Origin of the sequence: Pedobacter sp., from assembly GCF_031119335.1 — a bacterium.
Taxonomy (GTDB): domain Bacteria; phylum Bacteroidota; class Bacteroidia; order Sphingobacteriales; family Sphingobacteriaceae; genus Pedobacter.
Window position 1 is genome coordinate 57672 of the sequence record NZ_JAVHXT010000012.1, and the last position, 93734, is coordinate 151405.

The 93734-nt window shown below is 38.1% G+C and carries 86 protein-coding genes and 2 tRNA genes (1 of these 88 only partly in view); 28 read left to right on the forward strand and 60 right to left on the reverse strand.

What is annotated here, in order from left to right; translation table 11 throughout:
- Positions 1-1041, reverse strand: the 5' portion of a protein-coding gene (gene dgoD, locus REI64_RS13340) for a galactonate dehydratase (RefSeq protein ID WP_308850630.1). Its footprint begins 138 nt before the window's first position; only the first 1041 of its 1179 coding nucleotides appear in the window; its start codon is at positions 1039-1041; its stop codon lies off the left edge, out of view.
- 7 nt (positions 1042-1048) lie between these two features.
- Complete coding sequence (locus tag REI64_RS13345; RefSeq protein WP_308850631.1) at positions 1049-2371, reverse strand: aspartate aminotransferase family protein; 1323 nt, start codon at positions 2369-2371, stop codon at positions 1049-1051.
- A 139-nt stretch (positions 2372-2510) separates the two neighbouring features.
- On the opposite strand from REI64_RS13345, the gene REI64_RS13350 reads away from it, so the two are divergent.
- Positions 2511-3308: an SMP-30/gluconolactonase/LRE family protein gene (locus REI64_RS13350; RefSeq protein WP_308850632.1), complete on the forward strand. Its 798-nt coding sequence runs from the start codon at positions 2511-2513 to the stop codon at positions 3306-3308.
- Positions 3309-3463: 155 nt separating this feature from the next.
- Here REI64_RS13350 and REI64_RS13355 read toward each other — a convergent pair whose 3' ends face one another.
- The 6 genes from REI64_RS13355 to REI64_RS13380 are packed head-to-tail and all read right to left on the reverse strand — an operon-like array spanning position 3464 to position 13361.
- Positions 3464-4111 carry a GntR family transcriptional regulator gene (locus tag REI64_RS13355; RefSeq protein WP_308850633.1) on the reverse strand — a complete coding sequence of 216 codons (648 nt, stop codon included), beginning with the start codon at positions 4109-4111 and terminating at the stop codon, positions 3464-3466.
- A gap of 58 nt (positions 4112-4169) precedes the next feature.
- Positions 4170-6914, reverse strand: coding sequence for a hypothetical protein (locus REI64_RS13360; protein ID WP_308850634.1), 2745 nt, complete (start codon positions 6912-6914; stop codon positions 4170-4172).
- A 2-nt stretch (positions 6915-6916) separates the two neighbouring features.
- The gene (locus REI64_RS13365) at positions 6917-7906 is read right to left on the reverse strand and encodes a DUF4466 family protein (RefSeq protein WP_308850635.1); all 990 of its coding nucleotides are present in this window, start codon (positions 7904-7906) and stop codon (positions 6917-6919) included.
- A 10-nt stretch (positions 7907-7916) separates the two neighbouring features.
- Positions 7917-8315 carry a hypothetical protein gene (locus tag REI64_RS13370; protein ID WP_308850636.1) on the reverse strand — a complete coding sequence of 133 codons (399 nt, stop codon included), beginning with the start codon at positions 8313-8315 and terminating at the stop codon, positions 7917-7919.
- Positions 8316-8334: 19 nt separating this feature from the next.
- Positions 8335-10173: a RagB/SusD family nutrient uptake outer membrane protein gene (locus REI64_RS13375; protein ID WP_308850637.1), complete on the reverse strand. Its 1839-nt coding sequence runs from the start codon at positions 10171-10173 to the stop codon at positions 8335-8337.
- 11 nt (positions 10174-10184) lie between these two features.
- Positions 10185-13361, reverse strand: coding sequence for a TonB-dependent receptor (locus REI64_RS13380; protein ID WP_308850638.1), 3177 nt, complete (start codon positions 13359-13361; stop codon positions 10185-10187).
- Between the two features lie 231 nt (positions 13362-13592).
- On the opposite strand from REI64_RS13380, the gene REI64_RS13385 reads away from it, so the two are divergent.
- Genes REI64_RS13385 through REI64_RS13405 form a run of 5 tightly spaced genes read left to right on the forward strand, consistent with a single transcriptional unit; the run spans position 13593 to position 19850 of the window.
- Positions 13593-15092 (forward strand): PQQ-dependent sugar dehydrogenase, encoded by a 1500-nt coding sequence (locus tag REI64_RS13385; protein ID WP_308850639.1) that lies wholly within the window; start codon positions 13593-13595, stop codon positions 15090-15092.
- 3 nt (positions 15093-15095) lie between these two features.
- Positions 15096-16325 carry an Nramp family divalent metal transporter gene (locus REI64_RS13390; RefSeq protein WP_308850640.1) on the forward strand — a complete coding sequence of 410 codons (1230 nt, stop codon included), beginning with the start codon at positions 15096-15098 and terminating at the stop codon, positions 16323-16325.
- A 6-nt stretch (positions 16326-16331) separates the two neighbouring features.
- Positions 16332-17351 carry an epimerase gene (locus REI64_RS13395; RefSeq protein WP_308850641.1) on the forward strand — a complete coding sequence of 340 codons (1020 nt, stop codon included), beginning with the start codon at positions 16332-16334 and terminating at the stop codon, positions 17349-17351.
- Positions 17351-18421 carry a dihydrodipicolinate synthase family protein gene (locus tag REI64_RS13400; RefSeq protein WP_308850642.1) on the forward strand — a complete coding sequence of 357 codons (1071 nt, stop codon included), beginning with the start codon at positions 17351-17353 and terminating at the stop codon, positions 18419-18421. The genes REI64_RS13395 and REI64_RS13400 overlap by 1 nt, the downstream gene beginning before the upstream one ends.
- 40 nt (positions 18422-18461) lie before the next feature.
- Positions 18462-19850 carry a Gfo/Idh/MocA family oxidoreductase gene (locus REI64_RS13405; RefSeq protein WP_308850643.1) on the forward strand — a complete coding sequence of 463 codons (1389 nt, stop codon included), beginning with the start codon at positions 18462-18464 and terminating at the stop codon, positions 19848-19850.
- 123 nt (positions 19851-19973) lie between these two features.
- Here REI64_RS13405 and REI64_RS13410 read toward each other — a convergent pair whose 3' ends face one another.
- Together REI64_RS13410 and REI64_RS13415 are read right to left on the reverse strand one after the other, a co-directional pair.
- On the reverse strand, positions 19974-20285 hold the full coding sequence (locus REI64_RS13410; protein WP_308850644.1) for a hypothetical protein: 312 nt from the start codon (positions 20283-20285) through the stop codon (positions 19974-19976).
- A gap of 42 nt (positions 20286-20327) precedes the next feature.
- Positions 20328-20774, reverse strand: coding sequence for a PA2169 family four-helix-bundle protein (locus REI64_RS13415; RefSeq protein ID WP_308850645.1), 447 nt, complete (start codon positions 20772-20774; stop codon positions 20328-20330).
- 262 nt (positions 20775-21036) lie between these two features.
- Between REI64_RS13415 and REI64_RS13420 the strand changes: the two genes are divergently transcribed.
- From REI64_RS13420 to REI64_RS13430, 3 genes are all read left to right on the forward strand, one after another.
- The gene (locus tag REI64_RS13420; RefSeq protein WP_308850646.1) at positions 21037-21660 is read left to right on the forward strand and encodes an NAD(P)H-dependent oxidoreductase; all 624 of its coding nucleotides are present in this window, start codon (positions 21037-21039) and stop codon (positions 21658-21660) included.
- Complete coding sequence (locus REI64_RS13425) at positions 21657-22415, forward strand: type 1 glutamine amidotransferase domain-containing protein (RefSeq protein ID WP_308850647.1); 759 nt, start codon at positions 21657-21659, stop codon at positions 22413-22415. The genes REI64_RS13420 and REI64_RS13425 overlap by 4 nt, the downstream gene beginning before the upstream one ends.
- Before the next feature lie 319 nt (positions 22416-22734).
- The gene (locus REI64_RS13430) at positions 22735-23307 is read left to right on the forward strand and encodes a Crp/Fnr family transcriptional regulator (protein ID WP_308850648.1); all 573 of its coding nucleotides are present in this window, start codon (positions 22735-22737) and stop codon (positions 23305-23307) included.
- Here REI64_RS13430 and REI64_RS13435 read toward each other — a convergent pair whose 3' ends face one another.
- Positions 23308-23670, reverse strand: a complete 363-nt coding sequence (locus REI64_RS13435; protein WP_308850649.1) for a helix-turn-helix domain-containing protein — start codon at positions 23668-23670, stop codon at positions 23308-23310.
- A 139-nt stretch (positions 23671-23809) separates the two neighbouring features.
- On the opposite strand from REI64_RS13435, the gene REI64_RS13440 reads away from it, so the two are divergent.
- Together REI64_RS13440 and REI64_RS13445 are read left to right on the forward strand one after the other, a co-directional pair.
- Positions 23810-24682 carry an NAD(P)H-binding protein gene (locus REI64_RS13440; protein ID WP_308850650.1) on the forward strand — a complete coding sequence of 291 codons (873 nt, stop codon included), beginning with the start codon at positions 23810-23812 and terminating at the stop codon, positions 24680-24682.
- A gap of 135 nt (positions 24683-24817) precedes the next feature.
- Complete coding sequence (locus REI64_RS13445; RefSeq protein ID WP_308850651.1) at positions 24818-25945, forward strand: serine hydrolase domain-containing protein; 1128 nt, start codon at positions 24818-24820, stop codon at positions 25943-25945.
- On the opposite strand, the gene REI64_RS13450 is transcribed toward REI64_RS13445, so the two are convergent.
- Positions 25942-26622 (reverse strand): helix-turn-helix transcriptional regulator, encoded by a 681-nt coding sequence (locus tag REI64_RS13450; RefSeq protein WP_308850652.1) that lies wholly within the window; start codon positions 26620-26622, stop codon positions 25942-25944. The two genes, REI64_RS13445 and REI64_RS13450, sit on opposite strands and share 4 nt — an antisense overlap.
- 196 nt (positions 26623-26818) lie before the next feature.
- Between REI64_RS13450 and REI64_RS13455 the strand changes: the two genes are divergently transcribed.
- Together REI64_RS13455 and REI64_RS13460 are read left to right on the forward strand one after the other, a co-directional pair.
- Positions 26819-28072, forward strand: a complete 1254-nt coding sequence (locus tag REI64_RS13455; RefSeq protein ID WP_308850653.1) for a YaiO family outer membrane beta-barrel protein — start codon at positions 26819-26821, stop codon at positions 28070-28072.
- 101 nt (positions 28073-28173) lie between these two features.
- Entirely contained in the window at positions 28174-29235 is a 1062-nt protein-coding gene (locus REI64_RS13460; RefSeq protein ID WP_308850654.1) for a hypothetical protein, read from the forward strand.
- Positions 29236-29303: 68 nt separating this feature from the next.
- On the opposite strand, the gene REI64_RS13465 is transcribed toward REI64_RS13460, so the two are convergent.
- The 14 genes from REI64_RS13465 to REI64_RS13530 all read right to left on the reverse strand — a co-directional run bounded on the left by REI64_RS13465 (position 29304) and on the right by REI64_RS13530 (position 40217).
- Complete coding sequence (locus REI64_RS13465; RefSeq protein WP_308850655.1) at positions 29304-31349, reverse strand: LTA synthase family protein; 2046 nt, start codon at positions 31347-31349, stop codon at positions 29304-29306.
- Position 31350: 1 nt separating this feature from the next.
- Positions 31351-32802, reverse strand: a complete 1452-nt coding sequence (locus REI64_RS13470) for a glycosyltransferase (RefSeq protein ID WP_308850656.1) — start codon at positions 32800-32802, stop codon at positions 31351-31353.
- Positions 32802-33947: a hypothetical protein gene (locus REI64_RS13475; RefSeq protein WP_308850657.1), complete on the reverse strand. Its 1146-nt coding sequence runs from the start codon at positions 33945-33947 to the stop codon at positions 32802-32804. The genes REI64_RS13470 and REI64_RS13475 overlap by 1 nt, the downstream gene beginning before the upstream one ends.
- Before the next feature lie 18 nt (positions 33948-33965).
- A complete protein-coding gene (locus tag REI64_RS13480) occupies positions 33966-34340 on the reverse strand; it encodes a response regulator (protein ID WP_308850658.1) in 375 nt (124 codons plus the stop codon).
- Positions 34341-34501: 161 nt separating this feature from the next.
- Entirely contained in the window at positions 34502-35485 is a 984-nt protein-coding gene (locus REI64_RS13485; protein WP_308850659.1) for a YCF48-related protein, read from the reverse strand.
- Positions 35486-35533: 48 nt separating this feature from the next.
- A complete protein-coding gene (locus tag REI64_RS13490) occupies positions 35534-35968 on the reverse strand; it encodes a DUF2147 domain-containing protein (protein ID WP_308850660.1) in 435 nt (144 codons plus the stop codon).
- Between the two features lie 72 nt (positions 35969-36040).
- A complete protein-coding gene (locus tag REI64_RS13495; RefSeq protein WP_308850661.1) occupies positions 36041-36343 on the reverse strand; it encodes a hypothetical protein in 303 nt (100 codons plus the stop codon).
- A gap of 143 nt (positions 36344-36486) precedes the next feature.
- Entirely contained in the window at positions 36487-36897 is a 411-nt protein-coding gene (locus tag REI64_RS13500) for a VOC family protein (protein ID WP_308850662.1), read from the reverse strand.
- Positions 36890-37291 (reverse strand): DoxX family protein, encoded by a 402-nt coding sequence (locus REI64_RS13505; RefSeq protein ID WP_308850663.1) that lies wholly within the window; start codon positions 37289-37291, stop codon positions 36890-36892. The genes REI64_RS13500 and REI64_RS13505 overlap by 8 nt, the downstream gene beginning before the upstream one ends.
- Complete coding sequence (locus REI64_RS13510; protein WP_308850664.1) at positions 37272-37733, reverse strand: VOC family protein; 462 nt, start codon at positions 37731-37733, stop codon at positions 37272-37274. Before REI64_RS13510 ends, REI64_RS13505 begins: the two co-directional genes overlap by 20 nt.
- Positions 37734-37827: 94 nt before the next feature.
- Positions 37828-38277 carry an SRPBCC domain-containing protein gene (locus tag REI64_RS13515; RefSeq protein WP_308850665.1) on the reverse strand — a complete coding sequence of 150 codons (450 nt, stop codon included), beginning with the start codon at positions 38275-38277 and terminating at the stop codon, positions 37828-37830.
- Positions 38278-38314: 37 nt separating this feature from the next.
- Positions 38315-39232: an alpha/beta hydrolase gene (locus REI64_RS13520; RefSeq protein ID WP_308850666.1), complete on the reverse strand. Its 918-nt coding sequence runs from the start codon at positions 39230-39232 to the stop codon at positions 38315-38317.
- Entirely contained in the window at positions 39210-39716 is a 507-nt protein-coding gene (locus tag REI64_RS13525; protein ID WP_308850667.1) for a DinB family protein, read from the reverse strand. The genes REI64_RS13520 and REI64_RS13525 overlap by 23 nt, the downstream gene beginning before the upstream one ends.
- Positions 39717-39719: 3 nt before the next feature.
- Entirely contained in the window at positions 39720-40217 is a 498-nt protein-coding gene (locus tag REI64_RS13530) for a DinB family protein (RefSeq protein ID WP_308850668.1), read from the reverse strand.
- 271 nt (positions 40218-40488) lie between these two features.
- Between REI64_RS13530 and REI64_RS13535 the strand changes: the two genes are divergently transcribed.
- Positions 40489-41457 (forward strand): helix-turn-helix domain-containing protein, encoded by a 969-nt coding sequence (locus tag REI64_RS13535; RefSeq protein WP_308850669.1) that lies wholly within the window; start codon positions 40489-40491, stop codon positions 41455-41457.
- Between the two features lie 40 nt (positions 41458-41497).
- Here the strand turns inward: REI64_RS13535 and REI64_RS13540 are convergent, their stop codons facing one another.
- The 8 genes from REI64_RS13540 to REI64_RS13575 all read right to left on the reverse strand — a co-directional run bounded on the left by REI64_RS13540 (position 41498) and on the right by REI64_RS13575 (position 50783).
- Entirely contained in the window at positions 41498-42025 is a 528-nt protein-coding gene (locus REI64_RS13540) for a DUF3347 domain-containing protein (RefSeq protein ID WP_308850671.1), read from the reverse strand.
- Between the two features lie 61 nt (positions 42026-42086).
- Positions 42087-43301 carry an efflux RND transporter periplasmic adaptor subunit gene (locus tag REI64_RS13545; RefSeq protein WP_308850672.1) on the reverse strand — a complete coding sequence of 405 codons (1215 nt, stop codon included), beginning with the start codon at positions 43299-43301 and terminating at the stop codon, positions 42087-42089.
- A 71-nt stretch (positions 43302-43372) separates the two neighbouring features.
- Positions 43373-44542 (reverse strand): efflux RND transporter periplasmic adaptor subunit, encoded by a 1170-nt coding sequence (locus REI64_RS13550; protein ID WP_308850673.1) that lies wholly within the window; start codon positions 44540-44542, stop codon positions 43373-43375.
- A 220-nt stretch (positions 44543-44762) separates the two neighbouring features.
- Complete coding sequence (locus REI64_RS13555) at positions 44763-46007, reverse strand: TolC family protein (protein WP_308850674.1); 1245 nt, start codon at positions 46005-46007, stop codon at positions 44763-44765.
- 241 nt (positions 46008-46248) lie between these two features.
- Positions 46249-48186 (reverse strand): efflux RND transporter permease subunit, encoded by a 1938-nt coding sequence (locus REI64_RS13560; protein WP_308850675.1) that lies wholly within the window; start codon positions 48184-48186, stop codon positions 46249-46251.
- A gap of 230 nt (positions 48187-48416) precedes the next feature.
- Entirely contained in the window at positions 48417-49700 is a 1284-nt protein-coding gene (locus tag REI64_RS13565) for an efflux RND transporter permease subunit (protein ID WP_308850676.1), read from the reverse strand.
- Between the two features lie 129 nt (positions 49701-49829).
- A complete protein-coding gene (locus REI64_RS13570; protein WP_308850677.1) occupies positions 49830-50183 on the reverse strand; it encodes a cation transporter in 354 nt (117 codons plus the stop codon).
- A gap of 225 nt (positions 50184-50408) precedes the next feature.
- The gene (locus REI64_RS13575) at positions 50409-50783 is read right to left on the reverse strand and encodes a hypothetical protein (RefSeq protein WP_308850678.1); all 375 of its coding nucleotides are present in this window, start codon (positions 50781-50783) and stop codon (positions 50409-50411) included.
- A 297-nt stretch (positions 50784-51080) separates the two neighbouring features.
- On the opposite strand from REI64_RS13575, the gene REI64_RS13580 reads away from it, so the two are divergent.
- Entirely contained in the window at positions 51081-51377 is a 297-nt protein-coding gene (locus REI64_RS13580) for a Dabb family protein (protein WP_308850679.1), read from the forward strand.
- A 76-nt stretch (positions 51378-51453) separates the two neighbouring features.
- On the opposite strand, the gene REI64_RS13585 is transcribed toward REI64_RS13580, so the two are convergent.
- The 3 genes from REI64_RS13585 to REI64_RS13595 all read right to left on the reverse strand — a co-directional run bounded on the left by REI64_RS13585 (position 51454) and on the right by REI64_RS13595 (position 54311).
- Positions 51454-52050: a DUF1543 domain-containing protein gene (locus REI64_RS13585; protein WP_308850680.1), complete on the reverse strand. Its 597-nt coding sequence runs from the start codon at positions 52048-52050 to the stop codon at positions 51454-51456.
- A gap of 3 nt (positions 52051-52053) precedes the next feature.
- Positions 52054-53787, reverse strand: a complete 1734-nt coding sequence (locus REI64_RS13590) for an FAD/NAD(P)-binding protein (RefSeq protein WP_308850681.1) — start codon at positions 53785-53787, stop codon at positions 52054-52056.
- A 74-nt stretch (positions 53788-53861) separates the two neighbouring features.
- Positions 53862-54311 carry a PA2169 family four-helix-bundle protein gene (locus tag REI64_RS13595; protein ID WP_308850682.1) on the reverse strand — a complete coding sequence of 150 codons (450 nt, stop codon included), beginning with the start codon at positions 54309-54311 and terminating at the stop codon, positions 53862-53864.
- Between the two features lie 275 nt (positions 54312-54586).
- On the opposite strand from REI64_RS13595, the gene REI64_RS13600 reads away from it, so the two are divergent.
- Positions 54587-55627, forward strand: a complete 1041-nt coding sequence (locus REI64_RS13600) for a hypothetical protein (protein ID WP_308850683.1) — start codon at positions 54587-54589, stop codon at positions 55625-55627.
- 56 nt (positions 55628-55683) lie between these two features.
- Here the strand turns inward: REI64_RS13600 and REI64_RS13605 are convergent.
- The 4 genes from REI64_RS13605 to REI64_RS13620 form a co-directional block, all read right to left on the reverse strand.
- Positions 55684-55767, reverse strand: a tRNA-Leu gene (locus REI64_RS13605).
- 71 nt (positions 55768-55838) lie between these two features.
- Entirely contained in the window at positions 55839-56600 is a 762-nt protein-coding gene (locus REI64_RS13610) for an MBL fold metallo-hydrolase (RefSeq protein ID WP_308850684.1), read from the reverse strand.
- Positions 56601-56702: 102 nt separating this feature from the next.
- Positions 56703-57353 (reverse strand): outer membrane lipoprotein carrier protein LolA, encoded by a 651-nt coding sequence (locus REI64_RS13615; protein WP_308850685.1) that lies wholly within the window; start codon positions 57351-57353, stop codon positions 56703-56705.
- 24 nt (positions 57354-57377) lie between these two features.
- Positions 57378-60005, reverse strand: a complete 2628-nt coding sequence (locus REI64_RS13620) for a DNA translocase FtsK 4TM domain-containing protein (RefSeq protein WP_308850686.1) — start codon at positions 60003-60005, stop codon at positions 57378-57380.
- Positions 60006-60545: 540 nt separating this feature from the next.
- Between REI64_RS13620 and REI64_RS13625 the strand changes: the two genes are divergently transcribed.
- On the forward strand, positions 60546-61202 hold the full coding sequence (locus REI64_RS13625) for an ankyrin repeat domain-containing protein (protein WP_308850687.1): 657 nt from the start codon (positions 60546-60548) through the stop codon (positions 61200-61202).
- A gap of 74 nt (positions 61203-61276) precedes the next feature.
- Here the strand turns inward: REI64_RS13625 and REI64_RS13630 are convergent, their stop codons facing one another.
- The 4 genes from REI64_RS13630 to pyrF form a co-directional block, all read right to left on the reverse strand.
- Complete coding sequence (locus REI64_RS13630) at positions 61277-61495, reverse strand: PspC domain-containing protein (RefSeq protein ID WP_308850688.1); 219 nt, start codon at positions 61493-61495, stop codon at positions 61277-61279.
- A 340-nt stretch (positions 61496-61835) separates the two neighbouring features.
- Positions 61836-63131, reverse strand: coding sequence for a DUF2851 family protein (locus tag REI64_RS13635; RefSeq protein ID WP_308850689.1), 1296 nt, complete (start codon positions 63129-63131; stop codon positions 61836-61838).
- A gap of 105 nt (positions 63132-63236) precedes the next feature.
- Positions 63237-64136 (reverse strand): EamA family transporter, encoded by a 900-nt coding sequence (locus tag REI64_RS13640; RefSeq protein WP_308850690.1) that lies wholly within the window; start codon positions 64134-64136, stop codon positions 63237-63239.
- A complete protein-coding gene (gene pyrF, locus REI64_RS13645; RefSeq protein ID WP_308850691.1) occupies positions 64133-64963 on the reverse strand; it encodes an orotidine-5'-phosphate decarboxylase in 831 nt (276 codons plus the stop codon). The genes REI64_RS13640 and pyrF overlap by 4 nt, the downstream gene beginning before the upstream one ends.
- 232 nt (positions 64964-65195) lie before the next feature.
- Between pyrF and REI64_RS13650 the strand changes: the two genes are divergently transcribed.
- The 3 genes from REI64_RS13650 (at position 65196) to pssA (ending at position 68824) form a co-directional block, all read left to right on the forward strand.
- Entirely contained in the window at positions 65196-66065 is an 870-nt protein-coding gene (locus REI64_RS13650; RefSeq protein ID WP_308850692.1) for a mechanosensitive ion channel family protein, read from the forward strand.
- A 284-nt stretch (positions 66066-66349) separates the two neighbouring features.
- Complete coding sequence (gene rho / locus REI64_RS13655; protein ID WP_308850693.1) at positions 66350-68074, forward strand: transcription termination factor Rho; 1725 nt, start codon at positions 66350-66352, stop codon at positions 68072-68074.
- Positions 68075-68152: 78 nt separating this feature from the next.
- Entirely contained in the window at positions 68153-68824 is a 672-nt protein-coding gene (gene pssA, locus REI64_RS13660) for a CDP-diacylglycerol--serine O-phosphatidyltransferase (protein WP_308850694.1), read from the forward strand.
- Between the two features lie 133 nt (positions 68825-68957).
- Here pssA and REI64_RS13665 read toward each other — a convergent pair whose 3' ends face one another.
- Together REI64_RS13665 and folK are read right to left on the reverse strand one after the other, a co-directional pair.
- Positions 68958-69335: an Hpt domain-containing protein gene (locus REI64_RS13665; protein ID WP_308850695.1), complete on the reverse strand. Its 378-nt coding sequence runs from the start codon at positions 69333-69335 to the stop codon at positions 68958-68960.
- 8 nt (positions 69336-69343) lie between these two features.
- Positions 69344-69847: a 2-amino-4-hydroxy-6-hydroxymethyldihydropteridine diphosphokinase gene (gene folK / locus REI64_RS13670; protein WP_308850696.1), complete on the reverse strand. Its 504-nt coding sequence runs from the start codon at positions 69845-69847 to the stop codon at positions 69344-69346.
- A 103-nt stretch (positions 69848-69950) separates the two neighbouring features.
- Between folK and sppA the strand changes: the two genes are divergently transcribed.
- The 3 genes from sppA to REI64_RS13685 all read left to right on the forward strand — a co-directional run bounded on the left by sppA (position 69951) and on the right by REI64_RS13685 (position 73967).
- Entirely contained in the window at positions 69951-71717 is a 1767-nt protein-coding gene (sppA, locus tag REI64_RS13675) for a signal peptide peptidase SppA (RefSeq protein WP_308850697.1), read from the forward strand.
- A gap of 71 nt (positions 71718-71788) precedes the next feature.
- On the forward strand, positions 71789-73465 hold the full coding sequence (locus REI64_RS13680; protein ID WP_308850698.1) for a helix-hairpin-helix domain-containing protein: 1677 nt from the start codon (positions 71789-71791) through the stop codon (positions 73463-73465).
- A 4-nt stretch (positions 73466-73469) separates the two neighbouring features.
- Entirely contained in the window at positions 73470-73967 is a 498-nt protein-coding gene (locus tag REI64_RS13685; protein ID WP_308850699.1) for a histidine phosphatase family protein, read from the forward strand.
- A gap of 84 nt (positions 73968-74051) precedes the next feature.
- Here REI64_RS13685 and REI64_RS13690 read toward each other — a convergent pair whose 3' ends face one another.
- From REI64_RS13690 to REI64_RS13730, 9 genes are all read right to left on the reverse strand, one after another.
- Positions 74052-74924, reverse strand: coding sequence for an AMP nucleosidase (locus REI64_RS13690; protein WP_308850700.1), 873 nt, complete (start codon positions 74922-74924; stop codon positions 74052-74054).
- A 42-nt stretch (positions 74925-74966) separates the two neighbouring features.
- Complete coding sequence (gene tnpA, locus REI64_RS13695) at positions 74967-75428, reverse strand: IS200/IS605 family transposase (protein ID WP_308850701.1); 462 nt, start codon at positions 75426-75428, stop codon at positions 74967-74969.
- Between the two features lie 618 nt (positions 75429-76046).
- On the reverse strand, positions 76047-77285 hold the full coding sequence (gene clpX, locus REI64_RS13700) for an ATP-dependent Clp protease ATP-binding subunit ClpX (RefSeq protein ID WP_308850702.1): 1239 nt from the start codon (positions 77283-77285) through the stop codon (positions 76047-76049).
- A gap of 80 nt (positions 77286-77365) precedes the next feature.
- Positions 77366-78052: an ATP-dependent Clp endopeptidase proteolytic subunit ClpP gene (clpP, locus tag REI64_RS13705; RefSeq protein ID WP_308850703.1), complete on the reverse strand. Its 687-nt coding sequence runs from the start codon at positions 78050-78052 to the stop codon at positions 77366-77368.
- Between the two features lie 438 nt (positions 78053-78490).
- Positions 78491-79837 carry a trigger factor gene (tig, locus tag REI64_RS13710; RefSeq protein ID WP_308850704.1) on the reverse strand — a complete coding sequence of 449 codons (1347 nt, stop codon included), beginning with the start codon at positions 79835-79837 and terminating at the stop codon, positions 78491-78493.
- Positions 79838-79977: 140 nt separating this feature from the next.
- Positions 79978-80059: transfer RNA gene (locus REI64_RS13715), tRNA-Leu, on the reverse strand.
- A 126-nt stretch (positions 80060-80185) separates the two neighbouring features.
- A complete protein-coding gene (locus REI64_RS13720; RefSeq protein ID WP_308850705.1) occupies positions 80186-81058 on the reverse strand; it encodes a hypothetical protein in 873 nt (290 codons plus the stop codon).
- Positions 81059-81121: 63 nt separating this feature from the next.
- Positions 81122-81925 carry a helical backbone metal receptor gene (locus tag REI64_RS13725; RefSeq protein ID WP_308850706.1) on the reverse strand — a complete coding sequence of 268 codons (804 nt, stop codon included), beginning with the start codon at positions 81923-81925 and terminating at the stop codon, positions 81122-81124.
- Positions 81926-82053: 128 nt separating this feature from the next.
- A complete protein-coding gene (locus REI64_RS13730) occupies positions 82054-82653 on the reverse strand; it encodes a CDP-alcohol phosphatidyltransferase family protein (RefSeq protein WP_308850707.1) in 600 nt (199 codons plus the stop codon).
- Between the two features lie 129 nt (positions 82654-82782).
- On the opposite strand from REI64_RS13730, the gene REI64_RS13735 reads away from it, so the two are divergent.
- Entirely contained in the window at positions 82783-84981 is a 2199-nt protein-coding gene (locus REI64_RS13735; protein WP_308850708.1) for a bifunctional alpha,alpha-trehalose-phosphate synthase (UDP-forming)/trehalose-phosphatase, read from the forward strand.
- Between the two features lie 262 nt (positions 84982-85243).
- On the opposite strand, the gene REI64_RS13740 is transcribed toward REI64_RS13735, so the two are convergent.
- A complete protein-coding gene (locus tag REI64_RS13740) occupies positions 85244-87028 on the reverse strand; it encodes a glycoside hydrolase family 15 protein (protein WP_308850709.1) in 1785 nt (594 codons plus the stop codon).
- Between the two features lie 230 nt (positions 87029-87258).
- On the opposite strand from REI64_RS13740, the gene REI64_RS13745 reads away from it, so the two are divergent.
- The 3 genes from REI64_RS13745 (at position 87259) to REI64_RS13755 (ending at position 89343) form a co-directional block, all read left to right on the forward strand.
- On the forward strand, positions 87259-87840 hold the full coding sequence (locus REI64_RS13745; RefSeq protein ID WP_308850710.1) for a DUF5063 domain-containing protein: 582 nt from the start codon (positions 87259-87261) through the stop codon (positions 87838-87840).
- A 176-nt stretch (positions 87841-88016) separates the two neighbouring features.
- A complete protein-coding gene (locus tag REI64_RS13750; RefSeq protein ID WP_308850711.1) occupies positions 88017-88796 on the forward strand; it encodes a hypothetical protein in 780 nt (259 codons plus the stop codon).
- Complete coding sequence (locus REI64_RS13755; RefSeq protein WP_308850712.1) at positions 88789-89343, forward strand: RNA 2'-phosphotransferase; 555 nt, start codon at positions 88789-88791, stop codon at positions 89341-89343. The genes REI64_RS13750 and REI64_RS13755 overlap by 8 nt, the downstream gene beginning before the upstream one ends.
- Before the next feature lie 146 nt (positions 89344-89489).
- Here REI64_RS13755 and REI64_RS13760 read toward each other — a convergent pair whose 3' ends face one another.
- Positions 89490-89906 carry a hypothetical protein gene (locus REI64_RS13760; protein ID WP_308850713.1) on the reverse strand — a complete coding sequence of 139 codons (417 nt, stop codon included), beginning with the start codon at positions 89904-89906 and terminating at the stop codon, positions 89490-89492.
- Between the two features lie 239 nt (positions 89907-90145).
- On the opposite strand from REI64_RS13760, the gene REI64_RS13765 reads away from it, so the two are divergent.
- On the forward strand, positions 90146-90697 hold the full coding sequence (locus REI64_RS13765) for a hypothetical protein (RefSeq protein WP_308850714.1): 552 nt from the start codon (positions 90146-90148) through the stop codon (positions 90695-90697).
- 128 nt (positions 90698-90825) lie between these two features.
- Here the strand turns inward: REI64_RS13765 and REI64_RS13770 are convergent, their stop codons facing one another.
- Positions 90826-92097 (reverse strand): glucose-1-phosphate adenylyltransferase, encoded by a 1272-nt coding sequence (locus tag REI64_RS13770; RefSeq protein ID WP_308850715.1) that lies wholly within the window; start codon positions 92095-92097, stop codon positions 90826-90828.
- Positions 92098-92113: 16 nt separating this feature from the next.
- On the reverse strand, positions 92114-93520 hold the full coding sequence (locus tag REI64_RS13775) for a glycogen synthase (protein ID WP_308850716.1): 1407 nt from the start codon (positions 93518-93520) through the stop codon (positions 92114-92116).
- Positions 93521-93734 lie beyond the last annotated feature (214 nt).

A 93734-nucleotide genomic window follows, 5' to 3' on the forward strand; every position in this document is an offset into this window, starting at 1 on the left:
TTTCTGAACAGTAAAACCTTCAGAAACCACATCTTCTCTCCACTCTACATCTTTATGTACACTTTCACAGATGATGTAAGAAGGCGTAGCAAAACCTAATTCAATTGAAGCAGCCGTACTTACTGGCCCTTGTGGGTTGTGCGGAGCGATAGAAACACGATAAGCTTCGGCCAAAGCACCAATTTTACGGGCTTCGCTTAAACCGCCACAGTGGGTAATATCTGGCTGAATTACACTTACAGCACGTTTTTCTAACAATTCTCTAAAAGCATGCACACCTACCAAACGCTCACCAGAAGCAATTGGCGTTTGCACCGCACGCTGAATTAAAGCAATGTCTTCCATGGTTTCTGGCCAGCAAGGTTCTTCAAAAAAGTACAAGCCATAAGGTTCCAGAGCTTTGGCGAACAGCATCCCCATTCTAGGGCTAGGACGGGCATGGCAATCTACCATAATGTCGATATCATCGCCAACAGCATCTCTCATGGCTGCTACACAAGCTTCTGCATATTTAACGGGCCGCAAACCTTCCAACGGCATTGTTTCTGGCACCGCCATAGATTTGAACGCTGTAAAACCTTCCTCCACTGCAGCTTGAGCCAATTCGCCAAAACGTTTAGCATCTCCAGGAGCAGTTTCGTAAAAATCTTCCATTTTACCGCCACCTAAATGACAGTATAAGCGAATATGGTCTCTTACCCTGCCTCCCCAAAGTTCGTGGCAAGGTACATTATGAATTTTGCCTACAATATCCCAAAGGGCGATATCGATACCGCTGATAGCTGTACCACGCACAATGCCGTTACCATGCCAAAAATGCTGGCGGTACATCATTTGCCACAGGTACTCAACTCTTCTAGGGTCTTCGCCTATCAATAATTGAGAAATATCTTCGATAGCACCAACGACACTTTTGGTATGCCACTCTAAGGTAGCTTCACCCCAACCCCATAAACCTGGTTGGTCGGTCACTACTTTAACAAAAATCCAATTCCTCATACGTGCATTACACACATAAGTTTCAATTGCAGTAATCTTCATTTCTCAGTTATATTTGTTTTAAAACCTGTGCTGTTACCTCTAAAGTTTGCTCAATATCTTCCATGGTATGCGCAAAAGAAATACTTCCTTGCTTAATAGGCGCAGGAAAATTGTATACACCTTTTTTAATCAGTTCTTTACGATAACGAGCATCGAAATCAAAGTCATGATTTACCAAAACATCATGAAAGTTTACTGGCTCGTGGTCCATAAAATATACGCAAAATGCGGAACCTTGCCTTGCAACGTATACCGGTCTGTCTAATTTAGAAAATATTTCCTGATAACCTTTCTCTAAAGCGGAACCTAATTTCTCTACGTGTTCATATACCTTATGCACAGGCGATTTTAATTTTTCTAAAGTTGCAATAGCCGCGGCGGTTGTTAACGGAAAAGCATTGTAAGTTCCGGCTATCAAAACTCTGTTTTCCTTATCAGGATGAACGAAATAGTCCATGTATTTTTTCTTACCGGCAATTACACCTAGCGGATAACCGTTTGCGACTGCCTTACCAAATGTAGATAAGTCTGGAGTTACCCCACAAATAGATTGATAGCCACCCAACGCATGTCTGAAGCCAGTTTTTACTTCATCAAAAATTAGCAAGCAACCGTTTTTATCAGATAGTTCACGTAAACCTTCTAAATAACCAGCTTGTGGTTTAACGATACCAATATTTTGTAAAAGCGGCTCTAATAAAATACATGCCACTTCGTATTTTTCTAAAACATAGTTGATGCTGTCCAAATCGTTGTAGTTGACTACGTGCACTAAGTCGCTATGCGCTTTTGGTACCCCTGCACTTAACGAATCAAATGGATATTCTCCAGGACTAACGTAACCACCAACATCTTCTAACCTACTGATTACATTACAAGCCACATCATTATGCCAGCCGTTATAACCACCTTGCATTACAATGATATGGTCACGCTTAGTTACCGCTCTTGCAATTCTGATAGCGTGATAAGTAGCTTCCGAACCTGTAGTAGTAATTTGTATACTTTCTGCACTCGGTACACTTTCGCAAAACATTTTAGCGAAGGCACCTTCTAGCAATGTAGGGCCAGCGCCCATTAGTACTTGGCTTTCCGAAAGCGTACGCTTCACCGCGTCATTAATATCTTGATCGTTATGCCCGAAGAAAGAAGCTGCAAAGCCAGCCTGATAATCGATATATTCTTTCCCATCAGCATCCACCACCCGACTACCTTGCCCTTTTACAAAACAAATATTAGGTTCCGTCTTTCTATTTAAAGAAACAACCCCTCCAGGTATCCACTGCTCATTGTTCTGCAAAATGGCTGCAGATTTTAAATTCTCTTGCATAAAACGTTATTCGTTGTTATTAATATTTGACTATTTTTAAAAGAACACAATTAAAAACATGTATCCCATAAATGATTATTATTGTATACTAAATTACAATTTTTATGTATACATTTAAATAAAAAGATATTTTTTTTCTATGTCGATAATTTTAGATGATTTAAAGTTTCCCGAAGGCCCTTGTTTTGATAGCATAGGCAATATTTGGTTGGTAGAGAAAGACGCTGGAAATCTGGTATTTATTAGTGATAACGACTGTAAAAGATTTAATGTAGGTGGCGCACCTAACGGAATAGCTATTGACGAAAATGATTTGGTTTGGTTTTGCGATTCGAAGCAGAACAGTATTAGAACCTTTGATCCCATTTCTCAAACCACCAGCACAATAGTTAATGAATATAAAAATAGCGCACTAAAAATGCCTAACGATTTAGCTTTTGATCGAAGCGGGAATTTATTATTTACTTGCCCTGGTGATAGCTTAGAAGATAGCACAGGATATATCTGCTGCTTAAGTGCTGATAAAAAACTATCAAAAATTTTTGAAGGAATGTATTATCCTAACGGATTGGTGCTAAACCAAGAACAAACTCAATTATTTGTTGCCGAAACTGGGACACAGAAAATATGGAAATTTGAATGGAATACTGATACGAAGCAGCTTAGCAACAAGACATTATTCGCAGAAACTGGAGGCTCAATTGGGCCCGATGGAATTGCTTTTGATGAAGATGGCAATTTATATGTAGCGGTTTACGGATCTGGGAAAGTGAAAGTTTGGGACAAAAATGGCGTATTGAAGGAAGAAATTAGCTCTTCAGGCAACAACCCAACCAACTGCGCTTTAGATCCTTCTGGCAAAAAAGGATTGATAATAACGGAAGCTGAAAACGGAATATTGGTTCAGCTCCAGACAAAAAAAAGAGGGATCATTTAACGATCCCTCTTTCATATTTTTAAATTGATTATCAAAAACTTACAATCTAAATTAGATAATTAAGCTTGAGTTTCACTGGTAACTTATTGAAAATTAACATGTAAAACTGATGCTGAAATAAATTCAGCATGATGGAGCGTTTGACGGACAAAGTGTTAAACCAATTCTACAAGCTCTAATGCTTCCTGCTCTCCCCGGTAAAGATGCCTTACCAATGAAGAATGCGAAAGTTCCCAATTATCTGTAGCTAGACCTTTCACTATTTCTCGGTGTTCCCTGTCTGTGTCCTGATAGTCTTCCATTTGATCCATCACAGCACCTAATCTCATGTGAAACAAAGGGATATTGCTGTTTTTATACATAGAAATCAATCGATCATTGCCAGAACTTTCGATCATTTTTTCATGAAATTTCACATCAGCCTCACAAGCGCCACCGTAATAACCCTTTTCCACCATTTCCGAAAAGTCGTTGCAAATGAGTTCCAGCTCCCTTACCACCTCCTTATCTTTTTTCGCAAAAAGTATTTTTAAAGCACCAACTTCTAATATTTCTCTGATCTCACGTATCTCTTTAACATCGGCGATGGTCATACTTTTAACGAAACAACCACCTTTACCACCAAATTCTACTAAGCTCTCACCAGCTAATCGCATAAAAGCCTCTCTTACAGCAACCCTGCTCACCGACATTTTTTCGGCCCAAAAATTCTCTACTAAACGAGATCCTCCAGCCAATTGGCTCGAAAGAATTTTCTTTCTCACCTCCAAATATACCTTATAGGCTAACGAATCTTCCTTCATTCTGCATACATTTATAACCAAAAATAAGAATACAATTCAATATCTACAATCCTAGTAGTTAATTCACTCTTTTAGGACGTAAAACGTAAGATCCAGCTTCTGCATTCCAAGAAACTGAATTTTGATCTTTTAACACATTCTTATCTATTGTTTTCTTATTACTTATGTTTTCGATATTCCAAAACCCTGCGTTCAATCCTAAACAAATTACCTCGTAAGGTTTATCATTAGGCACATTTATTTTAATTTCCTCTTTTAGATAAACATTCGGCTTAGCTAAAACGATTATTTTATCCGCTAGTTTAAATGTAAAATAGTGATCTTTCTCTGCAATTTCAACTGGAAGTTCCTTCGCCCCCTTTTCTGTCATTTGGAATATGGCAGCAAACTCTGATAATTTTTCTTCTTGTTTAGGGCTTACCATAATTCTAGTTCCCTTAGCTTCTGGCCAAACCGATTTAACAGTGTACAGATCTTCAAACACTTTTGTACTAGAATCGCCAGACAATATATTTACAACACGCTCTGCCAACTTTGGCTTAAACATATTTACGTAGGTGACGGCCTCTTTCCCTTCCAATTCATTTGTTAGTGCAAATTTACCATCAATAAGCGCAGGCTTTTCCAAAGAATTGATTTGCCAATACTTTTTCATCCCAGCTTCTTTAGAAACTACATGATCTAAAAGTATCATTACCGCCGGCACATCATCTCTTTTCAAATTGAGAAAGAGCATACTCTTGGTATAAGCTTCTACTTTTTCTGAATAGGCATTCGTAATATCAACATTAAAATAACTAAATGAAGGCTTTAAACGATCTGCTCCTACAGCCGAAGAACGTACGAAACCAGTTTGAAACCAAGCATCATTCAATACTTCATTTACATTTCTTGGAAAACGCTGGCTAAACCTTGTGCCACCATCATTAGTTTTTGTTCTAAAAAGCAATGGCTCTTTTGGATCTCGAACCAACATCATACTGTGAGATACCGACCGTTTGTTGTAGTTGAAATCGTAAGGAGAACCGTAAGACAGGTACAATCCTAAATCGCCAACCTGAATACCTCGGTGATAAATCTGTAAAGCACCAGCATCTGCATGTTGATGGTTGCCAAAATGAAAACCACCGCCTTTAAGCTCAACTACCACATCGCCACTGTTCCTCTTTTCGTCCCAGCCAGTTCTTGCTACCATACTATTGAGCACAGGTCCAAAATCTTTTGTTAGAGGAAGTTGTTTTAAATCGAAATCTGGTTTAAGCCCTGGATCATCTAACAATAAAAACAATACTGGGTTATCTTTTAGTCCGCCTTGCTTAACAAACTCGCCCTTAATAATTCTGTTGCCAGAATAAGCGTAGCAAAGCAACATTGTCTGCGGATTTTTCCAGTAGAAATTTTCGCTTTTGCCGTATTTTACATTAAACATATCGCCATCGCGAAGCATTTTGCCATCTGGCGTACGCATATACACCCAATATTCGGGTAGATTTTTAATATTATCATCAAATACTGGATAACCCAACATACGGTAATACAACCAAGCCGCATGCATTTCCCAGCCAAACCTATACCCTCCATAATCAATCCCTTGGTTGTGTCTCGGCGATTGATATTCGAACTTTCGCAAAGGTACCAGCTGATCTAAAATCCAATAGGAAGTGTATTTGTAAGGAAGTGGGTCTTCATCGTAAATAGCAATACTCATCGATAGGTAATCACGACAAATTTGGGCTTCATTACCATGTCCGTTCACCACGCTTTCGATACCGTGAAAAGGTGGCCAGCCCATCTCCATATCTGTAGCTAAACGCATCAAATCTTTTCGCAATTGTGCTCTACTCTCAGTATTCATGAGTGGATAACACCAATCGTAAACTAACGAAGCAGTATACATTGCACGCCCTACTTCACGGGTAATATCGCCATAAGAAACATTACCAAATTCTAATACAGAAAGATAATTTAACGCCAACTGCACAGCTTCCTGGCCTACTTTTTTATCCTCTGTCATTAAATAATAGAATGCTTTTGTTTCTATTATCTTTTCCAGCTCCTCGTTGTGAAAAATCTCTTTATCCTTATTAAAAACGAATTGATACGGTGCTTTTGCTGTAGCCGTTACCGCATTCCAAGCCGCTGTATGAGCTGTGTCCTGGAGCCTTTTTCTGACTATAGGTAATGTTTCTTGGTTTACCCACAATCTTGGTCGACCCTTCGGCGGAACAATTTTTGGCACATAGCTTTCTGCATCTGCAGGAGGCACTGGAGCCACGTAAGGTTTTATGGACAATCGTTTAAGCACCAAATTAGCAGGCAACCACACTTTTAAATTTTGGTTTTTAGATTTAAAATCGAACTTGCCCAACTCTTGCAAACCACCTTTATATACATCATAAACGATACGAAAAGTTGGCCTATCGTTTCCATTTCTAAACCTTGCTTTCAACGTTAATTTCCCTGTTTGATCTTCTTTTTTCAATTTCTCCAGATCAACTGGAACTGTTTCAGCTTCCAAAATGTACAAACCAGATTTAGGAACTTGGACCGTCCATTCCAAATCTGGAATAGCAACAGTTTCCAAATCTCTATTAATTGCATCAACATAAAAGGCACTTTGCCCGTTAAATGATGTTTTAACAACCTGATTATTCACCCTAGCTTTTTTATTTTCGAGCAGTTGGCTTTTTATTTCACCATGCTGCTGTTGGGCAGAAACAACCTGAAACGCAAATAAACTGCAAAGGAAAGCCATTGCGAGCTTTCCTTTATTTGCAGTTCTAACCAAATATAATTTGAACATAGTTACCTAACTGTCAACCTTTTAATACTTAACCTCATTTCCTTGGTCGTATTGTTTACACTATTTACGTAAATATAAGCATTGTACTTTCCATCTGCGGTTTGCACCCAAATACCACCTTCTGCTCTCATGTTAATTGCAAAATCTGGAGCATCGGTAAAATCCTTAGATCTTAAATCCACATCATCCACAAAAACACCAAATTGTAATCTTGCTAATTGCTGATCACGTACTGTGAAGGCTTTTACAATTTTTGTTTTGTTTTTTAAAGCTGTAGGCATGGTAAACGTTGGCAAGTAAACCGGATCTGCCGTTGGCGCTACCAATGAGTGCAAATACGTTACGTTAGTTGGCGCCCTATAAAGGTAAACCAAATCTATCTTATCTGGATTTGCAGTTGCAAAAGTTGCATTGTACATCTTCATATCTGCAATAGATAGGTAAAAATCTGTACCGTCTTTAGCTACTAAATCTAAAGCCATATCCATGTTTCTTATTTCATGTGGCCCAGATTGGTAAGAGATTGTTTCGCCATTACTAGATTTTGCAGTGAACGTAAAGCTGATGTTTTTTCCACGAGCTTCTTCCGGAATTTTATAGAAATAACGCAGTGTTGCTGCAGAAAAATCGCCAGTGTAAGTTACCTGCGTAGTTTTTCCTGTAGTTACAGATGGATCACCAACAGCAGTACCTACATCAACCCCAGAATTATTAGTATTATAAAACCTATGGTCTAGATAAGTTCCAGTTGCACCAGCAATACTCGCTTCTACAGTCATAGATGTTAACTTACCTTTTTCTGGCAAGATACCCGCAGCATAGGCAAATTCGATAGTTCCACCTACAATATTTGGCCCCAAAGACCTCTTGATTAAATCGTTCTGCAACTTATCTGATGCAGTTGGAATGGCGTATTCCTTGTCTTTACATGCGCCCAAGCATAAAGCAAGCAGCACTAAAGACATCAATATTTTAAAATTTATCTTTTTCATTTTGCTTCGCTTATTGTTTTACAGTTAAATAAACTTTATAAGTTTTTCTCACTTTGCGGTTACCAGAAACTACCGTCCACTCTTTGGGTTTAGATAGATCAGAGAAGTCTACCTTCCCAACAATTTTTGGATCTAGAACGGCATCAATCACCAAACTAAACTGAGGATACAGGTTTTTCAAATCTGTACCATAAAATACCTCCACATTGATAGTTTGCGCTGTGGTGTCGATAGTTGCCGCTTTTGTTCTTACAGTTTGAAAATCAGCACCCAAGAGTTCAAAGGCACTTACATAACAATCTGACCTGTTTGTGATCAATAGCCCGTCATCATCCATTGGAAAATCTTTTTTACAAGCAGCTATTACAAACAGCACCAGTATTAATTGAAATATGAATATTTTTTTCATGTCTTTTATAATTTAAAGATTATCTCCAAGGTTTGTTTTGCGTAAGATTGTTGTTTCTTACTCTTTCGGCTTCAGGTATCTGATAAATGTAGCAACGTTGGTAAACTAGCTCATCAGCGTTGAAGAAGAAACGTTCCCAGTTAGCTCCCCAGCTATCTTGAAACCATTTTCCAGCACCATACGGAGCACCAAAAACTGATTCAATCTTTCTCCATCTTCTTAAATCAAAGGCTCTTTGACCTTCGCCAAACAGTTCTACTATTCTCTCTTGTTCTATCGCATCGAAGAAAGCAGCAGCCGAAGAGGTTTTTGAAGCTGCCAAAGCAGGCAACTTACCTCTAGCTCTAACTCTGTTTACCAAAGCAATAGCTGCTGGTTGCGGTCCGCTTACTTCGTTAGTAGCTTCTGCATACATCAAGAAAACATCGGCCAAACGCATTAAAGGCCAATTGTAATCGCCAGAACTCCTGTTTTGACCACCATAGTTACGCACAAACTTTCTAGATTGCAAACCCGAAAGATTGGTTGTATTATCATTAAACGCAGGATAACTTACCCCATCGATAGTGATGTTGCCACTCCAAGTTTTATAGCGAAATGCCACAAAACCGGTAGTTTCTGTTGTACCAATCCCCATAATCTTTTCATTGTCCCACAACAAAGTAGCTTTCATTCTATAATCTCTGTCTTTATAAGAATCAGGATTAACCGAAGAGTTCGGAGTTGTACGTGCTACGTTTCCAACTGCAGGAACCGTTGGGTTCATTTGTATCATTTTAGGTAAAAAATCACCTGTAATGGTAGATTGATACCTATCTGCCAATTCATATCTAGGGATAGCCTGATTTTGTGACAGACCTACAGATACACCTGTCCAAACCCTCATGTATTCTTCACTTTGTCCAGTTGCATTACCGCCGTGAGTGAGTACCATCAACATTTCACCATCGGCATTTGGATTACCCGTAGAAGGGATAAACATGTAGTAATAATTTGGCAATACATCGGCCTTGCCCATTTCGCCCCATTCGCCTGGCGCACCACCTCTAAATAAGTTTAAACCAAACTCAGTAATCACTCTGTTGAAATCTGCGGCAGCACCTTCAAATGCAGTTCTAGCTTCGGTAGCAGATTGCTGGAAGCCTTCCAATTCTGGCCAGCCATTCTTTTTCCATGAACCCCAAAACAATTGCAACTTACCTCTAAAAGCTAAAGCAGCAGGTTTACCAGCTCTACCAATAGCAGCTCCTCTATTTGGCAACTTCTCTGCTGCATAGGTAAAATCTGCATAAATAGAGTCTTTCACTTTCGTGATGGGCGATCTTGAAATGGTATCTACCTCAATTGGTGCATTAACGATCTTGTAGATATACGGTACATCGCCCCACAAAGAAATTAGGCGGAAATAAGCTATGCCTCTCAGTAAACGAGCTTCGCCAATAATTGCCTCTAAGTTTTGTTTCGATGCTGCTGTTTTTGCATTAGGCAACAACTTTGCTCTTACATTTTCAATTACATAATTAGAGGTATTGATAGAACCATACAACTCCCTATAAAGCGTGGCAGCTCCGTTACCGTAAGAACTCGGGTTGTTTACCGTCATACTAATTGGAGCCACGCCAGTATTGTACATTTTGAGGAAATCTCCATGTCCATCGAAATGGTAATCCCTATCAAAACATGGTCTGAATTCGTTATAGTTACCCATTAAGCCAGTTACGGCATCTGCCTCGGTAAGCCAAAAAGTATTACTATTCGGAGAAACCGTAGCATTCTGATTTAATAAATCTTTCCGACAGCCACTCATAAAAGCAACCGATAAAATGGAAAGAACTATATATATAAATTTCTTATTCATGCGATTATTCATTAAAAGTCAAAGTTTAAACCAAACACAAACGTTTTTGTAATCGGGTACGAATCGTTAGCATAAGTGCTCTTCTCTGGATCTAAACCCTTGAAGCCTGTAAACGTTAACAAGTTATCAGCCGAAACAAAACCTCTTATTTTCTTTACGCCAATTTTTTGAATAACGCTGTTTTTAAAAGTATAGCCCAACTGTATGTTTTTCAACCTTAGGTAAGATAAATCTTGTAACCAAAAAGTACTTACATAATTATTGGTACTTGTTGAACCTAATGCACTAGGAAGTAATCTAGGATATTCCGCACCTCTGTTGTCTAAGTTCCAAGTTTGATTTAACTGTTCGTTGGTAACTGCTTGTGCAGATGTACCCAAGAACGAACTGTTTACCCTGTTCATCCAAAACTCTTTTCTGCCGTAAGACCCTTGTAATAAAATAGCCATATCAAAGCCTTTCCAAGACGCCGAACCTCTTAAAGCGTAGTTAGATGTTGGACGACCCAACTGTTGGTTAGGATAAGCTTTTCTATCATTGGCGTCAATTCTACCATCGCCGTTTAAATCTTTAATTAAGATGTCTCCAGGCGCTGCTCCTTGTGGTGTTGCCTTATAAACATCTTCCCAGGTTTGTGCAATACCAATCGATTCGAAGGCATAAACGAAATTGTAAGGCATGTTTACAAATAATGAACCTCTTTGTAAAGTCTCACTCCAAGACAATAAGGTATTTCTGTTTGTAGAATAGTTTAAATTAACCATGTATCGGAAATCACCTTTTTTATCGTTCCATGTTAAATTAGCTTCGAAACCTTGGTTAAGCATATCCCCGATATTTCTTCTTGGGGCAATGTAAACGCCTAACAAATGGGTAGACAAATCTGATGACCTGTTCATGCCTATGGTTTTTCTATCGTAATAATCTAACTCTACCAAGAGTTTATTATTCAGCATAGACACATCAAAACCTACGTTAAAAATGTTCGTTTTTTCCCAAGTAAGGGCATAGTTGATGAATTTCTTATTAGTTAAACCAACCACGGCAGCGCCATCTAGGAAATAATGACCAGCAGTAAGCAATTCCTGCTGCTCGTATCTTCCAACACCATAGTTGTTACCCAAGCTACCATAAGAAACCCTAAATTTTGCAGAGTTAATTTTGATCTTCTCTAAAAACGGTTTAATAAATTCTTCTTCCGATAAACGCCATCCAAAAGCTCCAGCCGGGAAATAACCATACCTATCGCCTGGCAAAAATTTAGATGAACCATCCGTTCTGAATGTACCTTCCAAAATATATCTGTCTTTGAAAGTATAGCCCAAACGTCCAATGTAAGACCTCAAGCCTTCCATTTCAGAACTACCACCAGTGGTTTGAACATCATTTAAGGCTCCATCTATTTCAAAAATGTTTGGATTTAAACGTGTACCTCTACTAGCAGCAAGATATCTGTCTTTCCAGAACTCTTCACTATAAATTACTTTTGCTGAAAATACGTGTGATTTACCAAAGGTTTTATCGTAACCTAAACTAGCATTTAACTGCGTTTTAAAATTCTCGCGATCTGTATTGTAGATCGGCTCGTTATTACCTACATAAATTCTAGGCCCCCACGCATCAGCTTGAAAATTATAAGCTTGCGTAGGCATATCAGCTCTCCAATCGAACCTATTATTATAACTAAGTGAATAATTTATGTTTGCAGTAAGTCCTGAAATCGGTTTCCACTCTAAATACCCATTCAAATTGGCTTGCTTTTGGTCCATATTGTTTCTGTTTCTAACCATGTAATCTGCGTACATATTAGAAGCTTGAGAACTTTCGTTGTAGGCCATAGCTCCACCGTAATATCCAGTAATTGGATCAAAAGGCAAGATACCTGCTGGCGCTGAGAATAAATCTAAACCACTAGCGCCGTTTGCGGTCATGCCCTCAGTATAATTAAACTTAAACTGTGACCAGTTACCAGCAAACCTAACACCAGAGCTTAATTTTTCTGCTATCTTGGTATCCATGTTAAACGCCAAGTTGTAGCGCTTAAAGTTATTTTCGATCTGTATACCTCGCTCATCTAAAGCACCTACAGATAAATAGTAATTACTATGATCGCCTCCTCCGTTAATAGAAACATTATAATTCTGCGCTAAACCATCTCTCAAAACCACATCCCACCAGTTGGTGCTCGGATATCTTTTAGGATCGATCATGCTTAAAGCCAACCATTGATCAATTGTACCATTTTTAAAGTTAAAAGCGTTCGGCAATGTAGTAGCCGATTGTGCAACCTGTGTTGCAGTTAGTGCTTTTGCGTAATTACTTACAAAATCTACGTTTGCCGTTGGACTAACCAATGATAAGCTATTATTAAAACTAATGCTTGGTTTAGTATTGCGCTTACCAGATTTTGTAGTAATTAAAATCACACCATTTGCTGCTCTAGAGCCATAAACGGCAGCAGCCGAAGCATCTTTTAGTACAGAAACACTTTCAATATCGTTTACGTTTACCCTATTCATATTTACATCGGGCATGCCATCAACAATTACCAATGGCCCGGCATTGTTTACCGTTCCCAAACCTCTAATTAAAAGTTCTGCCGCATTGTTACCGGCCATACCCGAACTTTGAGTAACGGCTAAACCTGGCAATAAACCTTGTAATGCCGACGACGCATTTGAAAGCCCCCTACTACTTATGGTCTCGTCAAATTTGGCAGAAGCAACGGCTCCAACGATATTTGCTTTTTTCTGCTCACCATAGCCTACTACCACTACTTCATTTAACTTACTGGTTTCGGCCTTCATTACAACAGATGCTGCGTCTTTAGGAGCCAGTTCCATCGGCGCAAAACCGATTAGCCTAAATTGTATCCTATCTGTTTCAGATGCAGTAATTTGAAACTTACCATCACCATCGGTTACTGCAACGGCAGATGTTTTAAGATTACGCACCTCTACTCCCGGCAACGGCATTCCTTCCTCATCTTTAACAAAACCGACGACAGTTCTTTGAAACAAGACGTTTGTAGTAGCAAAATTCGCATCGAGAGAGGCGAGCTTGTCAACTTCATAAGAATTGGCACTATCATTATTACCGGCCTGGCTCATACCCGGATAGATAGCGCAAAGCAATAAAAGATACCGAGATTTCAGTATTCCTTTCGCTTTCAGAAATTTACACTTCATAGCACTTAGGTTATATAGTTCGTTAGGTTGTTTAAGTATAAAATTGTATACATTATAATACACTAATTGAATACTTTTACATGAAAGTAGAAATGATTTTTGATAAAACAAAATTTTATATCAAAAAAATAATCCAAATGAATTAAAAATTGTATACAATTTTAATCTTTTTTTGTATATATTATTATTTGTGATTAACTTTAATCCACTGAACAACCAAGCTATAAACCAATGAGGCAACTCCTTATTATATATATATTACTAATCACCTTTTCGTGTAAGCGAAACGAAGAACATATTTTAAGCACAGTAGTGCTCGAAAATTCGAAGCTTGCACTTTCATCGGTAGCAGACAGCTTAGATGTGCCTTGGGATCTTCAATACGACAAAGCCAACAATTACATTATTTTTTCAGAAATCAAAGGGAACATCAAAAAACTCGATTTAAACAAAGGCAGTGTTCAATTAATAAAAACCATCCCCAACGTTTTTCAACAAAGAACTACTGGACTACTAGGCATGGCCTTATATCAGCCACAAAAAGGTGAACAGTATTTATTTTTATCACATACTTCAAAAAACGAAGACAAAATCTATTCTAATTTATATAGGTATATATATAAGGATGGCTCGATAGAAAACCCGAAACTGCTTTTACAGATACCGGGCAACACTGGTCACAATGGATCGAGGATAATTATTGGTAACGATAAGAAGATCTACTGGGCTACTGGCGATGCTGCGATAGATGCAAATGCTCAGGATATCACGAAATTGAACGGAAAAATTCTAAGGATTAATTTAGATGGAAGCACCCCCGACGATAACCCGATACCTAGAAGTTATGTATACGCTTGGGGATTCCGTAACATGCAGGGGCTTACTCAAGGCGAAAATAGTTTGATTTATACTTCTGAGCACGGTGATGCTGTAGAAGATGAAATAAACCTAGTGCAGCCCTTACATAATTATGGCTGGCCTTTAATAGAAGGAAAAAATCCTCCAAAAAAAGAGACAGACAGCATGAAGGCAGTTTCATTTACCACCCCCATTCACTCATGGACACCAGTAATTGCACCTGCAGGTCTGGCTTACTATGGTAACACCAAAATACCAGAATGGAACAAAAGCCTTATCCTAACTACGTTAAAAAGTCAATCGCTTCGCATCTTAAAACTTTCGGAAGACGGAAGAACTATTATTGGCGAACATACGCTGTTTAAAGATTACCTAGGTCGGCTACGCTCTGTATTAGTTTTACCTAACGGAGATGTTTATTTCTGCTCGAGCAATAGAGACTGGAACCCACAAAAAGGATTTCCGAAACCAACAGACGACAGAATTTACAAGCTTAGCCGTACCGAAAAAGAGGTTGGCGAAATTATAAGAGCCGTTAAAACAACAACTAGCCCAGTAGATGAGGTATCTGGCAAAACCCTTTACGAAGCTTATTGCGCATCGTGCCATAAGGCAGACGGAAAAGGAATAACCGGAACTTTCCCTTCTCTAGAAAAATCGGCTACGGTAAATGGCGATTTTAAAACCTTGTCGCAAATCATTTTAAACGGACTAAAAGACAAAACTATAAACGGTGTAAAATATGATGCGCCAATGCCGGCATTCAATTTCTTGAAAGACGAAGAAGCTACGGCAATCATCAACTATATCAGAACTAATTTCAAGAACCAAGCTTCAACCATTACCACCAACCAACTCAAACAAACTAAATAAACCATGGAAACCACAGCCAAAAGTAATAACAGCTTTTTAAGAAAAACCCTTTCCGTTCTTGGGCCAGGAATTATTACAGCTTCGCTAATTTTTGGACCAAGCAAAATGACTATTACTTCCAAAATGGGAGCCGATTATGGTTTTAGCTTGCTATGGGTAATTGTTGTAGCCATTTTCTTCATGATGATTTACTCGAAGATGTCGGCAAGAATTGGTTTAGCTTCTGATGACACCATCCTTACCTTAATTAGAAAGAAATATGGTAAAATCACCTCAGTAATTATCGGTTTAGGTATTTTCTTGGTTGCCGTTTCCTTTCAATCTGGAAATTCTACAGGTGTATCTTTATCGGCTTCGGAAGCTACTGGCACCAACCCTAAAATCTGGATTGTAGTTTTCAATTTAATAGGTATTTCGCTTTTATTTTTCAGATCGTTTTACAGCATATTCGAGAAGCTGATGATTGCGCTAATTATCTTAAAGCTATTTTCTTTCTTGACTACCGCCATCATGGTTCCACCGCCATTGGAAGCATTTGCAAAAGGCTTTATCCCAAGTATTCCAGATGGTTCTATTGGATTAGTAATTGCTTTCACAGCCTCTTGCTTTTCCATTGTGGGTGCACTTTATCAAGCTTATTTGGTACAAAACAGTAAAAAACTTTCTGGTGGACCTAGCGCAAAAGACACTTTAAGAGGTAGTCAAACTGGAACTTTACTTTTAGGCGTGATGAGCATGGCAGTATTAGTTTGCGCAGCCAATACTTTATATCCGCAGCATATTCAAGTTAGCTCTGCTGCCGAAATGGGCAAAGCCCTAGAACCATTGCTTGGCCCAAGTGCTAAAGCAATCTTCTTCATAGGGTTATTTGGAGCCTCATTTTCTTCGTTAATTGGCAATGCAGTTTTAGGTGGTTCACTATTGGGCGACACTTTTAAATACGGAAACGATTTGAACCACCGTATGGTAAAAATCTTCATCTCTTTAGTAATGATTTTCGGAGCTGCCATTGCACTATGCTACGGAAAAGCACCGCTAGAATTGATTGTATTAGCACAAAGCATTACCATTTTCCTTGTCCCATTTATAGCTGTTGTCATGTTTTCAATCGCTAACGACAAAGAAATTATGAAAGAGCATGTTAACAAACCTATTACCAAAGTTTGGGGTGCACTGGGTCTACTCTTATTGATAGGCTTAGCCATCAGCAACCTGATCACTTTATTAAAATAACAACAAATGAAACTGAATTTAAAAGAATTTGAAGCACAACTTTTAGCGCCATCACAAGCGTTGATTGACGATATCAAAAAGATAGATGGCGACATTATGTTTTTGGGAATTGGCGGAAAGATGGGTCCAAGCATGGCTGTACTTACAATGAGAGCCTTAAAAGCAGCCGGAATTGAGAAAAATGTATTTGGCGTATCAAGGTTTTCTTCTGGCGGATTGAGAGAGGAGCTAGAAAACGAAGGTATCCAAACCATTGCCTGCGATTTACTGAATGAAGAAGATTTGAAAAAACTTCCGCAAGTACCCAACATTATTTACCTAGCGGGACATAAATTTGGAACCACCGGCAACGAAGATTTTACTTGGGCAATGAATGCTTATTTGCCAGGATTAGTTTCATCGCACTTCAAAAACTCTAAAATTGTTGCTTTTTCTTCTGGAAATGTATTGCCTTTTGTGAACCTTAAAGAAGGCGGCGTATCCGAAGAGCAATCTCCAGAACCAATTGGCGAATACGCACAGTCTTGCTTAGGAAGAGAAAGAATTTTCGAGTATTTCTCTAAAAAGAACAACACACCCATGCTAATTTACAGACTTAACTACGCAGTCGATTTTAGATATGGTGTATTGATAGAAATTGCCAAAGCGGTAAACGCAGAAAGACCTGTAGACCTTACTACACAAAACGTAAACGTAATTTGGCAGGGCGATGCGAATGAAATCGCCATTAGGTCTTTATTGCATTGTAGCTCGCCCGCTAAGATGTTAAATGTCACTGGTCCTGAAATTTTATCTACCAAATGGATTGCAGAACAGTTCGGCTTATTACTGAATAAAACACCGCAGTTTACAGGTTCAGGTGCCGATACTGCTTTACTAAATAATGCATCAGAATGCCACAGACTGTTTGGCTACCCAAAAACTACCATTAGAGAAGCCATTGAGCATACCGCAAATTGGATTTTAAACGGCGGAGAACTTTGGAATAAGGACACGCACTTTCAAGAGAGAGGAGGAAAATTTTAATGAACAAATTATCACAACAACTAAAAGCTCATTTAATGCAGGGAACGGTGATACCCGCCCATCCATTAGCATTAAATGAAGACCGAACCTTAGACGAACGCCACCAGCGGTTATTGACCCAATATTACATGAGTTCGGGAGCTGGAGGTATTGCTATTGCCGTACACTCTACACAGTTCGAGATTAGAGACGCAGAAGTAAATTTATTTGAAAAGGTAATTGAATTGGCTAGCGAAGAAATTGCAAAAGCAAACTTAAACAGACCTTTCCTTAAAGTTTGCGGCATTTGCGGCCCAACTGAACAAGCGGTTAATGAAGCTAAACTGGCAGTAAAACATGGCTACCACATGGGTTTATTAAGTATGGGCGGCTTACAAAACTGGACAGAAGAAGACATTTTAGACCGGGTTCGCCAGGTAGCGCAAGTAATTCCGGTCTTCGGGTTCTACCTACAACCATCGGTTGGTGGTAGAATTTTCTCTTACGATTTTTGGTCGAAGTTTGTAGAGATTGAAAATGTTGAAGCCATTAAATGCGCCTCTTTCAACAGATATCAAACTTTGGATGTGATGCGAGCTCTAGCTAATTCCAGCAGAAGAAACGAAGTAGCCATGTACACAGGTAACGACGACAATATCGTGAACGATTTGCTAAGCACTTACCGTTTTCCTACCGCAGATGGACAAACCGAAATTGCTTTTAGAGGCGGACTTTTAGGCCATTGGGCAGTTTGGACAAAGAAAGCGGTAGAATTGCTAGAAAAAATTAAACAGCATAAACTTAAACCCAATGCAGCAGTGGCTGATGAATTACTGAGCCACAACATTGTGGTAACAGACAGCAATGCTGCTTTATTTGACCCTTCGCATGATTTTCATGGCTGTATTTCTGGTATCCACGAAGTATTGCGCAGACAGGGTTTATTAAAAGGAATTTGGTGTATTAGTCCAAAAGAAAGTCTTTCTGAAGGGCAAAGTGAAGAGATTGACCGCATCTACCGAGATTACCCACAACTACATGATGATGAATTTGTAAAAGCGTTCTTAAAGGAAAAATCTAACCCAAGTTAAAACCTAGTTTGCTAGCAAACACAACCTAAACACTAACAAAATGAACAGAAGAAATCTTTTAAAAACTTTAACGCTAAGCCTAGGAGCAACTGTAATAACTTCAGATCTTTTAGCTAAGGTTGATAAAAATACTTATCGCTATAAAATCAAAGAAAATCCATTACACAAACCCATTAAAAAGGCAGTTACAGCAATTACTTTAGGTGCAGGAAACAGAGGAATGGTATATGGCACCTACGCCGAAAATTTCCCTAACGATATGAAAATAGTGGGCGTTGCAGAACCTATCGCTTTTAGAAACGACAGGTATGCAAAAATCCATTCCATCCCTCAAGAAAACAGATTTAATACTTGGGAAGATGTTTTTAAACGCCCAAAATTTGCAGATGCGATTGTAATTTCTACGCCAGACAACATGCACTACGAACCTTGCATGAAAGCTTTGGAGTTAGGTTACGATATCCTTTTAGAAAAACCCATTGCACCAACTGAAAAAGAATGTAGAGATATTTTGGCTTTGGCTAAAAAGAAAAACCGCATTGTAGCCGTTTGTCACGTATTGAGGTATGCACCTTACTTCATCAAAATGAAAGAATTGATAGAAAAAGGCGCTATTGGAGAAGTGGTAAGCGTGCAACATTTCGAACCAATTGAGCATATCCATATGTCGCACTCTTACGTTCGCGGAAACTGGCATAATTCCAAAGAGACCACCCCTATCATCTTAGCAAAATCTTGCCACGATTTGGATATCATTAAATGGGTAATCAACAAGCCAAGCAGAAAAATAGTTGCCATGGGCGATTTAAAGTGGTTCCGCAAAGAAAATGCACCTACAAATAGCAGCGACAGATGTGTTACATGTAGCGTAGAAAGGGATTGTGCTTATTCCGCAGTAAAGGAATATGCGGATAGACAAACTCACTTCTTGTCTGTTTTAGACGTACCTGATAATATCCCAAACAAGAGAGAACACATTTTAGAGAAATTAAAGACCAGCAATTACGGTCGTTGCGTTTACCGTATGGATAATGACCAACCAGACCATTATGTAACTAGCATTCAGTTTGCAGATAGCGTAACAGCCAGTTTCTCGATGGAAGCCTTTACTTCTTACCATGGCAGACGTACAAGAATAATGGGCTCTATGGGAGATTTGGTTGGAGATATGAAAGAATTAGTTCACAATGATTTCAGAACTAGGAAAGAAACTAAGTTTATACCAGAAGCACAAGATGTAAAAGGTTACGAAGACCACGGTCACGGTGGTGGCGACTGGCTATTGACAAGAGATTTTGTAAATGCCGTTAGTCAGCAAAACCCAAAACTTTTAACCTCAACCATTGAAGATTCTATTGAAAGTCATTTAATGGGCTTTATGGCCGAAGAAAGCCGAAAGAAAGGTAAGATCATGGATATTAAGGTTTAACATTTGATAAAAACCCCTTAGCTAAGAAGTTAAGGGGTTTTATTTTATCGGCCTATAATGAACAAAAAACCACTCCCTATTACAGAAGTGGCTCACACTAAACACATCTATATTTTAAACACACTATTCGCTGGTCCATTCGTCTTTCCAAGCATTTGTTCCGGCAGAAGGTACTTGAATTTTAGCCGTATTCTTACGACGTCCAACCGGGCCTTTCAATTTCTCAGACTTTTCTAAATCTTCCTGCCAACTACCGCCGTTTTTCTTTGCGGTCATACTTTTTAGATTCTCGAATGTGTTTGAAATCCACTCACCACAAGCTTTTCTAGCTTTTGGAATAGCACAAATGACAGCTACTCCTGCTAAAGCAGCAATTCCAGTCGCAATTGCAACTTTATTTGTATTTCTATTTGGCATTAAAAAATTCGTCATCATCATCTTGCTTTTTAATTTAACTTAATAACTTCAAATGCAATCTTATTGTTTTGCCATATCTCTTAAAGCTTTGATGGTATCGTGCGCCCTATTAATTGCAGTAGACTGCGTAGAAACAACTTGTAGCGCTTCCCCATCCAATCTACCTTGTTCTAACACACTGCTGTAAGCTTTTTTAATGGTATCCTCGCCACGTTCAGCTTCTGATAAGATACTAGCTCTATCAGAACCACCAAACAATGATTTCACATCAATCCAAGCACGGTGCAAACTTCCAGCAGCACTGTTTCCAGTTTCGGGTTCTCCAGCTCTTGCAGCTACCACTGCTGTTAACTCCTGACTAAATCTTCTGCTCTGCGTAGCAAATTCCTGAAACACCTCTTTCAAGTCAATGTTTTCATCGTCAATATCGGCAAGTACTTTTTCAAAACCTGCAATTCTATCATTATTAAGCTCTATTAACTCGTTCAATAAATTATTCGCTGTCATGTCGTTTTCGATTTATAAAGATGGGAGAAAAGCAAAACGTTCGGTTCCCATCTTCCTTGGCTTCGTCTTTCTCCCGTAACCACAACAACAAAGTGTTTAAGCTGTTTAGAACATTATCAAATCAGGTATTTTGCAGGAAAAATACTTATGAAAATATTTTTAATCGAGTAGAAAATTAAGCCAGTAAATTTTGTGATTCAGGTCACAGGTAGAACCTCTCATTGTTTCGGAATTTTGCATAAAGATTTTGACGACAACAATAATGAAAAAGATATTTGTAATTAACGGCGGACAACATTTTGCTCACTCGGGCGGAAAGTTCAATAAAACCATTAGCGCCTGGGACAAGGAGTTTTTTACTGCCGAGAACGGATTTGAATTAAAATACACAGACATTAATGAAGATTACGACTTGGCAGAAGAAGTAGAAAAATTTGTTTGGGCTGATGTAGTAGTTTATCACACGCCAGTTTGGTGGTTCGGCTTACCTTATAAATTTAAACAGTACTTAGATACCGTTTTCACCGCAGGTCACAGAAAAGGAATTTACTACAGCGATGGTCGTAAATTGGAAACCCCAGCAATTAATTATGGCACCGGTGGTTCTTTGCATGGTAGAGATTATATGCTTACCACCACTTGGAACGCTCCCGAAACTGCTTTCACTTTACCTGGTGAGTTTTTCAATGAAACTAGCGTAGATGATGGTGTAATGTTCGGTTTCCATAGAATGAATGCATTTACAGGAATGAAAAAACTAGATGGCTTCCACTTCCATGATTTAGAAAAGAATGCTACTCCAGAGCGTATAGAAAACTACGAAAAAGATTATAAAATACATTTAGAGCAAGTTTTTAATCACACATTAATCTCAACAGAATTATGAAAAGAACATTAAATATTGGTTTAACAATATTATTTGCAATTACAACATTTAGTGATGCTAAAGCACAAAAAACCAACAATATGAAAAAGAAAATATTATTTGTAGTCACCAGTCATGACACTAAAGGCAGCACTGGCGAAAAAACAGGTTATTATCTTGGCGAAGTTTCTCACCCTTGGGAAGTTTTGGTAGATGCTGGTTATGAAATCGACTTTGTAAGTCCAAAAGGTGGCAACCCGCCGGTAGATGGTTTTGATTTGACCGACCCAATTAACAAGAAATTTTGGGAAGACAAATACTACCATCAAAAGATAAGCAATAGCTTAAAACCTAACGAAGTTAAACCTGAAAACTACGTTGCAATTTTCTACGCTGGTGGCCACGGAGCCATGTGGGATTTACCAAACAACACAGCATTAGCCAATATCGCTACCAAAATTTACGAGCAAAATGGAATAGTGGCTGCAGTTTGCCACGGCCCAGCGGGTTTGCTTAATATAAAGTTAAGCAATGGCAAATATTTAATTGCAGGCAAGAAAGTGAACGGCTTTTCTAACGAAGAAGAAGAGTTAGTGAAATTAACTCAAATAGTGCCTTTCTTATTGGAAAATCAAATGAAAGACCGTGGTGGGATTTATGAAAAATCTGCGCCTTGGCAAAACCATGTTACCGTTGATGGCAAGTTAATTACTGGGCAAAATCCGCAATCGGCAAAAGCAGTTGGCGAAGCAATTAAGAAAGCTTTGGCGCAATAGCGTGTATTTTTACAGCTTTACAGTTGCCAGTAGAGCTAGTAATAACGAGAACAAGAAAGACCCGTAGTGCATTATCATAAAATGAAATCAACATCAAAATAACCACCCCGCCTTTTAGGCACCCCTCCAAAGGAGGGGAATTTCGTTCTCCATTCCCCTCTTTCAGAGGGGTGGTCGAAGACCGGGGTGTTCAATAAAAGTGGTTAAATTCTTTAAATACTTATAGGTAAGAATGTTATGTTTTTCAAATTAAAAAAGTATAATGCACTACAGGTACAAGAAAGATTAAAAAGCATATTTCATTTCGTACTTTTACCAAATGGAATATGCTTCTTTTTTACGCCAACATATTGAACAAATTGTTCCGCTTAGCGATGAGGAATTTGAAATGGTCATCAGCTATTTTAAACCAAAAGAAGTAGCAAAAAAAGAATACCTGATTAAAGCTGGTCAAAAAGTTACTGCCGAATTTCTAGTGGCAAACGGCTTGTTAAAAGCGTTCCTGTTTGACGAAAAAGCAAAAGAGCACATCCTTCAATTTGCCATGGAGAATTGGTGGATTTCCGATTATCCCGCCTATGCAAAGCAAAACACTGGAGAAATGTGCGTACAAGCTTTAGAAAACTGCTACGTTTTAGAGCTAAGTTTGGAAGGTAAAATTCAGCTTTGCGAAGCACTGCCCAAAATGTACCGTTTCTTTGGACAAAAAGCTTTTGGAGGTTACGTATCGTTACAAAAGCGAGTACTTTCTATGATGAAAAACTCTCCAAAAGAAAAATACGAACTACTTTTAGACCAATATCCGCAGCTCTTTCAACGAGTTTCTAAAACGATGATTGCTCATTTTCTAGGCGTTTCCAGAGAAACACTGAGCAGACTGCACAAAAAGTAATTATACCGAAGTGCGTTCCATATCTTTAAGTCCCCAAACGGCCATCGCATCAATTACCGGAAATAACTCCTTCCCTGCTTCGGTTAAACGATAAGAAACATAAGGCGGCACCACCGGCTTAGCTTCTCTAATCACCAAATTATCAGCTTCCAGTTGCTTCAAATGCTGAATAAGCATCTTTTCCGTAATAGCTGGTATTGCCCTTTTCAACTCGCTGTATCGCTGGTCGCCTTTATTTAAATGATATAAAATAATCGGTTTCCAATAACCACCAATTTTTCCCATCACGTAACTTACCGGACATTGCGACACCGCATAACGCTTATTTTCTTGTATGGTTGATGTTTCTTTAATGGCTGTCATTATACATACTTTAGGGTAAGTACTTGTAAAAAAGTAAGTACAAATATACCTTTGTTCACACAAATAAAAAAATAAATAATTCAAATGAAGTTGCCTTAATTTTAAAAGACAAGTTCATCAACCATTAAAACATAATCAGATGAAAATTATCATTTCAGGTTCCCTAGGAAATATTGGTCAGCACTTAACTACTTTGCTGGCAAAAGAAAACGAATTAGTTGTAATTAGCAGCAATGCTGATAGAAAAGCAGCTATTGAAGCTTTAGGTGCAACCGCGGCAATCGGTAGTATTAATGATGTAGATTTCCTATCGCAAACTTTTGCAGGTGCCGATGCTTTATTCGCAATGACACCTCCAAACATGGGCGGACAAAACATCATTGAAAATACAGTAAATGCTGGGAAGGTATTCGCAAAAGCCATCGAAAATGCAAATGTACCTCGTATAGTAATGCTAAGCAGCATTGGTGCAGATGTTGAAAAAGGCACTGGACCTATTGCCGGCTTACATCAAATCGAGAAAATTTACAACGAACTAAACGCTTCAGTTACCTTTTTAAGAGCTGGTTATTTTTACACCAACCATTATAACGATGTTCCGCTAATTAAAAATGCAGGAATTATTGGTGCTAATTTTCCAGCAGAAACTAAAATTCCTTATGTGCACCCACACGATATTGCAGTGGCAGCTGCCGAAGAATTGCAAAAACAAACTACAGGCAAAAACGTACGTTACATTGTAAGCGATTTCCGCAGCGCTGCTGATACGGCAAGCTTATTGGGCAGTGCAACTGGAAACCCAACATTGCCATGGGTAGAATTTACCGACGAGCAATCTTTACAAGGGATGATTGGCGCAGGTTTGCCAGAAGAAATGGCACATCTTTACACAGAAATGGGGCAAGGACTTAGAGAAGGAAAAATACAAACCGACTTCGTAAACAATAACCACCAAGCAGAAGGCATAACCAAACTAGAAGACTTCGCTCAGGAATTTAAATCGAAATTTTAATCATTTAAGAGGCCAGACATCACATCTGGCCTTTTTTTATTTATAAGCCACAACAAGAAATAAAATCAACTTCTTCACATAAATAGTTCTATCTTAGAATAACCATAAATCATCTCCAACCAAAAGAATTATTTCATGAAAAAGCTAATCGGTACACTCATCTGTTGTCTTATTGTATTAACTGGTTTCGCCCAGCACGAAAAAACTGAAACCGAAATTACAGAAATGATGAAAAGAATTGATGTTGCAGGGCTAGCAGTCGCCGTAGTTAAGGATAATCAAATCATTTATAACCATTCTTTTGGGAAGAAAAGCATAGAGAACAATACATCGTTAAGCAATACCGATATTTTTAGGATTGCCTCTATTTCAAAATCATTTGCTGCTACTTCTATTATGCAGTTGGCAGAAGCGAAAAAGCTCTCTTTAGATGATGATTTTGGCGATTTAGTAGGCTTTAAAATTAGAAATCCAAAATTTCCGGAAACGGTAATTACTTTGAGAATGGTACTCTCTCATACTTCTAGTATTAATGATAGCCAAGGATATTTTAACCTAGATGTAATCAACCCTACGAAAAACGAAAATTGGGCAAAATGCTATACTGACAAGCAACCAGGTACCAATTATTTATACTGTAACCTTAACTTTAACATGGTTGGCGCAGTGATCGAGCGTATTACTGGGCAACGTTTCGACAGCTACGTAAAACAGCACATTCTTTCGCCTTTAAATCTTTATGGTGGTTACTGCATCGACTCACTAGATAATCAACGCTTTGTGCCTTTGTACGAATACGAAAACAAAAGCTTTAAATTAGCTGCAGCGGCTTATGCTCCACGCAGAGAAGAACTGAGCAAATATCAATTAGGCTACAGCACGCCTATTTTGTCGCCAACTGGCGGAATGAAAATATCAGCCGCAGATTTAGCGAAGTATATGACCATGCACATGAACTATGGTAAAGTTGGAAAAGTAAAAATCATCTCCAAAAAAAGCTCAAAGCAAATGCAAACGCCGCTTAGCGATGAAGAAGGCTATGGTTTAGCATTGCGTGTTACAGAAAAACTGATTGACGGCAAAAAATTAACTGGGCATACTGGTTCTGCTTACGGTTTATATAGCGCTATGTTTTTCGACCCAAAAGAAAAATTTGGCATTGTGGTGATTACCAACGGTACCAATCCTAAAGGACAAGATGGCTACAGAGCTGTAATTAAAGAAAGTTTCAATATCCTGTACCAGAACCTAATTGCTAACTAAAGCAAGTTAAAGGCATGGGCAAATTTTACTGCATCGTAATTATTTTTAAGCGATAGTTTCTTGCGGATGTTTCTACGATGGGTTTCAACGGTTGCTAAAGCTATAAAAAGCTGCTCGGCAATTTCTGAAGAGCTTAAACCTAAGGCCATCAGCTTTAGCACTTCTACTTCTCTCACAGAAAGTTTTCCAAAAACCAGGGCATTGTTACGCAGAAACCTCACATCGTCCATTAACCTATTAATTTTTATGGTGATGTGGTGCTCTGGATCTAAAGGGCTTGCAGTAGTAACCAGATGGGTAACGTCGCCCCTTTCATTCTTCATGAAAACCTTGGTATTGCTGGCATAAAGCTCCCAAGTGCCATCCTTAGATTTTACTTGTTGAAAAAAAGATGTGGTATTTTCAGACATCTCTTGTAAACGTTTGTTGATTTTCTCGGCATAATCCTTATCGTCATCAATATTAAAATACCTCGTTACGTATTCTCTAGGATTGATAGCCTGCATTTCTTTTAAATCTACCCCTAGAATACCCAAACCAACCTTATTCATGTACACCACGCTATGATCTAGCACAGATTGTACAATTATGGGCACAGGCAAATCATCCGCAACAAGCTTCAAAGCTTCTAATTTCTCAGGTAGGTTCATATCAATAAGCGTCTTAATAATCTGCACTAAAATATAATAAAGGATATATTCCTACAAATTGTAGATTTTTTTTCCTAAAGTTAATTAAGCACCTTTGTCTAAAACTATCACACTTTATAGTTTTAGAGATTTAAAGAATACACAGGGCTGTTTTTATAAACTTAGCATTATACCTAACTATTGGTATGTTAATTGAATAAGCTTGATAAATAAAATAACACGGATGAAAAAAAAACTGATTAGATTTTTATCAATCACTTTTATACTACAACTTTTTGTTGTTAGCAATTTACTTGCCCAAGATACTACGAACCTTACATCCGATGAACTCTTTACACAGGCTAGAAATATCCCCAAAGAGAAAGCAAACTACCCCAAAATCATCAGCACCTTAAAATTGGCGCTAGAGAAAAGTCCAGATTACGCAGATATACGCTTATTTCTTGGAAGAGTTTACACTTGGAATGACAACTTAGATAGTGCCAGATACCAATTTAATCAGGTTTTATCTAAAGAACCTACAAATATTGAAGCCTACTCAGCAATATTTGATGTAGAATACTGGAACGAAAATTACCGACGAGCATTAGACCACGCCAACCAAGGTTTACTTTACGACCCCAACTCTTCAGAACTACTCATTAAGAAAGCAAAGGCACTTAATGCAATGAAAGATAGCAGACAGGCATTAGCGGTTTTGCGGAGTTACAATAAACAAAATCCTGGACAGGATACGGTAAAAAACTACTATCAAATGCTTAGGAACGAAAATGCTAAGAACTTAATAGACCTCAGTTACGAGTATGTTTATTTCGATAAACGTTTTGATGATCCTTGGCATTACACATCTTTAGATTATACCAGAAATACCAGCTTAGGTTCTATAACCGGACGTTTAATGTATAGCAACCGTTTTAGAGAAGATGGCTTGCAGGGCGAAATTGAAGCTTACCCATCAATTTCTAAAGGTATTTATGCTTACGTGGGTGCAGGTTATTCGCAGTCGGATATTTTTCCAAGATTTAGAGCTGGCGTATCTCTCTATTTTAGTTTACCTAAAAGTTTTGATGCCGAAACAGGTTTTAGGTACCTTGATTTTAACCCGAGTAAAACATACATCTATGTACTTGCCCTCGGTAAATACACTGGCAATTTTTACTTCAACTTAAAATCCTACCTATCGCCAGATGTAGATATTTTCTCACATTCTTATACTTTTAGTGCCAGATATTATTTTTCTGATAGATATAATTTCATTGGCGCTCAAATTGGGGCAGGTATTTCTCCAGATGATAGAGCGAGGAATATTATGGGTGAAGGTAATTTGAGTACCTATAAATTTGGACTAAACTATTCTAGAGATATTATTAAAAACTTTACCATTGCCGCTACAGGTTTATGGTTTTATGAAGAATACAGAACTGGTTTATGGGGCAACCAAATTGGTGTAGGCGTTTCTTTAATTAAAAGATTTTAAAGATGAAGCGAGGTCTCATTAGTACCATATTATTTTATTTGGTTATTGGGCTACCCCTTTGGATGTTTCTAGTCTGGTTTTTTTGGCCAAAAACGAAATTGGTGATTGCCATAGTTGATAAAACGGTGCTTTTTAAAACTGGTCAGGAGCATGCCTCGCTTACTTGGGTTTTGCGCAACAACAAATATTCCAAAACTTCTAAAGATCTATACAGGGTTGGCAGGGATTATTTCGGGTTTTTTCCCAATAAAAATAAAAAATACGATCTAAAAGGTTTAGAAAGAGCTTCTGATGAGGACTTAGAAAAGTTAAGCAGAAATGTAGATATGGCCTACATTACCGATACCTATGGCATTTATTCCAAAGAATGGTATTTGGCTAAAAACATTACCGAAAGGCAGCGTCTTTTGTACGGTGGCTTATCTCCACAAGACATGACCTTCCTTAAAAAGATGAAGCAAAAGAAAAAACTCATTATTACCGAGTTTAATACCTTTGCCACACCTACATCTGACGTAGTTGCAAGAGATTTTGAGCAAACCTTTAAAGTAAAATGGACCGGTTGGGTAGGTAAATACTTCGACTCCTTTGATACAGTTAGAAATAAAGAACTTCCACACTGGTTGGTAGAAAACTATAAAGCTCAAAACAACAACAAATGGCCATTTAAACGTGCCGGAATTGCGTTTGTAAACAAAAACGATAAAATTGTAGTGTTGGAATATGTAAATCACCTGAATGGTGAGGTGCCTTATATCCTCACCCGAAAAGAAGAAAGAGAAAGATACAATATACCGAAAAGCATTAAATATCCATTTTGGTTTGATATTTTGCAGACATCCAGATCTAACAAAATTATTTCGTTTTACGATTTAAAAGTGAATGATGCTGGTTCTAAAATATTAGCCGATAACGGGATACCAGCGCAATTCCCGGCAATTATAGAGCACTATAGAGACGATTACAAGTTCTATTATTTTTGCGGTGATTTTGCCGACAATCCTATCTCACAAGGTGGATCTTACTTTAAAGGGATCGGTCTGTTCAGGAGTCTTTTTTATAATGATGATATCGCTGCAGAACGTGTAAGTTTCTTTTGGGAATTCTACAGACCGATGATCAACAAAATCTTAGCTGATTACAACGACGAGCTAAAGGACTAATTAATAATTAACCACCAAGACACAAAGAACACGAAGTCTTTTCTTATACCTTCTTAATAAGAATAAATTTACGGCTTAAACTTTCTGTAAAGTGTATCTGGCAACAGTTTTAATGTCTGCGTAACTTGGCTGTTTTGCGATTTATATTGGTTAAACTCCCCTACCAACTGGCTTTGCTTGGCATCATCTTGTATAGCTTGCAACGTAAAGTTATCTCCCATACTGAAGAGCGTTTGCCCGTTTAAGAAGTATTCACCAGAAACAAAATCTGTTAAATCGCTTACTGTTTGCTTTAAAGGGTAACGATGAATGTTTCTGTATTGCCTAACGGTATCTAAACCTGTGCCTACCCAAGTAACCAATTGCGGGGTTTTAAGTTGATAGTTAGTTTGCAGAAATTTAACTATTGAAGGTGCAATATCTAAATGACTTGAAACCGAACGAATATTTGCACTGCGTTTCAACATTGGCGAGTAAATGATCAATGGTACATGGTATCGATCTATTTTGGTAGACATTGGAATTTCAGGTAATCTGTGATCTCCGGTGATAACAAAAATGGTATTGCGATAAGAAGGCAACTTGGCAAATTCCTGCAGAAGATATTTGATGGCCTCATCAGTGTATAAAATGGTAGCGTACTGGTCTTTATAATTTCTATGCTCTTCCTTTTGCTGGTTATCAAACCCAAGTTTGTTCATTTGGTTTTCCATCAAAGCATAGTATTTATCCATCTCTGGCACCTTATAAGGCGTATGCATAGAAATGGTTTGAATGTAGCTCACAAAAGGCTTACTGTTTGGCAGCTTCGAGTAAAAACCTACGGCCTTTCTCATCAAATCTAAATCGGGATAACCCCAATAAGAATTATGTGACGCTGGAAAGTCATTAAAATTAGCTTTTGATATCAGCTGATCTACATTTTGAGCTCTAATGAATAATCCTTCGTTATCAAAAGCTACATCTGTACTCATCAAAAAAGACGAATGATAACCGTTATGTTTTAACAAACTTAATGTGGTAAAAGCTGGGGGCATTTGCGAGCCAAGATCATTATAACCTTTTGCAAAAAATGGCAATGATCCTAAAATAGAAGGCAAAGAAGCGAAAGTTCTTCCTTGCGCAGCCAGAAAATTCTCAAAATATAAACTTCTAGTTCGCAGCTGATCTAAAAATGGGGTGAAACTCCCTAAATAAGAATTAGGCCCACTAAAAGCTCTGCCCAAACCTTCAACTTGTATAAAAACGATATTAGGTCTAGTTACACTGTCTATGTTGAAGAAATTACCCAGCACATCAACTGTGTTCTCTTCACGCAAAAACGGATAATTGGTATTTACATACTTCATTTGCGGACGAACAGCATTATCGCCATCCATACCGTCTTCAAAATAATTTGCAGCGTAAATGTCTACATCAGGCTCATTATCGAAAAAATAAGCATAGCTACTTTCAAAAAAGAACGCTTCCTTATTTACTGCTACATTATAATCATAATCTCTTTTAAAGCCCGATTGCGGTGGCAATGCAGACACATTAAAATATAGCAATGCCAACGAAACTACAAATATACCGACTGGTAATCTATAATCTATTGTCTTAATTCTTCCAGCTAATTTTAAAGCAATCCACAAAAAGGCAAAAGGAAGTATAAAAATAAGGATGGTAAAAACATCAATGCTTAAACCTGCAGAAACGGTCTGCTTAATATCTGCATACGAATAGCCGTAAAAATCGGAACCAAGCGGCACCAACGCCGTGAAAAAATATTTCAGCAACAACAAATAAATTAAGATATAGATGCTAAAAATAATACCAACTGCAACGTAAATATATTTTTTAACCTTAATGGAAAAGAAAAACAGCAAAAACGGAAGATAAAGTATGGGCAAAGATTTAAGTAAAAAAATGACATCGAAAATAAATGCTTTCAATACAAGAGAGAAAAATCCGCTAGGCATTTGGCCTTTAATAGCCATGTAACTGTACTCTAATATCTTGACAAAAAAAACTGTTGCAAACAACGCAACAGCATACTTCAAGAACAATATTGCACTGTTCTTAAACCGATCCATTACCGGATACTCTGGTGCCTCAAAAAAAGTATTTTCCATTCTATGTAATCGTTTGTTCAGTAGTTGCCGAAGCATTATTTCCTTTAAAGCCTTTTCGTGTCATTGCTCCCCAGTTATTTTTACCCGTAAACTTGTCTATATTACCTCTAATTGCCCAATAAACTGTTAGCGGATGGTAAAATAGTGGCTCTAAAAAAGCTGCCAGTAATAGTTTCACCAAATCTCCACCCTTTGTATATTGTTGGTAAGACATCTCCTCGAAAAGAACAGCGACAGTAGACAAGGCAATAGAAAAGAAATAGACCATTCCAATTAGGATAGCTGAAAACTCCCAATTGATATTGCCCATTAATGCCAGCATGATAAAAACACTTATACCCAAAAACTCTATAATTGGAGCCAACCATTCAAAAAAGAACCAATATGGATAGCTCAGCATTCCCAATACGCCGTAACGAGGATTAAAAAACAAATCTTTGTGCATCCACAATGTTTCTATAGTACCTCGTGTCCAACGGTTGCGCTGTCTTCCTAAAATTTGTAGATCGGTAGGTGCTTCTGTCCAGCATAAAGGGTCGGGAATGTAAACTACCTTAAACCTTCTATCTTGCTCATACATATATCTTCGCATACGTACCACTAATTCCATATCTTCTCCAACGGTAGTATGATCGTAGCCTCCTACTTTAATTACGGTATTTTTATCGAACAAGCCCATTGCCCCAGAAATAATTAACAAGCCATTTAGCCTACTCCAAGCCATACGCCCCATTAAAAATGCCCTGATGTATTCTAATACCTGAAAGCGTGGCCACAAATTCTTAGGCATATTCACCTCTACCAACTTCCCGTCTTCTACCACACAAGAGTTTGCAATACGCACCACGCCACCAGTTGCAATAACTTGATATTTTTCTTCCAGATAAGGTTTCGCCAATTTCAAAATAGCATCTTCCTGCACAATACAATCTACATCGATACATAAAATGAGATCTTTTGCCGATACGTTTATACCAGCATTTAATGCGTCTGATTTGCCACCATTTACTTTATCAACCACTGTTAATTTTGAAAACGATGGTAGTTTAGATTTGTAAACCCCACGTATTTCGTTGCACTTAATTTGATAATCTACGGCAAAATCAACTTTTTCCAGTTGGTAGTAATCAAACATTCGCTGAAAGGTATTATCCTTACTGCCATCGTTAATAATAATTACCTCGTAGTTACCATAATGCAACGAAAGTAGCGATCTGATGTTTTCAATGATAGTGGCCTCTTCGTTGTAAGCTGGTGCCAAAATAGAAACCGATGGAGCCAGTGGAGACACCAATATTTCCCGATAGTTCACATAACTATTTTTCTTCATGTAGCCATTCATTTCGATGGCAGAAAGTAAGGTAAGTATCACATAAGAGCCCATTACAAACAGTGCATAATAAAATATCGCATTGTTAAATAGGGTTTCAAATGTAGTTACAAACTCTCTCATTAAGATTTGATACGGTTATCGAGTACGTGATTAATTATTGCTTGGTTTTCTAAGGTAGTTTGCTTGTAAATTTCTCGCAGCTTGTCTTCGCCATTGTTCGGATCTCGCTTTATTGCATAAAAAGCCTCACGCTTGACTTTAATATCTGGAGAATAAATTCTTGAAGCCAAGAAATCGTTATAATTTCCCGATGATATTTTACCGATGGAATTTAATATCTCCAATTTAATATCTTCTGGTTGATCGAAATAAACTTCGAACATATTCTTTTCGGCATCAGACAGTTCTAATTTCCCGATTATTTCTACCGATTTTTTAACAATGCGTGGGTTGTGATGCTTTAACAATCGTTCAACTTCATCAGCCGCGTCAAACTGCATAAAATGATCTACTAATTTTAAGCAAAGCATTACTACGGTATCATTAGGCGACCTCAACCATTTTGAAAAAGGTGGAATGGTGAGTTGTTTGTTTTTGGTGATGATCTCGAACAATACTACCTGATGCCAATCTAAAATCCGTTCCTGCGCTCTATCTAAAAAGTGAAATGGGTCTTTTTCAGATAGTTTGATGTAAGCAGCCTGAGCTTCCATACGTAACAGCGCATTTTCATCATCAGTGTACTTGATAATTTCGTCGGCCATTTCCGTAATTCGCATTTCGTTGGCTTCCCTAATTCCCTCTATTTTAATCTCCCAATTTTTATTATTGATTTTTCTTTTCGACTTTTTATCCAAGCCCAATTTCCTATACAGTATAGATAGTACTTCTTGTATTTGACCAGTAAAGTTTCTATGATAAGTTAGCATTTCGCTAATAAGCACCTTATTTACTACCGAATTTCGGAGTGGTAACTTTTTCATCTTCGGGTAAAAATGAGCTACGATATCGTCCGTTTCTTCACTTTCGTCAAAAATAATAAGGTTGGCGAGCATATTATCAATATGTTCTTTCCAGTTTTTTAGCTCCCTGTTTTGGCTAGCTTGATGTAAGCGGCGAAACGCAATATAAATGTAAAGCTCTAATACTGCGATAGCACAAAACAAAATAATTAGTAACGAAACTCGTATGTTGGACGGAAAATACACCAAACGATCGGTGTAAGTTTCTTTGATATAGTTGATGATGGTTTCGAAAAAGTTCATTTGCCAGACAAGCGCTCACTAAAAAACGTTCTGTTTAATGTATCTTTTTATCCTTACAGATAGCTCGTTTAAATTAAAAGGCTTGTAAATGAAATCGTCGGCACCTAAATGAAAACCTTCTAACACTACATTTTCTAAACCAACTGCAGAGATTAAAAGTACTGGCGTACTCTTTTTAATTGGGTCATTTTTAATATAACTAAGTATTTCCATTCCGCCAACAAAGGGCATCATGATATCGGTAAGGATCAAATCGTAAGTGTTACTTTTTACCTTTTCCATGGCCTGTCTTCCATCAGATGCCACATCTACTTGATATCCATCTTTTTTGAGCTTAAACTCTAGGGCTTTAAGCATCAATACTTCATCTTCGGCTATTAGTATTTTCGACATTTTTCTCCTTCTTGAATGATATTCACCGCAATTTTCTTACCACTTACAAGAATACAACTAATTAGCGTTAATTAACATTAAAACAACATTGTATTCATACAAATATAATAGCATTCACTCCTATTCAGAGTATTTATTTCCCCACAGTGTAGAAATATTTTTCAAGGATTTAGTTTAAGCTGATAAACCTGACCTTTTCCTCCAACTAAGAATATTACCTTGTCTGCAGATTTAACCGCATTAAAACTTAAAGTGGATATATTTTGCCAAGTTCTGCCACCATCATTAGAGATATCAGTACCGGAAGTGCCAGTGGCCACACAAAAATCTTTAGTTACGTAAGTTACACCAGAACGATATCCCGATACGGGTTGTTTAGATTTTTTCCATGTTTTACCGCCGTTTTTGGTGTAAAGCACATTATTGCTGTTGTCTTTATCTTTTAAATAATTTCCGCCAACTACTATTCCATTTTTGGCATCGAAAAAATCTAAAGAGAAAACACCTGTACTACTTTCGCCTTGTAAAATGGGGCATTTGTAAACCTTCCAAGTATTGCCATAATTGGCAGAATAGTAGATGTTGGAAACTTTGCCACCCGTTGCTACCCAAACTTGTCCGTTACCAAATGTTTTTATAGTTGTACCACTAGCGGCAAAGCCAGCTTCGCCTACTTGCATTGGCTTGGTAAGCAAGTCGGAAATATTTTTCCAGGTTATACCACCGTCATTGGTGCGCAACAACTGCATTTTATGGCTTATTGGATCGCCGAAGATGATGCCATTTTGTGCATCCCAAAAATCCATACCGTCTAAGAAAATAGCAGTGTCGGTATTCTTGTAGTTTTCTCGCCAAGTTTTACCGCCATCTACCGTAGACAAAATATAAGCTGGAGAACCCGCATTTACAATAATGGCTTTCTTTTGGTCAAAGGCCTGGATATCCCTAAAATCGAGTGTTTCGTAACCTTTGGGTTGTGTCCATTGCCAAGTTTTACCGCCATCTACAGATTTGCCTACGTATCCTTTACTTCCGCTTACCCAAATCACATCTTTGTTTACCACAGAAAGCCCACGCATACTTGTTTTTGCATCGGTTACCAGCGGTACCAATTCGTATTTTTGCGCTAATGCATTTAAAGCCATAGCCAAAAAAAGAATTAAACAAAATGAGCGTTTTGGCATTGTTTGCAGTTATTTAACTCGTTTGAAAACTTCGGTTCTACCGATGAGTGAAACACCTATAAAACCACGTATACTCAGCTGATTGGCATCTTTTAAAGAAATTTTGCAGCTATAGGTTTTACCAGATTTTGGGTCGTAAATAGTACCATCAATCCATTTACCGTCATCGAATACAAAATTCTTTAAAATCTCTAAGCCCAAAAGAGGTTTGCTGCGCAAGCTTTCCGTTGGATTTTTCTCGTCGGTTTTGGGCTTACCTTTTTCATCATTAGGTTCTTTAATCCAAGCTAACTTGCCGAAAAACTTATCGCCACGTTTGTAAATTTCTATCTGGCCTTCGCCCGATGGGTTTAACCATTTACCTAAAATATCGTCTTTCTTTTGTGCGAATACTTGTACCGAAAGCACAAATAATACTATAAATAATGAAGCTTTCCTTAACATAACTGAGGTTTTAATCTTTATAAAGTTAAGGAAATTGAGAGAGAAAAGTTTTATGGAATTGAAAAATAAATGCTAAAAGAAGCTCAAAATCGAATTAATCGCTACTTTTTCTGATGAATTGGAATTTGTTGTGAATGGTTCGGATTGCATCGATTCATCTTCTAAAGGAATGGCAACCGAGCCTAACTCTTCAAAGATTTTATGAACGTTTTCTCTTATCCCAGAGATTGGAAGAGCTGTGCAAATTCTAAAAATCTTATCGCAGTCATCCAAATCAAAACTAGCATCTAGTTCTTTGTACTCAAATTCTATTTTATCGAGAACTTGTTGAGCTATCAAATGGTCGTTAACGTTGGTTTTAAATACCTCCACCATATTCAAAAAGTTATGCCGTAGCGTTTATTAAAAATGGTTGAAAACCATTAATGAACATTTTGTGATTGTAGCCACGGTTTAAACCGTGGGCTACAGATGATGCCAATCATTTAACCATTTCAACGTTTTTTTTTTGCGTTGCATTAAGAATTTTGCGGAACAGCACTCATATCCATGTAGCTAATTTCCCACATGTGGCCATCTAAATCTTCGAAACCATGACCGTACATAAAACCGTGGTCTTGTGCCGGCATTAGCGCTTTACCTCCTGCTTCTATGGCCAAACGAACATATTGGTCTACTTCTTCCCTACTTTCCGCAGAAATACAAATCAAAACTTCCGTACTTTCTTTAGCATTTGAAATAGGCTTTGGTGTAAACTTTTGAAAAAACTCTTCCCTTAACAACATGACCATAATGTTCTCAGAAACAATCATACAAGTTGCATTTTCATCGGTAAATTGTTGGTTAAAAGTGAAGCCTAGGTGCGTATAAAATTTTATCGCAACGTTTAAATCCTTAACAGGAATATTTACAAAAATTTGCTTAGCCATTGGTTTTATATTTTAAAAGTTGATGATAAGTAAGATAAGAAATGAGCAATAAGCTAAAAGTTACAAGTGGAGCAAAAGACATGGCAACTACACCGTCTACCGCCAAATGCCCAATCATTGCTGAAATATACTTGATACCGCAGCCTACGTAAGCCCATTCTTTAATGCGTTTGCCAATAAAAGGCACTATCAAAATTAAACCTCCAATGAAATGACCAATGCCTATTTCCATAGCCAGCCACGTTGGAATGCCCAAGTGTTCTGTACCTTGTTTAGCTTCGGGGCTATCCATAAAGAAAACCCCTGGTAATATAAAAAGCGCCAATAAACCTGTAGAAACCCAGTAAGCTACTTTGATAGATTTTTTAGGTTGATTATTGAGCGTTCTTTCCATCTTGTGCTTCGTTAAAACTTACCATCCACTGAATTTTAAATTTATCTTCCAGCATTCCGTAATAATCGCCCCAAAATTGGTCTTGCATAGGCATTTGCACAGTTCCACCTTCGCTTAAAGCATTAAAAATTCTATCTGCATCTGCTCTGCTATCTACACTTAAACATAGCGAAACGTTGGTTCCTGCCACTACTGGCGGCATGTTCGATGGCACATCGCTAGCCATCAGCATTGTTTGTCCAACAGGAAGTGAAATATGAGCAAGTCCATTCGCATCATTTTCTGGAATGCCTTCGCCAACACAGCCTTCGCCATCCGCAGCGTCTTGTGGCATTTCGTTAAAGCGCATCACGAAAGGAAAATCGCCGCCAAAAATAGATTTGTAAAAATTGAAAACCTCTTCGGTATTACCGTTAAAGTTTAAATAAGGATTAATTACCATAGTTTTTATATTTTGATTTGATAAATGTTTAAGGCAAATTTAGTTGTCAGTTTTAGTTTTTTAGATTGCTGAACAGGTCAATATTAAGGTGTTTTTAGGACAAATTTTTGAATGGGTTTCCAGTTCCAGTTTCTACGTAAAGTTTAAGACTATGGGTAAATTGCTGCCAACCGTTGCTGCAAATATCATAACACTCAACAGCTTCGTTTAAGCCGATGTGTTCCAACTGCAATAAAGTTGTTTCTCCTTCTTCTTTTAGTTCCCAAGCTATGGTTGTGCCAACCCATTCTGTCTTATTTTTTAGCTCGGGAATATCAATTAAGGATGCTTTGACGTACCAAACCACTTTTGCATTCGGCACTAACTCTGCGATTTGCATGGTTTTGTAAACGCTGTCGCCGAAGCGCACTGTAAATTCAGCACCTTCTTTATTCGCAGCACCTTCAAACATTTCGGTCCACCAATTGTGAATTTTTTGGGTTAGTGCGGTGAATACTTTGCTCGCATCAGCTTTAAGTGTTATTGTTGATTTGTAGTTTTCCATCTAAATAATTTTAACAATCATTGATTTTAGTGCTCCGTTACTTACCTGATAAAAATTTTTCGATCATAGGTACAATTAAGTTATGATCATCGAAATTCTCTTTAATAGTCGTTATTTCTCCAATATATTCGCCGTGTCCACCAGGAATAATTGCAAGTTGGGAATTTGAAATTTGCCTGTGAAGTTCAACAGCGTGTTCTGGAGTAATCACATCTTTATCTCCTATAATTATTAAAGTTGGAACATTAATAGCTTTGATTTTTTCATTTGGAATGTCTTTAAAATTCACCATTCGCTTTGCATCTCTATCATGCATCACCTGCAAACCATCAGCATTACTTGCAACTTTTAGGTATCCTTCCTTAAGCTGAGCAGGCATATTTTCTAGTTTAGCCTGAGCCATAAAACCCCAGAACCAATCGGGAACTCCACTTCGTTTTGCCAATGCAGAACCTAAAATCAATTTATCTACTATTTCTGGATGTCGGATGGCGATTTGTAGTGCTGTAGTTCCGCCGTTGCTAAAGCCAAGAAAATCGGCTTTTTCAATTTTTAGAACTTCAAGCAATGCTGCAACATCATCGGCATCTTGCTCAAACGAAAGGTCTGCATCGCGATCGCTGGTTCTTCCATGAGCTTGCAATTCTACCGCAATCACTTGTCTATTTTTGGCGATTAAGGGTATCAATTTTTCAAAATTTGTTTGGATAGTAGAGCCGCCGCCATGAATTAAAACCAATGGCTTCCCTTGTCCATAAATCTCGTAATACATCTTGAGACCGTTAACATTAGCATAACCGCTTTTCATTGTCATTTTTTTAGTAATAATTTCTGTTTTATAACCTGATACCTTCTTACCGTGATTGCAAGCTGTAAAAACTGAAATTACAAGCAAAGCACCTATTAATTCCATACACAAGTTATGACGTAATTTATCTAATATCTGCCATTTCATTTAATTGATGGGTATGTCTTTGCGTATGATAAATTAAAAAGCTAATCAACTCTTGTCGGGTTAAAAAACCCATATAAGGCATCTCGAAATCTAGACAGGTTGCAGTCAAATCCAAATCTGGCAAAATAGCTGTAACCGATTTTCCGATGGCATCTAATTGCGCTAGTAAAGCCTGCTGGCTATAAGTTTGGTCTGCAGGCTCAATAAAATCTGGTGATGTCATTTTGGCTTCGAAATCTAAAAAGATTGCTTTTAACTGCGCTACTCTTTCATCGGCTTTGCCTGAGGTTCGCTTCGTATTGCCAAGCAATAATTTATCGAAATTGGAACCCGCCAACACTAAATGTTGTGCAACCATTGCAGGCGACCAATTGCTTCCCTCCGGTTTTTGATTGAAATTGCTTTCATTAAAGCGCTCAATGGCTTTTTCTAGCTCAGAAAAAGTACTCTTCAAATTTTCTGATAAAATTGTGTTGTTTTCCATAGCTTACATGTATTTCATTGCTTCATAACCTAACAATCTGCGCCAAAGTGCAATCTGTCCAATACAGTTTGCCTCGCGATAGGTATTAAAACTCACCATTTCGAACAGTGGAAAACTCATTTGTTCTACCTCGAAATCGATAACCTTATCCAGTTCCTCATCGCTAACGTTCACTAGCTTTTCTCTTAAAACAGGTGATATTTTATCCCATTCAGCTTCATAAGTTTTTAGGGTTGGATAAGCCACATCTTTAATTCCCTGATGGTACTTGAACAATTCATCGGCACTTGATTTTAAATCTACACCTAACAAATTAGCAAGTTCAAACCGCTCTTGCAACAAACTACCAGCTAACCAATTAATGTGATTTGCCTTTGTATCTAAACGTTTAAGCGCATCTTCATCATTAATTCCGTCTAATACACTGTGGTAAAAGGTGGTTTGCATATCGTACAACACCAAAAACCCATACATTCTATTACTATTTGGTTTAATATCCATAACATTCAAATTTTATAGCACTAATTTACAGGCTTTTCGCTTACCTTCACACTCTCATTAATGTCAAAGTTTGGGTGCATTCGAGACATTTAGTATTTTAGTGAAACGGTTTAAATTCAAATATTTTTTGATTTGTCAGTCTGAGCTTCCCGAATGGTCGGGACAAGTCGTCGAAGACTACTTTTAAGAGATGTTTCGACAAGCTCAACATGACACCTGTGCCTTATGAAAAAGGGATTTAAATAGCTTCTAGTTTAACCAAAATATAAACATGAAAAAAATAGGAATATTGCTGAGCAAGGGATATAGATTGCTGAGCGTTGCGGCAGTTTTAGATGTGTTTCAAACCGTAAATAAATTCTCTTTGGCCGATGGCATTGACGCACCTTTTGACATCCATTTGCTTGCCAGCGATGAAACTATTGCAGAAACCAAAGAGGCATTAGGTTATCCATTGTTATCGCTAAAAGATGCTCCGGTAATGCAAATTATTTTGATACCTGCTTTTTCGTCAGAAGATATGCGGGCTTCTTTAGGGGCAAATATGAACTGTATTCCGCATTTAGTGGCGCAATACCAAAAGGGTGCTTGTTTGGGCAGTTTTTGCACTGGCGCATTTTTATTAGGTGCCAGCGGCTTACTGAACGGCAAAATTGCAACTACCCATGTTGATGCCAGCAACGGTTTTGCACAAGCTTTTCCGGAAGTAAAGTTAAAAGCAGACAAAACAGTTACGCAAGATGGCAGATTGTACACCAGCGGCGGCGCAACTTCTTCGTTTCATTTGTTGCTGCATTTAATACACGAGTATTGCGGCAAGGAAATGTCCGTACGTATTGCGAAGGTTTTTGCTATTGATATGGACCGAGAAAGCCAGTCGTATTTTGGTACATTCCAACCGTCGAAAGACCACACGGATGAGTTAGTGGCTATTGCTCAAAACAAAATTGAACAGAATTACCAAGATGCGGCAACCATTGAAGAACTGATTAAAGATATTCCATCGAGCCGCAGAAATATTGTGCGCAGGTTTAAGCAAATTACGGGCATCACTCCTATCGAATATTTACAGCAAACCAGAATTGAAGCTGCGAAAAAACTGTTGGAGAAAACCAGTCAGCAAATGAACGAGATTATTTACAGCTCCGGTTACAACGACCCGAAAGCGTTTAGAAAGGTGTTTAAAAAGAGTGTAGGAATGACGCCTACGCAGTACAGGGAGAAATTTCACGTAAGGTAAGAATTTCATTGCCGTTGGTTTAAACCAACGGCAATGAAAGTTATTTCAAAGTTTCCTTAATTTCACCACAATCCAACATACTTTCTCCGTAATATGGGTTTTTAACTTCCTTTTTACTGCTTAACCATGAAGCACCTTTATCATTCAATGCCATCGGGCAATATTCTACATAAACTTCTCCAGATTGTAAACCAATGGCTTTCACTTTAGCAATCATTTCATTACTTAAGTTAGAAAACAATGTTCTTTGCACTTCAATGTCTGAAGCAGCAGTAATTTTCGCAGCGAAATCAGCCATTTTTTCACCTTCTTTTAATGCTTTTGCACCTAATTCTAAAGCCATACTAGCTTCTTTAGCAGTAGCCAAATCAGAATTGATTAATGCATTGCTCAATAAAAGGTATTGCTGATACACGGCATTGAGTTTATCACTTTTCAGAGAAACGTTGTTTAAAGTTTCTACTGCTACCTTTTCTTGAACAACAGCTTCTTTTTTCTCTCCTGTTTTTTGATTGCAAGCAACGAAGATTGTTGCTATTGCTATTAATAAGTTGATGTTTTTTTTCATTGTTTTATTTAAAATTAAAGACTTACGAAGTTTTAAAAACTTCGTAAGTCTAGCCCACTATCTACCCTAACGGATGCTTCCCTCTCTTCAACACATACTCACTATACAACAAGTAAGCTCCTGTAACTACGACCTCATCGCCTGTGGCAATACCCGAAGTGATGTTAACAAAGTTTCCATTTGCTTTGCCAATACTCACCGACATTGGTTCGAAGCTATCCTTTCCAGTTTTAATCCACACGTGCTGACCTTTACCATCACGAATTACGGCATCCACAGGTAAATTCATTCCTTCGACAACTCCCTGCGATGCCAACATTACCTTTACCTGCAAACCTGGCTGCCATTGCCCATTAGGGTTAGCGATGCTCCCTCTAATTTGTGTCAGTTGTGTGCCTTCTTGTAACGATGGATTAATGAAATCTACCTTCATTGTTTGCGCTTGGTCTTCCCATCCATACACCACCACTTTTAAAGTTTGACCTTGCTTTATCTTCTTCATTTCATTTGGATAAACATCCGCCTCTACCCATAATTTTCCGTAACCTTCCAATCGCATAATCGGACTACCTTCCGCAACGTACTGGCCTTGAGTTATGCTTAATTCGGCAATAGTTCCACCTTGTGTAGCGAATACCGTTACATACGGATTTTTCTGCTGCTTTTTGCTCAGCTTTTGTAACTGGCCTTCCGTTTGTCCGTATAATATTAATTTCTGCTTAGCTGATGAAACCAATTGCTGCTCCAATTTATCACCTGCAAATTGCTTTTGTTGTGCCAAAGCCATCAAATATTCTTGCTGTAAGGTTGCCAATTGTTCTGAGTACAGTTTGTACAAAGGCTGTCCTTTACTAATCGCTACACCTGTTTCTTTAACAAACAATTCCTCTACCCTACCTGCTACTTTTGCGGAGATGTAATTGCTTTGTTGTGGGTCTATCACCAATCTACCATTCAAAACACTTTGGTTCGAGATGCCTTCACCATTTCCTTCATCGCCAATACGAATAGTTTTGATGTTGGCTAATAACTGTCGCTGTGCATCAAGCTTGAGGCTTTTATCATCGCTATTTTTTTCGAATGGCACCAAATCCATCGCACAAATTGGGCAAGTACCCATTTCATGCTTAATTACCTGTGGATGCATAGGGCACGTGAAGGTTTGCTGTTTCGCCTCAGTGGATTTTTCTTCAGTTTTTTGCTCGCCGCTACATCCTATTCCAACAATCACGCTAATAAGGAATAAAATGGAGATGATATGTTTAATTCTTTTCATTTATATTTATTTTGGCCACAGATGCACAGATATTTTCTCTTGATAATTAAAAATTATCTGTGCATTTGTGGCTAATTACCTTTAGCTCTAATAAAGCTTTCACTATCCACCAAGTAAGCCGCATTTTTAGCAAATTCCATATTAGCGATATCCTCTTTCACTTGTACCAACCCATTCATTCGCAAACCAGTATTTAAATTCATGCTCACAAACACGCCATTTTCTTTCTTAAACGCCATATTTTGTGCACCAATGTTCACTATTGCACTTTCTGGCAGCCAATAACTTTGAGGCACCAACACGGGGATTTTCGCCGTTAAAATCTCCCCTGCTTTAAACTTACGTTTACTCAAGTAAACTCTTGCTACAGTGAAATTCTCTCCTGCTTTAATCATCGGTTGTATTAATCCAATGGTTGATGTTTGAAAACTATCTTCCTTATCAGCAGTCTTGTAAAAAGCCATTTTGCTTCCCTTCTTAACCAAAGCACCCAATCTAGGTTTCAACGCAAATTCTGCCAATAATTGGTCGGCTTTGTAAATGGTGAAGATGCTTTGCCCTGCGTTTACATACTGGCCTTCCCTTAACATTACTGGCAAATTATTTACTTGAGAAGTTGGCGTTGCTATAGGTGTAGCACTACTTCCGCCTCCACTCATTCCCGACATACCGTCACCACCATTTTCAGTAGTTGGCGCACTCATAGCATTAGCATTGTTTGCTAATTGCTTCTCCAAAATATAACCGTCTGCCGGACTATAAACCGGAATACGATAGTTCACTTTCTTACTTTGCAACACATGCTGGATGGTTTGGCTGCTCATGCCTAACAACAGCAATCGTTGTTTAGCCTGTGCCAACAAACGCTCATCGCCAGCACTTTGCGACAGATAAATCAGCTCCTGTTGTGCCGCAGCTAAATCAGGCGCATAAATTTCAAACAGCAATCGTCCTTTTTTTACAGGCTGATAATTGTATTTGATGTACAGCTTTTCCAAACGTCCGCCAACTCTACTGGCTACACTTGTTTCGCTACGGGTATCATAATTTACCATTCCTTGCACCTCAGCAGTGAAGATTTTGGTTTCGTAACTCGCTTTAACTACAGCTGCTTTTGCCACTACCTGCTCATTCGATGGGGCAATCAAAGCTTTTAACTTAGCATCTACTTCTACCTTTCCAATATCGTGGTGGTCTTTTTTTGGTTTGGTTTGGCAAGATGCGAGGAAAACTATAATCAACAATAGGAATATATGCTTTACGGCTTCCTTCCCCTGCCCCCTCAAAGAGGGGGATATGCAAGTTGCCATATGCGCTCCGCGTCTCCCTTTGGAGGGAGAATTAAAGAGGGAGGAATTATTTGTCTTTTCTATCCCTTTACAGTTCCCGCGGTCGCGGGAATGACGATTGCTGCTATTCTCTCCCCTTTGGGGAGAGATGCCCAACGGGCAGAGAGGGGCTTTACCTATACAATTCCTTTTCATAATCCGCAATCATTAAGTAAAGTTTCAATTTCTCATCTAACACATTGTTTTGCATCATATTCAAGGCTTCCCACGAAGCAATAACTTCTGGTAATTGCAGCTTATTTTCGCGATAGCCCAAGACATTCACATCCAATGTTTTTTGTAGTGTTGGAACGATTTTTTGCTCCATCGCAGCAATCTGTTGTTGCATTGTTTTTATCTGATACTGCATTCCGTACAACATTCCTTGCGTTTCCTGCAACATCGCCGCTTTCTCCATTTGCATGGCTTCCACTTCGTACTGCATTCCTTTCACTTCCGATTTGTACATTTTCGAAGCCCACGGTGCAATAGGAATACTCACCATCCCCATTACACTAAAAGCTTTCGGCATTCCGCTACCCAAAGGCGACATGTGGTCGAAACGAACCCTAAAATCTGGCTTATTTTGTCTCTTCATCGCATCGATATTCAAATTCATCGATTGGATATTGTAATCCATCTTGGCGATGTCTTTTCGAGCTAATGCCAAACTAGCTGTATCCAAAGTCGTTGCCGCTACAAATTGAGGAACGTAGCTGCTATCAATCCTAAATTCGGTATTGCCTTGTTGGTTCATCATGCTATTTAACCAAGCTTTTGCTTTGCCAATTTCTCCTTCTTGCATGCGTTTCATGTTTTCCGTTTCTTCCAGCTTTGCCGAAGTTTGATAAACACTGCCCAATTTCGATTGATTGAAAGGATACCTGATTTCCTCAATCTTCTTCATGGTTTGCATAATTTGGGTGCTTTTCTCCAATACTTTCAACTTCTGCTGCGCAACCAACCAAGCATAGTAAAGCTTCTTCGCCTGTGTTTTAAAATCGTTCAAGGTCACTGCTCTAGTTGCCCTTTCTACATTGGCTTTAGAATTGATGAACTTCTTTTGCGCATTCAGCTTTCCATAGTTAGGGATATCCTGTTCTACCTGAAACATCAACGAACCTTTGTCTCTTCCATCCATAATCATTTGTCCCGGATAAGGCGTCATGAAAGTTCCTACACCAACCATTGGCGCCATCCAAGCCGTAGCAGCCTTTGCATTGTACTGGTAACTTTCTGCTTTTAGTCCGTAAGATTTAAGTTGTAAGTTGTTCTGGTCGATACGATTGAGGATGGTATCGAGAGAAAGGACTGGGGTTTGGGCTGTGGCTAGGAATGGAAATATTACTATAACGACAGCGAAGATTACTATGCGCATCTTACTAGACATAAAAGATTGCTTCGTCGTTCCTCCTCGCAATGACGGAGTGCGGATTTCCTCCCCCTGCCCCCTCAAAGAGGGGGATATGCAATCGCCAATAAGCGCCATGTGTCTCCCTTTGGAGGGAGAACCGTTAGCTCTACGAAGTAAATTAAAGAGGGAGGAATTACTTTCAATGTTACTACCCCTCTCTGCCCTTTGGGCATCTCTCCCCAAAAGGGCGAGAAACCTACTTAAATTAATGCTGTACATCGTGCACCTCCAATTTTCCGTATTTCTTCAATTCGTATTCTTTAGACATTAAAAAGATAAGTGGCGTAACCAATAAAATATGTGTCGATGAAGTTAAAACCCCACCAATCATAGGTAACACGATAGGCTGCATTACATCCACCCCAACACCAGTAGCCCATAATACAGGCACCAAACCAAACAAAGACACACAAACCGTCATCAGTTTTGGACGCAAACGTTTCGCTGCTCCGTAAATCACGTACTCCCGCAAATCATCGCGAGTAATCGTTTCTCTAGAATTTCCTTTGAGTTTGATTAACTGCTGCATCGCATCGTTCAAGTAAATCACCATCACAATACCCGTTTCTACAGCAATACCAAATAAAGCGATGAAACCAACAGCCACGCCTACAGAAAGGTTAACACCCCAGAAATAAATCATGTAAGCACCGCCAATTAATGCAAACGGAACGGTTATCAAACTTAAAAAAGCTTCTCTAATAGAATGGAAAGCAAAGTAAAGTGAGAAGAAAATAATCACCAATACCACAGGTGCAATCCACATCAAAGTTTGCTGACCTCTAATTAAATTCTCGTACTGACCGCTCCATTCTAAGAAATATCCTTCGGGTAAAATGCCATCCTCTTTATTCAACTGCTCCATGGCTTCTTTTACCGTGCTGCCCAAATCTCTATCTCTAACGTTAAACATTACCGCTCCACGTAAAATCGCATTGTCAGAACTAATCATCGGTGGACCATCCTCAAACTTCACATCAGCTACGCTAGATAAAGGGATTTCTCCAAAACTTGGCGATTGCAAAGGAATACGCTGGATTTGCTCCACGCTGTTACGGTACTCTTGCGCCAAACGCACACTAATCGAAAAACGCTGACGACCTTCAATCGTGTTGCCAATGTTTGCGCCACCTAAAGCCGTTTCTACCACTTGGTTTACATCGTCAATATTTAAACCGTAGCGAGCTAGTTCTTCTCTTTTGATATTTACCGCCAAATATTTTCCGCCAGTAATTGGTTCTACAAATAAATCGCTCACCCCAGCAGTGCCCTCCAAAGCCGCCTTTACTTTCTCCGAAACCGCAGCAATCGTATCTAAATTTTGCCCGAAAACTTTAATGCCCACATCGGTACGAATACCCGTAGCCAGCATATTGATACGGTTAATAATCGGTTGCGTCCATCCATTTACCACGCCCGGAATTTGCAGCTTCGCATCCAATTCGGTAATGATATCCTTCTTAGTAATCCCTTCACGCCATTCACTTTTAGGTTTCAGTGTAATGATGGTTTCAATCATACTAATCGGCGAATTATCCGTCGCCGTACTTGCCCTACCAGCCTTGCCCAACACCTTATCCACCTCCGGCACCGATTTGATGATTTTATCCTGCACTTGTAAAATCCTTTTCGCCTCTGCGTTAGACACATCTGGCAAGGTTACAGGCATAAACAAAATGCTTTGTTCATCCAATGGCGGGATAAATTCTGTACCTAAATTTTTCAATAAGGGAATGGTAATCAACAAAGCCACCACATTAATTGCGATGGTCGTTTTACGCCATTTCAGCACCTTTCTAATAATAGGTTCATACACTCTTTCCAAAAATCTATTCACCGGGTTAGCACTGTCTGGCTTAAATTTTCCCTTCATAAAAAAGGAAATCAGCACAGGTGCCAAAGTGATGACCAACAAGGCATCCACAATCATGATGAAAGTTTTGGTATACGCCAACGGATGGAATAATTTACCTTCCTGCCCAGTTAACATAAATACTGGCAAAAAAGAAGTGATGATAATTACCGTAGCAAAAAATACCCCTCTCGATACTTGCTTGCTCGATTTAGTGATAATTGCCAGTCGTTCTTCTTCGCTAATCCATTCAGGCTCTTTGCGAAATTTATTTTTCAACCAATTTTTCATGGTATTATTTTAGTTTATTATTCATTTTCGAAAAGCAGTTTCAGCTTCTTATCGGTTGCTGTAGTCCCGCTATCTGTTTCATCTTTTTGTCTCCTCCTCCCGTCATTTCGAACGCATGTGAGAAATCTAACAGTTAATTAGCAATTCGCTAGATTTCTCCTCGTTCCTCGTTCGAAATGACGCATCTATCCAAGGGTTCGCCAAGCTTTAGTCTTTGGTCTTTCAGCTTCTTACTCTTTCTTCCCTACCACCTGTTCATACCGTTCCGACAAATGTTTATACGCATTCTCGCTCATGATAATCCCATTATCCACAATTACACCAATAGCCAAGGCAATACCCGTTAACGACATGATATTCGAACTAATCCCAAACGCATTTAACAGAATAAAACTAGCCGCAATGGTAATTGGAATTTGAATAATGATACTCACCGCACTTCGCCAGTGGAACAAGAAAATAATCACGATTAACGAAACCACAATCATCTCTTCAATTAAAGTGTTCTTGATGCTATCTACCGACTCTTTAATCAGCTCACCACGGTCGTAAACAATATCGAACTTTACTCCTTTTGGCAAACCTTTCGCTACTTCAGTCATTTTAGCCTTTACCTTATCAATCACATCTGCAGCATTTTCGCCGTAGCGCATTACTACAATTCCACCTACTCGTTCGCCTTCGCCGTCTTGGTCAAAAATTCCTAAACGAGTTTCGCCAGTCATTTGTACGGTAGCCACATCCGCAATGCGAATAGGTGTACCATTTTGATTTTTAATAGGAATGTTAGCGATTTCGTCTATCGATTTTAAGTAGCCCGAAGTTTTGATGATGTAACCGATATCGCTCATTTCAAACTTCCGTCCACCAGCTTCGTTGTTGTTACTTCTGACCGATGAAATTACCTGAGGCACCGTCAGTTTGTAAAACAGCAGCTTATTCGGGTCTATCGCTATTTGATACTGCTTTTGGAAACCGCCAAAGGAAGCAATTTCACTTACGCCAGGCACTTGCTGCAAAGCAAACTTCACGTACCAATCTTGAATAGCACGTTGTTCTCCCAAATCTACATCTGGCGCATCTAAAGTATACCACAATACATGCCCAACACCCGTTCCGTCTGGACCAAGCTGTGGCGTAGCATCATCAGGCAGCGTTTTAGAAATCGTGCTAATTCGTTCCAACACCCGTTCTCTAGCCCAATACACATCTACATCATCCTCAAAAATAACATAGATAAAGCTCATCCCAAACATGGAAGAACCACGCACATATTTAATTTTAGGAATACCCTGTAAGTTCGTTACCAAGGGATAGGTTATTTGGTCCTCTATCAGCTGAGGCGAACGTCCCATCCACTCTGTGAACACAATTACTTGGTTTTCGGACAAGTCTGGAATAGCATCTATCGGATTTTTCTTTACCGCAAAAATGCCCCAAACAAATATCCCTATGGCCAACACCAACACGATAAATCGGTTGCGCATAGACCAATCAATAATCTGATGTACCATTTGAAAATTATTACCCTCTTTCTTTTCTTCTAAACATCATCGTCATTGCGAGGCACGAAGCAATCTTAAAGCAATTAACTCACAACGTCGTAAGATTGCTTCGTGCCTCGCAATGACGAAATTTGGTAGCTAGTGCGCTTTCTCTGTCTTACCTGTACGGTCGTATTTGCAGCAACCTGGCAACTTCGCGTATACTTCATCAGTAGTTTTTGCTTTATCGGTATCATGACCTAAAGCAGCTACTTTTTGATGGATTGCTTTTTCGTCTAATTTCTTTTTATCGTAGCTAACGGTCAAAAATTTTGTGGTTTTGTCCCACTCTGCTGATGTGATAGAAGAATCGCTTTTCAGACCTTTTTCGATACGGCTTTTACACATACCGCAGTTACCTAATACTTTAATTTTGTCAGTTTTTGTTTGTGCAAAAGCAGCAGTACCTAACATAGTGAATGCTACAATAGCAATCATTTTTAATGATTTCATAATTTTAAATTGTGTTGACAGCAAGAATTCCCGCAAAGCGGACCTTACCAGCAACGAGTTAAATAAATAAGATTTGGATTGTTTTTTTGGCTAAAAAGCCAGTTGGGATTATGCGTCACATCATTTCGAACGCATGTGAGAAATCTAACTCATTAATAAACTAACGAAAAGATTTCTCCTCCCGACGGTCGTCGAAATGACGGCACGCAGAAAAGAAAGAGGGTATTATATTCTGTAAGTACAGTTTTTGATAAAAATAGGGGTTCGTTGCCCTAATGGAGGCGCATTACTTCTAGCCTCTTGATAAATAACTTTGGCAACTGGCAGCAGATAACCTTCCAAAGGTTTTACCTGAGGAATTACAAAAACTGATTGCTCGAATTTAAAAATCTGTACGTTTGCTTTTTGAGCCTGATCTACCTTAGCTTGATGTTGCACATCTTTGCAACAAGATTTCTCGGAAGATTTCGTTTTATCCATGCCGCAGAAATCGCAAGCATGTTTTTCGCTATCGGTTAAACTCCAATCTACGAGTTCGCCCATGCAATAATGAAGATTCACTCCAGCTCCACTGGCCACTGCCAGATAGAAAAATGCCATAAGTGTTAAAAAGAATTTCTTCATTGCAAAACAAAGATGGAGAAAAAAAATGAAATGTGTTTTATATAATTTTTTGAGTTTGTTATATAATGATGGTTAATCGTAGAATCGGTTAATCGCTTTAAAAAGGTTAATCGGTTAACTGTTTGAATTGGTTAATCGACTTTGTAATACGGTTAATCATTAAGAGGCAAAATAGATGCATGTAAATTCAATTAACCAATTAACCGATTTAAACAGTTAACCCTAAAAACAAACAGTTAACCAAAATATCTATCTTCGCCATAAAAAAACACAATGATTGCACACCACGTATTATTTTGGTTAAAAGCCGATACCACTGAAGCTCAAAAAGAAGCGTTTTTAGGAGGATTAAAAAGTTTAGAAAATATTGAAGTTGTAAAAAACTTTCACATAGGCACGCCTGCGCCAATTGAGCGTGCAGTAGTTGATACAACTTACACTTTTAGCTTAATTCTATTTTTTGAAGATTTGGCGGCTCATGATGTTTATCAAGTTCATCCCATCCATAAAGCATTTCTAGAAGAATTTAGAATTTTCTTTGAAAAGGTGGTGATTTATGACACACAGTAAAAAAGAATGCCGAAGTACGGACTTCGGCATTTTTCATCCAATCTGTATCCTTATTAAGCGTTTTTATATAAGAAACTCAGAGCCTATCTAACCGAAAATAACCTAAGTGTATTTTATCGGCTGCTAAATTCTCTGCTTTCATAAGCCTTATACCATAATTTTGAACCAATTGAGGATGCCAAATATCCTCAATGCGATGGATCTCATCGACATCAATGCCGTATTTCTCATCAATGTGTGCATTGGCTCCTTTTACACCTACAACAGATGCTTGTTTAAAAAACGTCGCTTTTTTAGCTTGTTGCGTTGCTTCGGCTTTATCGGCACATACAGATAATAGCGTATGATGTTGCTCTTCTAATCTACCAGCAGTATAACCACCTAGATTGATAAAAAACAACCTTTGTTCTGGGATAGGATCATCTCCCATTTTAAGGTAAACGTCTACTTTATAACCCTCAACAGCTGTAACTTCTCGCCAACCATCAATATGCAAACTTTTCCCTGCTTCGGGCCAAAAAGCATACAACTGAGGCACCAGCTCAGCCAAGGAGCTTGCCACCCCAAAGAAAAAATCGTGCTGTTCTACATTTCTTCCTTCGGCCTTTGAGCCTAATAGTACCATGTACAGCTTCAGCGTTATTGTGGAGTTTTCATGTTCAGTCACTTGCATTACTTAATTTTGGTTGTCATTAGCCGCCCTTAGCGCTACTGCAATTCTAGTAGCGGCAGTTTCACAGAAATCTAAGCCAGAATAATCTGGATTGTATCCGCCAATAAACGGCACGGCCATTACATAAATCCTGGGGTTTAGCGCAAAATAATGGTCTACCACTTGGAAGCAATCGTTAATTGCCAAGCCTGGAACCCTAAGATAGTAGTTACCTTGGTGATCTAATTCAATATCTTGATTTTCGGAAGCCATTTTTACTGCCAATTCTTGATTTCGGAATGAAAGCCTTGCCGGAGCAACAGTGTGATTTTCCTTTAAACCTGCATGAGGTATCGCATCGAAAGACAAGTGAGGTTGACCGATGCAATCAATAAATGTGAGATAACGGGTGGTTTTATTAACCCCATTTCCATCCTCAATATCATATTCAATACCACCTTCTTCAAGCGGCCTTACTTCACTCGAATTGCCAACAGCTATCAACTCTAAGACGCTTGCATCGTGTAGCGCTAACAGTTCTTCGGCCGAACTTTGCGGTACAAAAGCAATGATTAGCGAAATTAGTGGCATGAGTGTGCGTTTCAGTCTAATCATGTCTTCGGCAGAAAAGTATTTAGCTGGATAATTTAAGGTGTAACTTAAACCGCAGAGCATTTCTTTCCAATGCACAGATTTATGTTGGCGGATGGATTTTGCCGCTTCTTTATATTCGGCCCTAAAAAGTTGAAAAGGGTCTAACCTTTCCCGCAACGACATCATCCGATCTATAAATTCTTCAATATTTAACGAAGCAATTTTATTATAAAACTCAGGATCTACCTCTGCCAATGGCTTCTTAAATTTTTCTTCAAAAACCAAATCAAGCGGTACAAAGCCTTCATTATCTTCTCTTATCTTATGAATTTCATCCAAATCAAATAAACTATCCTTCCCCAATATGGGCTCATCCAAATGAAAACGTATGCCCGGAAGAAGCCCCTCCCTTGAATGCATCACTATGCTAAAGTCAGCATTCTCTTTATTACGCATGTATTGAAGCACACCGTCGGCAGATCGCTCATAATGACCATGTTGCCTAGCTAAAGTGCGCAGAGCATCAATTGCAGTTAACGAAGCACCACGTATGGCTACAGCGTGGTTAAATATTTGCTTTAATTTTACTGGCGGATAAGGGGAATCGAAATAGCCAGGGATCTTGCCTTCGTGTTGCTTAGGCCAAAAATGTCCGGTGCAAAGAATAACCCTTTCAAATCTAATTTTCTGTCCATCAGCAAACTTGAGTTCTACTTGCTCAACATTAGGTATATCTAAGATATCAACCACTTCTACCCCATAAGTTACTTGAAGAGCTATGCCAGCTTCGATTGCTTTTTTTTGAAGTAAACGAAACTGATCGGAAAGATATTGTCCGAAAAGTAATCTGGGTAAAACCTGATATTCGTGGAAGCGGTCTAAATCAATACTGAAACGGGCAAGCGTATCTGGGTGTACTTTTACAATCCACTCAGTAATTGATTGCTCTAGTTTCGGAATTTCGTTAGCTGAGACATTAGTAACATGCTCCTCATTAGCCCCCTGCGTGCTATAGGGCATTCCCGCACCTAGCTGTTGGCTCTTCTCAAAAATATGTACCGCAAGCTTGCTGCCTTCGTCAATCAATTTTTTTAACATGAACAGCCCACTAGGGCCACCACCTATGATGGCTACCTCATTTACTGCCGCTTCGTTCTGGATCATAAGTTATTTTTTAGCATCATATTGCAAAAAGAAGCCACCTCAAATGAGGTGGCTACCTAAATATTTATTTCTAATTACAACTTTGCTGCGTCTCTTAAAGCCTTGATGCTGTCGTGAGCTGCTAAAATATCTTGCGACTGCTTAGAAACAGTTTCCAATACCTCGCCCTGCAAACCACCTTCGGTTAGCGCAGTTTTATAAGCCTTTTTTATGGCATCCTCTCCTCTTTCTGCTTCCGAAAGAATACTCTCTCTATCAGAACCGCCAAACAATGCTTTTACATCAATCCATACTCTGTGCAAAGTGCCCGCAACACTGTTTCCAGTTTCTGGTTCGCCAGCCCTTACCGCTACCAAAGCAGTTAGTTCTTGACTAAATTTACGGCTTTGCGTAGCATATTCTTGAAATAACGCTTTTAGATCAATGTTTTCATCGTTAATATCTGCTAACGCTTTTTCAAAACCTGCAATTCTATCATTATTAATCTCTATTAGCTCGTTGAGCACCTGATTTGTTGTTGACATATATTTATACGTTTTAGTTCTAAAAATTGGTTATTCAACCAATATTAATTACTGGATTTTGACCAATAGAACACGGTAGTATGAGTTTTGTTTCAGGTAGTATGCGAAAAAAATTACTTTGATAGGTTCAGTAGGAAGCTGATAGTTAAGCTACCAAATGATTTACAAAAACTAGGCTAAACTAATGCTAATGTAAAGCAATCGAAATGAAACAAAGTGATTTTTAATACACTGTATTCTCCAATATATATTTAATTTCATATTTTACATTCTCTATGCGCATTACATTAAAACACGTTCTACTAAGTTTTTTATATTTAAAAACAACCACAGTTTTATTTGCACAGGAAACACAAATTGATACGATCCGCAAAATAAGCCCAGCATACCAGCAGTTTTATGCTAAACTTCTTTATAACGAAAGTATTCCTATACGTTCATCGATAGCTGTTAGTGACAGTGCTTTAATTGTTGCATCGGAAAAGATGACAATGATGCTGAAGTATACTGAAAATGTTAGAAAAAATTTGATCACCAATGGTGCAGAATTTCATATTATAGGAAAAAATGAACAGACATCTGATCTCCCAGAGTTTAGACATATGAAAGGAGTATCTTATCAAGACCATGGAATAACTACTGATATAGATAAGCGAACAAGAGGAATGGGTGGTATTTATGCTTCTTGTGGAGAGGAAAATCTATTAAAACTACCCTTGGACCAATACGCAGGATACGACATATTTGTTCATGAGTTTGCACATACTTTTATGGATTTTGGAATAGACAGCAATCTCCGGCAAAAGATTGTACATCAATATAAAACTTCTATTGGCAGCGGTCTTTGGAAAGGAGTATATGCGGCCTCTAACGCACAGGAATACTGGGCTGAACTTTCCAGTTGGTATTTTGGCGCCCATGGCGATATGCTACCCAACAGAATGTCTAGTCCTGGTAGAGCATGGTTGAGGAAATACGACCCAAAGGGATATTCTCTACTGGATTCGATCTATAGTGGAAAATTAGAAAGTGGTCTCATCGAAAAAAAATCTCATCTTGTTGCTAAAGGCACACCTTCTGGCAAATCCAACAAAGCAGCGAAATTGGCTATAATCAACGATTCTAACAAGAAACTGATGATATCCAAAATTGACCAAAACGGAACAGCCGTGTTCTTTGCTGAGGTACTCCCGTCTACTAGTTTATTCGAAGATACATTTTATACTTCAGTTTGGTTAATAGACGATGGAAAGATGCAGTTTTATTTACAAGTTCATGACCCACTCTGCAAGATGGAATTTAGTAGAGCTTACTGAATAGTTTAAAAAGCTCCAGCGTGTGACAGCTACAAATAAATTCTTTGGTTTTAAAGTACCCGGAAGCAGATTCGAACTGCCACGCCGTTGCCAGCGCCACCCCCTCAAGATGGTGCGTCTACCAATTTCGCCACCCGGGTATTTTGTGCTGCAAATATATCATTTGAATTGATAAATTGCTGTATTGTTCAATTGTTTTTGATAATACTATTTACAAGTCAATTGTAAGTCCATCATAAGCTAACTGGATAGTAGCGGGTAATTCTTTATTTATCTCTTCATGCAAGCCTAAATTATGGCTAATGTGCGTAAAATAAGTCATCTCCGCTCCTACTTTTTCTGCCATTGCAATCGCCTCGTCGAAGGTTAAATGAGAAATATGACTTTCCTTCTGCAAAGCATTTAACACTAGCACCTTTGTACCCCTTATCTTTTCTAGAGAAGCTTCAGTAATGGTTTTCGCATCCGTTATATATGTAAAATCGCCAATTCGATAACCTAAAATAGGGAGTTTATAGTGCATTACTTCAAAAGGTACAACTTCAATATGGCCTACATTAAAGTTTTCATCAGTAATTGTATACAAGTTAATCTGTGGCAAGCCATGGTATTTTACATCTGCAAAAATATATTGAAACTCCCGTCGTAAAGCTTCCTGAACTCTCTCCGTTGCGTAAATATCTATCCGCTTTTTAAGGATGTAATTAAAAGGTCGAATATCATCTAAACCTGCTACGTGATCTTTATGTTCGTGAGTGTATAATATGGCATCCAAATCATCTACTCCGGCCCTTAACATTTGGTAACGAAAATCTGGACCGCTATCTATCACGATACTTTTATCATCAGTTTGTATCCAGACAGAAACCCTTAACCGTTTATCTTTTTTATCGGCAGATTTACACACTACACAGCCACACCCTATTACTGGAATGCCTTGCGATGTACCCGTACCTAAAAAAGTTACTTTCAAAATAGAGTAAATGAATTTGATGAATTCCAAATCTAATAAAAAAGGGCTTAAGCTAATAGCCTAAACCCTTTTTGATGTATAATTAATTTTATTAATCTGTTGTTAACGTAAGTCTACTACTTCTACACCTGGATATTTCTTTGCATCAAACGCAAAAGTAGCATCTGGCACTTTTACATTAGGAGAAAATGTCTTTACATTATAAGTATAAGTATTACCATTTTTCTCAAACACCACAATGTTGGCAATTTGCTTAGCAACTTTATCAACACTTAAACGAACTTTAAATACATTCTTCTTAGCATCTGTGGGAGATAAATCGATCATTTGATAAACCTTATTTCCAACTTTTTGCTCGCCAGTGTAAATATATTTGAAGCCTTTTTCGTAAATAGTAAAGATCTTTGCTGGATTTAATGCTTCACCACTCGGATCTACATTGGAAACTTGTACCTCCTTATCGTTTTTTAAATAAGTCCATTGCACTTTACCATCACTAATTAGCTCTTGATTGGTCATAGCTACTTTATATTTATTAGCATTCGCTTTTACATATAAAGTACCTTGTTGCGTTTCTTTAACTTTTGCTTGTTTATTATCCAAGGTAAAAGTAAAATCTGTCTTTACTACATCGTACGAACGGTATTTCTTACTTACTTCGGCTAAAATTGCTTTAGCTTTAGGATCTGTTTGTGCCGAAGCTACCGAACCAAAAATGCCTAGTGCTAAAAACGCTAATATTACTCTCTTCATGTTATTTTAATCTTAAGTTCTTTTCTATTTATTGTTCAGGTTACTCAAGAACTGTTCCAAAGCATATTCATCTGGAATTAAAACTTCACGAGCTTTACTACCTTCAAATGGTCCAACGATACCAGCCCCTTCCAATTGATCGATGATTCTACCAGCTCTGTTGTATCCTAACTTCATTTTACGTTGAATTAATGAAGTAGAGCCTTGTTGATGCATTACAATCAGCCTTGCTGCATCTTCAAATAATGGATCTTTATCATCCGGATCAAAGTCTTTTGTGCTTCCTTCACCATTTTCATCAATGTATTCTGGCAGTAAATAAGCATCTGGATAGCCGCGTTGGTTCCCGATGAAGTCAGAAATCCTATCCACCTCTGGTGTATCTACAAAGGCACACTGTAGCCTAATCAAGTCACTGCCAGTGGCTAAAAGCATATCGCCCCTACCAATTAACTGATCTGCACCGCCGCTGTCTAAAATGGTACGTGAATCTATTTTCGACAACACCCTAAACGCCAATCTGGCAGGGAAGTTTGCCTTAATAGTACCTGTAATTACGTTTACCGACGGACGTTGGGTAGCTAAAACCAAGTGAATACCGATGGCACGGGCTAATTGTGCTAAACGGGCAATTGGGGTTTCTACCTCTTTACCAGCCGTCATGATCAAATCGGCAAACTCATCTACCACTAAAACGATATAAGGTAAGAAACGGTGACCATTATTTGGGTTTAGCTTACGCTTGATGAATTTTTCGTTGTATTCTTTCAAGTTCCTCACCATTGCATCTTTCAACAGATCGTAACGCTGATCCATCTCGATACAAAGTGAATTTAAAGTGTGCACTACCTTTTTGGTATCGGTAATGATGGCGTCTTCGCCACCTGGCAATTTGGCTAAGAAGTGACGCTCGATTTTGTTGAACAAAGTTAATTCTACCTTTTTTGGATCTACTAGTACAAACTTCAACTGCGAAGGGTGTTTTTTGTAAAGTAGTGAAACCAAAATAGAGTTAATGCCCACCGATTTACCTTGGCCAGTTGCTCCAGCTACTAATAAGTGAGGCATTTTGGCCAAATCGGCAATGTAAACTTCGTTACTAATTGTTTTACCCAAAGCAATAGGCAAATCCATGGTATTTGCAGCCCACTTTTCAGTGCTGAGTACGCTTCGCATAGCTACCATTTCTGGATGCGAATTTGGCACCTCAATACCAATGGTACCTTTACCTGGCATTGGTGCAATGATACGAATACCTAGTGCCGCCAAACTTAAAGCAATATCATCTTCTAAGTTTTTAATCTTAGAAATACGAACACCTGGCGCTGGAATAATCTCATAAAGCGTTACGGTTGGACCTATAGTCGCTTTAATTTTATCAATTTCGATATTGTAGTGATTTAAAGTCTCTACAATTTTGTTTTTGTTAGCTTCCAGCTCATCAGAATTTACAGAAATTTTATTGGTTCCGTAATTCTCCATTAAATCTAAGTGAGGATATTTGTAACCCGACAAATCTAAAGTTGGATCGTAATTACCAAACTGCTCTACCAGCTCGTCAGATTTCACCTCCTCTTCCGTTTTTTCGATAGTAAACGCTGGCTCTTCTACCTTCTCAGCTACTCTTTCTTCTGCCTTCGGAGCAGGAGTAATTTCCATAGGCATTACCGGAGCTAAAGTTTCGGCAACTGCAGCCGCAGCTATTGGCGCTGCAACCGTTGGTGTCAACAAAATGTTTGTTCCTAAAGGAAGTGATGTCTTTTCTTCTTCGGGCTCGTTTCTTTCAAACCTGCTTGGCGTTAAAACAATATTTTGCTCTTGCTTCTGCTGATTTTTGTATTTGTCATTGATGCTAAAATCAACAGGACCAACAATTTCTTCCTCCTCTTCCTCAAGCTCATTATTTTCAGGCATTTCTGGATCTATAATCCGTCTCGGATTTGGTGCAGGCTGCTTCTCAGGAAATTTAAAATCGATATTATAAGCTACAATAAGCACAGATAAACCTAAAAAAACTAACAACCCTCCAACTCCCGTTCTGCCTATTTGTACTTCTAACAACTTATTAGTCCAGTAACCAAACTCACCTTCTAAAAAGTGAGGTGTTTTTGCAAAAAATGAATGACCGAAACCAAAAGCAAGCGAGATAAATAATAGGAAAAAGAAACTGTAGGCCAATACTTTCTCCACTGGAAAAATCTTCACTTTAAAAAGCATTCTGTATCCGATCACAAAAAATACAAACACAAAAAGGAAAGAGGCCACACCAAACCATTCGTAAATAAACTGGTGCGATAATAAAGCACCAACTTTACCCAACCAGTTCTGTACAACTGGGTCTTCTACCCCACTTTGCTTTAATTCTTCGATACTTTTGAAAAGATTACTCCAGCCGCCATTAGCATCAATTACATAGCTTTGGTCTTCTTCCCAAGTAAAGATATATGAGGTAAAAGCAACCAAAAAGTAAATAGAAAGAATGACGAAAAACAGACCGATAATTTTTACCAGTCGCCCATCTTGAAGATTAAATGTTGGCAGATACTCGGCTTTTATGCGAGGTTCTCTCGGGCTGGTCTTTTGCCCACCTTTAGTTGGCTCCGCATTTTGTTTAAAAGAATTGGATTTGAATGAATTTCCCCTTACCGACATCGTATCGTTTAAATTTTAATGAACAAATATAAGAAACTGTTTAAATTCTTTTACTGCACTGTTCATTTAGCTACTCCTATTTGATTTGGCATTAAACCTTTTGCAAGCTTCATAGTCTGAAACTACATAAGCAATTAATTATTGTATAGGTTTTTTATTTTAGTTTAATCCTGCGGAGTGACAACTGTGCAGGATTTTTTGTTTTATTATGATTAGCCACAAATACACGGATTTAAATTTAATGTAAACTATTCGTTGGCGAGGACGCAACGTAAGAACGTTATTAGTTTGCTTCACACCAACGTCAGCATTTCAACAGTTGGCGTCCCCGCCAACTGAACTTTGCCAGAATTTTTATTGAATTACGATTAGCCACAGATGCACAGATTTTGATTAAATTTTAAATTGATTGGCTTAATAGCAAAATCTGTGCATCCCTCACTCGGGACAAGTGCTGTGGCTAAGCCTTATTTGTTAGCTATTTTCTAAATGTTAATTTAATTTCGTTAATTTAACCTATTAGCGAAAACTAATTTAAAAATGGATATTACGCAGCTAGAAACGCTCATAGAGAATAATCAGTTAGATGAAATAGTGGCCTTATTGTCGCAAAAACCGCAATTAGCTACACAAACTACATCACATCAAATTTCGCCGATGTTGTTGGCATGCTACTATAAAAAAATGGATATTGCCAATGCCATTGCCGAATTTATGCCCGAACTGACCATTTTTGATGCCTGTGCTATTGGTAAGTTTGACGAAGTAACCCTTTTAGTTTTCAAAGATCCACGTGCTGTTAACGAATATTCTGCCGATGGTTTTACACCACTAGGCCTAGCCTGCTATTTTGGGCACGAAGAAATTGCCCGCTTTTTGGTACTGAAGGGTGCTGAGGTGAATTTACCTAGCAAAAACGGATTTAATGTATTCCCAATTCATTCTGCAGTAGCCAACAATAATTATGGCATTGTTAAAATGTTGCTAGATGCAGGAGCCTACCCAAATGTTTGTCAAAAATCTGGCGTAGCTCCTTTGCATAGCGCTGCACAATTGGGTAATATCGAAATGATTATCTTGCTGCTAGAGCACGGCGCTGAAGTAACACTACGCATGGAAGGTGGTAAACTACCTGCAGATTTAGCTGCAGAAAAAGGTTTTGCAGAAATTGCTGAGATTTTGAGAGACGACGATTAACCCCTAAATCCCCTAAAGGGGACTTGCCTTTCTATCGAACTATAATAAAAGTCCCCTTTAGGGGATTTAGGGGTTTATTCCCAAATTTTAGACCTTACCCGTTTCATATAGCTTCTTATATCTAACACAATAGCCGCCAATACGTAAAAAAGAATAGGAAACCCTACAGCCAAAAAAGACGAATAGATAAAGAATAACCTAACTTTATTTGTGCTCATATCTAATTTATTAGCTAAATACTCAGATACGCCAAAACTACGTTGTTCGAAAAAAGTAACTATACGCTGAAACATCTTCTACGTTGATTTTAATCTAATTTACAAAATTAATAGATAAACAACACATTTATTAATTTTTGGTTTAGCCACGAACAGATTAAATTTCAGTATTGGTAATTTAAATATTAAGCAACTAACGTGAGTTTGGAATATTTAATACTGATTATCAATATGTTATTTGCTTTTAGCTCAAAAAAAAAAAAAAAAATCGTCATTGCGAGGCACGAAGCAATCTTAAAGCGTAAGTTTTGTGGCTCAACCATAGTTGTAGGATTGCTTCGTGCCTCGCAATGACGGGTTAACACCCAAAATACATTAATTAAGATGCACTCAGGTTTCAATTCCCTTAACTTCTTCACGGTTTTAAATCAACTTTCTTTAAAATCTTTAAGCCTATCCCACAATTCAAACATCTTTTCTCATTGCAATAACTTTTACGCAACTGTAAAAAGGCTTGTGTTTGATAAGCGTTTTCTACTACTGCGCCTGCATCTAAATATTGAGAGATGATATTATTTTTCTCTGCTGCTATACTTTCCAATAGATAAAACGCTCTAGTTTGGAAGTTAGCTTGTCCGGTGTATTTTCCATAAGCAAATAGGAACAAGCTAACTGTATTGATTAAGATATTATCGATAGAGCTTCTGCCCAACGTTGTATTTACCTTCTCAGCTTCCTTATTAAAGGGATAATGTGTTTCCCAAAATGGATTTACGGGCAGCTCATCGAATAGCAAATGTAATTCCTTCACATTTTTAACTTCCAGTACTTTAGAAAATAAATGGCTCGATTTAACTATCAGTGCTGCAAATTGTGCCAATCGTAAAGTCGGGAAATTTTGTGGGCGCATTCTTAAGAACTTCCAAAGTGAAATATCAACGGCAGCTAAACCATATTTCTTCTGTAAAAAAGCATACTCGGTTTTTAATTGATTGGGATAATGGTCATCAAAACTTTGATTTAAGAAGCCGGCCTGCCCAAAAATTAAAGCTTCTATTTGCAGAGGCTGATCTTTATGTTTGGCAAAAAGTGTTTGGGGCAAACTTTGAGCGAGCACCTGCATTGGGAGGGAATTAACTTTAAAACCGAAGTTTTTTGCCATAAAATGATAAAAGCTCTCATCCCAATTACCGTTTAGCTGCTCCAAACGTTCAAAAACCTCCTCAGATTTTTGCTCTAAACGCTCTACCAAAATCCTCGAAAGGAAGCTATTAATCACAAATCCATCTATATCTTTCAACTGGTTTTCGCAGGGAAAACTGGCTGCCGACTGAAAAAGATTTTGATAGTTCTCAAATAGGTATTCCTTAATCTTGCCATTTAACACCAATGTAGGCAGTACTGTACCATCCTTGGTTAAAATTTCGGTATCGTGCTCCCAAACCACATGCAAAATAACATTCTCATAAGCACTATCGGTTTGATGCTGGTGGGCATTCCAATCTGAAGATTTTAAATGTACTTCTACCTGCCCTACCCAAGTGGTTTCATCTATAATGACTTTGGCTGTGGTAAAATCTGGTCCTGCGTGTTTATTCGGAAAACCACAATTAAGAATTTTCAAAGGTTTTCCATCAACAGTTTGCAGCTGCAGGACATCGTACAACCGAAACTGCCAAACAAAATGTAAAAATTCTTCGGGGAAGCGCATGGTTGAATTTAGCAATAAATTGCTTCAATCAGCTTTTCTAAAACTATTAGATGTGAAATAATTAAGACTTACGAAATTTGCGAAACTTCGTAAGTCCATATCAATTTATTTTACTTCCTTCTTTTTATAGTTGGTAATAAACACGCCAAGAATAATCAACACGGTAGCAATCAATAAATCGTAAGTAACGGTTTCGTTTAGTACCAACCAACCGAGAAAAATAGCAATAATGGTATTGAAATAAGAAAGAATAGAAACCTCTGTAGCACTAACCTTCTTTAAGGCATAGTTATAACAAAAGAAACCAACCACCGAACCAAAAACGCCCAAATAAACTATAGCTCCTAAACTTTCTAAGCTCCAATCATTAAAACTTGTATTTGGAGAAACTACAGCCGCAATAATTAATTGTGCAACCGCAGCATAAGCAAATTGGTAGAATAGATCGAGAAAAATATTACTGCTTTTATGAGTATATTTCTTTGTGTAGATTGTACCAGCCGCCCAACCCAATATGGCAATGGCTAAATAAGTAATTCCAGTTTTGTAATTCGGGTCAAGAATATCGCCAATACCATCCCTAAATATAAATGCTACACCACTAAAGCCGATAATCACTCCAACAAACCCTTTTAAACTAGGTTTCTGTAATCCGAAAACCAAACTCCCTAAAAACACTACAATTGGCGAAAGTGCAGTTAATAAAGATGTTAACCCACTAGGAATGGTTTCTTCCGCCACGGTTGTCATTCCGTTAGCAATGATAATCATTAAACTGGCAACAAGAATTTGTCGCCCAAGACTTTTCCAGCCTATCCACTTAAATTCTCTTCTATAAAGTAGAATGCCCAATAATAAAGAAGAAGCAACAACTTGGCGTAAACCCGCTACAAACCAAGCCGGAATGGTATGTACCGCTATTCTGATGCCCAAATAGGTTGTACCCCAAACTATTGCGATAGCAAATAACGCAACAATTAACTTGACGTCTTTTTTCGGCTTCATATCAAATTGGCAGCCTTCAAAATCTGCTCCATTTCTTGCTGTAAGGCCAAGGCTTCTTCTCTTGCTTTTTCTGCAAAATCTTCGCCATTGCTTGCATAGATAATGCTACGGGCGGCATTTACCAATAAACCGCATTCGCTATTTAAGCCATGCTCGCAAACCGCACTTAAACTGCCTCCTTGTGCACCAACACCTGGTACTAGCAAGAAATTATCGGGTGCCAAACTGCGGATATTTTGAAACTCTTCTGGTTTAGTGGCACCAACTACATACATCATTTGATTAGCATCTGCCCATTTCTGAGAAGTGGTGATTACCTGCTCATACAATTTTTGGTTATCACTTTGCTTAGCCTGAAAATCCTGGCTTCCGGCATTTGAGGTCAATGCCAAAAGAATTACCCATTTATCTTCGTAAGCTAAAAAAGGAGAAACAGAATCTTTTCCCATGTAAGGCGCTACCGTTACCGAGTCGAAACTCATCTCAGAACTTTCTTCTTTAAAAAAAGCTTCTGCATACATTGCAGACGTGTTACCAATATCACCACGTTTTGCATCAGCAATAGTAAATACATCTTTCGGGAAATGCTTCCAAGTTTTTACCAAGGTATCCCAACCTTTTACACCGCGAGTTTCATAAAATGCTGTATTAGGTTTATAAGCTACACAAAGATCATGTGTTGCATCAATCAGCTGTTTGTTAAATTCAAGAATTGGATCTTCATATTTTAATAAATGCTTAGGCAGTTTATCTAAAACGGGATCTAAGCCTATACATAAGAATGATTTTTTTAGTTGAATTTGTTTAAAAAGCTGCTGCTTGTTCATTTCTGATAAGAATTTAAAGGATGTGCAAAGATGGGGATTTAAAGGACAAAAGACTATATATTTTTTGGGATTTTAGTTATTTCGATATACAAATCACTTTTAGAACATTATTATTTTACAACTATAAGGTTTAGGATTTTCATTCTAGTATATCCCTTATTGTTTTTTTGTTTTCTACTTTCGTCAATGAATTAATTTACATCTAATTATCTACCCTAAAACAATATCTCCTATGAAATTACTATTGCAAATAGACACTAACTTACTGGCAAATTCTAACAAGGTTTTAGATAGCAGCCAAGTTTGGCTAGACAAAATTAAAAATATGGCTTTAGATTATGCTCCGAAAGTACTAGGTGCTATCTTGGTTTATCTTATTGGTCAATGGATTATCGGCCGTATCGCTAGCTTATCCAGAAAGATGATGTCACTTCGTGGTTTCGATATTTCATTACAAAAATTCTTAGTATCTGTAATCAAAGTAATGCTAACGGTAATGATGTTCTTAGCTATCGTGGGGATGTTGGGCGTAAACATTACTAGCTTCGCGGCATTATTGGCCGGTGCGGGGCTGGCAATTGGTGCGGCACTCAATGGATCTTTAGGCAACCTTGCTGGTGGCGTAATGCTGATGATCTTCAAACCCTTTAAAGTTAATGACATGATAGAGGCGCAAGGTATAATTGGTATCGTCACCGAAATCGGAATTTTTAACACCACCGTGCTTTCTCCCGAAAATAAAACTATCATATTACCAAATGGAGCACTATCTACAGGAGTGATCACAAACTATAATACTCATGGTAATCTTCGAGTAGATTTAACTATAGCCATCGCGTTAGATGTAGATATAGAAAAAGCTAGGCAGGTAGCAATTATGGCAATGAAACAGCATGACAAAGTATTAGAAACACCAGCTCCCGAAGTAAGCGTATTAAATGTTGGTAATGGGATGACTACCTTGGCCATCCGCCCGTACACTACTCAAGCAGACTATTGGAGCGTATATTTTGGCGTACAGGAAAAGGTGAAGAAAGCATTTGATCAAAACGAAATTGCAGGTCCAATTCCAACAAGGGTTATTATCAATAAAGCTAATTAAGGCTAGCTATAGAATTTAAAAGAAGGTTATTTTAGCAACGGAAATAACCTTTTAACATAAATTCAAATTACATTTCATTTGGCAATCAAACTTTTTAGTTATTTTTTTTCGAAATCTCTTGCAGATTAAAATCCAATTCCCTACAATTGTGGCATAATTCTCAGAACGTTTATCTGAATACCTCCCGAAAAACCTTAGCAAGAAAAATTTCTTAAATCTTTTAAGCCCTTTTTTGGTTGTACTATTTGGTTAAACTCAAAAATAAAATTCTCGACAAAATATAAATGTTTAGTAAAACAGAACTAACTGAAAAGCTAACTGCCGAACTGCGTGAGTTAGCAAAAGCGAATGGTGTTGATAATGCTGGCGATTTACGCAAAAATGACTTAATCGAACAAATTCTTCAAAAACAAACTGAAACTGCAAAAGCATCTGTAACACCAGAGCCGGCAGCAGAGGTAGCTTCTACAGAAAAACCTGCTAGAAAAAGAACGCGTATACCAAAAGAAGTTGCTCCTATTGCAGAAGAGAAAAAAGAAGACAGAGCTCCAGAGCCTACACTTTTTGATAAGGCTGAAGAAATAGAAATTCCTTCACCAGATTTTGAAGCGATTGCCTTAGTAACTGGCCAAGACCTTTCAAAACAAGAAAGCATTGCTGATAAATTAAAGAACCAAAAATCTAAAAGAGACCGCGTTTCTAAAGATAAAGCTTCTGCTAACGAAGGCAGCGAAGTAATAGTGGTTGAAAATAAACCTGCTCAAGAAGAAAAGCCACAAAGAGAGGAAAATAAAAACCGTCAGCAGAAAAATCAAAATCAGAACCAAAACCAGAATAACAATAATGGTGGCGGTAACCATAAACAAAATGAAACAAGCTATTCTAACTTAGATTTCGACAACACAATTACCAACGAAGGTGTGTTAGAAATTATGCCTGATGGTTATGGTTTCTTGCGTTCGGCAGATTACAATTACTTGTCTTCTCCTGATGATATTTATGTATCGCAATCGCAAATCAAATTATTTGGTTTAAAAACTGGCGATACCGTTAACGGAAGTATTCGCCCACCAAAAGAAGGCGAGAAATATTTTCCATTGGTAAAAGTAATCAGCATTAATGGTCGTGTACCTGCTGATGTAAGAGATAGAGTTCCTTTCGATTACTTAACACCGCTTTTCCCTACAGAAAAGTTAAACCTTTTCACCGAAAGCAACAACTATTCTACCCGTATCATGGACTTATTTACCCCAATTGGTAAAGGTCAGCGTGGTTTAATTGTAGCACAGCCTAAAACGGGTAAAACCAATTTATTAAAAGAAGTTGCTAACGCAATTGCTAAAAACCATCCAGAGGTTTATTTAATTATCTTATTAATTGATGAACGTCCGGAAGAGGTTACCGATATGGCTCGTAGTGTAAGAGCAGAAGTTGTTTCTTCAACTTTTGATGAGCCAGCTGAGCGTCACGTAAAAATTGCGAATATTGTTCTAGAAAAATCTAAACGTTTGGTAGAATGTGGTCATGATGTGGTGATCTTGTTAGATTCGATTACACGTTTAGCGAGAGCTTACAATACAACTGCTCCAGCTTCTGGTAAAATTCTTTCGGGTGGTGTAGATGCTAATGCCTTACACAAACCAAAACGTTTCTTCGGTGCTGCCCGTAACATCGAAAAAGGTGGTTCTTTAACTATTTTAGCAACAGCTTTAACAGAAACTGGCTCTAAAATGGACGAAGTAATTTTTGAAGAATTTAAAGGTACAGGTAACATGGAGTTACAATTAGATCGTAAATTATCTAACAAACGTATCTTCCCTGCAATTGATATTACTGCATCTAGCACACGTAGAGACGATCTATTGTTAGATAGAGAAAACTTACAGCGTATATGGGTATTACGTAACCACTTAGCCGACATGAATAGTCAGGAAGCTATGGAACTGGTACAGGCCCAAATTAAAGGCACTAAGAGCAACGAAGAATTCCTTATGGGAATGAACGGATAAACTAGTTTAGCGATTGGCGTATTGCGTTATTGAGACTAATCGCAATACGCTTTACGCTTTACGCAATACTATATTCAAATGCTAAACCTCCCTAATGCTTTAACCTGCGCCAATCTGTTCTCTGGCTGTATAGGTATTGTATTTTGTTTTAACGGCGATTTAAAATCTGCTGCCTATTTTGTAATCCTATCGGGAATATTTGATTTCTTTGATGGAATGGCTGCTAGAGCGCTGAAAATTAAAAACAACATTGGAAAGGATTTAGATTCTTTAGCAGATGTAGTTAGCTTCGGATTTCTGCCCGGCGCCATTATGTATCATCTATTTAAGGCTAGTAATGCACCACATGAATATCTACCTTATTTCGCTTTCATCATCACCTTATTTTCTGCTTTAAGGCTGGCTAAGTTTAATAATGATACTCGTCAAACAGTTGATTTTATTGGTTTAAACACCCCAATGAATACACTGTTCATTGTATCGTTACCTTACGTAGCAGACTATCATCCTCAAATTATTGGAAATTGGATGGTTTTAGCTGCAATTACACTGATAAGTAGCTATCTCTTAGTAAGCGAAATCAGGATATTCTCTATAAAATTTAGCAATTTAAAGTGGAGCGAAAACAAAATCAAGTTTATATTTATGATTTTATCGCTAGTTCTTTTTGTTTGGCAACAATTCGTAGCATTACCACTAATACTATTACTTTACATAGGGTTGTCTTTTGTTTATTTTAGGAAAAAATAGGCTTATAGTTTTCGGGTCGTCATTGCGAGGTACAGTCTATCCCGACCCTTAAGGAAAGCAATCCTAAAACTATTCATAATTTAAGACATTATAAGATTGCTTCGTCGTTCCTCCTCGCAATGACGCAAAGTGCTTACAACTGCGCTTCTAATTCAGCCTTAGATTTAGCCACCTGCTGAAGAATAACATTCAATTCAGTTTTAATTTCTGCAAGTGCTGAAGGAATGCTATCAACATCCACCTCCTCTTTAGCATTACGCTCAATTACCTGCATATAGTCTCTAATATCTTCCCTACCTACATAATAAAATGTCGGTTTCACCTTATGCGCAAATTCAGACGCAGCTTTCCACTCTTTTGCATCAACCGCTCGTTGTAAGTCGTCTAAATAAACAGGTATCTGTTCTACCAAAGTATCTAACATTTCTATCATAAATTCTGCGCTATCGCCAGACATCTCTCTCAAATATGATAAATCTAAATCTTCTTTACTTTTCGCCGGGTTGATCATCGTTATATTTAGTTAGTTTTTAATTTTTCGACTGTTAATTCATCGGTCAAGTTACTTAAAATGCTCGAAACTTTCTTCTTAAATATTGGATGAACAAAATTTCCAGCAATTTCATTTAATGGTTCAAGAACAAATCTTCGTTTGTGCATCTCTGGATGAGGCAACTGTAAATCACTATCATCCAAACAGATAACATCTTCATAAAAAATAATATCAATATCTATCAAACGCTGTCCCCATCTTTCTAACCTTACCCTTCCCATCTTTTGCTCAATTGCTAACAAGGCCCTCAGCATTTGCAGTGGCTGTAAATCAGTTCTCACACCAATAGCTTGATTTAAAAATCCAGGTTGGTCTGTTTTGCCCCAAGCAGCTGTTTCATAAATACTCGATTTTACAAAAACGCTCCCTACTTGTCTCTCTATAAACGCAATAGCAGTAATTAAGTTTTGAGCTCTATCGCCCATATTAGTTCCCAGTAACAAATAAGCCTCTTGTTGCTCTAATTTCATATCGTATACATTCAGCTTAGCATAATTTGCAATTGCTTAGCTTGCTTAATTTCGGTATAACAATGCATTTTTTATCTTTACAAAATAAACGTTATTATAACTTATGAAAGAATTTTTCAAGTATGTTTTTGCTACCGTAGTGGGTATTGTTATTTCATCAGTGGTGATTGGAATTCTGTTTTTTATTGTATTTGTTGGGATGATCTCTTCAATTGGCAGCGAAAAAGAAACAGTAGTGAAGAAAAACTCTGTACTTTACCTCAACCTAGACCAAATAATTACCGAACGAACACCAGAGGATTCATTTGGCAGCCTTTTTGGCAGTTCTTCTGATAAAACCATTGGCTTTAACGATGTGATTAGAGCTTTAAAAAAAGCAGAAACTGATGAGAAGATCCAAGCTGTCTACATCAATGTTAGTGCACCAAATGCTGGTATGGCAACAATGTTGGAAGTTAGGAATGCCATCATCGACTTTAAGAAAAGTAAAAAACCTGTAATTGCCTACAGCGAAATATATACACAGGGTGCCTATTATCTGGCATCGGCGGCTGGTAAAGTTTATTTAAACCCAGAGGGAGATTTAGAATTTAAAGGCTTCAATTCAAATTTGATTTTCTTTAAAGGTGCTTTAGAAAAACTAGGTATCGAAGCTCAAATTATCCGTGTAGGAAACTACAAAAGTGCCGTTGAACCATTGATCAATACTAAAATGAGTGATTATAACCGTCAGCAAGTAACAGCTTACGTTAATGGCTTGTACGATACTTTCTTAACAGGAATTTCGCAAACCCGTAAAATTGAGAAAGACAGCCTTTTCCAAATTGCTAATCAGTACAAAATTCAATATCCGAAGGATGCCTTGGCTTACAAAATGGTGGATGGACTGAAATACAAAGATGAGATTTTGGATGAGCTGAGAAATATTACCGGCATCGAAAAGAAAAAGGATATCAACAGTGTAAGTATCAACGATTACATCAAGAGCTTACCATCAGAAGGCGATATTAGTTCTAAAAACAAAGTTGCCGTAATTTATGCCAATGGCGATATTGTTGGCGGTGAAGGTTCTGACAGCCAAATCGGTTCTGAGCGCATCTCTCGTGCCATCAGGAAAGCTCGTTTAGATGATGATGTAAAAGCTATTGTGCTTCGCGTTAATTCTGGCGGTGGTAGTGCTTTAGCTTCAGATGTGATTTGGAGAGAGATGGTGCTGAGTAAAAAAGTAAAACCTGTAATGGCTTCTTTTGGTGATGTTGCCGCATCTGGCGGATATTACATTGGTTGTGCTGCCGACAGTATTTTCGTACAACCAAATACCATCACTGGATCTATTGGTGTTTTCGGTGTTATTTTCAACTTCCAAAACCTGTTCAACAATAAATTAGGTTTAACCTTCGACGGGGTAAAAACTGGCGAATACGCAGATATTATGAGTGCGGACAGACCGCTAACTCCTGCGGAAAGAGCGATTATCCAAAAAGGCGTTAACAGAATTTACGATACTTTCATTACTAAAGTAGCTGATGGCAGAAAAATAACCAAAACTCAGGTAGACAGCTTAGGTGGCGGCCGTGTTTGGATTGGTACCGAAGCAGTGAAAAATGGACTTGCCGACAGATTGGGAAGCTTTGGTGATGCTGTTGCTTCTGCGGCTAAAAAAGCAAAGCTGAAAGACTACAGGGTGGTAGAATATCCTGAAAAAATTGATCCTTTGAAAGAGTTTTTAGGTTCTGCAAAAGATAATGTAAGTGCTTATTACGCTAAAAAAGAGTTTGGCGAAAACTATGTTTTATACCAACAAATGAAAAAAGCAATGAGCAATGCAGGTATGCAAGCTAGAATGGATTACGAGATTAGAATAAAGTAATATTACAGTTGAGCGTTTGGCGTTATGCGAACAAATCGCAAATCGCAAATCGCAAATCGCAATACACAATAATGGAAAACAAACCCATAGCTCGTACACTCAGATTATTATCCCAGCTAATGGAACTTCATAACGAAAATCCATTCAAGATAAAATCTGTAGCTAACGCTGCTTTTAAAATAGATAAATTACCTTTTGCCATTGCCAGCAAACCAATTACCGAAATTGATAAAATTGATGGCATAGGCAAAAGTATTGCCTCAAAAGTAGTTGAGCTTTTGGAAACTGGTACAATGAGCGAGCTCGAAACGCTGTTGAGCCAAACTCCTCCAGGCATTGTAGAAATGTTAGCGATTAAAGGAATCGGTCCTAAAAAAATTGCCACTATTTGGAACGATTTACACATCGAAAGTATTGGAGAACTCTATTATGCTTGTAACGAAAATCGTTTGATCGAGGCCAAAGGATTCGGCTTAAAAACCCAAGAAGAAATTAAGAAAGTTCTGGAGTTCAAAATGGCTGCCGACGGGAAGTTTCTGTTTGCAAAAGCTGAACCTTTGGTAAACGAAATCCACGAAAAAATTTCTATTTGGCTTACACAAGTTGAACACGACGCTTTGTTTGCTGTTGCTGGAGAGTACCGTAGGTTATGTGAAATTATTGAGGAAGCAGTATTTGTTATTGGTACCGAAAATCCAGAAGTGTTGGTTACACAGCTGATTAACTTCGAACTTGGCTTTGTAGAAACTAGTTCAAATATTTTTGCGGCAGAAACAGAAAGTGGTCTGAATATAAAGCTATTCATTGTACCACGAAGCAACTTCTATCTAGATTATTTCAGGCTAACTGGCAATGAAAACCACGTCAATCAAGTACTGGCATTAGCTGGGAACCAGATTTTCAAAACAGAAGAAGAGATTTACGAAAAGGCAGGTTTAGATTTTGTAGTTCCAGAACTACGTGAGGACTTCGGCGAAATTGAACTTGCAAAAGACCATCAGCTACCCATTTTAATTAATGATAATAATTTAAAGGGAAGTTTGCACAACCACTCTGATTGGAGCGACGGTGTACATAGCTTAGAAGAAATGGCGCTTTATTGTCGAGATGTGCTCAAACTCGAATACCTAGGCATCTGCGATCACTCAAAATCGGCGTTTTACGCTAAAGGCTTGAATGAGCAACGAGTATTTGCACAACATCAACAGATCGATGAACTCAATGCAAAGTTCGCTCCCTTTAAGATCTTCAAGGGCATTGAGAGCGATATTCTATATGATGGTTCTTTAGATTATAGTGAGGATGTCCTTAAAACATTCGATTTTGTGGTGGCTTCGGTGCACAGTCAACTGAAAATGACGGAAGAAAAAGCAACGGAACGTTTAATTAAAGCCATCGAAAATCCTTACACTACTATTTTAGGTCACCCAACAGGAAGATTGTTACTAAGTAGAAAGGGTTATGATATCGATTATAAAAAAGTGATTGATGCTTGTGCTGCTAATGGCGTGGTGATAGAAATTAATGCTAATCCACTACGTTTAGACTTAGATTGGCGTTGGCATCGTTATGCTTTAGAAAAAGGTGTGTTGCTTTCTGTTAATCCAGATGCACATCGTAAAGAAGGTTTCTTAGATATGCGTTACGGCGTTATGGTTGGTCGCAAAGGCGGATTGACCGCAGAAAAGTGTTTGAACGCTTTTTCATTAAATCAGATCAGCGATTTTTTCGCCAACAAAAAACCTTAAAGCTATGAAGCAACTGATTATTGTAAGACACGCAAAGTCTGATTGGGGCGATTTCAACCTTAAAGATTTTGATCGACCTTTAAATCATCGTGGACACAAAAATGCACCAGAAATGGCAGAACGATTAGTTTCGAAAGACATTAAACCCGATGCGATTGTCAGTAGTCCAGCTTTACGGGCAATAACTACTGCGAAATATTTTGCTTCGGGCTGGAGTTTAAATGCCGATCAACTGACAACAAAGGCAAATATTTACGAAGCGAACACCAAAACCCTTCTTAACGTCATCAATGGATTGGATGATCAGTTTAATTGTATAGCCTTATTTGGGCACAACCCTGGCTTAACCGATCTGTTGAATTACCTAACCGATGAATATATTGCTAATATGCCAACGTGCAGCGTAGCAATTATCGAATTTCCTTTTGATGAATGGAAATTGATAAGTGGTGATACTGGGAAATTGATTTTATTTGATTTCCCGAAAAGTGGGTTGGATTAACCCCTCTCTGTCCTTTGGACATCTCTCCCCTAAAGGGGCGAGAGTCTAATTAGGAACATGTGTTGCAAAGTGCAAACGGGTTGATTAAAACTGAAGGTGCTTTACAGTTTGGCCTCCGTTAATCAATTGTTTTAATGAATCGATACCGATTCTTAAGTGAGTTTCTACATAGTTCGCAGTAACCGTACTATCACTTTCAGATGTTTTTACACCTTCTGGGATCATCGGCTGATCTGATACTAGCAATAAAGCCCCTGTAGGAATTTTGTTAGCAAAACCAGTAGTAAAAACTGTCGCTGTTTCCATATCTACAGCCATGGCACGCAAGCTTTTTAGGTACTTTTTAAACTCTTTGTCGTGCTCCCAAACTCTGCGGTTGGTAGTGTAGCAGGTTCCAGTCCAATAATCTCTAGAATGATCTCTAATAGTGGTAGAAATTGCTTTCTGTAATGCGAAGGCGGGCAATGCTGGCACTTCGGCAGGTAAATAATCATTAGAAGTTCCCTCTCCCCTAATTGCTGCAATTGGAAGAATAAGGTCGCCAATTTGGTTTTTCTTCTTTAAACCACCGCATTTACCTAAAAACAATACTGCTTTAGGTTGGATGGCAGTTAACAAATCCATCATAGTTGCTGCAAGTGGGCTACCCATACCAAAGTTGATGATGGTAATACCGTTTGCCGTTACGCTTTGCATAGGTTTGTCTAAACCGTAAATAGGAGCATTATCATTCCACTCAGAGAATAAGGCTACGTATTTACTAAAGTTAGTCAACAGAATATATTGACCAAACTCTTCCAGCGGCCTGCCTGTATAGCGAGGCAACCAGTTTTTTACGATCTCCTCTTTGGTTTTTAAACCTTTCCTAACTGGGGTTTCAACCTCTTTTGCTTTTTTCGCTTTCTTAGCAATTTTTACTACTTCTTCGTCTTTTTTTACATCTTTTTCTTCATTCATATATTTTCTCCTTTCTTTAAATTTATAAATTTTTGTTTCTCATTATTCATAAAAATCAAATACATATTCGTCTTTAAATTCTACTTCAAATTTCTTTAACATCTCTAAATACTCTTCTCTAAATGTTTTACCTCTGTGGTGTTCCTCTTGGTTAATGATATAGTTTATAACATCATTTCTTTGCGAACGCGAATAAGAAAACGCCCCATAACCTTCTTGCCATTGAAATTTACTCAATACAAAATGATTATCATTTATCCATTTTGATGATACTGATTTTAAATTACGTATTATATCAGATATTTTTAGATTTGGCAACAATTCAAAAAATACATGAACGTGATCTTTCCATCCTCCAACTGCCAAAGGGAAAACATTATCATTTTTTAACACACCACTCATGTACTTATGTAAATCATCCCTAAAGTTTTGGGTAATGATGTTCTCACGACCTTTAACGGCAAACACGCAATGTATGTTTATTTGAGAATAGGTATTTGCCATAATACATTTTTTATCTATTGTGAATATAACTATTTTCCAAAATCTACATAAGTTCGTCCCTATGGGACTTTGTTGATGTGTAATCGATAATTTTACCAAATGGTCGTCCCTATAGGACTTCTTTATATTTATAATCCCTTTCTACTACCATAAGGTCGTCCCTACGGGACTTTCTAATATCATAATCCATTATCTACTACTACCATAAAGTCATCCCTGCGGGACTTTGAAATTAGCAATTGATATTATTAATCCCTGTTAGATACCCCAATTAACTATAAACAAAATTAGCTCAAACTGAAAACCTCTATATATTCATACCAATAGCTCCAGAGGAGCTCACCTTTGGTAGCTTCATCCAACATCTCCAGTAAAGCGCCGTAGGTGCGACCTTTTAACTAATCCAATCATAAGTTTCGTATCTACGGGACTTAGCTAGAAGCTCCAGAGGAGCTCACCTTTGGTAGCTTCATCCGACATCTCTAGTAAAGCGCCGTAGGTGCGACCTTTCCTTAATGAGTAATTCGATAAATAATCGTCCTATGGAACCTAATAACACAAGATCTCACTTTTGGTAGCTTATACAAAAAATCCCGAACAAGTCGGGATTTTATCTTTTTATGCTGCCTTTAGTTTTTTGAAATCAGATTTCTCAAATTTCTCTCTGGCATATTCAAGTGTGATTTCCAACTCTTTCACATCATTTACAGATGGCGTTTCGTACATGGCATCTAACATGATCGATTCACATATCGATCTTAAACCCCTAGCGCCTAGTTTATATTCCATTGCCTTATCTACAATGAAATCTAATACATCCTCATCAAATTTCAAGGTTACATTCTCGTAATTAAACAACTTCATGTACTGCTTAACCAATGAGTTTTTAGGTGCAATAAGAATATTCCTCAAAGCCTCTCTGTCTAATGGATCTAAGTGCGTTAAAACTGGCACACGTCCAATAAGCTCGGGAATTAAACCAAAAGATTTCAAATCTTGCGGAGTGATGTACTTATACAAGTTTTTCAAGTCTAAGTCTACATCGTCTTTCTTCACTTTGTAACCTACGGCAGTAGTACGCAAACGATTAGCAATTTTTCTTTCGATACCATCAAAAGCACCACCGCAGATAAACAAAATGTTGTTTGTGGTTACCGCAATCATCTTTTGGTCTGGATGCTTCCTACCCCCTTGTGGTGGTACATTCACAATCGTTCCTTCCAAAATCTTAAGCAATGCCTGCTGCACACCTTCGCCACTTACATCTCTGGTAATAGACGGGTTATCGCTCTTGCGGGCAACCTTATCTACCTCATCGATGTAAACAATACCACGTTCTGCAGAAGCCACATCGTAATCTGCTGCTTGCAACAAGCGGGTTAAGATACTCTCAACGTCCTCTCCTACATATCCCGCTTCGGTTAGAACTGTCGCATCTACAATACAAAACGGAACGTGTAAAATCTTCGCAATGGTTTTTGCCAAAAGTGTTTTTCCTGTTCCAGTTTCGCCAACTAGCATGATATTCGATTTTTCGATCTCTACTTCATCTTTATCTACCTTTTGGCTAAGGCGTTTGTAATGGTTATAAACTGCAACCGACAATACCTTCTTGGCATCGTACTGACCAATTACATATTGATCTAAATGCTCCTTAATCTCTGCAGGCTTTAAGAGTTTAAACGACTCATCAAAAGCCTTTCCCTTTTTGTTTCCTAGTTCTTGTGCCAGTAAAACATTGGCCTGATTAACACACTTATCGCAGATATAAGCATCCAACCCCTCAATTAACATTAAGGTTTCATTTTTTGGAGTGCCGCAAAACGAGCAATGTGAATCTTTACTTTGTCTAGCCATTTTTTTCAGTTCTCAGTTCGTAGTTCACAGTTCACAGTTGCCACGCCTAGTGCCTACCGAAAACTGCCTACTGCCAACTATTATTTTGTTCCGCCTAATACTTCATCAATCATTCCAAACTCTTTCGCTTCAGCAGAAGTCATCCAATAATCTCTGTCAGATGCTTTTTCTACCCACTCGTAAGATTGTCCAGAATGCGATGAAATGATGTCATATAATTCTTTTTTCAATTTAAGCATCTCTCTTAAATTGATTTCCATATCTGATGCCACACCTTGCGCACCGCCTGATGGTTGGTGGATCATCACTCTAGAGTGTTTTAACGCCGCACGCTTGCCTTTAGCGCCTGCCACCAATAAAACTGCACCCATTGATGCTGCCATACCGGTACAAATTGTTGCCACATCTGGTGTTATGTACTGCATGGTATCATAAATACCTAAACCTGCATAAACAGAACCACCTGGCGAGTTAATGTAGATTTGGATATCTCTGTGCGCATCTACCGATTGCAAGAACAATAACTGCGCTTGAATGATGTTTGCATTTTGGTCGTAAACAGCATCGCCTAAGAAAATGATACGATCCATCATTAAACGAGAGAAAACGTCCATTTGAGCTACGTTTAACTGACGCTCTTCGATGATGTAAGGTGTCATCCCTTTTGGCGAATTATTAGTTGCACCAATAAATCTATCTACGTTTAATCCGTTAATTCTATGATGTTTAACGGCATATTTTCTAAATTCGTCTTTGTCTATTTTCATCTTGCGATTAGGTTTTAGCGTTTTAAGATTAGCATTTATTATACTCTCAAAACTAATTATTTCAGCAATTATTTTATAAGGTTCGTTAATTTTCGTGCCAATTTAGGCACTCCGCTAAATTAGCAGATTATCTGATAAAACGAAACTACTTAACTTTTTAATCAATGGGCAATTACATCTTCTTTAATTTAAAAAAACATACACCAATTATCTTAAAAAGAAACTGATAGAAAAAAACCAAAGGCTTTTATATTACAAGAGTTCCGATTTTATGTCGGAACTCTTGCTAATTTTATTTACTGACAAACGGTCAGTTTAACTATTTGTCGTCATTGCGAGGTACGAAGCAATCTTACAACGTTGTAGAGAAAAACAATCGCTTTAGGATTGCTTCGTGCCTCGCAATGACGTATCGATTATTTCGAACCGCTTAACTCCTTACTTCAACTCAGTAAACTTGTTATAAGCAATTTCTTTTTCGTTCAATGTAGCTACCGATTTAATATAATCGAAAACTTTCAATGCTTTTACCTCTTCGAAAATACGGTTAGCATTTTCTTTTTCTTGCAAGAAATTAGCAGCGTATTGCGCTAATTGATCTTCTGGAAGTGGAGTTGGGCTATACATTCTGAACTGAGCATCTAAACGTTGTTTTGCCGCTTCAAAAACATCAGTATATTCAATTTTGATATCGTTGTCTTTAATGATTTTATTCTCAATTAAAGTCCATTTCAAGTTTTTAGCGAAATCATCATAACCTTGAGCTAACTCTTCGTCAGTTAATTTCTCGTTAGTAGCTTTTAACCACTTACGTAAAAACTCATCTGGCAATTGCATTTTAGTTTGCTCAGTTAACTGCGCATAGATGTCGTTTTGCAATTTACGGTCAGCATCTTGCTTAAACATTCCTTCAATTTCTTCAGTAATTTTAGCAGTGAAACCAGCTTCGTCTTTTACCGCATCAGCCCCGAAAATTTTATCAAAAAACTCTTGGTTTAAATCAGCTTCTTCTAAACGATTTACGTTTTTTACAGATACCGAGAATTTAGATTTCAACTCAGCTGCATCTTCTTCGCTAATGTTTAACAATTTAGCAATTGCAGCAGCATCACCACCAAAAGCTTTGTTCACATCAAGCTCTAAAGTATCGTCTTTCTTAACACCAACTAAGGTCTTCAAGATTTTTTTGTCAGTAACTTGATCTAAACGGATAGAACCAGTAGCCACAATACCGCCTTCAAATTCAGAACCGTCGTGAGCTAACTGCTTCAATTCAGCGTAAAGTACATCACCTTCAGCAGAAACCTCTGGGTTTGTCATTTTACCATAGCTCTTACGTATATTTTTTACACGCTCGTTTAAAGTCTCTTCGTCAGCTTTAACGTTGTATTGCGTAAATTTATCTTTAGACGAAACCTCGATATCAACTGCCGGAGCTAAACCTAACTCGTAAGAAAAATTGAAAGTATCATTGTAATCCCAATTGTACTCACCATCTTCTTCTAATACCGGTAATGGCTGACCTAAAATCTCAATTTTGCTATTTGTAAGATATTTTGAGATGTTATCGTTCAACATATTGTTGATTTCCTCTACCAAGATGCTTTTACCATACATTCTTTTAATGTGCGATGCTGGCACCATTCCTTTACGGAAACCTGGTAAATTAGCTTTTTTAGCCTGCTCCTTAATAGCTTTCTCTACATTTGGAGTGTAATCTTCAGGGGCTAAAGTAATTTTTACTAAAGCGTTTAAATCGTCAATTTTTTCCTGTGTAATATTCATTCAGATATGAGTATTGAGATATGAGATTTGAGACAAAAAGGCTAGTCCAAACGCACACATCGATTCATGTTTAATTCTTTATCAATGTCTTTTTAAAATAAAACCGTTCCAATTTGCATTGGAACGGCCTTTATCTTTAGTGCGGAAGAAGGGACTCGAACCCCCACGCCGTGAAGCGCCAGATCCTAAGTCTGGTGCGGCTACCAATTACGCCACTTCCGCAGTTAGGATTTATTTAGGACTGCAAAGATAGAAATCCAATTGATTATTTCACAATAATTGAGAAAAAATTTTTCAAATTAAATCCTATCAAAATTATAAATCATTCATATTCAATGGAAATAAAATCTATTTAAAAGCAACCCCGCTTATCGAAAGTCGCTCGGCACCCACAGCAGCTTGCGAGGTGCTTGCTTTAACATCGAAATAACCTACCGCAGGGCACATCATCTCTGTATATCTAGCTTTCTTAAATGGCACCGAAACAATATTATCGTCTACCAATCTGAAAAGACTTGTATTCTTCCATTCGGCATTAAGCACTTTGGTTTTGGTAGCTTGAACAGGCTTACCTTCGTTAGCTACTTGGTCAATCGCATTTACACGTTTAAACTCTCCCACGTCACTTAATAGATAACCATCGCAATCGAAATCCCGCTCAAATTTCTTCCCTGCACCCTCAACCACGAAACGCACTCTTTTATCAGCTATCAAAACAAGTGACATTTTCACTTCCTCTCCCGGATACCAATAATATTCCTTTTGAGCGGGTGCATTTTCAAAAATTGCCAATTGGCCACTTGCGTGTTCTGTCCTACGCAGAAACGGTCTAAAAGCCTTGCGTTGTTTAGAAACTTGTCCGTTTTCCTCTTTAACCACTTCCCAAGTTAAACCAATGTCTGTTTCTTGGTTGCCCATACTACCACCCAAATAAATAGAAGGATTATCTAAATACTGCCCAGGTTTTTTAGGATGTTTTCTGTCTTCATCAAAAGCAATAGTTGGCAAAATTACCGTGCCTTCTATTCCTCTCCAATAATCGTGACTAGAAACTAATTTACGATAATAAGCCCCTTCGAAACAAGGTTTTTGAGCCACTGGCAATATTTCGTTAGCAATAACGATATCCTTTGCTACGGTTAAATTTCCAGACTTGTTTACACCGCAAGCAACTAAACCGCTTAGGCCAACAACAGCTAATCCAAATAATAAATGACGCATAATTTTCAAAAATTTAAAAACTAAATTATAATTTTTAAATTATTTTAAAAACTTAAAATTGATTTATTTGCTAATTAGCTGATTTTGAAACTCGAAAAAGTACTGTACTGCTTTTACTAATCTGCTTCCATACCAAGAAAACATCTCTCCATCTACCAACATTACTTTGGCATTTGGCATAGCAGACTGAATTTCTTCTATGTGTTTTTCCTTAAACGGATATGGTTCCGAAGAAAGAAAGACCAAATTACAGTTCTTGGCTTCCAACTGCGAGAGTTCAATTTCTGGATACCTACTTTCCAAAATCACATTTTGCAATCCGATCTTCCTTAAAATATCATCAATAAAAGTATGCCTACCAGCCAACATATACGGATCTTTCCAAATTACGTAAGCAACCGTTTTATCAATAGCTTTTTCGACCGCCAAAGTTTGTAAATCCCTAAAGCCAGCATTAATTAAATGATTTAAATAAGTCGCTTCTGGTTGCCTATCTACCAAATTTCCGATATCGGTAATGGTCTGTATGGCATCTTCCAAATTATAGATATCGCTCATCCAAACTGGAAATTCTTGTTGCAATAATTCGATATCAGCTCTGCTATTTTCTTCTTTGTTGCCAATAATCAGATCAGGCTTTAAATCCCTAATCCTCTCGATCAGCAACTTTTTTGTACCACCAACTTTAGCTTTGGCAGCAAATTTTTCAATGGGATGTATGCAAAACTTCGTTAGCCCAACAATTTCTTCATCTAAACCCAAATCAAAAAGTAATTCGGTTTGCGAAGGCACCAAAGAAACAATCCTTTTAAGAGGATAATTGATGGTAATTTCATTGCCTAGCTGATCTGTGAAAGATTTTTGCATTGTACAAAGATAATTTTTATTTGAAAGTGAAGGTGCAGTAGTTCTTTCACTCTATAGCCCTGCTATCCAGTACTCCCGATGAAGAATCGGGATACCTTTCTATCAGGCTTATTTAACTACGTTAAGCATTAACTGTTCAAGTATTTGCTCTTTTTAAAGGTAATGCCTTTTCTAATCAAAATTGCATGGTAAAAACTTGGAATATCGTGTGCCCATTTAGGTAAAAACAAAATAATTAAAATCACATCGAACTGAGAAATTAAACCTAAGACAATACAAAATTTCAAGATCCAACCACCGTAGCCAAAACCTAGCATGCTAGTAAATGTAATCAAAAGTGTCAATCCCCACATCTTAGATAAAAATGCATGCGTACAGGTTTCTTTACCAAATTTCAGCAGACTAGTCGCATAGCAAGTGGCTTCCATCACCAACAAAGCAATAATTCCAAATAAATTATCCTTAATCAAATGAGGATAAATCAAGTAGCAGCTCCAAGCAATGCACAACCAAAAAATCAAGTCGGTCTGACTGTCCATACGTCTCATTTTCTCCGTATCTATCTTCATTTTACGTGCAATAATGCCGTCAAAAATATCCGACAGCAAACCTAAGAACATGAAAGACAGCACCCAATATGCGGCTTGTTCTCTCATCAGAAAAGACATAGATACAACAATAGGTGCCAATAAAAACCTGAAAAGAATTAGTAGATATGGGATACTCATTACCTCTAAGGTAAATCATTTCAATATATAAAAATCAAATTATGGCATTTAATAGATGAAAATATCCTATCAAAACAAACAAAAACCTTCATTTTGCCTTTTTATATGTAGGATACTTAAGTTAAAAGCATGAGCAGAACAATTATTATTTCGAATAGACTACCCGTTAAAATCAGTAAAAACAATGGAAAATACGTTCTTAAAAAAAGTGAAGGCGGTTTAGCCACCGGACTTGGCGACGTATACAAAAATGGAAGTATGCTTTGGGTTGGTTGGCCGGGCATTGATATTCCGAAAGAAGACCAACCAGAAATAGCAAAAAAATTAGCTTCACTTAACCTCATCCCAGTATTTCTAACACAAGAAGAAATCAACCTATATTACGAAGGTTTTTCTAATGAGGTACTTTGGCCAGTTTTCCACTATTTGGTAACCTACGCTCGCTTTGAGCAGGTTTATTGGGATAGCTACACAAGTGTAAACGAAAAATTTGCAGCAGCAACACAAAGCGTTTTTAGTGAAGGCGATAAAATATGGATACAAGATTATCAGCTACTTTGCCTTCCATCGTTGTTAAGAGAAAGACTAATCAACACTACGATTGGATTTTTCCAGCACATCCCCTTTCCATCATTCGAGATTTTTAGGTTAATACCTTGGCGAGATAAATTAATTGAAGGTATGCTGGGCGCAGATTTAATAGGCTTCCACACCTATGATGATGTTCGTCATTTTTTAAGTGCAGCATCTAGACTTACGCCTGTCACTTTCTCTTCAAATATCATTTCTATAGGCAATAGGCAAATTATAGTAGAGCCTTTCCCAATGGGAATTGATTTTGACAAGTTTGAAAAATTACCGCTTCAACGGCAAGTGCTAGCAGAAATAGACAATCTTAATAGCGAGAAACGCGGAAGAATTGCCTTAACCATAGATCGGTTAGATTACAGCAAAGGTATTTTAGAACGTATCAGAGCTTTTGAGCTTCTACTACAACTGCATCCAAAATTCATTGGAGAAATAAGCTTGTTTATGATTGTAGTACCTTCTAGAGATACAGTACCGCAATACAAGGATCTGAAGGAAAAAATAGACCAATTGGTAGGCAATATCAATGCGAAATACAGGACCCTAGATTGGGTGCCGATCAATTACTTTTACCGTTCATTTTCTATTGAAACACTTTCGGCCATGTACAGCGTAGCTGATATCTGTTTGGTAACGCCAATGAGAGATGGCATGAACCTAGTTAGCAAAGAATATGTAGCCAGTAGAAGAGATGAAACAGGGGTTTTAATCTTGAGCGAAATGGCAGGCGCATCAAAAGAGCTAAATGACGCGATTATTGTAAACCCAAACAACATAGGCGACATTATGAATGCTGTTGTTGAGGCGCTCACCATGCCAGTTGAAGAGCAAAAAAGAAGAATGCAAATTATGCGTGCTTTGGTAAGCAAATTCAATGTAAAAAGATGGGTAAGCAATTTTCTAAATCGTATGGACGACGCTAAGCTTTTGCAGCATTCTCTGAAAACAAAACATGCCGTAAATAAAGTTAGTGATGGGATCATGAGCAGGTATGCCGCTACCCAAAAACGTATTATCTTTTTAGATTACGACGGAACTTTAGTGGGCTTTAAGGCAAATATAGACGAAGCAAGTCCTGATGAAGAACTACTGAAATTACTGAGCAACTTTACTGAAGACCCGAATAATACTGTAGTGATTATTAGTGGCAGGAAACATGAGACTTTGGAGCAGTGGTTCGGACATTTAAATCTAGGTATCATTGCAGAACATGGCGCTTGGCAGAAAAGGCAAAATGAAGAATGGCACTCGTTACCCCTACTAAACGACCAATGGAAAGGCGAAATCAAGAGCATTCTAGAAACCTACACCGACCGCACTCCAGGTTCGTTTATTGAGGAGAAAAGCTTCTCGTTAGTTTGGCATTACCGTAAAACGGAAAGCGGTTTGGGTGAGTTAAGAGCCAATGAAATTATCAATAACTTAAGAGTTTTGGCTGCAGACAAAGGCTTACAGATTATGCCCGGCAACAAGGTAATTGAATTTAGAAACATGGAAGTGAACAAAGGCAAAGCTGCCCTTAATTGGATGCATGAAACTGCCTATGATTTTATTTTGGCGATGGGCGACGACCATACGGACGAGGATATCTTCAAAGCAATGCCGAGCAATGGCATTACCATTAAAGTTGGTAGCGAAGTTTCGGAGGCAAAGTTCTATTTAAATGATCATTTAGAAGTGAGGGAATTGTTGCGATCGATATTGGATGGAGATAAAGTGTCTAAGGATATTTCTGTTTAATTATTTACCCGCAGATTTTCTAAGATTTCTCCGCAGATGGAAAGGTTATAGCTACAACTTCGCCATTTCGACCGCAGCTCAGCGAAAGAAAAACTGTTAGAAAGATTGGCTAAATCTTTGAACAGAGTTTATTCAATACAAGTACAAAGATTTCTCGACTACGCTCGAAATGACGGCAATGTCATGATAATCGTATTATAAACCTTGTCAAAATTGTAGACTTACGAAGTTTTAAAAACTTCGTAAGTCTTTAACCAACCTATTACAAAAACACAGGTCTGTCCAACTTTGTTGCTATACGATAAGCGGCATTCATTAAACCTACGTGGCTATACGCTTGTGGGAAATTACCCCACTGGCTGCCCGTTTTAGCATCTACATCTTCACTAAATAGCAATAAATGGTTACAATATTTGATGATATTTTCAAAGGCCTCGATTGCCTCATCTACCCTACCCACACAAGCCAATGCTTCTACATACCAAAATGCGCAGATTAAAAAGGTAGTCTTCGGCTTGCCAAAATCATCTGCATGAAGATAACGGTAGAAAAGTCCGTCTTCGGTTTTCAGTTCTTTTTCTAAGCCAATCAGATGGTCTTTTGCACGTTGCGATGACGGATCTAGGTAGTTCATCATGATCAGCTGCAACGTACTTGCATCCAGATGTTTGCTCCCAACGGCATTGGTATACACTTTTCGTTCCTCATCATAACAGGCTTCAATATGGGCGGCAGCTTTATCAATAAGGACTTTGGCTCGTTCTTCTAAGGCTACGTTGCCAACAGTCTTTGCCATTTTTAAAGCAGCATTTGCCCCAGCCCACTGGAACAGGTTACTGTAACAGTGCATGTTCGCAATGTTCCTAAACTCCCAAATACCAGCATCTTTTTCATCAATGGTCATTTCGATTTTCTCTAACACACTTTCTATCCAACGTAAAGAATCTCCACGTTCAGAGAAAACAAAACGATGGTCTGTGTAAAGGGGCAACATCGAAATCAACACCTGGCCGTTAATGTCATTCTGGATATGTTCATAAGCCTGGTTACCAACCCTGATTGGCTTTTCGCCCATGTACCCGTGCAAATGTTCGAGTGTTCGTTCTACAATATTTCGCTTGCCCGTAATACCATAAAGTGGTTGGTAACGTATATCCGAATCAAAGGTAATATCTGAGATGTAGTTAAAATACTTCTCCATCTCCTCAAAATGACCAATATGGTTCAAGGAAGTTAACACGTAAAAGGAATCGCGAAGCCAACAATAGCGGTAGTCCCAATTTCTGGTACTACCCGGAGATTCGGGCAAACTCGTGGTACTTGCTGCTATAATTGCCCCCGTATCTTCGTACTGATGTATTTTTAAAACCAACGCAGAACGAATTACCAAAGGCTGGTAAAAACCTGCTATTGATGAATGTTTGATCCAAGTACGCCAATAAGCAGTGGTTTCTCGCAAAAAATCTTCTGCAGTAGCTACAAGAGGTGCATCTAAAGCATAACCATAAGTAAAGACCAAGTATTTGGCTTCGGTTAGCACAAAATCTTGTTCTTCTAAAATATAGTTTAGGGACACGTTTGTAGTTAAGCGCATTTCTTCCTCACAACCTAAATAGTCGATATGGTTACTACCAATGGCTGTGCGCATCTTGTTTTTTCCGTAGTCGCACACTGGCTCGCAAGCAACCTTAATTCTCGGTGTTCCTTCCAGCGGTTCTATCTTACGCACCAACATTAAAGGTTTAAAGTAACGTTCGTGCAGGTGAAAACGAGGCGCAAAATCGGTGATCCTATATTTGCCATCCACTGCTGTAATTTCTGTTCTTAATACATTGGTATTTTCGATATAGTATTGATGCGAAGTATACGCTGAGGTAGGCAAGATGGTACATTTACCGCCCTTTTGCTCATCGAGCATACTGCCGAAAATGAAAGAGCTATCGAATTTGGGCCAACAGAGCCAACTGATATTAGTGTTTTTATGAATGTGAGCGATGTAAGAGCAGTTTCCGATAATTCCGGTTTGGTATAAATGCGTAGCTGTCATATAAAAATGGGATGTTTATCTTAGTACAACAGCAAAAATTAGGGATGGTTTAGAAAGACTGAAATTACAGGCGGCTACCTAAAGGGCAATTATTCTTATTGATATCCAGAAAATCGATTTCATTTCAGTTTCTTTTTTATCTTTATGGTTAAGGTAGTTGAGTAAAGCCATCTGTTATGGAGATATTGGTGCGACTTTATGGCGCATATATACAAGTTAGGTACAATACTATGAAGACAGACAAACTATCTGCAGACATCAAAGAATTTTTAGGAAGGCAAGCTACCGTTATTTTCCTTGATACCTCTCGTAAGTTTGTAGGACTTTTAGAAACAGAGGACATCAGCAAAGAGGAATTTTACTCTAAAGCTCATATTGCAATTTTAGAACTCTACTTAGCTGGGCATAAACTGGAACAAATCGAATTAAAATATTCACCAGACGATAGAGACTTCGACAGAGACGCAATTTTTGAACACAAAAATGTTGGACAAATTTCCGAACTCGGAGCAGAAGCTTTTTACTGGGAAGTTTTCGACCCCAGATATTCAGAAAAAGATGGACAACCAGATACAGGGTGGGTAGTTACAGATAGAGAAGCATCACAAGGTTGGCTTATTGACGACTTTGAAGACATCTACCGTGACCTAAAAATTGAATTATTAAAAATTGACAGCATCGGAACTGATGAAGCAGTTGAAGATGCTTTATGGAACTTTAAATGGAGCTTCGTCAATCATTGGGGACAGCACGCAGTTAATGCAATAAGATATTTTCATTATTTAACTTATGACGGCAAACCAACTATCTAGAAAATGTACTGTACCTAACAACAGGTTTAAGTTAAGCCTCGGGCGAAGCAAGAACACGAAAATTTGAAGTTATTTATTTAGATTAGTGCTGTAGGTAGTTAGTGCAAGCAAATTAGGCTCAACTTAAACCTGCAAAACGTTACCTGCTATTATAAAGCGATACACCAAAACAGACAATGGGACTATTTAATAAAGTATTTGGAACAAGCAACAAAATAAAAGTTCAGTTCATTGACAATTTCAACGGAGAGACAATCGGTGTTTCAGAAATGACATCCGACCAATTACCCGAAACTTTTTCTGTGCAGACAACAATGCACATTCGAGACAATGATTGGACTATTGAAGAAGCAATACCTGAAAACGCAATTGATTTTATTAAAACAAAAAGCCTTGTTTTAAAAATGAGAAAAGTTGAGAAAATGAACCCAAATGATATTTGGTTCACAACTCCGACTATTTCAAACGAATTTCCACAGTTGACAGAAAAGACAAAAGAAACCGAGTTTGACATTTTTATTCACGAAGACGATTATAGACAAAACGAGTTTTTAGATGTAAGGTCTTTAACACTAGTTCGAGAAGAGTTCAAAGCGATTAACGATATTTGGACAAACCACAGTAAAAAGAGTGAAAAATATACTTTATTCAAAAATTGCCACGTTAGGAAAATTATTGGGTTACCAAATTTGAATATAAAATTCAATGAACTTAAAGCACTATTGAAGTTTAATTCTATTGGTCAAGTAACAATCAATGGAGAAGTTCTTGTAAATGGCTTTGCTTTTAAAACTGACAACACAACTTATTTTGGAACTCTTTTGGACGAGACAATAATTGAGTTTTGTATTGCTGAATGGAACGACAACTCAAGAAACGAAATTTTAGAAATTAACAAAACCTTCAATTTGTTATTGGTAGATTGGTATAACTGTGATTTAATAGAAAATGATTAGCAACAAGCAACTAACACATATCAGCAAATTTTTAAGTTTGGTATTGCGGCACCAACCTGAAACAATTGGCATTCAACTTGACCAAAATGGTTGGACTGACATTAAAGAATTAATCGAAAAAGCAAACAACAACGGAATAAAGTTCGACCGAGAAACACTTAACCACATTGTTGCGACAAATCCAAAGAAAAGATTTGCTTTTAATGAAACGCTTGATAAAATAAGAGCAAGTCAAGGACATTCAATAGAGATAGAATTGGGTTACACGAACCAAAAACCGCCGGAATTTTTGTATCACGGAACAAGCGAAAAATCAGTTCAATCAATAAATGAAACTGGACTTGAAAAACGAAGCAGACAACACGTTCATTTGAGTAGCGACATTGAGACAGCAATTAAGGTTGGACAAAGACACGGAAAACCTTTTGTATTTAAAGTACTTGCCGAACAGATGTATAATGACAATTTTCCGTTTTTCATTTCAGACAATGGAGTTTGGCTAACCGACAATGTGCCGACAAAATACTTGAAACAAAATGACGAATAAAAAATAACAGCAGGTAACAAGGTTCCTATGTAAAGCAGTTTTCCTTGAACCAAGTTAATCATTCCTTTTAAATATTCCAATAAATGGACATCCGGGGGCTAGATTAATGCTCCTCAAACACCTCGATAATCATTAAGCTCAGGCTCCTATGTGTGGCTGCTCATTTTATGAACACCACAAGCACCCATATGGTTATATTGAATGGCCTTCAGTTCACCCAAAGATAGTTGCCTGCTAAGGTTGCGGCAATCAAGTTTATCGGTCTTCTGGTAAGATTGCTTGTTGCTCGTGGGCACATCAGCTGGGTTTACAACCGTTACATCCCAGCCTATCTGCATAAAATAACGTGCCGCACTAAAGCCACAACACCCTGCCTCGTAGGCAAGTGCTATCTCGTAACCGGGAAAGTTCCGCTCTACGTAACCATAGACCACTGCAGGGTCTGCCGGAACGGTAAAACTTTTATGATCGCTGATATCGCTACGGATATGAACCGACCAGCTTTTCTTGTGAATGTCGATACCAATGTATAACTTCGGTAAAGCAGTGATTTCTGTTGCCATATTTCAATTGTTTTGGTAGCTAATTAACGTTAGGCTACATCTTTTTTGGATGGAACAGGAGTACTGCTTTTACATGGGTGCTTTGCGATAGTGGGGCGGAACTGCAAAGTTCAACAGCAGTTCTTCGGTTCAACTTTTGTGCAAAATTGAAGATTTTCGCTTCGACTGCCCCACCATAGCAAAGCCCCGAAACGTTATCCTCAAACTTAGATACACCCACAACAAAAACAATTTTACAAATGAAAAATTTTATAATTCTCGCACTAACCTTGTTAACCTTCGCTTCTTACAGTCAAGACAAATACAATTATACCAATAAATTAACTGAAGTGGAAGGCACCAGTTTTGTAGTTGCGACCGCTGAAAATCGAGATAAAATGAATGGCGTTAAAAATCGCTATTTGCTTTTTATCGATACCAAAACTGGACAAACTAACCAAGTTGAATTTCCAGGTGAAGGCTACCTTCAAAAAATTGAACAAGTAAAAATTGACGACTTGGGCATAAACCAAATTATTGTAGCTGCCCAAACCGTTGACTTAAATGGAAAGAAAGGGATTGATTGGAACGACCCAAAACAAATCATCGTTTTATCGACAGATGGCAAACAAAGAACTCAACTTACAGACAATAAGTTATTTGTTCGAACTTGGGTAGTTAATAAAAAGACCGGAACTATTGTAATTACTGGACATTATGATACAAATAATAATGGCAAGTATGACAACACAGATAAAAATGAAATAGGGATCTACGATTTGAAAACATTGAAACTCATTAGCAAGCTATAATAGAAAGCCGACCGCAACCACGATTCCATCTGGTCTAAACGTAAGTAACCGCAAAAAAAGCAAATAATAACCCACAAAAAAGCCTTTCAGAGATATCCCGAAAGGCTTATATTTTTATTGTGGCTATACTATATCACCGTTCCGCTTGCTAACGTAGCTCCTTTTTTCACCACCACAATTCCATCCTTCACCACATACAAGCCATAATCGCCTTCTGCTAAATGCGGACCGCCATTAATGCGTACATCATTACCAATTTTAGAGTTTTTATCGATGATTGCATTGTTGATGTAGCATCTATCGCCGATACCTAATAACGGCGTACCGTTTCTGTTGGCTTCGTTAATTTCTTCAAGAGTTTGATAACGGTCACTACCCATTACGTAGCAATTTACAATGGTAGTTCCACGTCCAATACGTGATCTGATACCCAGTACCGAATGCTCTACCCTACTTGCCTGCAAAATACAACCTTCGGCAATAATAGCCTTTTCTAAGGTAGTGCCCGAAATTTTTGACGGTGGCAACATCCTAGCTCTGGTGAAAATTGTATGAGCCGTATCGAACATGTTAAAGTGAGGCAAATCATCTGTTAAGCCTAAGTTTGCTTCAAAAAAAGATGAAATATTACCGATATCTGTCCAATAACCTTCGTACTGATAGCTTAACACCCGGTTATTTTCTAGCGCTCTTGGTATAATTTCCTTGCCAAAATCCTTTTCTTCTGGATTTTCGTTCAGCATTTTGATAAGCACATCTCTATTAAAGACATAAATCCCCATTGATGCTAAGAAATTTTTGCCTTCGCGTTGCATTTCTTCTCCGGTATCCGAAGTCCAATCTGGCAATAATTCGTCTTTAGGTTTTTCGATGAATGAAGTGATGATGTTTTCCTCATCAGTCTTCATGATACCAAAATCGTTGGCATCTTTTGCCGTTACCGGAATGGTAGCTATGGAAATTTCTGCGCCTGCATCAATATGCGCTTGCAGCATATCCTTAAAATCCATTTGGTAAAGCTGATCACCAGATAAAATCAAAATATAATCAAACTCGTGACTTACAATATGGTGCATACATTGGCGCACCGCATCTGCAGTACCCTGAAACCAAGCCGGATTATCTGGTGTTTGCTCTGCAGCCAGAATATCTACAAAAGCTTTAGAAAAATGACTGAAATGATAAGTATTCTTGATGTGCTTATTTAGCGAGGCCGAGTTAAACTGCGTAAGCACGAACATACGATGAATGCCCGAGTTTAGACAGTTAGAAATTGGAATATCTACCAAGCGGTACTTGCCCGCAATAGGCACCGCTGGCTTAGATCTAGTTAATGTTAATGGTGCTAACCTGGAACCTTGACCACCGCCAAGAATTACGCCTAATACTTTGTCCGTCATCGTTTAATTTATTGTTTTACATTTGGTATATATCTATGTATTGCTGTGCCGAATTATCCCACGAATGGTCTATCGACATCATATATTTTCTTATCTCTTTCATTTTTTGCTGATCGAGATAAAGTTCGTATGCCCTTCCAATGGCATGATTAACATCCCATACACTGGTTTGATCGTGGCAAATGCCAAAACCACCATCACCAATATCAATCACCGTATCTTTTAATCCGCCTATGCGACGAACAATAGGAATGGTTCCGTATCTTAAGGCATACATTTGGTTCAATCCGCAAGGTTCTACCCTCGATGGCATTAACAAAAAATCTGCCCCTGCATAAATTTGGTGAGATAAAGCCTCGTTGTAACCAATATAAGCATTGTACTTACCTGGATAGCGGTGCGTAATTTCATTCAACCTATCTTCTACATGAGAATCGCCAGAGCCTAAAACCAAAATATTGATCTCGCCATCACTTTGTGCTAAAGCATTATAAAAAATATCAGGTAACAAATCAGCTCCTTTTTCTCCCACTAAACGCCCAATAAAAGTATATAGAGGCTTGCTCGGATCGAGATTAAAAACACGGCAAAGTTCTTCTTTGTTTGCTTTTTTTCCACTTTCTATGGTCCGGGCATTATAGCTTTTCGCTATCATTTTGTCTTTCTGCGGGTTCCATACTTCGCTGTCTATCCCATTTAGCACTCCGAACGACTTCCAACGTTCTTGTGCCAGCAAAGCTTCCAGTCCGTTGGCATTGTGGCTAATCTCTTCAAGGTAACTTGGAGAAACCGTAGTCACACGCCAAGCGCATTTAATTGCCGCAGCCAATGGATTAATCGCATTTGCCCAATCTAACTTGCTGGTATTGATTAAGTCGAAAGCTGGCAAATAATGTAATTTATCCCAACCGAACTGGCCTTGGTATTGCGCATTGTGGATGCTTAGCACCGTTGGCACTTGGTTTAAATGCGCATATTGATAGCAATTGCTCATCATAAAAGGCACTAACCCGGCATGATGATCGTGCACATGTACAACATCTGGGCGGTGCTCCCATTGCGCAATCCAATCTAAAGCCGCAATCTGAAATGCGATGAAACGTTCGGTATCATCATTAAATCCATAAACGCCATCCCTATCAAATAAGCCAGCAATGTGTACCAAAAAAATATCGAAGCCTAGCTTATTCGTTTTCTCTCTAATAATTCTAGCCTGATAATTCGTAGAACCTACTTTTACCCAACCATCGTACACAGTTTCGAACTCGTTTTCGTATAAAAATTTAGAATTATAGGCAGGCATAACCACCTTGGCAACATGACCAAGCTTGTTCTGATATTTTGGCAGAGCGCCAACAACATCGCCCAACCCACCTACTTTAGCAACGGGATAGCATTCTGCACTTAGATGTATGATCTCCATAAAATAATACTCGGATAGAAATTGTTTTAAATTACCTAAATCATCGAGTATTGCAAACTTTTACTCCAAATTATTTTAGAAAACTAAGGAAAATCAATTTTGCCACAGATGCACAGATAGATTTTTATATCTGGACCCGTAGTGCATTATACTTTTTTTAATTTGAAAAACATAACATTCTTACCTATAAGTATTTAAACAAATTAACCACTTT

What these genes read in the sequence shown, in the direction of transcription:
- REI64_RS13570 (WP_308850677.1), bottom strand. Translation starts at nt 50,183, where the DNA reads ATGAAATCATTAAAAATGATTGCTATTGTAGCATTCACTATGTTAGGT.
- REI64_RS13525 (WP_308850667.1), bottom strand. Translation starts at nt 39,716, where the DNA reads ATGGAAAACAACACAATTTTATCAGAAAATTTGAAGAGTACTTTTTCT.
- REI64_RS13770 (WP_308850715.1), bottom strand. Translation starts at nt 92,097, where the DNA reads ATGACGGACAAAGTATTAGGCGTAATTCTTGGCGGTGGTCAAGGTTCC.
- REI64_RS13405 (WP_308850643.1), top strand. Translation starts at nt 18,462, where the DNA reads ATGAACAGAAGAAATCTTTTAAAAACTTTAACGCTAAGCCTAGGAGCA.
- clpX (WP_308850702.1), bottom strand. Translation starts at nt 77,285, where the DNA reads ATGGCTAGACAAAGTAAAGATTCACATTGCTCGTTTTGCGGCACTCCA.
- tig (WP_308850704.1), bottom strand. Translation starts at nt 79,837, where the DNA reads ATGAATATTACACAGGAAAAAATTGACGATTTAAACGCTTTAGTAAAA.
- REI64_RS13685 (WP_308850699.1), top strand. Translation starts at nt 73,470, where the DNA reads ATGAAGCAACTGATTATTGTAAGACACGCAAAGTCTGATTGGGGCGAT.
- REI64_RS13625 (WP_308850687.1), top strand. Translation starts at nt 60,546, where the DNA reads ATGGATATTACGCAGCTAGAAACGCTCATAGAGAATAATCAGTTAGAT.
- pssA (WP_308850694.1), top strand. Translation starts at nt 68,153, where the DNA reads ATGCTAAACCTCCCTAATGCTTTAACCTGCGCCAATCTGTTCTCTGGC.
- REI64_RS13530 (WP_308850668.1), bottom strand. Translation starts at nt 40,217, where the DNA reads ATGGATATTAAACCAAATAGTAATAGAATGTATGGGTTTTTGGTGTTG.
- REI64_RS13615 (WP_308850685.1), bottom strand. Translation starts at nt 57,353, where the DNA reads ATGAAGAGAGTAATATTAGCGTTTTTAGCACTAGGCATTTTTGGTTCG.
- REI64_RS13400 (WP_308850642.1), top strand. Translation starts at nt 17,351, where the DNA reads ATGAACAAATTATCACAACAACTAAAAGCTCATTTAATGCAGGGAACG.
- tnpA (WP_308850701.1), bottom strand. Translation starts at nt 75,428, where the DNA reads ATGGCAAATACCTATTCTCAAATAAACATACATTGCGTGTTTGCCGTT.
- REI64_RS13540 (WP_308850671.1), bottom strand. Translation starts at nt 42,025, where the DNA reads ATGAAAAAAAACATCAACTTATTAATAGCAATAGCAACAATCTTCGTT.
- REI64_RS13500 (WP_308850662.1), bottom strand. Translation starts at nt 36,897, where the DNA reads ATGGCTAAGCAAATTTTTGTAAATATTCCTGTTAAGGATTTAAACGTT.
- REI64_RS13420 (WP_308850646.1), top strand. Translation starts at nt 21,037, where the DNA reads ATGAAAAAGATATTTGTAATTAACGGCGGACAACATTTTGCTCACTCG.
- REI64_RS13635 (WP_308850689.1), bottom strand. Translation starts at nt 63,131, where the DNA reads ATGCGCTTCCCCGAAGAATTTTTACATTTTGTTTGGCAGTTTCGGTTG.
- REI64_RS13750 (WP_308850711.1), top strand. Translation starts at nt 88,017, where the DNA reads ATGGGACTATTTAATAAAGTATTTGGAACAAGCAACAAAATAAAAGTT.
- REI64_RS13740 (WP_308850709.1), bottom strand. Translation starts at nt 87,028, where the DNA reads ATGACAGCTACGCATTTATACCAAACCGGAATTATCGGAAACTGCTCT.
- REI64_RS13745 (WP_308850710.1), top strand. Translation starts at nt 87,259, where the DNA reads ATGAAGACAGACAAACTATCTGCAGACATCAAAGAATTTTTAGGAAGG.
- REI64_RS13620 (WP_308850686.1), bottom strand. Translation starts at nt 60,005, where the DNA reads ATGTCGGTAAGGGGAAATTCATTCAAATCCAATTCTTTTAAACAAAAT.
- REI64_RS13515 (WP_308850665.1), bottom strand. Translation starts at nt 38,277, where the DNA reads ATGGAAAACTACAAATCAACAATAACACTTAAAGCTGATGCGAGCAAA.
- REI64_RS13510 (WP_308850664.1), bottom strand. Translation starts at nt 37,733, where the DNA reads ATGGTAATTAATCCTTATTTAAACTTTAACGGTAATACCGAAGAGGTT.
- REI64_RS13455 (WP_308850653.1), top strand. Translation starts at nt 26,819, where the DNA reads ATGAAAAAAAAACTGATTAGATTTTTATCAATCACTTTTATACTACAA.
- REI64_RS13360 (WP_308850634.1), bottom strand. Translation starts at nt 6,914, where the DNA reads ATGTTCAAATTATATTTGGTTAGAACTGCAAATAAAGGAAAGCTCGCA.
- REI64_RS13555 (WP_308850674.1), bottom strand. Translation starts at nt 46,007, where the DNA reads ATGCGCATAGTAATCTTCGCTGTCGTTATAGTAATATTTCCATTCCTA.
- REI64_RS13350 (WP_308850632.1), top strand. Translation starts at nt 2,511, where the DNA reads ATGTCGATAATTTTAGATGATTTAAAGTTTCCCGAAGGCCCTTGTTTT.
- REI64_RS13355 (WP_308850633.1), bottom strand. Translation starts at nt 4,111, where the DNA reads ATGAAGGAAGATTCGTTAGCCTATAAGGTATATTTGGAGGTGAGAAAG.
- REI64_RS13775 (WP_308850716.1), bottom strand. Translation starts at nt 93,520, where the DNA reads ATGGAGATCATACATCTAAGTGCAGAATGCTATCCCGTTGCTAAAGTA.
- pyrF (WP_308850691.1), bottom strand. Translation starts at nt 64,963, where the DNA reads ATGAACAAGCAGCAGCTTTTTAAACAAATTCAACTAAAAAAATCATTC.
- REI64_RS13650 (WP_308850692.1), top strand. Translation starts at nt 65,196, where the DNA reads ATGAAATTACTATTGCAAATAGACACTAACTTACTGGCAAATTCTAAC.
- REI64_RS13365 (WP_308850635.1), bottom strand. Translation starts at nt 7,906, where the DNA reads ATGAAAAAGATAAATTTTAAAATATTGATGTCTTTAGTGCTGCTTGCT.
- REI64_RS13720 (WP_308850705.1), bottom strand. Translation starts at nt 81,058, where the DNA reads ATGCGTCATTTATTATTTGGATTAGCTGTTGTTGGCCTAAGCGGTTTA.
- REI64_RS13565 (WP_308850676.1), bottom strand. Translation starts at nt 49,700, where the DNA reads ATGGTACATCAGATTATTGATTGGTCTATGCGCAACCGATTTATCGTG.
- REI64_RS13640 (WP_308850690.1), bottom strand. Translation starts at nt 64,136, where the DNA reads ATGAAGCCGAAAAAAGACGTCAAGTTAATTGTTGCGTTATTTGCTATC.
- REI64_RS13445 (WP_308850651.1), top strand. Translation starts at nt 24,818, where the DNA reads ATGAAAAAGCTAATCGGTACACTCATCTGTTGTCTTATTGTATTAACT.
- REI64_RS13485 (WP_308850659.1), bottom strand. Translation starts at nt 35,485, where the DNA reads ATGGCTTTAAATGCATTAGCGCAAAAATACGAATTGGTACCGCTGGTA.
- REI64_RS13495 (WP_308850661.1), bottom strand. Translation starts at nt 36,343, where the DNA reads ATGGTGGAGGTATTTAAAACCAACGTTAACGACCATTTGATAGCTCAA.
- REI64_RS13415 (WP_308850645.1), bottom strand. Translation starts at nt 20,774, where the DNA reads ATGACAGCGAATAATTTATTGAACGAGTTAATAGAGCTTAATAATGAT.
- REI64_RS13595 (WP_308850682.1), bottom strand. Translation starts at nt 54,311, where the DNA reads ATGTCAACAACAAATCAGGTGCTCAACGAGCTAATAGAGATTAATAAT.
- REI64_RS13560 (WP_308850675.1), bottom strand. Translation starts at nt 48,186, where the DNA reads ATGAAAAATTGGTTGAAAAATAAATTTCGCAAAGAGCCTGAATGGATT.
- REI64_RS13430 (WP_308850648.1), top strand. Translation starts at nt 22,735, where the DNA reads ATGGAATATGCTTCTTTTTTACGCCAACATATTGAACAAATTGTTCCG.
- REI64_RS13465 (WP_308850655.1), bottom strand. Translation starts at nt 31,349, where the DNA reads ATGGAAAATACTTTTTTTGAGGCACCAGAGTATCCGGTAATGGATCGG.
- REI64_RS13765 (WP_308850714.1), top strand. Translation starts at nt 90,146, where the DNA reads ATGAAAAATTTTATAATTCTCGCACTAACCTTGTTAACCTTCGCTTCT.
- REI64_RS13580 (WP_308850679.1), top strand. Translation starts at nt 51,081, where the DNA reads ATGATTGCACACCACGTATTATTTTGGTTAAAAGCCGATACCACTGAA.
- REI64_RS13490 (WP_308850660.1), bottom strand. Translation starts at nt 35,968, where the DNA reads ATGTTAAGGAAAGCTTCATTATTTATAGTATTATTTGTGCTTTCGGTA.
- REI64_RS13600 (WP_308850683.1), top strand. Translation starts at nt 54,587, where the DNA reads ATGCGCATTACATTAAAACACGTTCTACTAAGTTTTTTATATTTAAAA.
- REI64_RS13370 (WP_308850636.1), bottom strand. Translation starts at nt 8,315, where the DNA reads ATGAAAAAAATATTCATATTTCAATTAATACTGGTGCTGTTTGTAATA.
- REI64_RS13590 (WP_308850681.1), bottom strand. Translation starts at nt 53,787, where the DNA reads ATGATCCAGAACGAAGCGGCAGTAAATGAGGTAGCCATCATAGGTGGT.
- REI64_RS13385 (WP_308850639.1), top strand. Translation starts at nt 13,593, where the DNA reads ATGAGGCAACTCCTTATTATATATATATTACTAATCACCTTTTCGTGT.
- REI64_RS13545 (WP_308850672.1), bottom strand. Translation starts at nt 43,301, where the DNA reads ATGAAAAGAATTAAACATATCATCTCCATTTTATTCCTTATTAGCGTG.
- REI64_RS13680 (WP_308850698.1), top strand. Translation starts at nt 71,789, where the DNA reads ATGGAAAACAAACCCATAGCTCGTACACTCAGATTATTATCCCAGCTA.
- REI64_RS13690 (WP_308850700.1), bottom strand. Translation starts at nt 74,924, where the DNA reads ATGAATGAAGAAAAAGATGTAAAAAAAGACGAAGAAGTAGTAAAAATT.
- REI64_RS13535 (WP_308850669.1), top strand. Translation starts at nt 40,489, where the DNA reads ATGAAAAAAATAGGAATATTGCTGAGCAAGGGATATAGATTGCTGAGC.
- REI64_RS13755 (WP_308850712.1), top strand. Translation starts at nt 88,789, where the DNA reads ATGATTAGCAACAAGCAACTAACACATATCAGCAAATTTTTAAGTTTG.
- REI64_RS13475 (WP_308850657.1), bottom strand. Translation starts at nt 33,947, where the DNA reads ATGAACTTTTTCGAAACCATCATCAACTATATCAAAGAAACTTACACC.
- REI64_RS13470 (WP_308850656.1), bottom strand. Translation starts at nt 32,802, where the DNA reads ATGAGAGAGTTTGTAACTACATTTGAAACCCTATTTAACAATGCGATA.
- REI64_RS13665 (WP_308850695.1), bottom strand. Translation starts at nt 69,335, where the DNA reads ATGATCAACCCGGCGAAAAGTAAAGAAGATTTAGATTTATCATATTTG.
- REI64_RS13520 (WP_308850666.1), bottom strand. Translation starts at nt 39,232, where the DNA reads ATGAAATGGCAGATATTAGATAAATTACGTCATAACTTGTGTATGGAA.
- REI64_RS13440 (WP_308850650.1), top strand. Translation starts at nt 23,810, where the DNA reads ATGAAAATTATCATTTCAGGTTCCCTAGGAAATATTGGTCAGCACTTA.
- REI64_RS13735 (WP_308850708.1), top strand. Translation starts at nt 82,783, where the DNA reads ATGAGCAGAACAATTATTATTTCGAATAGACTACCCGTTAAAATCAGT.
- REI64_RS13375 (WP_308850637.1), bottom strand. Translation starts at nt 10,173, where the DNA reads ATGAATAAGAAATTTATATATATAGTTCTTTCCATTTTATCGGTTGCT.
- REI64_RS13725 (WP_308850706.1), bottom strand. Translation starts at nt 81,925, where the DNA reads ATGCAAAAATCTTTCACAGATCAGCTAGGCAATGAAATTACCATCAAT.
- REI64_RS13730 (WP_308850707.1), bottom strand. Translation starts at nt 82,653, where the DNA reads ATGAGTATCCCATATCTACTAATTCTTTTCAGGTTTTTATTGGCACCT.
- clpP (WP_308850703.1), bottom strand. Translation starts at nt 78,052, where the DNA reads ATGAAAATAGACAAAGACGAATTTAGAAAATATGCCGTTAAACATCAT.
- REI64_RS13630 (WP_308850688.1), bottom strand. Translation starts at nt 61,495, where the DNA reads ATGTTTCAGCGTATAGTTACTTTTTTCGAACAACGTAGTTTTGGCGTA.
- rho (WP_308850693.1), top strand. Translation starts at nt 66,350, where the DNA reads ATGTTTAGTAAAACAGAACTAACTGAAAAGCTAACTGCCGAACTGCGT.
- REI64_RS13410 (WP_308850644.1), bottom strand. Translation starts at nt 20,285, where the DNA reads ATGATGACGAATTTTTTAATGCCAAATAGAAATACAAATAAAGTTGCA.
- REI64_RS13505 (WP_308850663.1), bottom strand. Translation starts at nt 37,291, where the DNA reads ATGGAAAGAACGCTCAATAATCAACCTAAAAAATCTATCAAAGTAGCT.
- REI64_RS13425 (WP_308850647.1), top strand. Translation starts at nt 21,657, where the DNA reads ATGAAAAGAACATTAAATATTGGTTTAACAATATTATTTGCAATTACA.
- sppA (WP_308850697.1), top strand. Translation starts at nt 69,951, where the DNA reads ATGAAAGAATTTTTCAAGTATGTTTTTGCTACCGTAGTGGGTATTGTT.
- REI64_RS13435 (WP_308850649.1), bottom strand. Translation starts at nt 23,670, where the DNA reads ATGACAGCCATTAAAGAAACATCAACCATACAAGAAAATAAGCGTTAT.
- REI64_RS13390 (WP_308850640.1), top strand. Translation starts at nt 15,096, where the DNA reads ATGGAAACCACAGCCAAAAGTAATAACAGCTTTTTAAGAAAAACCCTT.
- folK (WP_308850696.1), bottom strand. Translation starts at nt 69,847, where the DNA reads ATGAAATTAGAGCAACAAGAGGCTTATTTGTTACTGGGAACTAATATG.
- REI64_RS13585 (WP_308850680.1), bottom strand. Translation starts at nt 52,050, where the DNA reads ATGCAAGTGACTGAACATGAAAACTCCACAATAACGCTGAAGCTGTAC.
- REI64_RS13395 (WP_308850641.1), top strand. Translation starts at nt 16,332, where the DNA reads ATGAAACTGAATTTAAAAGAATTTGAAGCACAACTTTTAGCGCCATCA.
- REI64_RS13480 (WP_308850658.1), bottom strand. Translation starts at nt 34,340, where the DNA reads ATGTCGAAAATACTAATAGCCGAAGATGAAGTATTGATGCTTAAAGCC.
- REI64_RS13575 (WP_308850678.1), bottom strand. Translation starts at nt 50,783, where the DNA reads ATGGCATTTTTCTATCTGGCAGTGGCCAGTGGAGCTGGAGTGAATCTT.
- REI64_RS13760 (WP_308850713.1), bottom strand. Translation starts at nt 89,906, where the DNA reads ATGGCAACAGAAATCACTGCTTTACCGAAGTTATACATTGGTATCGAC.
- REI64_RS13345 (WP_308850631.1), bottom strand. Translation starts at nt 2,371, where the DNA reads ATGCAAGAGAATTTAAAATCTGCAGCCATTTTGCAGAACAATGAGCAG.
- REI64_RS13380 (WP_308850638.1), bottom strand. Translation starts at nt 13,361, where the DNA reads ATGAAGTGTAAATTTCTGAAAGCGAAAGGAATACTGAAATCTCGGTAT.